Genomic DNA, 109,182 nt, shown 5'->3' on the forward strand with positions numbered 1-109,182 from the left:
GCCGTGATCATCACCTGCGGCACGCTGAGCTGTCAGCACGGCCCGATCGACTGGGCCGGTCTGCACCGTCACCATCATCTCCACTCCGACGACCCGGCTGATCACCACAACAGCCATCTGGGTTTCTGGTGGAGCCATTTCGGCTGGATGCTCAAGGACGTGCCCGCCAAGCGTCAGGTGGTGATGCTCACGCCGGATCTGCAGCGCAACCGTTACTACCGCTGGCTGAACCGGAACTTCCTGCTCCTGCAGGTGCCCCTGGCCGTTCTGCTCTGGTGGCTCGGAGAGGCAACCGGTGCCGGCGGACTGGCCCTGGTGCTGTGGGGGATCCCTCTGCGCCTGGTGCTGGTGTACCACGCCACCTGGATGGTGAATTCCGCCACTCACCGCTGGGGCTACGTGAGCTATCCCAGCGGTGATCAATCCCGTAACAACTGGTGGGTGGCCCTGCTCACGTTCGGTGAGGGCTGGCACAACAACCATCACGCCTTTCCCAGCAGTGCCCGGATGGGGTTCCGCTGGTGGGAAATCGATGTCACCTGGTGGCACATCCGCCTGCTGCATCGCCTGGGGCTGGCTGATCGCATCCGTCTCGCTTCACCGCTGCGGCCCTGTTCGCCATGACGGATGCCATCGCCGACATTCCGCGCCTGTTCATCGGCTACGACCCGTGCGAGCGGGTGGCGGTGAACGTGCTCGCCGATTCGTTGCAGGCCCGCTCCAGCCTGCCGCTGCTGATCGGCCAGCTGCGGCTTGATCAGCTGGCGGGGGCCTATCAGCGCAAGCGCGACCCACGCCAGAGCACCGAGTTCTCCTTCAGCCGCTTTCTGGTGCCCTGGCTGGCGGGGTACCGCGGCTGGGCCCTGTTCATCGACGCCAACATGCTCTGCCTGGCGGATCTCGCCGAGCTCTGGGCCCTGCGCGACGAGCGCTATGCGGTGCAGCTGGTGAAGCACCAGCACGTCTGCGCAGAGGGGCTGAAGTTCCAGGGGATGCCCCAGACGCCCTATGGCCGCAAGAACTGGTCGTCGGTGCTGCTGTTCAACTGCGCGCGCTGCACGACGCTCACGCCGGCTTACGTGAACACCGCCTCAGGCCTGGAGCTGCACCAGTTCCACTGGCTGGCGGATGGGGAGATCGGCGCCCTGCCGCCGGAATGGAACGTGCTGGTGGGGGTGCAGCCACTGCCGGCCACGCCGAAGATCCTGCATTACACCCTGGGCGGCCCCTGGTTCGACGACTGCCTGACCATGCCCGCCTCAGACCGCTGGCTGGCGGCCCGCGCCGCCATGAACGAGCCGCTGCTGGTTGATCCCGTTCCCGTCACCGGAGGCGCCCATGCCCGTTCCTGAACTCACCCCCGCTTACCGCGACGCCTACGGGCGCATCAACGGCCTCGTGATCGTGGGCGAGGGCCTGGCCGATCGCCACTTTCGCAAGCTGGCCCAGATGCTGCCTGAAGACGGCGAGGAGCTGCGGCGCCTGGCCGCGATGGAGGGCCGCCATGCCGTTGCTTTCGTGGGCTGTGGCCGCCAGCTCGCTGTCCGCCCTGATCTGCCCCTGGCGCGGCGGCTGTTCGCGCCGCTGCACGGGCTCTTCGATGAGGCATTCAGCACCGCGGACTCGGTGGGGGCGCTGGTGATCCAGTGCCTGATCGTGGAAAGCTTCGCTGTGGCCGCCTACCGCTGCTACCTGCCGGTGGCTGATGCCTACGCCGCACCGATCACCGCAGCGGTGCTCGCCGATGAGGCCGAACACCTCGACTACGGCGAGCGTCAGCTGGCCGCCCGTTTTCCCGCTGTGGCGGCGTCGATCACCAGCTGGTGCGAGCGGGTGGTGCCGGTGGCGATGACGATGCTGCGGGAGGTCCACAGCGATCTGGAGGCGATCGGCATCGATCCCGCCGCGCTGGTGGGGGAATTCATGGGTTGCTTCGGCTCGGCTCTGGAGGCGGTCGGTTTCACCCCACGCCAGGCCAACCGCCTGGCGGCACGTCTGGCGGCGCTGGCCTGTCCCTGAGCTTGCCGTTGCCTAAGTGGGTTGGCGCCGGGCCTGCGGGCGGCGATGGTGCTGGGCCTCCAGGCGGCAGAGGGCGCGGAAGCGCAGCGCCATCAGCTGGTCGAACAGGGGGTTGATCCGGCAGAGCGGTGGGATGTGCAGCAGCCTGTGGCCGGCGATCACCACGTTGCGCTCGAATGGGCAGCGGGCCGGGATCAGTCGCACCAACAGGCGGGCAAGCAGCAGCGATCGCGGCCCGATGCCATCAAGCCAGTGGCGGAGCCGATCGATCAGAGCTCCAGGGCTGGTTCCCCGTAGAGGGCTGTGGGTCATGGGTGCAGCCCCAGGCAAGCGGGAGGAGAAAATGGTGGCTCTGTTGGTGTTCGGCGGGATCCGGCGCGAACCAGAAACATCTTCAACCTTCGAACGGCCCTGAGGGCCCGGCTGTCGCGCCGGACACCTCGGTGTGGAGGACCTGAAGGAGGCCCTGAACTGAGGGCAGCGAAAGAGAGGGCTCTGGGGTGCGGCCCGGAGAGAGCCCTGCACGGGTGGGGCCGATGCCTCGGGCGTCAGAGCGTCACCGCTGCCAGAGGCGCCCGCGGCGGCAGGCCTCCGGCCCGGTTGTGGAGCTGCTGGGGATCCAGCCGGGCGGAGCTCACCGTGCCGCCGAAGCGCAGCTGCAGCCAGGTGATCACGGCTGGATCGCCGGCCACCACTGCTTCCAGACCCGGAGCGAGCTCCGGGAGCAGTGCCGCCAGCAGCGCCGGCCGCAGGTGCCAGAGCTCCACGCTGGCCCCCTGGCGGTCGCGCCGCTCGGCGATCAGCTCCCGCAGCTGGCCGTCGTCGCTGAGCTGGCCGCTGGGAGCCAGCAGCATCGGCATCGGGCGGGTGGCGGCGGTCAGGGGGCTGGAGGTGGTGGCAGCCATGGGCGCTGGGCGTTGCAACGAAACCGCAACGGCGAAACAACTTTATAACGGTAGCGCGATATCGTTTAGCAGTTCATTCATGAGCCGGGCCTTCGCTCCGGTTGCCATCGCCATGACCACCACGCTCCCTGCCACGCTCCCTGCCGCGGTCTCCAGCCCGGGCCCCGCTTCGGTCTCCCACCCCGAATCCACCCCCTGCCTGGACCCCTCTCAGGCCATGCCAGCCCTGCCGACCTGGCGGCCCGCCAGGGCTTCGGCCCGCGGGTGCGGCGCCTGCATGCCCGCATCGGCGCCGCCCACCACCAGGCCGAAGGCATGGCGTTCTCGCGTGCCCTGCTCGATGGTCAGGCCACGCCTCTGCAACTGGCGGCCCTGGTCCGTGCCCTGGGTCCGGGCTACGCCCTGATCGAGCAGCGGGGCCCCGAGCTGGCCGCGGCGCTCGGGGCGATCGATTTCCCCTGGGCGGCCCTGGCCCGCAGCGCCGCCCTCGCCGCCGATGCGGCAGCCCTGGCGTCGGCCCCTGCCACCCCGAGCTCCGCCGCTGCCGCCCTCTGGCTCGAGCATCTGCAGGTCCTGGCCCAGCAGGCCCCGCACCGCTTCCTGGCCCATGTGTACGTGCGCTATGGCGGCGACCTCTCCGGCGGTCAGCAGCTGGCCCAACAAGCCAATGCCATCCTGGCGGCCCACGGCCTGCCGGCCGTGCGGTTCTGGGCCTTCGATCAGCCGTTGCCGGTGCTCAAGGCCGCCCTGCACGACGCCTTCGAGCAACTCGATCTGAGTGAGGCGGAAGAAGGCGAACTGCTCGATGAAGCGGTGGTGGCCTTTCAGGACACCCAGCACCTGCTGGCCGAACTGGGTGATCTGGCGGCGGCCTGAGCGTCCTGCCAACCGCCTCGGCTTCCGCCAGCCCCGCCCCGCATCACCCCCTCCCCATCTCCTGCCCCTCCTGCCGTCCCATGCCCACCACCGCGCCTGCCCGCCTCGACCCGCTGCAGCTGCTGCTGAAGCACGACAAGCCCGTGCCCCGCTACACCAGCTACCCCACCGCCATCAGCTTCCACCCCGCTGTGGGCCCCAGCGAGCTGGCGGCGGAGCTGGCCCGGCCCAGCAGCGAGCCCCTCTCTCTCTATGTGCACATCCCCTTCTGCCGCCATGCCTGCTGGTATTGCGGCTGCAACCGGATCACCACCCAGGCCGGCTCGAAGGTGGTGGGCCCTTACCTGCAGGCCCTGGGCCGGGAGCTGGAGCTGATCCAGCAGGCGGCCGGTCAGCGCCGCCGCCTCGCTCAGCTGCACTGGGGCGGCGGCACCCCCAACTACCTGAGCGTGGCGGAGCAGGCGGAGCTGTGGGCGCTGATCGCCCGCCACTTCGACTTGGACCCCAACCTGGAAGCCTCGATCGAGTTGAATCCGGAATTCCTCAGCGGCGCCGAGGTGCTGGGCCTGCGCCAGCTCGGCTTCAACCGCATCAGCTTCGGCATTCAGGACGCCGATCCTGACGTGCAGGCAGCGGTGAACCGGATCATGCCGCCCGATCAGCTGCGGCGGGCGATGGGCTGGATGCGGGAGGCGGGCTTCGAGAGCGTGAACGTGGATCTGATCTGCGGCCTGCCGCTGCAGACGCCGGCGCGCTTCGCCGCCACGATCGCCCTGGTGGAGGAGCTGCGGCCGGATCGGGTGTCGCTGTTCAGCTTCGCCTACCTGCCCGAGCAACTGCCGCTGCAGCGCAAGATCTCTGCTGAAGATCTGCCCAGCCAGCGCCAGCGGGTGCAGATGTTGCAGGGCGCCTATGACGCCTTCACCAGCGGTGGCTATGAGGCGATCGGCATGGACCACTTCGCCCTGGCCGACGACAGCCTGGCGGTGGCGGCCCGGGCCGGCCGCCTGCACCGCAATTTCCAGGGCTACACCACCGGTGGGGAGCTGGATCTGCTGGCGATCGGCGTCACGGCGATCAGCCAGTACCCCAGCCTGTTCAGCCAGAACCATCGCGATCTGAGGGCCTACCTGGCGGCGCTCGACGCCGGCCTGCTGCCGGTGGAGCGGGGGCTGGTGGTGCGGGATCCGGAGGAACGGCTGCGCCGCCGCATCATTCAGCGCTTGATGTGCGATTTTCGCGTTGATTTCGCTCGGCTTGGCGGCGACGCTGAGGCCGGCCACGACAGAGACAGCGAGGCCACGGTTGAGCCGCTGAACGGTCCGCTGCGCTTTGCCGCCGAGTGGGCCGATCTGCAGGCGCTGCAGGCCGATGGGCTGCTGCAGCTGGAGGCGAACGGCTTCCGCGTCAGCACGGAGGGACGCTGGTTGATCCGCACGATCGCGGCGGTGTTCGATCCGAGGCAACGGCTGCGGGCGAGCGGTTCCCGATTGATCTGAACGGATCTGGGCAATCCATTCAGCCTCGGCAGGTTTTCAGCGCATCACCTGGATCGTGGTGGCATCGCTCAGGGGGGCGGCCAGGCTGAGGGTGCGGCCAGGACGCTGCACGGGGGCGCCGGCCATGGCTTCGAGGAAGGGTTGAACGCTGCCCTGGTCGCATTGGGGCGGCAGCTTGCCACTCACGAACTGCACCGGGATCACCCGGCGCGGCTGAAGCTCACGCACCACGGCGGCGGCCTCGACGCCTGTGTACACCTTGGCTCCCCCACCGACCCCGATCACCAGCACATCGGGCCGGCCGAACAGCACCCGGTCTTCCGGGCGGAGCGTCGCTGCGGTGCCACCGAGATGGGCGAACTCAAGTCCGCCCTGTTTCCAACGCCATGCAGTGGCTTGCCCGAAGCGGCGGCCGCCGAAACGGTCATGGGGAATGGCAACGCCTTCCAGCTTCAAGCCGGCCACCCGGTACGACCCTGGTGTGACCAGCAGAGGGCCGCTGGCCACCGCTGCCCCCTCATCGGGGAGACGACTGCTGGCCAGGATCACATCAGCCTTGACCCTTGGTTCGGCCAGACCGGCTGCGCAGGCCACCGCCTTGAACGGATTCAGCAGCACCGTGGCGCCACCACCCTGGATCAGCAGCGCGCCATGGCCGTAGCTGGTGATCGTCACCCCACCGCTGGCCAGAGCCGGCCTGGGATCAGCCAGCCCCACAGCGGTGATCAGCGTGGCTGAGGCCCCGGTCAGCCCGACCATGAGCGCGAGCTTGGAGAAGGCCGGGGGCTTGGCGACGGAGGCCATGGGCGCTGCTGCGCCCGTTCGGCGCCTGGAGTGGCGCGAACCTAGCAACGGTCCGCCTGGGCCAGGAAATTGGCCAGCAACTGATGACCACACTCCGTGAGCACGCTCTCCGGGTGGAACTGGACCCCTTCCAGGAGGGGATGGTCACGATGACGCAGGCCCATGATCGTGCCATCTTCCAGCCAGGCGGTGATCTCCAGGCAGCTGGGCAGACTCTCCCGTTCGGCGATCAGGCTGTGATAGCGGGTTGCGGTGAGCGGGCTGGGCAACCCGGCGAACACCCCCTCACCGCCATGCAGCACCGGCGAGGTTTTGCCGTGCATCAGTTCCGCTGCCCGCACCACCCGGCCGCCGAACACCTGGGCCAGGCACTGGTGGCCGAGGCAGACGCCCAGAATCGGCACAGTCGGTCCGAGCTCCCGGATCACCTCAAGGCAGATTCCTGCCTGATCGGGGTCGCCGGGGCCTGGTGAAATCAGGATGGCGCCTGGATCCAGTGACCTGATCTGATCGAGGGAAAGCGCATCGTTGCGGACCACCTGCAGCTGGGCGGCCAGGGGATGCTGAGTGGCCAGTTCACCCAGGTACTGGACCAGGTTGAAGGTGAAGCTGTCGTAGTTGTCGAGAACAAGCAGCATTCATGGATTGGTGCGCTGGCCCATCAAAGGCCAAGCAGCAGCAGCAGGGGAGGAACCAGCAGCAGCAGAGCGATCACCACGGAAGCCAGGGCAGCAACCAGCACAGCGGCGGCGGCGCAATCCTTGGCAATCCGGGCCAGGGGATGGAAACGGCGGCCGATCGCCAGATCCACCACCGACTCGATCGCCGTATTGAGCAACTCGAGCACCAGCACGGCTGTGACCGTGAGCACCAGCACGGCCAGACGGTCGGGGCTCAGGTGCAACCAGAGCCCCAGGCTGAATGTAAGCGCACCCACCACCACATGGATGCGGAAATTGCGCTGGGTGAGAAACCCATGGGCCAAGCCCTGAAGGGCGTAGCGAAAGCTGAGCGGAAGATCGCCGGCCACCCGCCAGGCCCCACTGCGGCGGCCACGGCCTCGCGGCTGCATGTCGTCGACGAGGGGGACCTGATTGGATGGAGAAAGCGATGTCACCGGACGAGCTTTCGAGCCTGAACCCGAGGCTACCGCCGATTCCCGGTCCTGACCCGTATGTCCGTCAGTGCGCACAGCTCAGCAGGTGCTCCTGGCGATCCAGCATTTCCCTGAGGCGGGCTTCGGTTGGATGATCCCAGCCGAGCAGGTGAAGCAGGCCATGGCTGGCCAGCCAGGCCAGCTCCCACTCCAGCGGCTGGCCAGCTCCTGCGGCCTGGCGGCTGGCTGTTTCCACGGAGATCACGATGTCGCCGAGCTCCAGCGGCTCCGGTTCGGCTTGCACAGGCCTCGGCATCGGCGGCGCTCCAACACCGGCGTCGTCCGCGGCGGCAAAGGCCAGCACGTCCGTTGGCCCCTCCACCTGGCGCCAGCGGCCATTCAGCTCGGCGATTCCGGCATCGCCGCAGAGGCTCAGCCCCAGGCTGTAGCCAGGAGCCCGCAGCGCGGCCGGCAGGTCGGCTTCCAGCTCCCGCAGCCAACGGCCGAGCAGCCCCTCCCAGAGGGCTGCCCCGGCCAGGGGATCGCCATAGCTGGTGGCGCTGCCCAGCAGGGCCGGGTCCAGGCCCTCGTCCACCGAGAAGGCCAGATCGAGAGGGATCGGATTCATCTGGGCAGGCTCATCAGGGGCGGCTCATTGCGGCAGTGTGGGGCGCCCGAACCAGGCCAGCAGGAAGAGCAGCCCGCTGAAGCCGACGGCGGTGAGCCCGAAGTGCAGCAGGCTCTGGCGCCCCTTGCGCACCATGTTGCGCATGGCCAGCTTCACGAAGCTGGGCGGCGGCACCGGCGTGGGCGCGGCGGGGCTGGCAGCAGGCGCGGCCGTACCGGCAGCGGGAGTGCTGCGGTCGTCCGTGGGGCTGCTGTCAGGCATCGGGGGCTTGGCCATCAGGGGATCCATGGGGCTCAGGCGGCCTCATCGGCGGCGATCTCCACACCCTGGCGCAGCAGCGCCTGGATGAAGGGATCGAGGTCGCCATCCATCACCCCCTGCACATCGGTGGTTTCCACGGCGGTGCGCAGATCCTTCACCATCTGGTAAGGGTGGAACACGTAATTGCGGATCTGGTTGCCCCAGGCGGCTTCCACGATGTCGCCGCGGATGTCGGCGATCTCGGAGGCGCGCTGCTCCTGGGCGATCACCAGCAGCTTGGCCATCAGCAGCGCCATCGCCTTCTCCTTGTTCTGGAGCTGAGAGCGCTCCTGGGTGCAGCGCACCGCCAGGCCGGTGGGCACATGCAGGATGCGCACCGCTGTCTCCACCTTGTTGACGTTCTGGCCGCCGGCGCCGCCGGAGCGGGAGGTGGTGATCTCCAGGTCCTTGTCGGGGATGTCGAGCTTCACGTCTTCATCGAGCTTTGGCATCACCTCCACCCCCGCGAAGCTGGTCTGGCGCTTGTCGTTGGCGTTGAAGGGCGAAATCCGCACCAGCCGGTGGGTGCCCTTTTCGTTGCGCAGGTAGCCGTAGGCGTAGCGGCCGTCGATCTCGATCGTGCAGCTCTTGATGCCCGCTTCCTCCCCTTCCGAGAGCTCATCCACGCTCACCTTCATGCCGTGGTCTTCGGCCCAGCGCGTGTACATGCGCATCAGCATCAGCGCCCAGTCCTGGGCGTCGGTGCCGCCGGCGCCGGCGTTGATCGAGATCACGGCGCCCTCCTTGTCGTAGAGGCCGCTGAGCAGGCGCTCCAGTTCCCAGCGGTCCAGGTCCCCCTTGAGTTTCTGCAGGCCGTCATTGGCTTCGCCGAGCAGGTCTTCGTCGGGTTCGAGGCCGTAGAGCTCAAGGGTGGCCTGGCCATCATCGATCGCCTGCCGCCAGTGACCCAGCTGCTCCAGCTGAGCTTTCACCTCATCGAGCTGGCGCATCTGCTTCTGGGCCTGCTGCTGGTCGTCCCAGAAGCCTGGCTGGGAGGCCAGCTGCTCCAGGTCCTGCTGACGCGCGTTCAGGGCCGGTACGTCAAAGACAGTCCTGGGCATGGCCCAGGCGGTCGGTGAGCTCGGATAGGTCGCGCTTGAAATCGGTGAGATCGAGCACCGTGCAGAGCAGAACAGGATGGAATCGACGCTACCAGTGGGTGCGCTGCCAGGTCACTCCTAGGATGACTCCACTGAAACGGGCAGGCGGAATGGCGGCCAACATGGCTGTGAAAGTTGAGATCTACACCTGGCGGTTCTGCCCCTTCTGCATCCGTGCCAAGGCCCTGCTCGACCGCAAGGGGGTGAACTACGAGGAGTACGCCATCGACGGCGACAATGCGGCGCGGGCGGCGATGGGCGAGCGAGCGGGGGGGCGCACCAGCGTGCCCCAGATTTTCATCGACAATCTCGCCATCGGCGGCTGTGATGAGCTCCACGGCCTGGAGCGCACCGGCCGCCTCGATCCCCTGTTGCAGGGTGCCTGACGGTGGCGGTCGGCTCCGCCGGGGTTCGCGAACCCCAGTTGTTCATCGTTGATCCGATCAGCCGGCTCCGGCCGTCCAAGGATTCCAGCGTGGCTTTGATGCAGGCCGCCCAGCGGGCCGGTCAGCAGGTGTGGGCCTGCACGCCGGCTGATCTGGCTGCCGCCGGCGCCGAGGCCCTGGTGCGCGCTCAGCCGATCAGCCTCGCCGCCATCCAGCCCACCGCCGATGGCTGGCAGGTGCCCGACCCCTGGCTGGAGCTCGGCGAGGCAACGGTTTTGCCGCTGCACCACTTCCCGCGGGTCTGGATGCGCAAGGACCCCCCGGTGGATGAGGCCTACCTCTATGCCACCCACCTGCTCGAGTTGGCCGAGCGACGGGGGGTGCGGGTCCTGAACCGCCCCGCTGCCCTGCGGGCCTGGAACGAAAAGCTGGGTTCGCTCCGGTTCAGCCATCTGATGGCCCCCACCCTGGTGGCCAGCAGCGTCGAGCAACTGGCGGCCTTCACGGCCCGCCACGGTGCCGTGGTGCTCAAGCCCCTGGGGGGACGGGCTGGCCAGGGAGTGGTGCGCACCGATGCCGCGGCGCCAGGCCTGGCGGCCCTGTTGGAGCTGGTCACCCAGCAGCAGCAGATGCCGGTGATGGTGCAGGCGTTCCTGCCGGCGGTCCGTGAGGGCGACAAGCGCATCCTGCTGGTGAACGGCGAGCCGATCGGGGCGATCAATCGCCGGCCGGCGGCCGGTGAGTTCCGCAGCAACCTGGCGGTGGGAGGTGAACCTGAGCGAACCGAACTGAGTGATCAGGAGCGGCGGATCTGCTCCGAGCTGGCGCCTGCCCTTCAGGAAGCGGGCCTGTTCTTCGTGGGCATCGATGTGATCGATGGACGCCTCAGTGAAATCAACGTGACCAGTCCCACCGGTGTGCGGGAGATCGAGCGGCTGGGTGGCATCCCCCTGGCTGATCTCACCATGGAGCGTTTACTGAAGGACTGAGTGGCAGGTTGAGCTGCTGCTGCAACACCCCCAGCTTCAGGGCCACCTCCTGGAGTTCCCGCTCCGGATGGGAGCCCCGCACCAGGCCCGCCCCGGCGGTGAGATCCAGTTGATCGCCGCACAGGCGTCCACTGCGGATCGCCACCCGCAGTTCGGCGTCACCGGCGCTGTCGATCCAGCCGATCGGGGCGGCGTAATGGCCCCGTTCGAACACTTCGAGGCTGCGCAGCCAGGCCATCGCCTCGCGCCGAGGCAGCCCCGCCACAGCAGGGGTGGGATGGAGGGCCGCGGCCAGGGCCAACGGTTGCTGCTCCCCCAGCATCGCTGTGATCGGCGTGTGCAGATGCACCAGCTGGCCGTGCCGCGCCAGCCGGGGATGGCGTGGACGGCGCGGCGCCAACCCCGCTTCCGCGAGCACCTGGGTGATGGTTTCCACCACCAGCTCGTGTTCGTGGCGGTCTTTGCCTGAAGCGGTCAGCCCCTCAGCCGGTTCGCCGAGCGGTGCGGTGCCGGCGAGGGCATCGCTGCGGAGCTGGCCCTGGCGAACCGCCAGCAAGCGCTCCGGCGAGGCACCGATCAGGGCCTCGCCGGGCCGTTGCTGCCACAGAAAGCGGCAGCTGCCGGGCTGGTGCAGGCGCAGATGGCGGAGCAGTTCGAGCGGGTCGAGGGGGCGATCCAGCTGCAGCCGCTGGCGAACGGCCAGCACCAGCTTGCGCAGGGAACCGGCTTCGATCAGCTCCAGAGCCTGTTGCACCGCCTGGCGGTAGCCGGGTTCCCAGCGGGAGCGGCTGGCGATGCCTGGCCCCCGCTCAAGGGCGGATGGCAGGTCGGCAGGGTCGAGGGGTTGCTCGAGGGCACGGGCCTGCTCCCAAAGTTCTTCCGCCACCGCACGGGCGGTGGTCGCCCCGCCGAGGGTGCGCTGCAACCGCAACCAGCAGTGGCGGCCCTGGCGGCTCAGTTGCCAGCGGGGCAGCACCGCCTGCACCCCGGCCACCCCGGCGCCGTCCTGGAGGCCCCGCTCCTGCAGGGGGCTGTCGAAAAAGGAGAAGGCCAGCAGAATCCGCGGCCGGGCCAGGGGCGGGCAGAACTGCGGCACCGACACCAGGCGGCTGAGACTCACGGCGCTGAAGCGCTGGGCCAGTTCGAAGCGTTTTGGCCCGCTCAGCTCCAGGCTGTGGGTGGTGCCGCAGGCGGCCAGGCACAGACCTGGAGCTCCATCCCAGAGGAAGCGGAAGCGCTGATCCGCCCCGAGCCGGGGCAACAGGGCCAGGGGATCGCCCCGTTGGACTCCGGCTGAATCACCCAGGGGCAGGGCGAGGCTCAGCACGCCTTCCTCTTCCAGCTGCCGGCCCCCCCGGGCGGCGGCGTCAAGAAGCTCGCTGAAGGAGGGGGAAACCATGCCGGTTGCCAGGCCCGGGGGGTGAAGGCTGCTCAAATGTATGGGGCCTTCTCCTGCCACCGCCCAAGCTGCCCATGTCAGGCCCCCAGGTCGTCGCAAGCCGTTACGCCCCGGCCGCTCCGGCTCGCCGTCAGCTTTGGAAGGCGGCGATCAAGTGGCCGATGTATTCGGTGGCGGTGATGCCGGTGCTGCTGGCGGCGGGCTGGCAGCTGGGCCAGGGCCAGCCGTTGCGCTGGGGCCAGCTGCTCGCCTTCCTGCTGGCGGCGGTGCTGCTGCTCGCCTGGGAGAACCTCGCCAACGATGTGTTCGATGCCGATACCGGCGTCGACCGGCTCGGCAAGCCCCACTCGGTGGTGAACCTCACCGGCCGCCGCGACCGGGTGGCGGTGCTGGCCCATGGCTGCCTGGTGCTGGGGTTGCTGCTGATCGCCCTGGTGGCGGCCCGCAGCAGCCCGGCGGTGCTGGCCTTGGTGCTGGCCTGCTGCGGCGTGGGCTACGCCTACCAGGGGCCGCCGCTGCGACTGGGTTACCGGGGGCTGGGGGAACCGCTCTGCTGGCTGGCCTTCGGACCGCTCGCCACCGCCGCCGCCCTGCTGGCGCTGGCGCCGGCCGGTGGGCCGGCCGGCCTGATTCCCTGGCGGCAGGCCTTGCTGCTGGGCAGCGGCCCCGCCGTGGCCACCAGCCTGGTGCTGTTCTGCTCCCACTTCCATCAGGTGGAGGAGGACGCGGCCCACGGCAAACGCTCGCCGGTGGTGCGGCTCGGCACCGGCGGTGGTGCCGCTCTGGTGCCCTGGTTCGTGGCACTCACCCTGGCGCTGCAGTGGGCGCCGGTGCTGCTGGGCCGCTGGCCGCTCACGGCCCTGCTGGGGGTGGTCGGCCTGCCGGCGGGTCGGTCCCTGATCCAGCTGCTGCGGGAGCACCACGCCGACCCGGATCGGATCGGTGGCAGCAAATTCCTGGCCCTGAAGTTCCAGGCCTTCAACGGACTCGGCCTGGCCTGCGGCCTGGCGGTGGGGCCATGGCTGAGCCGCTGGTGACGCTGGCCTGGCGGCCGTTCCGGCTGCCACTGGCCCGTCCGCTCGTGACGGCCCAGGGCACCCTCACCGAAAAGCGCGGCTGGCTGCTGCGGCTGGAGGCCGATCGCCTGGGAGCCCCCGCCGGCCTCGGTTGGGGAGAGGCGGCGCCGCTGTGTTTCAGCCCAGCCCTCGCCCAAGGGCACTACCGCCAGCTGGCCGCGGCGATCGAGAGCCTCGGCAGCGTCTTGCCTCGACAGGCCTTGGAGGCGTCGCTGCCTTCCCTGCCGCCCGAGCTGGCTTTCGCGCTCGGCTTGGCCCTGGCGGAAGCCGATGGGCTGGTGGGCGCGGCCGCGGGCGGCTGGCTGGCGGCGCCCACCTCCGCCGTGCTCCTGCCGGCGGGGGAGGCGGCGGTGGTGGCCCTGGCTGCGGCGCTCGAGCGGACGGGCGCGACGCCCCTCACGTGCAAATGGAAGGTGGCCGCTGCGGGTGATCAGGCCGAGCGGCAGGTGCTGGAGCGGCTGCTGGCGCATCTGCCCGCCGACAGCCGCCTGCGCCTGGATGCCAACGGCGGCTGGGACCGCGCCACGGTCTGGCAGTGGGCCGAGCGGCTGGCGGAGGATCCGCGCCTGGAATGGCTGGAGCAGCCCCTGGCTCCCGGCGACCTGTCCGGTCTGCAGGAGCTGGCCCGGCGGGTGCCGGTTGCCCTGGATGAGTCGCTGCAGGTCGATCCAGCTCTGCGACGCCACTGGCCGAGCTGGCAGGTGCGGCGACCGGCAGTGGAAGGGGATCCCCGGCCGCTGCTGGCGGCGTTGCAACTGTGCTGCGGCGGTGCCAGCGCCAGTGCCGTTGCGGTGGTGCTGAGCACGGCCTTCGAAACCGGCATCGCAGGGCGGATGGTGGGGCATCTGGCGGCGCTGCAGAGCCGGGGTGCCACCCCCACCGCCCCCGGCCTGGCGCCCGGCTGGCAGCTGGCGTCAAGGTTGTGCGCCACAGATCCGGAAACCGTGTGGCAGGCCGCTGGCGCCGGCCTGTGACGCGAGGGAGGCCATCGCTTGTGACGCCTGATCGACTAGCCGATGTCCTTCAGAATTGAAGTGCTCTACGAGGCTGCGTTCGCAAGTGGGCCGGCCACGCAGGCATGAATGCTTGCGGCAACAGCATGGAATCAATCCCGAACCCCGCTAAAGAGGGTGCGCGTTGAATGCCACCGATGGCTGACCTGACCGATTCCGAAATCGCCAATAAGAAATTGGTCGCAGGGCTCCTGGGGCTTTTTCTCGGTTCGCTGGGCATTCACAAGTTCATGCTCGGTTACACCAGGTCCGGCATCATCATGCCGCTCGTCACCGTGCTCACCTGCGGTTTTGGCGGCTTCGTGATGGGTGTGATCGGCTTGATCGAAGGCATTGTTTATCTCGCTGCCACTCCCAAGGATTTCAAGGCCACCTACATCGACGCCCAGAAGGAGTGGTTCTGATGGCGAAGCCCCGCGCCGGTTCTGTCCGTCGAGCCCTGCTGCTTGTGGTGCTCGGCGTGGGCGGTGTGGCCAGCGTCAGCCTGGCCCCCGGGCTCGCGCTGGGCTCCCTCCATCCCCTCGCCCTGATCGCCTCTTTGCTGCCTCTCCAGCTGGCGGGGCTGCTATGGGTCTTCGGTCGCTAGCCCGGTGCCAGGCCGGGTCCTCGCTGCTCAGCCAGGATCCGCAGCGGGTCTGGGGGGCAACCTGACATGACGGCGGCGGTGCGTTGGTTGGGCGGCGGCTCCGTTGTCACGGCCACCGGCCCTGGGGACCAGACCGACGAACTGGAGTGGCTCTGGGGGGAAGGGGCCGTGGTTGCCCTGGCGCGGCCTGAAGAGCGGAACGCCCTGGCCAAAGCTTTGCCCCTGGAAGGAGATCCCTGGCACTTTTGGGGCCCCGCCGTGCTGATCGGCAGCGGCGGCAGCAGCGGCGGGCGGCGCTGGTGCCTTCAGCCCCTGGAGCACCTGCGCCAGTCGGCCGAGGCGACCGGCACCTGGCTGCGCGCCATCGGGATCGATCCAGCCGGCACCCTGCTGGTCAATCCCCTGCCGCTGCACCATGTCAGCGGCCTGCTGCCGCTGGTGCGCAGCCGCCAGTGGGGGGTTCCGCTGCAGGAGCTTTCGCCTGCGCTGATGCGGCATCCCGGCGAGCTGGCCGCCCGGGTGGTCCTGCCTGCGGATCGCCAGGCGCTGCTCTCCCTGGTGCCCACCCAGCTCCAAAGGCTGCTGGCCGATCCGGCCGGTGTGGACTGGCTGGCTGGCTTCGCTGTGATCTGGGTGGGAGGTGCCGCCCTGGAGGCGTCCCTGGCGGCCGCCGCCCGGCAGGCGGGGATTCGGCTGGCGCCCTGTTACGGGGCCACGGAAACGGCGGCGATGGTGACGGCCCTTTGCCCCCAGGCGTTTCTGGCGGGCCAGCAGGGGTGCGGCCAGGCCCTTGCCGACGTGGAGCTTCGCCTCACTGCCGCCGGTGCCATCGAGGTGCGCACGGCCCGGTTGAGCCCGGGCTGCCTGCGGGCGGATGGATCAGGACTGGAACCGCTTGCCGGCCCTGGGGGCTGGTGGCGCAGTGGCGATGCGGGCCGGCTGGATGTCTGCGCATGGCGGGGAATCGGGCTGAGCGGGGCCGGGCTGCAGATCCTCGGCCGCCTCGATGGCGCTATCCAGTGCGGTGGCGAAACCGTGTTTCCCGCCCGGGTGGAGCAGGAACTCAAGCCACGGCTCCGCCGCGCCGGGATCGGCATCGCCGAGCTGCTCCTGCTGCCTGTGGCCGATGCGGAGTGGGGAGGGCGGCTCGTGGCCCTCTTCCGCCCGGAGGGCAGCGGTGAACCAGCGCTCGATCAGCTGGTGGCAGTCGCCCGTGCCCTGCCGCCGGCCCAGCGACCCTGGCGCTGGGTTCCCTGCCTGGAACTGGAGCGCAACCCCCTGGGCAAATGGGAGCTGAACCGTTGGCGGGCCTGGCTGGATCGGCTCGACGGGCAGGGAACCACCGATTCCTGAGCCGAAGCGGGCCTTCATGCCTGCCCAGCCGCAACGGCCGCAGGCCCGCCGGATTGCTGCAGCCAGCGCTCGATTGCGGCCGGCATGGGGCAACGGCGCCGATTGCCGATGGCAATGGCCAGGTGTCGGGTGAGGCCCCGCGCCACTTCCTGACCCTCGCCGCTGCCGCGCAGAAAGGAATAGCCCACCTCGAAGCGTCCCGGATCGAGCTGCTGGGGAGTCAGCCGCACCAGAAGGCGATCACCACAGACGATCGGCCGCAGAAAATCGGCGCTGCAATGAATGATCGGCAGTGCCACAGCCACGCTGCCGGTCGGACTGGGGAACAGGTCGGCAGCGGGAATGCCGAATCGTTCCAGGCTTTCCTCATAGGCCTCGTGGCACCAGCGCAGCAGTTGGTGAAAGTGCATCACGCCAGCGGCATCGGTGTCGCCGAAGCGGACGGTGCGGTCCAGCACCAGCCAGGGAGTGACGTCGCTCAAGGTGTTTCCGGGCTCAAGAGGCCGCCTCAACGGATGAATGTTTGTGTCGAGGTTGGTGCTGATTAACCCATTCATCCAGGCGGAAACCCTCAGGCTTTCCATAATCTAGTCTGCCCCTTGCCCGCGCCCAGTCCGTCGTCGCTTGATCCAATCATTGTTGCGACAGGCGGGATCCATTTTTTTGAAGTTGATATTCAACCTATCTTGAGTTCTTGTTCAACCCATTCGTGACAGGAGCATTGGAAGAACTCACCGACCATCGCATCGAACCTGGCCAGCCCTCGATCAACAAAGCCTGGGCAGCCTTTCTGGCCCACTTCCCAGCCATCCTGTTGATCTGGGTGGTGTCGATCGCCGTCAGCGCCCTTGGTGCCTTGGTTTATTTCCTCGCCTCGATGCTGGGCCTTGCCGCGGCCGGTGGCGCTGAGGCTGACAGCGCCGCAGCCATTGGCCTTTTGCTTGGACAGATCGGCCAGCTCCCTTTCTCGATTCTCTCCAGCCTGGTTAGTGTGCTGTTGATCGCCGTGCCGGCGATGCATTACGCCACCGGTGAGATCATCACCGTGCGGCAAGCCTTCAAAACCCTGCTCAGGCGGCCCTGGCGGTATCTGCTTGCAGGCTTTCTGTTCTCTTTCGCCATGGGAGTTGGGCTGGTTCTTTGCATCCTCCCCGGCATCGCCATCGCCCTGACCGGCCCGATCTACGTGAACAGGATCTTCAACACGGAGGCCCCAGTTCTGGAGGCCTTCTCGTCCTCGTTTCAGGTGGTCTACCGAAGCTCCGAGGGCCGCTCCTTCGCCGGTCTGCAGTTGCTCGTCTGGCTGATCGTCGTGGCGATCACCTTGTTCACCTGTGGCCTGGGGGCGCTGGTGGCTGTTCCGGTGAGCACCTTCTACCTGCAGAACGCCGCCTACGCCAAAGGCCTGATCCGCTCCTCGCTCTGATCCGCCAGAAGGGTTTTCCCCGGGTGCTTCCCCCTGGATTCAGCCCTTGGCAAAGGCGTTGAGGCCAAGGCCGTAGGTGAGGACCAGCCGCGCCAGCCAGTAGGCCAGCAGCACGGCGGCAGCGAGCACGCCATGCCAGGTTTTCAGGCCCCTGGGCACGAGCCTTCGGGTGTGGATGGCCTGCGCCGACCAGACGATCAGCCCAACGGCGGCGATCGGTCCGAGGGCATGAAGCGACAGCGATTCAGCCAGGTCACCGCGCAGGCTGGCCGCGATGGATCGGGTGAGGAAGCAGGTGGGACAGGGAATGCCGCTGATCGCCCGAAAGGGGCAACTGAACCCCGGCAGAAGGGGGTGAAAAGCCTTCAGGCCCAGGTAACCGGTGAGCAGGGCAGGGGCCAGATAGCCCGAAGCCTGCAGCCTGCTCAGAAAAACAGACCGGTTCCGGCGAAGCCCTCTCAGCGGTCCACCGAACCCATGATCACATCGATCGAGCCGAGAATGGCCATGATGTCGGCCACCTTGGCGCCGGTGAGAATGTGAGGGAGGATCTGCAGATTGTTGAAATCAGCGGCGCGGATCTTCCAGCGCCAGGGGGTCACGTCGTCGTTGCCGATGATGAATACGCCGAGTTCGCCTTTGCCGGATTCCAGTCGAGCGTAGAGCTCTCCGCCGGGAATCTTGAAGGTGGGAGCCACTTTTTTGGCGATGTACTGAAAATCGAAACCGGATGATTCACCGCCTTTGCCTTCCAGCATTCGGCGGGCCTCCAGATTTTCGGTGGGGCCACCGGGGATGGCCTTGGCGGCCTGCTTGAGGATCTTCAGCGACTGGCGCATCTCCTCGATCCGCACCCGGTAGCGGGCATAGCAATCCCCTTCGCTGGCGGTTGCCACGTCCCACTCGAAATCGTCGTAGCACTCGTAGTGATCCACTTTGCGCAGATCCCAGGGCACGCCGGATGCCCGCAGCATCGGCCCCGACAGGCTCCAGTTGATCGCCATTTCGCGGCTGATCACACCGAGACCCTGAATCCGCTTCTTGAAGATCGGGTTGTTGGTGATCAGTTTTTCGTATTCATCGATCTTCGGGCCGAAGTAGTCGCAGAAGTCGAGGCATTTCTCCAGCCAGCCGTAGGGAAGATCGGCCGCCACGCCACCGATGCGGAAATAGTTGTTGTTGATCAGCCGCTGACCGGTGGCCGCTTCCCAGAGGTCGTAGATCATCTCCCGTTCGCGAAAGATGTAGAAAAACGGCGTCTGGGCGCCCACATCCGCCAGAAAGGGGCCAAGCCAGAGCAGGTGGTTGGCGATGCGGTTGAGCTCCAGCATCAGCACCCGGATGTAGCTGGCCCGCTTCGGCACCGGGATGTCGGCCAGCCGCTCAGGGGCGTTCACCGTGATCGCCTCGTTGAACATGCCGGCGGCGTAGTCCCAGCGGCTCACGTAGGGCACGAACATCACGTTCGTGCGGTTTTCGGCGATCTTCTCCATGCCGCGGTGCAGGTAGCCGATCACCGGCTCGCAATCCACCACGTCCTCGCCGTCGAGGGTGACCACCAGCCGCAACACCCCGTGCATGGAAGGGTGGTGAGGCCCGAAGTTCACCACCATCGGCTCGGTGCGCGTTTCGAGCTGCGTCATGGCGCCGGGAGGGACAGGCGGAATCGTCGGATCTTAGGAAGGGATCGCTGCAACAAGGGCCTTTGCCGCCAGAGATCACGCCCGGTTTCCACCATCTGCCGGTGCTGGCCGAGCCGGTGCTGGCCGCTTTCGCGGCGTTGCCCGCCGGCTCCACCGTGATTGATGCCACGGTGGGTGGGGGTGGCCACAGCGCCCTGCTGCTGGAGGCCCACCCCGATCTGCAGCTGATCGGCCTGGATCAGGACCCCACCGCCCTGGCCGCCGCCGCTTCGCGGCTGGCGCCATTCGGCGAGCGGGTGCACCTGATCGCCACCAATTTCGCTGCCTATGTGCCGGCTGCTCCCGTGCACGGGGTGCTGGCCGATCTGGGGGTGAGCAGCCCCCAGCTGGATGTGGCGGAGCGCGGCTTCAGCTTCCGCCTCGACGGGCCGCTCGACATGCGCATGAACAACGGCACGGGGGAGACCGCCGCTGAGCTGATCGACCGCCTCGAGGAAAAGGCTCTCGCCGATCTGATCTATGCCTACGGCGAGGAGCGGCTGTCGCGGCGCATCGCCCGCCGCATCGTCGAGCAGCGCCCCTGGAGTTCTGGTGCCCGGGCGGCGGGCGGTGGCGGCACCGCCGCGCTCGCCTACCTGGTGGCGGGCTGCTACCCACCGGCCGCCCGGCGCGGCCGCCTGCACCCCGCCACCCGCACCTTCCAGGCGCTGCGGATTGCCGTCAACGACGAGCTGGAGGCGCTCGAGACCCTGCTGAGCCGTGCCCCTGACTGGCTGGCCCCCGCCGGTCTCCTGGCGCTGATCAGCTTCCATTCGCTCGAAGACCGCCGCGTCAAGATGGCGTTTCTCGGTGATGACCGGTTGGAGCGGATCACCCGCAAGCCCCTGGTGGCCGATGCGGTGGAGCAGGAGGCCAATCCCCGCAGCCGCTCCGCCAAGCTGCGGGTGGCGCGGCGGAGCTGATGACTGTGCTTGATGGCTTCTGGTGGCTGGCCTTCACGCTGCAGGCGCTGGCCGTTCCAGGCACCCTGCTTCCCGTGTTGCCGGGGCTGGTGTTTCTGCCGCTCGGGGCGGGGGTGTGGGTGTGGGCAGCGGGTTGGAGCACCGCCTGGCCGACCCTGCTGTTCGCCAGCGTGATCCTGCTGCTGGGTTGGGGGGCGGAAGCACTCGGAGTGGTGCTCGGGGCAGCCCGGCTCCAGGCCACCCGCTGGGCCTACATCGGTGCGGGGATCGGCTTGCTGGTGGGCCTGCTGGGGCTGCTGCCGGCCCTGCCCTTCGGCGGCCCGCTGCTGGGCGCCCTGCTGGGGCCGCTGCTGGGGGCCGCCCTGGGGGAACTGCTGAGCGCGTCTGGCGAGCTGGGGCCCTTCGGTTTCCTGCGCCTCAAGCGTTCGCTGATCGTGGGGCTGGCGGTGGTGGCAGGGATGCTGGTGAGCCGGCTGGCGCAGTTTCTGTTGGCGCTGCTGGGGGTGGTTGGGTTCGTTCTGCTCAGCAGGCTGCTGGGGCTCTGAGCTGCTCGGCTGGAGCGTCCGCCGTGCCCGCTCCCATGGCCGCCGCGGGCATCCTGAGCTCCCGCACCGCATCAGCCACCACCTCGATCGCCTGATCGATCTCGGCTGTTGTGGTGGCCCGGCCAAGCCCGAAGCGCACCGAAGCCGCCGCCGCGGCGCGGTCCAGCCCAAGGGCGGCCAGCACATGGGAGGGGCTGCCGGCGCTGCAGGCCGAGCCGCCGCTCACCGCCAGGCGGCGCCGCAGCAGGCTGTGCAGCCGGTTGCCATCCACCCCGGCGATGCGCACATTGAGGTTGTGGGCCAGGCGCTGCTCGAGGCTGCCGTTCACCGCCACGCCATCGATCGCCCGCAGGCCGCTGAGCAGCCGCTGCCGCAGGGCGCCGAGCCGCTCCTCGCGCTCCTCCCGGTCGGCGAGGGCCAGGGCGGCGGCCCTGGCCATGCCCACGATCAGTGGCACCGCCAGGGTGCCGGCCCGCAGCCCCCCTTCCTGGCCGCCGCCGTGCTGCTGGGGTTCGAGGCTGATCCCTTCGCGCACCACGAGGGCACCGATGCCCTTGGGTCCGTAGAACTTGTGGGCGCTGAAGCTGAGCAGATCGATGCTCAGATCGTCTGGAACCAAGGGCAGGTGGCCGAAGGCCTGGGCGGCATCGCAGTGAAAAATCACGCCGCTGGCCCGGCAGAGCGAGCCGATCGCCGCCAGGGGCTGGAGCACACCGATCTCATTGTTGGCGGCCATCACGCTCACCAGGATGGTGTCGTGGCGGAAAGCGGCCACCAGATCGCCCAGATCAAGCAGGCCATCGCGGCCCACCGGCAGCACGGTGAGACTGAAGCCGCGGCGCTCCAGGGCACGCATGGTGTCGAGCACCGCCTTGTGCTCCGTGGCCACGGTGATCAGGTGGCGGCCCAGATGCTGCCGGGCTTCCGCCAGCCCCTTGATGGCCAGATTGTTGGCTTCGGTGGCGCCGCTGGTGAACACCAGTCGCCCGCTGGTAACTCCCAGCTGTGCCGCCAGCTGCTCGCGGGCCTGCTCCACCGCCGTAGCCGCCTCCAGCCCAGGCCGGTGCAGGCGGCTCGACGGGTTGGCGAACAGCTCGCTCCAGTAGGGCTCCATCGCCTCCACCACCTCCGGCGCGCAGGGGGTGGTGGCCTGGTAGTCCAGGTAGGGGATCGTCACAGGCTCGGCGGGGGCGGTGTCGTCGGGATGGAAGGTTCCACAGCCCAGCTTCCCTTGTAGCAGCGGGACCGCTGGCTGGCCTGGAGCCGCCAGTTGTGACGGCGGATCGCTGCGAGCCGCGCCAGGCTTCAGATCACGGATTCTGAACGGACCTGTCCCCCTGGCCATGACTCGATCCGTGCTGGTTGCCTGCCTCCTGCTGATCTCCGCTTCGGCAGCCCATGGCCAGGGGGCAGAGGTCCGCATCCCTTCCGAGAACAGGCCGCCGGGGATGGCTCTGCTGTTCGAGCGCACCATTCCCGGCGGCCCCCAGGCCCTTGGGGTGTACGGGATCACAGCCGACCCTGCCGAGCCCGGCCTGATGCGGATCAAGGTCTGGGAGGAGCTGCCCAATGACGTGAAGGTGCGCAGCGAAACGATCCGCTGCTCCACCGCGTCGCCGACCCGGGTCACCAACGACGGTCGCCACCTGATCCTGCGGGAACTCAATCCAGGCGGCGCCATCTCCTCCGCCAACCGCATCGACCATCTGGTCTGGTGGGCCACCTGTTTCCCGGAGCAGGCCGGCAAGGATCCGGCCGGTCTCAGGCCCCTGGCTCTGCAGCTCGGCTACAGCGGGTTTCGGGTTGAGCGGGAGGTGATCCTGCCTGGCGGCCTCCGCTGAACCGGGCTGGATAGATTGCCCCCATCACAGCTGGGTTCATGAGTCAAGACCTCCCTGCCACCGCGGCCAGCGCCGCCGATGATCAGCCGACCGCCCCGCCGGCGCCGCCCCGCCTGCTGCTGGTCGATGACGAGCCCGGTCTGCGCAATGCCGTCCAGGCCTACCTGGAGGAGGAAGGGTTTGCGGTCAGCACCGCTGCCGATGGTGATCAGGGCTGGGCCGCTGCCCAGGAGTTGCTGCCTGATCTGGTGATCAGCGACGTGATGATGCCCCGCTGTGACGGCTACGAATTGTTGCGGCGGCTGCGGGCCGATGAACGGCTGGGAGGCACCCCGGTGATCTTCCTCACGGCCAAGGGGATGACGGCCGATCGGATCGAGGGTTTCCAGGCCGGCGTCGACGACTACATCCCCAAGCCCTTCGATCCGGATGAGCTGGTGGCGCGGGTGCGCAATGTGGTGCGCCGTCAGGAGCGTCTGCTGGCTGAAGCGGCCCGCTATGCCGACGCCGACATCGGCCAGATGGCCAGGCAGATCACCGAGATCCGCTCGCTTCTGCAACTCGGCGGCGGCAAGAAGGCGGTCGCTCCCGTTCACCATGAATTCACCCCCCGCGAGGCCAGCGTGCTGCAGCTGGTGGCCGAGGGGTTGATGAACAAGGAGATCGCCAGGCAGCTGGAAACCTCGATCCGCAATGTCGAGAAGTATGTGAGCCGGCTGTTCATCAAGACCGGCACCACCAGTCGCACCGAGCTGGTGCGCTACGCCCTGGAGAACGGACTGGTTGTCTAGCTGGCCGCCCGGGTGCCCCTGTCCACCGGGTTGGCTGCCGGCCGGCCTCAACAACGGCTGGAGCTACCGCGACCGCATCGCTCCGGGTGATGCAGGCAGGAGCCTGTGCGCTTACTTCGCCGGTCGTTACCGCCATTCCAGCCAGGCGCTCTGGCAGGCGCGCCTGGCGGCTGGTGAGATCCGCTGGAACGGCCAGCTGCTCCTGGTGGATCGCCGCCTCGCCACCGGCGACAGATTGGAGTGGGATCGCCCCCCCTGGGAGGAGCCGCCGGTACCGGAGCACTGGTGCACGGTGTTCGATGACGGTGACCTGCACGTGATCAACAAGCCCAGTGGCCTGCCGGTGGTGCCGGCGGGGGGCTATCTGGAACACACACTGCAACGGATGCTGGAGCGCCGGTGGGTGGAGCGTGGCGGCGGCGTGCCCAGGCCCGTGCACCGGTTGGGGCGATTCACCTCCGGGCTGTTGGTCTGCGCCCGTCAGCAGGCCACCCGAGCCTGGCTGAGTGCCCGGCTGCGGCAGACCACGGCCAGCCCGGCCAGTGGTCCGGGCGACGGCGGGCAGCCCTGCCGGAAGATCTACCGCGCCCTGACGGTGCCCGCCGCCCTCCCGCTTGAGCCGGGAGAGTGGCTGGAGGTCAGCACGGCGATCGGTCGCAGGCCTCACCCGCTGTTGGGTGAGGTCTGGTGTGCCGCTTCAGCGGACTCCCCCGGTGCCCTGGCGGCCCGCAGTGTCGTCCGGCTGCTGGAGCGCCGCGCCGATGGCGACCGGGTCGAGGTGACGATCCACTCCGGCCGGCCCCACCAGATCCGTATCCACCTGGCCAGCCTCGGGGCACCGCTGTTGGGCGATCCGCTCTATCTCCCTGGCGGCGGGGCACGGGTTGAGGTTGCCGGGGAGGGGGCTACCACCTGCATGCGCACCGGCTGCTGATCCGAAGTGAGGGGCAGGGGCATGACCTTGACCTGACGGCCCCCCTGCCGAAGTCGCTCACGGTGGCGAAGGATGGCTGATGGCTTGCCGCGGCGACCCCGCGCCGGGCCGATCGTGATCAGCCCAGGCAGGCCTGCACCCATTCGGCATAGGAGCTGTTGACCTCAGTGGTTTCGACGGCATAGATCGCCGGGGTTTCGTAGGGATGATGGTTCAGCAGGGTGTCGTGAAGCGCGGTGTAGTGATCTGGGCTGGTTTTGAAAAGAATCCGGATCTCTGATTCGTGTTCCGTCGTTCCCTTCCAGGCAAAGAAGCTCTCGATCTGCTCCAGCTGCACGCAGGCCGCCAACCTTGCGTCGATGGCCAGCTTCGCCAGTGAACGGGCGTCGTCCAGATTGCCGACGGTGGTGTAGACGGCGAGAAGCGTCATGGGACCCCTGGCCGAGCGCCCTCAGACCCGGGGCCGCTCGGCCAGGGGAAGATCACCCACCGGCAGCGGGGCCAGCTGGGGATGCAGCGGTGGGCGCTCCGTTCCCTGCACCAGTCGGTTGAGGGCATGAACGAAGGCCTGGGCCGCCGCCACCACGATGTCGGTGTCAGCGGCGTGGCCGGAGTAGAGCACCCCCTGGTGGCGCAGCCGGATCGTCACTTCGCCCATGGCGTCGATCCCCTCGGTGACCGACTTCACGCTGAACTCCACCAGCTCATTGGGCACCCTGGCCAGGGAGTTGAGCGCCCGGCAGACAGCATCCACCGGCCCGGTGCCGATCGCCGCCCCGGTGCGCTCGGCGCCATCGGAGCTGATCAGGGTGACGGTTGCGGTGGGCTGCAGGTTGGTGCCGGTGCTCACCTGCACCAGCTTGAGGGTGTAGCGGGCTTCCGGCTGCTGGGCCTGCTCGCTCACAATCGCCTCCAGATCCCGGTCGGTGATCTCCCGCTTGCGGTCGGCCAGTTCCTTGAAGCGGGCGAAGGCGTCATCGAGATCCCGGCGCTCCAGGGTGTAACCGAGTTCCTCCAGCCGTACCCGGAAGGCGCTTCGACCGCTCAGCTTGCCCAGGGAGAGGCGGGTGTCGGTGAGCCCGATCGTGCGGGCGTCGATGATTTCGTAGGTGAGGCGGTTCTTGAGCACACCGTCCTGGTGGATGCCTGATTCATGGGCGAAGGCATTGGCACCCACGATCGCCTTGTTCGGCTGCACCACCATGCCGGTGAGGTTGGAGACAAGCCGGGAGGTTTTGGCGATCTCCTCGGTGCGCACGCCGGTGAGCGGCTCGGTGCTGGCGGCGGGACGACCCAGGAACGGGTTGAAATAACTGCGGCGCACGTGCAGCGCCATCACCAGCTCCTCGAGCGAGGCGTTGCCGGCCCGCTCGCCGATGCCGTTGATCGTGCACTCCAGCTGGCGGGCGCCGTTCTTGACGGCCTCCAGGAAGTTGGCCACGGCCAGGCCGAGATCGTTGTGACCATGCACGGAGATCACCGCCTGATCGATGTTGGGCACGTGCCGATCGATGCCGGCGATCAGGGCTCCGAACTCGGCCGGTGTGGTGTAGCCGACCGTGTCGGGAATGTTGATCGTGGTGGCGCCGGCTCTGATGGCGGCCTCGATCACTTCATAGAGATAGTCGGGGTCGCTGCGGCCGGCGTCCTCGCAGGAGAATTCCACGTCGTCGACGAGGGAGCGGGCATAGGCCACCATTTCGGCGGCGATCGCCACCACTTCGGGGCGGCTCTTGCGCAGCTTGTGCTCCAGATGAATGTCGCTGGTGGCGATGAAGGTGTGAATGCGGCGACGGGCAGCGGGGGCCACGGCTTCGGCGCAGGCCTTGATGTCGCCGGGGGTGGCGCGGGCCAGGCCACAGATCACCGGCCCTTCAGGGGTGCCCACCGAGGCGGCAATCCGCTGGACGGCATTGAAATCGCCGGCACTGGCAAAGGGAAAACCCGCTTCGATCACGTCGACCCGCAGCCGGGCGAGCTGGTGGGCGATCGCCAGTTTCTCTTCCAGGTTGAGGCTGGCCCCAGGGGATTGCTCCCCGTCACGGAGCGTGGTGTCGAAGATCAGAACCCGGCCGGGATCGCTGGCCATGACCGCTGCAACTCGAATTGACTATGAGTTGGAGCCACTCTAGGCCGAGGGGGCGATCACGACCTCGCGGCGGGGTGGTTCGGGAGTGCCCGGCAGGTTGCGCAACGACTCAGCCCGTGACGGGTCATGGGGTCGGAGCGCTTCCGATTTCTCGAGGATCGGGCGGAGTTGGTTGAGGTCGACAAACTGATCAGCGGCGTTGCGCAGTTCCCGGGGGGCCAGGCTTTCAGCGTTGAACAGGACGGTCTTGAGGCCAAGGCTGCGCTGCGTCTCAACCAGGCGCTCCAGGTCGCGGCTGCCGCTCATCAGCCAGACCTCATCGGTTCGGTGGGCCACGGCCATCAGGTCGAGGCAGATCTCCACGTCCAGGTTGGCCCGGCCGAACTGGCGTAGCTCCGGGTCAGTGCCGAACTCGCGCAGAGGCTTGGTTCGGACCGTGAAGCCGAGGCTGGTCAGGGCATCACGAAAGGGACGCTGATCGCCGGCATCCTTCAGACCCGCATACCAGAAGGCACTGCTCAGATCCACGCCTGGATCACGGCTGGCGAACTCGATCAGATGGCGGGGGTCGAAGAACCAGCCCAGCTTCTGCTGGGCATAGAACATGCCATGCCCATCGACAACAAGGCACCGTCGGATTTTTTCCATTCCCATGGCCACAACCCTAAAAATCGGTCGGGGTGGTTGGGGCAGGAACAGGTTGAGAAGATTCGACCGGATGTGACTGGTTGCTGAGAATCCTCCCAACTCCGGCCCGTAAGATCAACTGATGGATCGATCCGGGACGATCAACGGCTCGCTGGCCCTCGTCCTCCACGCCCACCTCCCTTACGTTCGCAGCAGTCAGCCGGGCTCCCTGGAGCAGGACTGGTTCTTTCAGGCCCTGATGGAGTGCTATCTGCCTTTGCTGCGTCTGCTCGAGTGCAGCCAGGCCGATGCCCAGCAGCTGCCTAGGCTCAGTCTCGGGCTCTCGCCCACCCTGCTTTCGCTGCTGAGCGACTCGGATCTGCATCGCCGCTTCCCTGCCTGGCTGGAGCAGCGGCAGAGTCTGCTGGTCAAGGTGCCGCCCGTTCATCTCCCAGCGGCAGAGGCCCTGGGCCGTCAACTGGAGCAGGCCCAGAGCGACTGGTCCAGCCAGGCCGGGGATCTGTTGCGCCGTTTCCGTCTGCTTCAGCAGGCTGGTGTGCTCGACCTGCTCACCTGCGCCGCCACCCATGGCTACCTGCCGCTGCTGCGGCAGACGCCGGAAGCGGTCCAGGCCCAGCTCCTGACCGCCGTTCGGGAGCACGAGCGCCTGCTGGGTGAGCGGCCGCTCGGCCTCTGGCTTCCGGAGTGCGCCTACTACGAAGGTCTTGATCAGCTGCTGCTGAGCTGCGGCCTGCGCTACGCGGTGCTGGATGCCCATGGTCTGCTTCACGGTCTGCCTCGCCCCCGCTATGGGGTGTACGCACCGATCTGTTCGCCGGCCGGGGTGGCTTTCTTCGCCCGTGACAGCAATGCCACGTTGCCGGTCTGGTCGGCCAGTCATGGCTACCCCGGGGATGGGGTGTACCGGGAGTTCCACCGCGATCTTGGCTGGGATCTGCCGATCTCCCAGCTCGAAGCCGCCGGAATCCCTTCCCCTCGCCCGATCGCGCTCAAGCTGCACCGGGTCACCGCTCAGGACTGCCCCCTGGAGCGGAAGCAGCCCTACGACCCCGCCATGGCAGCCAGGCGGGCCGGTGAACACGCTGCCGACTACCTCGGCCAGCGGGTCCGGGAGCTGGAAGGCCTGACGCCGGTCATGGACAGACCGCCGCTGCTGGTGGCCCCGTTCGACGCCGAGCTGTTCGGTCACTGGTGGTACGAGGGACCTGTCTTCCTGGAGGAGTTGTTCCGCCAGGCCCCGGCTGCGGGCCTCAGCTTCACCACCCTGCGGGCGGTGCTTCAGGAACCCCATGCCCTGCAGATCTGCCGACCTTCCCCCTCCAGCTGGGGACAAGGGGGATATCACCATTACTGGCTCAATGAAACCAACGCCTGGGTGGTGCCGGAATGGGATCGGGCTTCAGCGGCGATGGTGCGTCGCGTCAACGAAGGGGTGGCGACGAAAGAGCAGCGGCGGATGCTGACCCAGGCGGGGCGGGAGCTTCTGCTGGCCCAGTCCTCCGACTGGAGTTTCATTCTCCGGGCCGGCACCACCACCGACCTGGCCCGGGACCGGATCCGAACCCACCTGGATCGGTTCTGGCGGCTGCTCCATGCCATCGAATCCGATCAGCCCTTCCCCCTCGGTTGGCTGGTGGCGCTGGAAAAGGAGGACGGCCTGTTCCCGCTGCTGAACACGGCCGACTGGTCCTCGAGCCTGGTGGGTGCCGTCTGATCGGGATCGGGCGCACCGGTTTCAGCCGCCGCTGATGGTTGGCTGGCTGAATCGCCGGAGTGCCCGATCGCCGGGGGTACGCTGCTGGCTGGAGCGGTGAGATGGGGCCATGTTTGAGCATCTGCTGGTTCCCATCGATGGCTCCCCGCAGTCGCTCAGAGCCGTGGATGGAGCGGTGGCCTTCGCCAGGGAACGGGGGGCGCGGATCACCTTCTTCCATGCCCGCTCGAACGTTCCGATTTCGATCTACGGCGTCGGCGAGCTGATCAACCCCGACACCCTGCAGGATCTGATCAACGCGGCAAAGGAAAGCTCCGATCAGATTCTGGGGCAGGCCCTGGAGGTGGCGAAAGCGGCGGGTGTCGCCGCCACGGCTGATGGGGTCGTTGACGATCTCCCTGCCGAAGCGATCCTGGCCGCTGCCGAACAGCACCGGCCCGATCTGATCTTCATGTCGTCCCATGGCCGACGAGGCCTCTCCGCTCTCCTGCTGGGCAGTCAGACCCAGCGGGTGATCACCAAAGCCTCCCTGCCGGTTCTGGTGTACCGCTGAGCCTCGCTGCTGGCATCAGCCGGCCAGCACGCGCCACAACAGCTCCACTTCCTTGCCCTGCTGCCGCATCAGCCCCCAGCGCACCGGGTTCGGCGCCTGGGCGAACAAACGCAGCATGGCCAGGGTGAGCTCGGGAACCGTGAGGCTGTTCGCCAGGAAGCCATGCCACTGGTGCAGCGGCAGATCGAAGAAGGTGGCGAAGAACTGGCGCAGCTGCGGTTCCGAGAAACGCATCAACTTCTCCAGCCCGAATTGATACAGCGCCCGTTTGCGTACCAGATCGGCCGGCCAGACCGCTGACCAGGCCGCCTGAGCCACCTGTTCGGCGCCGGAGTCGGGGACGTTCAGCGCCATGGCGATCGCCTTCGCCACGCCCGGCGCCCGGCGCAGCAGCGACCCCACCAGGTATCCCGAGGCGGGGTGAACCATGCTGGCCGCACCGCCGAATCCCACCACCCGCTGCTGCAGATCCGGCAGGGGCAGGTTCATCGGGAACAGGCAGTGCTCCTCCGCTTCGATCGTCTCGATCGCCACACCCCGGAAGTTAAGCCGTTGCTGCAGGCGGCGCTTCAGTTGCTCCGGTGGAAAGGCCGGTGCCAGGGCCAGGGAGGTTTCCTCGACGAAGAACACCCCATCGCCCAGGTCCATGGCGTAGAGGAAGGTGGGGGGCTCCGTTTGCCGCTCCAGGTCGCTCAGGTGATCCGAGCGGAAATCCATCAGCACGAACTGGCCGGGATCCACAGGAGCACCACGGAAGCGGCCGACGATCCCGTAGGCGGCCTGGTAAGCCACCGGACCCAGGCTGGGACGCTGCACGAACACGGGCTGATGGCCACTGGTGTCGACCACCAGCCGGGCCGTGTGCTCCTTGCCCTCCCTGGTGGTGACGCAGGAGCTGTGGGGACCGTGGACAATCGATGCGGCCGTGCCCCGGTGCCAGTGCAGGCCGCCCCGCGCGCAGCCCTCCAGCCAGTGGGCCTGGAGCCTGGCCTTGTCGAACAGGCCATAGGCCTGCTGGTGGGCCACCGGCTCGGCGCCGAAATAGCTGACGCAGTTGGACCAGCGGTGCTCCAGCAGGTGGTCGATCCCATCGGCTTCGAGCTCGCTGGCCCAGACGCCGTAGGTGTTTGGCCAGGCCCGGGTCGGTTCCACGGCGGCCAGCGCCTCGACGGCGAGGCCCTCAGCGCAGAGAGCGGAGGCGATGGCCAGGGCGGCAGGGCCGCAACCGATCACCAGGGCATCGGCGGTCAACTGGCTGCCTCAGGCAATGGGGCTGCCATCGGGCTCCTCGGCCGCCTCTGGATCGGTCGGTTCCCCATCGCTGGTCAGGGCAGGTGGGATCAGCACCACTTCGCTGAGGCGATCGCCGCTGTCAAGTTTCTGCAGCCGGACCCCTGTGGCGGCACGGGACTGCTGCGGGATCGCATCGGAGGGCATCCGCACGATCACACCCCGCTCGCTGACCAACAGCAATTCCTCGCCGGCGCCGAGCACCTTGAGGCCCACCAGCACATCACCGGGGCGGCGGAACTTGATCGCCCGCAGGCCCAAGCCCGCCCGCCGCTGCAGCCGGAACTGGTTCACGGGCACCCGTTTGCCAAGGCCGCTGGCTGAGGCAACCAGAACCCAGGGTCCCTCGCTGGCGGCAACCTCCTCGCTGTCAGTTTCCTCATCGGCGGTTTCGGCCTCGCTGCTGGCGATCTGATCGGCCAGCTCGGCCGGCAGCACATCCATGCTCACCAGCTGATCAGCTGGCCGGAGCGCCATCGCCCGCACACCCCGGGCCGTGCGGCCGAGGGGGCGCAGCTCCGCGTCAATCAGACGGAAGTGGATCGTCATGCCCTTGAGCGAGCCGATCAGCACGCTGTCGCCTGGGACGGCCAGCCGCACCCAACGCAAGGAATCGCCCTCCTCCAGAGCGATCGCGATCAGCCCGTTGGAGCGGATGTTGGCGAAGGCGGAGAGGCGGGTGCGTTTAATGTAGCCGCCGCTGGTGAGCATCAGCAGCTGCACATTGTCTTCGAAGGCACTCACCGCCAGCACGGAGGTGATCTGTTCTTCGCGGGGAATCGGCAGCAACTGCACCACGGGGGTGCCCTTGGCGGTCCGGCTGGCCACCGGAACGCGATAGGCGGGCACGGCATAGACCACGCCGCGGTCGCTGAACAACAACAGGGTGTCGTGGTCGTTGCAGCTGATGAACAGCCGCACGGCTTCCTCGCCCTGGCTGCGGGTGCCTGATTTGCCGCGGGTGCCGCGGCTGGTGGCCTCAAACTCGCTCACCGGCATCCGCTTCAGATAGCCGTTTTCGGTGAGCAGCACCACCGAGCGTTCGTTGGCGATCAGATCGATGTCTTCAAGGCCGCCCTCGAGATCGAGGATTTCGGTGCGACGGGGTGAGTCGTAGCGCTCGCGCAGTTTCTGCAGTTCGCCTTCGATCAGGCCAAGCACCCGCTCGCGGCGGCCGAGGATGTCCTGGTAGTCGGCGATCTTGGCGACAAGATCCTCATGTTCCAGGCGGATCTTGTCGGCCTCCAGGGCCGTCAGCCGCCGCAGCTGCATCTGCAGGATGGCATCTGCCTGGATCTCGCTGAGCCCGTGGCGCTCCTGGAGTTGCTGCCGGGCCGTGGCGGCGTCGGCGGCGGAGCGAATCAGGGCAATGATCGGATCGAGCTGGTCGAGGGCGAGCAGCAGGCCGAGCAGGATGTGATCACGCTCTTCGGCCTTGCGCAGCAGATAGCGGGTGCGCCGCTCGATCGTTTCAATCCTGAAGGTGAGAAACACCTGCAACATCCTGCGCAGGTTGAGCAGCACGGGCTCGCTGTTGACCAGCGCCAGCATGTGAGCGCTGAAGTTGGATTGCAGCGGCGTGAGTTTGAACAGATTGTTGAGCACCACCTGGGGGTAGGCATCGCGGCGCAGCTCGATCACGATCCGCATGCCGTCGCGGTCGCTTTCATCGCGGATATCTGAAATGCCATCGAGCTTCTTGTCGTTGACCATTTCAGCGATGCGCTCGATCAGCGCCGCCTTGTTGGTCTGATAAGGAAGTTCGGTGATGATCACCGCATCCCGGTCGGGACGTCCGGTGACTTCAATGGTTTCGATCGAGGCCACACCCCGCATCGTGATCGAACCCCGACCGGTGGCATAGGTTTCGCGGATGCCGCTGCGGCCGAGAATCTGGCCACCGGTCGGGAAATCAGGCCCTGGAATGATCGCCATCAAGGCGCGATCCTCGATTTCGGGATCGGCGATCAGGGCGAGCAACCCGGTGATCAGCTCGGTGAGATTGTGGGGCGGGATGTTGGTGGCCATTCCCACGGCGATGCCGGAGGAGCCGTTGAGCAGCAGGTGCGGCACCCGAGCCGGCATCACGGTGGGTTCCTGCTGGGAGCCGTCGAAGTTGTCGATGAAATCGACGGTTTCCGCTTCGATGTCCTCCAGCAGGCTGTCGGTGGTGAGGGCCTGCAGCCGCGACTCGGTGTAGCGCATGGCGGCCGGCGGATCGTTGTCCACAGAACCGAAATTGCCGTGTCCGTCGATCAGCGGCATCCGCATCGAGAAGTCCTGGGCCATGCGCACCAGGGCGTCGTAGACCGCTGTGTCGCCATGGGGGTGGTACTTGCCGAGCACTTCCCCCACCACCCGGGCGCATTTGCGGTAGGGGCGGTCGCTGGTGAGCCCCAGCTCATACATGGCGTAGAGGATGCGGCGATGCACCGGTTTCAATCCGTCGCGAGCGTCGGGCAGGGCCCGGCCCACGATCACGCTCATCGCGTACTCCAGGTAGGAGCGCGACATTTCGATGCGAAGGTCGGTCTGGATGATCCGCCCGTCCGATTCACCGGGCCCTGCTGGATCCGCCATCTCGTAACCCACTGCCTTCTGCCAGGTTAATCGAGCCCGGGCTGGTCGTTTCCGCCGCTGCTCTCCTCACCCTCCCAGACCCTGGCCTTCGATGACCCTGGAGCCCCGCAGCGAATCCGAACTTCAGCAGCGGCAACGATCCGGCGACCTGCGGGTCTGCAGCGGCCCGGTGTTCCGGGCCCTGGTGGCAGCTGAAGGCCTCGCCGCCGCCTATGCCGCCACCGATGTGGTGGTGGCGGCCAATGCCGAGTTCACCGATCAGGGCACCCTGCAGCTGAACCTCGGTCCCGTTGATCCACCGATGCGGATGCGCCAGGTGCAGCTCGACCAGGTGGCCGGCCTGGCGGCGAGTGGCAGCGGCGGCATCACCCTGCCGATCGGCGGGGGGCTGGTTGAGCCGCTGCGGCGTGGCGGTGCCCAGGTGCTGGGAACCCTGCTGGCCGGTGGCGAGGTGGAGCTGCTGGCCACGGGTGAAGCCACCGTTCTTCATCCCAGACGGGAACTGAGGGCCCGCCTCTCGCTCGAGCGGATCGGTTCGGGCCAGTTGCTGCTGCACCGTGGGATCAGTGAGAACGGGGTGGTGGCGATCAGCAGCGGGTCTGGGATCACCCACAGCCCCTACGGACCGTTGCTGGGTCCCTACGCCACGGCGCTCTACAGCAATGGCGGCAGCCGCAGCATCGGGTTGACGATGCCGCGGCTGGCTCTGCTGGGACCCGGGTCGCCGCTGCTGGTGGGAGGCGCGATCGGCTGGGTGGTCGGCGCCGGCCAGGGGCATCAGCCCCAGGCCCGACGCCTGCCCAGTGGCCAGGCGCGCTCACCGGGAGCGGTGGCTGCCATCAGCGTCGATCTGCACCGTCTCCGGCCGGAATGGGTGAGGCCCTGTTTCCTGGAAGGGCAAGGCAGTGGGCTGGTGGTGGCGATCGCGGCGCCGATTCCATTGATCAACAGCACCGTGGCCAGCCAGGCAGCCCTCAGTGACGCGGAACTGGAGGCGCCGGTGCTGGATTTCTCAATCCCGCGCCGCATCAGACCGAGTTTCGGCGCCGTGCCCTACAGCCAGCTTCTGGCGGGGGAGATCGTGGTGGATGGCCGGCGTCTGCGCTGCTTCCCGGCCCATAGCCCGCGCCTGGCCGAGGCCATGGCTGAACAGCTTGTCGAGCAACTCAGAAGCGGCCACTTTCCGCTGCGCCTGCCGCTTCAACCCCTGCCCCGGCGCAGCGGACTGATTCCGCTTGATCCCTGACTGCAGCTCTGAAGCGCCGTAAGCTCACCCGTCGGTTGCGAAGCCAGTGAGAGATGGTTGAACCCTTCACCCCTTCCACCCCACCGGACCAGGGCGGCTGGACCGTCCCTCTTCCCCCTGAACCAGGACCTGAACCAGCACCAGAACCTGGCCCCGAACTAAGCACTGAACCAGGCCCCGACGTCATCAACGACCTGGTCGTCGAGGCCTTGGCTGCCGAACCAGTCGTCGAAGCTGTCGCGGAGCTGAGTTTGCCTCAGGCTCAGGCTGCGGAGGTGATCCCTCCGAGCCTGCCTGGGGGCGAACCAGCTGGTTTCACTGAGCCGGCGGTGGCGGCCACCCTGCTTGCTCCCGCCAGCACAGCCGAGTCTGGGCCGGGGGGAGAGTGGGCCCTGCTGGTGGCAAAGGTCCAGGAGTGGATCGGCGGCGGCGGACTTGAAGGCACCTTCGAGCGCTACCGATCTCCCCTGAAGATGCTCGGAGCCCTGGTGGGCATCGTGCTGGTGTTGCGGCTGTATGGAGCCGTGATCGGAGCGATCGAAAGCCTGCCCCTGCTGCCGGGGCTGCTTGAGCTGGTGGGGGTTGTCTGGCTGGCCAACTTCTCCGCCACCAAACTGACGCGCGCCCAGGAGCGTCGTCGCCTGATCGAAGGCCTTGAGAAGAAGTGGCAGTCGTTCCGCGGTCACAGCTGAGCGCCGGCCCGATCCGGGTCGCGCCAGGCACGGAGCCCCGCCCCAGTCAGTTGATAGCTTGGCCCGACTGTGACAAGGCCCAGCGGTGACCATTCTGTTAGGCCGCAACCGAACCATCCGGCGCGCTTACGGCATCGATGAGATCGCCCTTGTTCCTGGCGGCCGCACGGTGGACCCTGAGGTCACGGCCAGCCACTGGAGCCTCGGGGGCATCGAGCGCGAGATTCCGATCATCGCCAGTGCCATGGATGGGGTGGTGGACGTGCGGATGGCGGTGGAGCTCTCGCGGCTCGGAGCGCTGGGAGTGCTCAATCTGGAGGGCGTCCACACCCGTTACGACGATCCCAATCCCGTGCTCGATCAGATCGCTGCAGTGGGCAAGGACGCCTTTGTTCCGCTCATGCAGTCGATCTACAGGCAGCCTGTCCGGGAGGATCTGATCCGGCTTCGCATCGCCGAGATCAAGCAGCAGGGTGGGATCGCTGCGGTCAGTGCCACACCGGTGGCGGCGATGCGGTTCGCGCAGGTGGTGGTGGAGGCCGGGGCGGATCTGTTCTTCGTGCAGGCCACGGTGGTTTCCACCGAGCACATCGGCCCGGCAGGCCGCGAGAGCCTCGATCTCCAGGCTCTCTGCTCTGGCCTGGGGATTCCTGTGGTCATCGGCAACTGCGTCACCTATGACGTGGCTCTTGAGCTGATGCGGGCAGGAGCCGCCGGCGTGCTGGTGGGGATCGGCCCCGGTGCCGCCTGCACATCCCGGGGTGTTCTGGGCGTCGGCATCCCCCAGGCCACCGCCGTCGCCGATTGCGCCGCCGCCAGGGACGACCATGAACGGGAGAGTGGTCACCGGATTCCCGTGATCGCCGATGGTGGCATCGTCACCGGTGGAGACATCTGCAAGTGCATCGCCTGTGGTGCCGATGCCGTGATGATCGGCTCGCCGATCGCTCGGGCGGCAGAGGCACCCGGCCGTGGCTTCCACTGGGGGATGGCCACCCCCAGCCCCGTTCTGCCCCGCGGAACGCGCATCAAGGTGGGCACCACGGGAAGCCTGGAAACCATCCTTCGCGGTCCGGCCAGCCTTGATGACGGCACCCAGAATCTGTTGGGTGCCCTGCGCACGTCGATGGGAACCCTGGGGGCCCGCACCCTGCGGGAAATGCAGGCGGTGGAGGTGGTTGTGGCCCCCTCGCTGCTCACCGAGGGCAAGGTGTACCAGAAGGCTCAGCAGCTCGGCATGGGCAAGTAGGCGACCAGCGCCTGGCGGTTGTCCAGGGTTGGGTCCAGGCCGGATACTGCTGGACAGGCATTACGCTGAAGCTGTGGGGGCTTCGGCTCGCACACTCCTCACACCTCCCCGCCCGGCGCGTCCGGGCGTTTTGTCTTCCAACGTTCGCGGGCCCGGCGGTAGGGATCGGAAAGCCCGTTGCTAGATTCCGTTCACCTTGTACTTTCCTCGGATGTCCAGCGCTGCAGCCGTCACCGATGCCTCCTTCGAGCAGGATGTGCTCAAAAGTGATGTGCCCGTGCTGGTCGATTTCTGGGCCCCCTGGTGTGGTCCCTGCCGCATGGTGGCGCCGATTGTCGATGAGATCGCCAAGGAGTTCGAGGGGCGCCTCAAGGTGTGCAAGCTCAATACCGATGAGAATCCCAACGTCGCCAGTCAGTACGGAATCCGCAGCATTCCCACCCTGATGGTCTTCAAGGGTGGACAGAAGGTGGACACCGTCGTGGGCGCCGTGCCCAAGAACACCCTCTCCGGCACGATTTCCAAGTACCTCTGAACGGTCCTGATCTGTTCGTCGAGAAATTTCCTCGCCGCCTCCCCTGGTCATGACCCCGGCGAGCCATAGCCAAAGTCTGCTGATCCAGCAATCTCTGGCCACCATTGAGCGGCTGGGTGATCTGAGTGTCGAGCACGAAGACTGGCTGTTGATCCTCGGCACACTCCAGGACATCGAAGAGGCCATCAGCGTTTTTCAGCCCCACCGCCGCACCCGCAAGATCACGGTGTTCGGCTCGGCCCGCACGGCCCCTGGCACCCCCGCCTACAGCCTGGCCGAGCAGCTTGCCGCTGCAGCCACCGCAGCCGGATTCGAGGTGATCACGGGGGCGGGAGGCGGCGTGATGGAAGCGGCCAATCGCGGCGCCGGTGCTGGACGCAGCTTCGGCCTCAACGTGCAGTTGCCCTTCGAGCAGGAAGCCAATCCCTTCATCAGCGATGCCGAAGGTCGCCTGGTGCACTTCCGCTATTTCTTCACCCGCAAGCTCTTTTTTCTGCGCGAGAGTGATGCCCTGGTGGTGCTGCCTGGCGGCTTCGGCACCCTCGATGAGTTGTTCGAAGCCCTCACCCTGATTCAGACGGGCCGCACTCCGCCCATCCCACTGGTGCTGCTGGCTCCCGAGGACGATCACTTCTGGGGGCAGTGGCAGCGGCAGCTCCAGGCAGGTCTGGCCCAGCGGGGGCTGATTGCCCCTGAGGATCTCCAGTTGCTGCGCCAGGCGCACAGCGCCTCCGAGGCCGTTGCGCTGATCCGGGGCTTCTACCGGGTGTTCCATGCCCTGAGGTCATCGGACCATGGCGTGGAGTTGTTCCTGCATGCCCCGCTGCCCGGGCCGGAGCTGGTTCAGATTCAGCAGCGGTTCGCCGACCTGTCGACCAACGGCCGGATCGAAGCTGCCGAGGGCCACGATGAAGCCGGCGCGATTCGCCCCTGCCTGCGCCTGGATTTCGATCAACGCAGGGTCGGGCGGCTGTACCAGCTGATCGACCACCTCAACGGACTTGATCTGCCGCGTTGCCCGGATCTCCAGCACCCTGAACAGCGCCTCTGCTCCCTTTCCACCTGAGCTTGCCCCCGCCATGAGCCGGATCGGATTGATCGACTACGGAATGGGCAATCTGCACTCCGTGGCCAGGGCCATCGAACGCCTGGGGGGCGAGGTGGCACTGATCCAGAGCGGCGCGGCGATGCAGGGCTGCCATGCCCTGATCCTGCCGGGGGTGGGAGCCTTCGATCCCGCCATGCAACGTCTGGAGAGCTCCGGTCTGGTGGAGCCCATCCTGGCCTGGAGTGATCGGAGCCGGCCTTTGCTCGGCATCTGCCTCGGCCTCCAACTGCTGTTCGAGGCCAGTGATGAAGGCGACGCCAGGGGGCTGGGTCTGCTGAAGGGCCGCGTACGGGCCTTGCCAAGCCAGCCCGACCAGCCGGTCCCCCACATGGGCTGGGCACCCCTGATCGCCTGCCGCCCGACCCCACTGTTGCCGGAAGGCAGTCCACCCGCCTGGGTCTACTTCGTGCACTCCTATGCGGCAGTGCCCGAGCAGCCCGCCTGCCTGGCTGCCGCCGTTGCCTTCGGCGACACGGTGGTGACGGCAGCCGTCTGGCAGGACCATCTCGCCGCCTGCCAGTTCCATCCGGAGAAGTCCGGACCCCAGGGTCAGCGCATGCTGCGCCGCTGGCTGACCTGGGTGGAGCGCGAAGACCGGTGACCCTCCGTCTCAGTGGGGGGCGGAAGCTGCTGAGTCCTCAGGGGAACACGGCCCGGCCCACCACCGCTCGGGTGCGGTTGGCGGTGATGAATCTGTTCGCCGCCGACCTGGCCGGCTGCCGTTGGCTGGATCTCTGCTGCGGCAGCGGGGTGATGGGCTGTGAAGCTCTGCAGCGCGGTGCCGCGGCAGTGGTGGCGGTGGATCAGGACCGTCGGATGGCGGCAACGGCCCTGGCGAACCTCACCGCTGTCCAGACCGGGACCGCGGCCACCAGCACGGTGAGAGTGGTCTGCCGGCCGCTGCCAGCCTGGCTGCTGGAGATGACCCCGGCCCGACGGCCCGCTGAGGTGGGCCACCGGGATTTCGATCTGATCTACGTGGATCCGCCCTACCGCTCAGGTCTGCAGGAAACGATCTGCGCGGCGATCCACCAAGGTGACTGGCTGGCCCCTGCCGGGCGGCTGATCCTTGAATGTGGCAGTGAGCTGTCGGCTCAAGCGCCAACCGGCTGGATGCTGGAGGATCGACGCCGATACGGCAGCACCAGCCTGATGCTGCTCAGCCGAGGGCACTGCCCCGGCGGTACTGGTTCCATGCCGCCACGAACAGGCCCACGATCGTGATCGGCACCAGACCCAGCACGATGCCGCAGAGAAGGGGTTCAATCATGGGGAGAAGTGGTTACACGCCTTGGTAGGGATTGTTTCATGATGAGGGCAGCAGTCCTGAAGTTTTGAACGATTCGTGACCGGTGAGATCTCTCCACCTGCGCCAGACAGCACCCCCCGTCAGGGTCTGATCACAGCTCTGGTGCTGCTTGCCGCCTGTGCCTGCGTGCTGCTCTCACTTGTGGTGCTGCCAGCGGCCCGCAGCGACCCCTACACCCGTCAGACCCTGGAGCTCGACGGTTCGGCCGAGAACGGCGGGCGCCTGTTCCGAATGAACTGCGCCGGTTGCCATGGCATCGCCGGCCAGGGGCTGGTCGGACCGAATCTGCAGGGAATCAGCAAGCGCAAGAATGATCGCCAGCTGGTTCGCCAGGTGGTGAGTGGCCGCACGCCGCCCATGCCCCGCTTTCAGCCGGATCCCCAGGCGATGGCTGATCTGATCGCCCATCTGCACGCCCTGGCGTGAGCGCACCGCCGGTTGTCGTGCTGGTCGAGCCGGCCGGCCCGATCAACATCGGGAGCGTGGCCAGGTTGTGTGCCAACTTCTCGATCAACGACCTGCGTCTGGTGGCACCCCGTTGCGACCACCTCGGAGCGGAGGCAAGGCGAATGGCGGTCCATGCCCAGCCTCTGCTGGAGCGGGCGCAGCTCTATCCGGATCTGGCCGCGGCGATCGCTGATTGTGGCCGGGTGGTGGCGACCAGCGGACGTCTGGAACCGGAACCCATGCCGACCGCTCCTGCCGCCGAGGTGCTGGCCTGGCTGCAGGGCGGCCCGGAGCCGGGCGGGAGAGGAGCCCTGGTGTTCGGGCGGGAGGACCATGGCCTCAGCAACGCTGAACTGCTTCAGGCGGGTCGGATCCTGCGCATCGACTCCGACCCTGGCTACCCCTCCTTGAACCTTTCGCACGCCGTGGCGATCAGCCTGCACGGTCTGACTCAGCTGCAGGCCCCCAACCGGCCATCGGCCGCGGGGCGGCCCGAGCCCGCCGAGCGGGGAGCCCTGGAGAGAGCTTTGCTCGATGCCGAAGCGCTGCTGCTGGAGGTGGGTTTCCTCCTGCCCCACACCGCCCAGGCCCGCATGGCCAAGCTGAGGGGTTTGCTGCAACGGGCCGAGGCCGGCAACGAGGAGGTGGCCCTGCTTCGCGGCATGGTGAGCCAGCTGCGCTGGGCCTGCCGCGCCCGGACCCCTTAACGTCCTGCCAGATCCCTGCGCTTCTGAGCCGCCGTGCGTTCGGGCCGTTCTTCCCGTCCAGGTTCCCCCGGCTGGCTTCAGCCCCTTGCCCTGGTCCTCCGACTCCTGGTGCTGGGCGTCGGTCTGGGGGTACTCACCGGCACGGTGTTGAAGCAACTCGCCCCCCGCCTGGCCCAGGATGCGATGAACACCCCCAGGCTGAACACGGCCACCAGTCCGGTGGCGTTGCCGCAACGGGGCCTGCCGCTCGGTCGGTTCGAGCCGAAGCGGGAACTGCCCGCCCTCAGCCAGCGCTGGAAGGCCCTGGCCGCGGCCCAGAAGGATCTCAAGGTGGGCGGTTATCTGCTGGTGCTCGATGACGGCCGCTTCGCCCAGCTCGATCCGGACGTTCCCCTGCCGGCCGCCAGCGCGATCAAGACACCGATCCTGCTGGCGGGCCTGGAGGATCTCGATGCCGGCAAGCTGCGCTGGAACGATCCGCTCCCCCTCACCAAGGAGGTGATCGGGGGCGGGGCGGGCTGGATGGCCAGTCGACCGATCGGCACTCGCTTCCCCTTCTCGGAAGCGGCCACCGAAATGATCCGGGTCAGCGACAACACGGCCACCAACCTGCTGATCAGACGGCTGGGCGGCAAGCTCGCCCTCAATGCCCGCTTCCAGGCCCTTGGCCTCGATGCCACCGTGCTGAACAACTGGCTGCCCGACCTGGAGGGCACCAACACCACCAGCCCCCGCGACCTCGCCCGCTCGATCGCTCTGGTCGATACCGGCGAGAAACTCAGCCCCCGCGGCCGGGACCACTTCCGATCGATCCTCGCCACCTCCAGGACCAACACCCTGCTGCCCCTCGGCCTGCTCAAGGGCCTTGGCCTGGATTCGAGCGACCCGGACAGCGAACTGTTGGCCAGGGGGATCGCCGTGCTCAACAAGACCGGCGATATCGGCATCGCCTACGCCGATGCCGGCCTGATCGAGTTGCCGAATGGCCAGCGGGCCGTGGCGGCCTTCATGGTCAAAGGTCCCTTCAATGACCCCCGTTCCGCGGAGCTGATCCGCGCGATGGCCGCCGCCGCCAGCGAAACCCTGGTGGGACGAAGCGCTTCTGTTCCCCAACCCCGCTGATCTCCCCTGCCATGCTGCGTCTCCTGCCTGGCCTGTTGCCGGCCCTGCTGCCTGTTCTCCCGGCTGTCTTTCTGACGTCCTTCTTGCCGAAGGCTGAGGCGGTGGCACAGCCCACTTCGCAGCCCACTTCGCAGCCCGCTCTCTCCTCGACGCTCTCGCCCACGGTGTGGCGTCCCCAGCAGGTGAGGCCCCTGCCTGGAGGGCTGGATCGGCTGTTGGTGGTGAATGACAACAACCCAGAGCTGATCATCCAGCCGGGCATCCTGCTCTCCACGTTCAACGGCACCGGCCGGTTGGCCGGCGAGGCTTTTCAAGTGCCGACGGCCCATCTCAATCTGCCCCTTCAGGGTCATTTCGAGCTGTTCAGCCACCACGTGTATGCCGGCAGACCGGAGCAGCTCGACTCCACCCTCTGGCTGGGGGTGGTGGCGGCGCCTGCAGGCGACAGGCCGGTGCGCCTGCGGCTGATCAGCGGCTCCACGGCCCTGTCCCAGTCCACCGATCCCAGCCAGCCTGGAGCACCGTTCCTGCCCCTGCCGGCGGTGGTCGCCCACGACGGCAGCACGGCCTTCTCCGGACCGGGCAGCCGGGTGGCGGCGGAGTTGCTGCTGAATCGGCGCAGTCCCCTGTTCCCGAGCGAGTGGCGGCTTGCCGCCGACCAGCTCACCACCCTGGTGGCGCTGCCGATCCCGGTGAAGGGCCTTGACCCGTTGCTGAATGGCCGCAATCTTCAGCTGCGGCTGGAGAGTGACGGCCCTGTTCAGATCGCCACCCTGGCGGCGTTCGGCAGCGACCAGCCCCCCGACGCCCGCACCTGGGCCAGCCTGTTGCGGGGGGGGCTCAGCCCCAGGGAGCACAGTCCAACCCCGAGGGGGCAGAAGGGGGGGATCATCTATTCACGGGTGAGCGGAGTGCAGCAGGGCAGTCGCTGGCGGGGCCAGCTGATCGATCCCTGCCCGCTCCAGCCCTGCCGGGCCCAGCTCTCGGTGCAGAGCGCCCCGGTGTCCTGGCCGATCAGTTCCCTGGAGCGCGGCAGCCTCGGCACCGGCCAGGTTCAGACAGCCGAGCTGGCCGCCTTCTACCCGGGAACCGCCTGGGCTGCCCATGGCAACTACGGCGTTGAGTACGACCTGGGGATACCCCTGATCAACGACACCGACCGACCCGTGGCGCTTGATCTCGCCATCGAATCCCCCCGCAAGAGCGATCAACCAAAGGGGGGGCTGAGCTTCAACCGTGAGCCGGCCCGGCCGGTGATGTTCCGGGGCACCGTCGAGGTGAGTGGCCTCGATGGCGAGGCGGGCCGTCCCAGCGGCCGTCGCTGGTTCCATCTCGTGCAACGACAGGGGCAGCAGGGCCCGGCGCTGGGTCGGATCAGCCTGGCCCCCGGGCAGAGGCGACAGGTTCGGGTCAGGCTGATCTACCCCGCTGACGCCACCCCACCCCAGGTGCTTTCCCTGCTGCCGGCCGCGTCAGTTGTGAAACAATCCGAATCCGTGCCGGCCCCTCGCCCGTGAGTCAGACCCGCCAACGCAGGGTGTTCCCTTTCACCGCCATCGTCGGGCAGGAGGAGATGAAGCTCGCCCTGCTGCTCAACGTGATCGATCCCCGCATCGGCGGCGTGATGATCATGGGTGATCGGGGCACTGGCAAGTCCACCACGATCCGGGCCCTGGCCGATCTCCTGCCGGAGATCGACGTGGTGGCTGGTGACCCCTACAACAGTTCTCCGACCGATCCCGACCTGCAGAGCACGGAGGTGCAGGCCCGGGCCGAGCAGGGCGAAGTGTTGCCGATCGTGCCTCGCCAGGTGCCCATGGTGGATCTGCCCCTGGGCGCCACGGAAGATCGCCTCTGCGGCACGATCGACATCGAGAAGGCACTCAGTGAAGGGGTGAAGGCCTTCGAGCCGGGTCTGCTGGCCAAGGCGAACCGCGGTCTGCTCTATGTCGATGAGGTGAATCTCCTCGATGACCACCTGGTGGATGTGCTGCTCGATTCGGCCGCATCGGGCTGGAACACGGTGGAGCGGGAGGGCGTTTCGGTGCGGCATCCGGCCCGCTTCGTGCTGATCGGCTCCGGTAACCCCGAGGAGGGCGAACTCCGCCCGCAGCTGCTCGACCGCTTCGGCATGAGTGTGGAGGTGCGCACCGTGCGGGAAGCCGAGCTGCGGGTGCAGGTGGTGGACCAGCGCACCAGCTTCGATGCCGACCCCGAGCGCTTCTCCGCCACCCACCAGTCCAGCCAGAGCGCACTGCAGGAGCGGGCCGTGCGCGCCCAGGCCCTGCTCCCTTCGGTGCAGATCGACGACGACCTTCGGCTTCGCATCTCATCGGTCTGCGGTGAGCTGGATGTGGATGGCCTGCGCGGCGACATCGTGATCAACCGGGCGGCCAGGGCACTGGCCGCCTTCGAGGGGCGCACCGAGGTGGACGACGCTGATGTGGCCCGGGTGGTGGCCTGTTGCCTGCGCCACCGGCTGCGCAAGGACCCGCTCGAGCAGATCGACTCCGGTGACCGGGTGATCAAGATGTTCTGCAAGGTGTTCGATCGGGGAGAGCCCAGCGATCGCAGTGCATTCCAGCTGGCCCTGGCCGGCTGAGCCGGCATGCGCATCCTCGGCATCGATCCTGGTCTGGCCCGCCTTGGCTATGGCCTGATCGAAACCGGCCCACCTCTGTCCCTGCTCGACTGCGGCATGATCCAGACCGCCGCTGGCCAGCCCGAGGGCGACCGACTCGTTGAGATCGCCAGGGATCTGCGCTGGGTGGTGCGGCGCTGGCGGCCCGCCCTGGCCTCGGTGGAGAAGTTCTTCTTCTACCGCTCCAGCACCACGATTTCGGTGGTCCAGGCCCGGGGCGTCGTGATCATGACCCTGGCTCGCCTGCAGGTACCGGTTGTGGAGGTCCCGCCGATGCAGGTCAAGCTGGCCCTCACCGGCTCGGGCCATGCCGGCAAGGATGAGGTGCTGGAGGCGGTGATGCGGGAGCTTGACCTGGAGCTGCCGCCGCGACCCGACGACGCCGCCGATGCCCTGGCCGTGGCCCTCACCGGCTGGTTCCAGCGGTGACAGGCTCACCGCCTGGAGCTTCGGACAGCAAGCCGACCTGGCGTCGCCATTGGCGCCGCCGCCGCGAGGCTCTCTGCGTCTTGGCCCAGGCCCCGCTGCTGGAGGCGGCGATCCGCCACCTGCCGGAGCTGGTGGGGCCTGCGCAGCGCCTTGGGCTGTTCTGGCCGCTGGCCGGGGAGCCGGATCTGCGAGGGCTGGCTGCTCCCCTGCCCGAGCGGCTGGCCCTGCCGGCCATCCGTCAGTCTTCCGCCACCCAGACACTCTGCTACCAGGCCTGGAGGCCTGGCCTGCCCCTGGCGATCGACGCCTGCGGCATTCCCGCCCCGCTCGAGTCCCCTGCCGGCGAGCTCCGGCCCGCTTCCCTGGCCCTGCTGCTGGTGCCCGCCCTGGCCTTTGATCGGGCCGGTTTCCGCCTGGGCTACGGCGGTGGCTGGTATGACCGCCTGCGCAGCGACCCGCTCTGGCGGGCGGTTCCGGCTGTGATCGTGGCGCCAGCCGGATGCCAGGTGGAGCATCTGCCACGCGATCCCTGGGATGTTCCCTTCGATGGCTGGCTCACCGAGCGGGGCCTGGAATGGTTGCAACCTGTTGAGCCCTGAGGCCAAGGGCCACCAACTCCAGCTCGATTTGCCAGGATCAAGCTGCGCGACTTTTCCCGTTTTGAACGTCTCTTCGAACGCTTCGTTCAGGTCCGAGCCGTTCCAGTCCCCCGGTTTTCTTCCCCAGCGCCCCTCCCCGGCCTCCCGCACCGGGGCCCGGAGCCACGGTGGCGAATCCGCGCCGGAGCGGGTCATGGCCGCCGAGCTGGGCCAGCGCGCCGAGCCGAGCGAGGCCCTCTCGATGATGGTCAGTTCGATGGTTCGGATGGTCCAGGCCGGCAAGGGTCAGTCGGCGGCCAGCCGCTGGTCCGCGTCCTGATCTGCCTTTAGCCTGCCTTCCTCTGGCTTCCTCCCCCCGGGCCGGAGGTCCTGGAACCAAGCGCACCATGAACGCTCACTCCTTCCGCTCCCGCCTTGCCCAGTGGCGCCATGGCCAGGTTCAAGCCTCCATGCTGGTTCGTCGCACAGCTTTCACGGTCGCTGCTGCTGCCACTCTGCTGAGCTCTGTCCGGCCGGAGCCGGCCAGGGCCCATGCGATCGAAAGCAGCCTGGATCGGCTGCAATCCCTGCGGGACGGGCTGGTGCTGGAGAGCCGCTTCTCCACCGGTGAGCCCGTTGTCGGAGCCAAGGTGCGGCTGGTTCCCCCCGGGGGCGGGGAGGGGGTGGAGCTGGGCCAGATGGACGCCAGCGGACGACTGGCCTTCAACCTTCCCAAGTACGCGGATGGCACCTGGGAAGTGCAGGTCGATGGCGGGCCTGGCCATCGCGACTTTCTCGACCTGCCCGTGAGCAAGGGCAAGCCCCAGATCGATCAGGTCAGCGAGGGGCCGTTATCCCCCCCCCCGACCTCCCCGATCCTGCGCCATCTTCTTCTGCTCGGTGGTCTCGGCAGCCTCGGGTGGACCCTGGCCGCCATGGCCGGTTGGCGCTTCCCCTCTCGGCGCCGATGAGCAGCGGCAGTGCGGCCCTCGATCAGATCGTGGAAAAGCTGCGGGGCACCAGTGATCCGAAGCGCCGCTACGAATACGTGCTCTGGCTGGCGCGCAAGTTGGCCCCCTTGCCCGAGGAGTTTCGCCAGGATGCCTTCAAGGTGAAGGGTTGCGTCTCCCAGGTGTATGTGGTGGGTCAGCTGCTCGAGGGCAGGCTGCACTGGCAGGGCGATTCCGACGCCCAGATCACCAAGGGGCTGCTTGCTCTGCTGATAACGGGGCTCGAAGGGCTGACCCCCCAGCAGGTGAGCGGCCTGGATTCCTCCTTCCTGGCCGAAACCGGTCTGCAGGCCAGCCTCACCCCATCGCGGGCGAATGGATTTCTCAACATCCTGAGGATGATGCAGAGCCAGGCGGCCGCCCTCACGCCTGTTGATTCATAGGATCAACGGCTTCATGGCAATCCAGGCATGACCATCGGCATCGGTTTGCTTGGGCTCGGCACCGTCGGAGCCGGTGTGGCCGAGATCCTCTCCACGCCGGAAGGTCGTCATCCCCTGGTGGCTGAACTGAAGCTGCGGCGGGTGGCGGTTCGCGATCCGTCCCGCTCCCGGCCGATCGCCCTGGCCGCCGAGTTGTTCAGAACCGACCCCCTGGCCGTGGTGAACGACCCTGCCGTCGACATCGTCGTGGAAGTGATCGGCGGCCTGGAGCCAGCCCGCAGCCTGATCCTCGCGGCGATCGCGGCGGGCAAATCAGTGGTGACAGCCAACAAGGCCGTGATCGCCCGCCATGGCGAGGAGATTGCGGCGGCGGCGGCGGCCCGTGGGGTGTATGTGCTGATCGAAGCGGCTGTGGGTGGCGGCATCCCGATCATCGAACCCCTGAAGCAGTCCCTGGGTGGGAACCGGCTGGTGCGGGTGAGCGGCATCATCAACGGCACCACCAACTACATCCTCAGCCGCATGGCGGCGGAGGGGGCGGCCTATGCGGCGGTGCTGGCCGAGGCCCAGGCGCTCGGTTACGCCGAGGCCGATCCGGCCGCCGATGTGGAGGGCGGTGATGCCGCCGACAAGATCGCCATCCTGGCCAGCCTGGCCTTCGGCGGCGGTGTGGAGCGCGCTGCCATCCCCACAGAAGGCATCAGCAGCCTGGAGTCGAGGGATATCGACTACGCCGCCCAGCTGGGCTTCTGCGTCAAGCTGCTCGCCGTCGCCGAAAGCATCGGCACCGATCCCGACGGGACCCAGCAACTGGACGTCCGGGTTCATCCCACCCTGGTGCCCAAGGCCCACCCTCTGGCCGGGGTCCACGACGTCAACAACGCCATCCTGGTGGAAGGCGATCCGATCGGCCGGGTGATGTTCTACGGGCCTGGTGCCGGGGCGGGCCCCACCGCCTCGGCCGTGGTCGCCGACATTCTCAACATCGCCAGCATCCGCCAGGTGGGGGGACCCGGCGCCGGCCTCGACCCGCTGCTGGCGGCCGGCTCCTGGCGTCGCTGCCGCCTGGTGGATGGCGCCCAGAGCCGCCACCGGAATTACCTGCGGCTGCAGACCAGCGATCAGGCCGGGGTGATCGGGGCCATCGGGCGATGCTTCGGCGCCGAGGAGGTCTCGATTCAGTCAATCGTGCAGCTGGAAACCTCGGCCGGCCATGCCGAGATCGTGGTGATCACCCATGCGGTGCCCGAAGCCCGTTTCCGGGCTGCCCTGGCCACGATCAGCGAGCTGGTTGAAGTGAAGCGGGTGGCCGCCTGTCTGCGCGCCCTCTGAGCTGCGCCGAGCCGGCAGACCATCCTGGTTTTGAATGGCTCTTGCTGATCCCGGGGTTCATCGTCGACGGCTTGCCTGTTCTGAAGCGTCTGGTTTCCCTCTCCCTGGCGGCGGTGCTGCTGCACGGGCTGAGCGCCTGTCAGGTCTCCAGGCCCTCCGGCAGCCTGGTGGTGGCAGCCCGCAGCCGCATCGATTCGGCCGATCCGGCCGCCGGTTTCAGTTTCGGCGCCATGCAGTTGCTCAGCGCCCTCGGCGATCCGCTCTACGCGATCGACAGCGACGGCAGGCTGCAGCCCCGCCTGGCCACCGCCCCGCCGCGGCTCAGTCCGGATCGGCTCACCGCCTGGGTGCCCCTGCGCCGGGGCGTGCGCTTCCACGACGGCACCCGCTTCGACGCTGCCGCCATGGTGTTCAGCCTGGAGCGGTTCCTGGCGATCGGCAAGCTCAGCTACCTGCTGGGCGATCGGATCGCCGGCGTGAGGGCCAGTGGCCCCTATGAGCTGGAACTACGGCTGCGGCGCCCGTTCACGGCCTTGCCCCAATTGTTGAGCGCCGTCAATCTCACTCCGCTTTCGCCAACGGCCTACCGGAACCATGCCCGTTCCTTCCTCAATGAGCGCTTCGTGGGCACCGGGCCGTACCAGCTGACCTTTTTCACCGATCAGCAGCAGCGGCTCAAGCCATTCCCGGGCTACTGGGGCCCGGCTGCCGCCAATCGGGGCATCGATCTGATCAATCTCAGCAATTCCACCGCCCTCTACGGCGCCCTGCGCAGCGGCGAAGTGGACGTGCTCCTCTCCACAAGCCTGGAGGGAGATCAGCAGCGCGCCCTGCATCGCTCGGCCTCAGCCGGCACGTTGCGCGAGGCGGTGGGACCGGCGCTGGAGATCGGTTACCTCACCCTGCTCACCGACCAGGCGCCTCTGAACAACCTGTTGGTGCGCCAGGCCCTGGCCCACAGCCTCGATCGCCGACTGATCAGTGAGCGGGTCAGCCATGGCTTGCGCAGCCCGCTCCGGCAGCTGATCCCACCCAGCCTGCCGGGGTCGCTGCCGGAAGCCTGGCCGGCCTTCGATCCCGAGCGGGCCCGGAGTCTGTTTCGCCAGGCGGGGTACTGCAGTGGCAAGCGGCTTACTCTGCCGCTCACCTTCCGCTCCAACATCCCAGCCGACAAACTCTTCGCCCTCACCTGGCAGGGCCAGCTGCAACGGGATCTGGCCGATTGCGTGACGCTTGAGATCTCGGGAATGGAGTCCACCACCGCCTACCGTCAGCTCGGCGAAGGAGCTTTTGCCGCGATTCTGCTCGAATGGATGGGTGATTTCCCCGACGCTGACAACTATCTGATTCCCTTGCTCGGTTGCGACAAGAGTGAGGGCAACCGTTGTCTCAAGGGGGCGAGTGCCGCCAGCGGCAGCTTCTGGACCCGTCCTGGCCTCGATGCCGAGCTGCGGCGCAGCGAAAGCCTGGAGGGAGATCAGCGGCTGAGCCTGCTGCGCAGCCTGCAACGGGAAACCGCCCTGGCCTCCCCCTACATCCCCGTCTGGCTGGTGTCGCCGCGGGCCTGGGCCCAGCTGAGCCTGCGGCAGCCGGTTTTCGATGGATCCGGCCGGCTGGACTTCAGCCGCCTGAAGCGGGAGGAGAAGCGGTGAGCCGTCGACGTCAGTTGGCACGGTATCTGGCCAGCCGTCTGCTGCTTGCCCCTGTGATGCTCTGGCTGATCGCCACCCTGGTGTTCCTGCTCCTTCGGCTGGCTCCGGGTGATCCGATCGATGCCCTGCTGGGGATGCGGGCGCCGGAGGCAGCCCGCGCTGCCCTGCGCCAGCAGCTCGGCCTTGACCTCCCCCTGATCGTTCAATACGGCCAGTTTCTGCTGAATCTGCTGCAGGGGAACTTGGGCCTGTCGCTCACCAACGGCACCCCGGTGGCCCAGATCATCGGGCAGAGTCTCCCCGCCAGTCTGGAACTGGGAATCTGTGCCCTGTTGATCGCGGCCCTGCTGGGTCTGGCGGTGGGGTTCAGCGCCATCGCCAGACCAGAGGGGAAGGTGGATCTGGCCGGGCGCCTCTATGGCATCGGCACCTATGCGCTGCCACCTTTCTGGGCGGCGATGGTGGTGCAGCTCGTCTTTGCTGTCTGGCTGGGCTGGTTGCCGGTGGGTGGCCGCTTCCCCGCCAGCCTGGTGGCTCCCAGCGGCACGGGCTTCTTCCTGTTCGACAGCCTGCGGAACGGCAACTGGCAGCAGTTCAGCGGCAGTGTGCGCCATCTGGTGCTGCCCGCGGCCACCCTCGGTTTGCTGCTGAGCGGCATCTTCGACAACGCCCTGCGGCTCAACCTGCGCCGGGCGTTGCGCTCCGACTACGTGGAGGCGGCCCGCGGCCGGGGCCTGAGTGAAACCAGGGTGGTGCTCCGCCATGCCCTGCCCAACGCCCTGCTGCCGGTGCTCACGATCACAGGCATCACCGTGGCCTCCCTGATCGGCGGCGCCCTGCTGATCGAGGTCACCTATTCCTGGCCGGGCATCGCCTTCCGGTTGCAGGAGGCGATCGGTCAGCGGGATTATCCCCTCGTGCAGGGGATCGTGGTCGTGGTGGCGGGGCTGGTGGTGCTGGTCAGCGTGGCTGTTGATCTGCTGGTGGCCCTGCTGGATCCCCGCATCAGCTTCTGAGCCGATCAGGCTGTCGGTCAGCGCCTGAGGCGCCTGCTCCAGAGCTGTGCCTCGGCCTGATCAAGCACGTAGGCGCGGACCCCGTCCTGCCGCCGTTGCTGGGGGGGAAGGGCGGTACCGGTTTCCAGCGCGAGCAGGAAATCAGCGCTGAGGCCAAGCAGCAGCTCCTGCACGCGCAGGGGCTCCTCCCCGACGAGCTGTTCGCCGAGCTGAAGCATGGCTTCCTTCTGGTCGGTGATCCGCACCGGCGAGAAATGGCTGCCCCCCTCCACCAGCGCCAGCCTGCTGCGGGGATCGCGCTGCTGCAGGAACAGACCCAGCTGCTCGCTCACCGGTGGGGTGACCAGATCGAGGCTTCCCCCCACCATCAACAGAGGAGCCTTCAGCTGATCGAGGCCCCGGCCCGGCCAGAGCAGGCTGCCGAAACCGTTCAGGCTCACCACCGCCTCCACCGGGGTGACCTGCCGTTGGGGTGGGGTGGGATCCGGCAGGTTCACCTGGGCCAGCTGGCACTGGAGCAGCCGGGAGAGATTGATCAGCGGGATCCCCTTGAGGGCGCGCTTGCAGCGCTGCTCCAGTCCGGGCACCGGACGTTCACCCGTCGCCATCAGGGCCGACAGGCCGCCCAGGGAGTGGCCCATCAGCACAACCGATCCGCCCAGGCGCGGCAGTTCTCCAACGGCTTCGGCCCTGAGCACCGCCTCCACATCGGCCAGGCGATCGGGCAGGGTTTCAGCCCCGGGTGGTGGGCGCCGACCATCGAGGAGCTGGCGGACGGCTTTCTCGTCGCTGCCGGGGTGTTCCACCAGCAGCACGGGCCAGCCCCGCTGGGCCAGCCCCTCCGCCAGCCAGCTCAGCTGGGTGCTGCTGCCACCCAGACCGGGCATCAGCAGCACCCAGGCGCGCCGCCGCGGCGCCGCCGCCCCCCACAGGTCCAGCTCCAGGGGCTGATCGCGGTGGGCCACCTTGAGCAGGAGACGCCGCTGCGGCATGGACCGATTGAGGGCTGCCAGTCGCTGAGCCGCCGCAGGACCTTGCTGAGCCGGCAAGGGCAATTGGCGCAGACGCCGAAGCGCAACAGTCTGTTGCTCGAGTTGCTGCCGCCAGCTCGCAGCCAGGGCCAGCACCCCGTCGAGGTCCAGGGAAAGCCGCCGGGCCGGCACCGCCAGCAGCAGGTCGATCGCCGTGAATGGCTCAGGCTTCTGCAACTGGCTGCGCAGGGTGGAGAGCAGCAGGGCGCCGCTGCCGGGTTGATCGGTGCTCAACAGCTCCCCCACCTCATCAAGCACCTGGCGGCCCGACCAGCTCTGCAGCAACTGGAGGGCGAGGCCGCGATCCGGCAGGAGGGGGCTGTTCAGCAAGAGGACCAGGTCAGCGCGGCTGCGGTCGTCGAGCAGTTCCAGCCAGATGCCCAGCTCGGTGCGGGAGCGGCGTGGATTCCGGCTCCAGGCCTGCAGCTGATCCAGTTCGATCGGCAGGACGAGGCCATCGAGCCGCACCTCCAGCTGCCCGGCCGCCCCAACCGGTGGCGGGGCCATCAGCAGCAGACTGGCCAGCAGGACGGGCAGCCAACGGCAGCGGTTTGACACACCTTCGAACGGGAGCAAGCAGCCTCAGCTGGTTCCTCCAGTTTCCCGCGCCGTTGCGCGAACTCAGCCTGATTCGTCTTGTGGCGAGCCTGGGAGCCGGCGGCGTGCTTTATCTCACCCCCGTGGTGTTCCACCAGGAGGCCTTCAGCGCCACGGCGGTGGGCCTGGGCCTGGCGGCGGCTGCGCTAGCGGGCACGGCCGGACGGCTGCTCTGCGGGCTGCTGATCGACAGGGGGCTGAACACCACGAAACCCGTGCTGGTGGCGGCTGTTGTGTCTGTGCTGGCCGACGGTCGCCTGCTCACGGCCACCACGTTCGTGGCCTTCGTCGTCGGTCAGATTCTGCTGGGTGTGGCGATGGGGATCTACTGGCCCGCCATTGAGCTGGCGGTGCCCCTGAGCTGCCCACCGCTGCCATCCAGCCGCGCCTATGCGCTGGTGCGCACGGCCGATGCGATGGGGATCGCCCTGGGGGTGCTGCTGGGCGCGGTGCTGGCCAGCTTCGATCACCTGCGGGGGATCTACCTGGTGGACATGGTCTGCATGGCGGTGCTGCTGGCTCTGCTGTTGCGCTACCCGTTGCCAACAGCGGCACCCCTGCCACCCGGCGGCCGCCAGCTCCCCAGGCGGCGCTGGATCCTGCCGCTGCTGCCCCTGCTGGGGGTGACGGTGTTGAGCACCGCCATGGTGGTGCTGCTGCAGAGCGCTCTGCCGCTTGATCTGGTGCGGGGCGGACTGGGCCGCCCACCCCTGCCGAGCAGCCTGGGAGCCCTGCTGATGGGTCTGCAGCTCACCCTGCTGCTCAGCTTTCAGTGGCCGATCGGGCGCTGGCTTGCCGATCGGCCGGTGGCGCTCGGGCTGGGTTGGAGCCTGGTGGGCTTCGCTCTGGGCAGTGGTCTGCTGGCGCTCTCCAGCCTGGGCTGGCAGAGCACCGGTGTGTTGATCGCCGCCCAGTTCCCCCTGGCTGCCGCTGAAGCCGCCTTCCTGCCAACCGCCAGCGAAGCGGTGCTGGAGCTCGCCCCGCTCGCCCACCAGGGAACGGCGATGGCCCTGTTCTCGCAGTGTTTTGCGATCAGTGCTCTGGTGGCACCGCTCCTGGGCGGCCTGCTGCTGGACAGCCAGGGCCATGGGGCCGGGCTGTGGTCGTTGATGGCGGCCCTGGCACTGCTGGGTCTGCTGCTGGTCTCCCAGCTAGGTCGCCTTCACCCCCGGCCCCGGGGACTGCGGCCCGGCTGAGCTGGGCTCTGAGCTCGGCGATGGCTTGGGGTGTGCCACCCAGCCCCCCTGCTCCTGGGGCAGGGGCTCGGTGCCGTATTCCCAGTCGTCGTAGTCGGGGTCGTTGCGGATGCGCTGGTGCAGCTCTTTCTGAGCGGCGAAATTGTGGGGCGTTTCGGCCGGGGGGGGGTCCTGGGCTGGAGTCATGGCAGGCACCGCGTGGATCTCGATTCTCGCCGATGCCGGTCCCCCTGGCCTTGCACCAGTCTGCTGAATAAACAAGAGAGAATTCTTGCCATGTCGGAATCGCTCAGCCCCGGCCTGGCCAAGCTGCTGGCCGATGACGACCCAGCGGTTTTTCAGCTCCTGCGTCCCCAGGGTCGCTCGGCCTGCCTGCTCACTTGCGACCACGCCGGGCGGGCCATTCCGCGCCGCTTGGGGCAGCTGAGCCTTGGTGACGCTGAACTGGCCACGCATGTGGCCTGGGATCTTGGGGTGGCCGAACTGGGCCGCAGACTTGCGGCCCGCCTTGATGCGGTTCTCCTCCTTCAGAACTATTCGCGGTTGGTGATCGATGCCAACCGACCCCCTGGGGTTTCCGACTCGATTCCGGTGCTGAGTGAACGCACCAGAATTCCAGCCAATGAAAAGCTCACGGCGGAGCAGATCCGCCAGCGGGTCGAGGAGGTGTTCGAGCCCTACCACCGGCGGCTGGCCGAGGAGCTCGATCGACGGGCCGTTCGGGGCCACCCCACCGTGCTGGTGGCTCTGCATACGTTCACACCGCTGTTCATGGATGAGCAGCGGCCGTGGCAGGTGGGTGTGCTCTACGGCCGCGATTCCAGGTTGGGGCGGCTGATGCACGACCGGCTCCGCCGCGATCGGGCCCTGGTGGTGGGGGACAACCAGCCCTATGCCGTGGGCGATGAATCCGATTACACGATCCTTGTCCATGGCGAACAACGGGGCATTCCCCACGTGGAACTTGAGGTGCGCCAGGACCTCCTCGACCACCAAGCCGGTCTGGAGGCCTGGACGGAACGCCTCGCCGGGGCGCTGGAAGCCTGCCTCCCCGCCGTGATCGGCAGCGCTGCCGGATCGCCGCGGCAAGTGGGCTGAGAGCCACCAACCGACTTAGGATGAATCGATAGACAGATGAATCCAGTCGATATCCCCGTTCCAGGCGAGAGCCGACCGATCCCCGTTGAGGCCACAGCCTTGCAGATTCAGGTGGGCTACGCCTTGGTCTACCGATGTCCCACGCCCACGCCGATGATCCTGACGTTGAGCATCAACGACAGCCGCGCTGCCGATCTGATCCAGCCCGATCGTCTGGTGCTCACACCCGAGGTTCCCGTTCAGACCTACCGGGACTCCTATGGCAACTGCTGCAGCAGGATCCTGGCCCCCGCCGGCCTGATCACGCTGCGGGGCAACGGTGTGGTGGCCGACAGCGGCCTGCCTGATCCCGTGTTGCCCTGGCTGGATCAGGAGCCTGTGCAGACCCTGCCGGAGGAGGTGCTGCTGTTTCTGCTGGGCAGCCGCTACTGCGAAACAGACCTGATGTCGGAAACGGCCTGGCAGCTGTTCGATGGTGTGGCCCCGGGCTGGCAGCGTGTGCAGGCCATCTGTGATTTCGTGCACAGCCACATCAGCTTCAACTACGGACAGACCAGCCCCACGAAAACGGCCCATCAAGTGTTTCGGGATCAGGAGGGTGTCTGCCGTGACTTTGCCCATCTCGCTGTCACTCTTTGCCGCTGCATGAACATTCCAGCCCGCTATTGCATGGGCTACATCAGTGACATCGGTGAACCTGAGCCCTATTCGGAGATGGACTTTGCGGCCTGGTTCGAAGCTTATCTTGGCGGAGGTTGGCACGTCTTTGATCCTCGCAACAACAAGCCAAGGATCGGGCGGATTCTGATCGCCCGCGGTCGGGATGCGGCCGATGTCGCCCTGACCACCAGTTTTGGCCGGGCAACGCTGGAATCCTTCAAGGTCTGGACCGACGAACAGAAGGACGAAGAGAAAGGCGAACCGACGGATCAACGGGCAGCTGAAGCCGGTCAGGCCAACCTGTCAAACTGAGACCTAAACAGACAAGCAATGACCTACTGCGTCGGCATCCTGCTGAAGGAGGGCATCGTGTTCGCTTCCGATTCCCGGACCAATGCCGGGGTGGATGATTTCGCCAAGTTCTGCAAGATGACCTGTTTCGAGCGTGAGGGTGATCGGGTGATCATTCTGCTCAGTTCAGGAAATCTGGCGGGAACGCAGGCCGTGGTGAGCCTGCTGAAGCAGCGGGGATCTCTGCAGGATGGCTCTGAAAATCTCTTCACCGCAGGCACCATGTTTGACGTGGCCCGCATCGTTTCTGATGCGATGCGCGAGATCGAACAGCGCGACAGCGCTTTTCTGGAGGGTGCCCCTGTGAAGTTCAACGCCTCCTTCATCCTCGGCGGCCAACTCAAGGGAGAAGCGCCGCGTTTGTTCCGTCTCTATAGCGAAGGCAACTTCATTGAAGTGGGAGAAGGTACTCCATTTCTGCAGACTGGCGAAGCAAAATATGGCAAGCCGATCATCGATCGGGTCCTCACTCCCAGCACATCGATGGCCGATGCAGCCAAATGTGTGCTGGTTTCCTTCGATTCCACGATGCGCAGCAACCTCTCGGTTGGCATGCCGATCGATCTGGTCTGTTATCAGCGCGACAGCCTCCAGATTCGCCATCGTCGCCGCTTCCTGGAGGGCGACCCCTATTTTCAGGCCCTGAGCGCCGGATGGAGCACGGGGGTCCGGGAGGCGTTCCGCAATCTCCCCGAGCTGGTCTGGTGAGTTGAACCTGCCTGGCTCACACGTTGAACAGGAACTCCATCACATCCCCCTCGGCCACCACGTAGTCCTTGCCTTCACTGCGCAGCCAGCCGCGGGTGCGACCTTCAGCCAGGGAGCCGGCCTCCATCAGCTGCTGGCAGCTGATCGTCTGGGCGCGGATGAAGCCCCGCTCGAAATCGGTATGGATCACGCCAGCGGCCTGGGGTGCGGTCATGCCGGCGGTGATCGTCCAGGCGCGGGTTTCCTTCTCGCCGGTGGTGAAGTAGGTGCGCAGGCCCAGCAATTGGTAGGTGGCGCGGATCAGGCTGCGCAGGCCCCCTTCGCTCACCCCCAGTCCCTCCAGGTAGTCGGTGCGCTCGGCTTCGCCCAGCTCGATCAGCTCCGCTTCCACCTGAGCGGAGATGCGCACGGTTTCAGCGCCCTCGCGGGCCGCCAGGGCTTCCACCGCCAGGCAGAAGTCATTGCCCTGGGCCAGGTCGTCTTCGCTCACGTTGGTGGCATAGATGATCGGCTTGAGGGTCAGCAGGCCGAGGGGCCGGATCTGGGCCAGATCCTCCTCACTGAGCTCGACGCTGCGGGCGGCGCCGCCCGCTTCCAGGCTGGACTGGATCCGTCCGAGTGCCGTGTCTTCAGCCTGGGCCTCCTTGCTGGTTCGGAGCTGTTTCCTGAGCCGCTCGCGCCGCTTCTCCACCTGGCCCAGATCGGCGAGCCCCAGCTCCAGGTTGATGATCTCGGCGTCCCGCACCGGGTCCACACTGCCCGAGACATGAATCACGTCGTCGTCTTCAAAGCAGCGGACCACATGGACGATCGCGTCCACCTCGCGGATCGTGGCGAGGAACTTGTTGCCCAGCCCCTCACCCTGGCTGGCCCCCTTGACCAGTCCGGCGATGTCGACGAACTCCACCCGGGTGGGGATGATTTCCTTTGAGGCGGAAACATCCGCCAACATCTTCAGGCGGGGGTCCGGCACCGCGACGATGCCCACGTTGGGCTCGATGGTGCAGAAGGGGAAATTGGCTGCCTGGGCCTGGGCATTGGCCACCAGCGCATTGAAGAGAGTGGATTTGCCCACGTTGGGCAGGCCCACGATTCCGGCTTTGAGCATGAACAGCAATCTAGGGCTGGGCCCTCCGGCGGCCGGAGACGTCACAGTTTCCGCCCTCACCAGGAAGACTGGAGGCAGCGACCGGAGCGCCCCCATTTCCACCCGCACCCTCGATCCCGCCCCACCGGCGGAGCAGACCGCCGGCCAGCCCGCCCAGGCCAGCCCGCCGCCGCCCGGGCGCCGGCCCGTCAAGCCCGGCCGCCAATCCCGCCGTCGCCTCTGGGCAGGCCTGGCTGTCGCGATCGTGCTGGCGGCTGGCTTTGGCCTGTGGCAGCGGCAGCGCGCCTCGGCCCAGCGCAATCTCTCCGCCTTCACCGTTCTTGCCGAGCGGGGAACGCTGCCCGGCACGGTCACCGCCACCGGCGAACTGGAGGCGGCCCGCAGCGTCAATGTGAGCCCCAAGCGCGGCGGTGTGCTGGAGAAGCTCTATGTGGTGGAAGGGGACACGGTGCGGCAGGGTCAGCCGATCGCCCTGATGGACAGTGGTGATCTGCGGGATCGAGAACAGGAATTGCAGGCCCAGGTCCGCCAGGCCGAAGCCGAGTACGCCCGCAGCCGATCTGAATTCGAGCGCCGTCGTGCTCTGTACACCCAGGGGGCGATCAGCCAGGACGACTTCGCCTCGTTCGGCACCCGCCTGCTCACCAGCCAGGCCGCCCTGGATGCCGCCCGTCAGCGCAGCGGCCAGCGCGGCGTGGAACGCGGTGAGCTGACGATCCGCGCCCCCTTCGACGGCGTGATCACCCAGCGCTTCGCCGATCCTGGCGCCTTCGTCACCCCCACCACATCCGCATCCGCCAATGCCGGTGCGTCCAGTTCCTCCGTGGTGGAGCTCGCCCAGGGGCTGGAGGCGGTGGCCAGCGTGCCGGAGAGCGATATCGGCAGGATCAAGCAGGGCCAGCCCGCCAGTGTGCGGGTGGATGCTTTTCCCGATCGACGCTTTGCCGCCCGGGTCCGGCAGATCGCCCCGCGCGCCGTCAAGACCAACAACGTGACCTCCTTCGAGGTGAAGCTTCAGCTGGTGGATCCCCAGGGCGAACTGAGGATCGGCATGACCGCAGACATCGACTTCCAGACCGGCACCCTGGCGGCCCAGACCCTGGTTCCCACCGTGGCGGTCGTCACCCGCAACGGACGGCCTGGAGTCCTGCTGGTCGGCAAGGACGATCAGCCCACTTTCCAGCCGGTCAGCCTCGGGGCGAGCAGCGGCCGAAACTCCCAGATTCTTGATGGCCTGAAGCAGGGCACCCGCATTTTCATCGACCTGCCGCCATGGGCGAAGAAGTCGAACGACGACTAGCCCGGCTGCAGGCTTCGATCGGCCAGGAAGGCCCGGCAGGCCTCCAGGATCCGGCCACTCGCCTGGCCGTCGCCGAAAGGGTTGCGGGCCTGGGCCATCGCGGCATAGGCCGCCGGATCGTCCAGCAGCAGACTCGCCTCCCGCACGATCGCCTCCGCAGCGGTGCCGATCAGCCTGGCGGTGCCGGCGCTGACCGCTTCGGGACGTTCGGTGGTGCGGCGCAGCACCAGGACCGGCTTGCCCAGGGCCGGGGCCTCCTCCTGCAGGCCCCCGGAATCGGTGAGCAGCAGGGTGCAGCCACGGATCGCCGCCACCAGCCGGTCGTAATCAAGGGGCTCGGTGAGAAAGGCGCGCGGATGTCCCCCCAGCAGGGCTTCGAGGGGTTCCCGCACCGTGGGGTTGCGGTGCAGGGGCAGCAGCAGGGCTGTGTCGGGATGGAGATCCAGCAGTTCCAGGAAGCCCCTGCCGATCGACTGAAGCCGTTCACCCCAGTTCTCGCGGCGATGCACGGTGGCCAGGATCACCCGCTGCCGTTGCCAGTCGAGGCCGGGCAACTCCAGCTGGGGAGCGGATTCGGCCATGCGCAGCAAGGCATCGATCACCGTGTTGCCGGTGACCAGGATCCTCCCCACCACTCCCGAGGCCTTCAGGTTGGCCTCGGAAACGCTGGTGGGGGCAAAGTGAAGCTGGCCCAGCTGGGAGATCAAGCGGCGGTTCGCTTCTTCCGGGAAGGGATCGAGCAGATTGTCGGTACGCAGTCCAGCTTCCACATGGCCCACCGGGATCTGCTCGTAGAAGGCCGCCAGGGCGGAGGCGAAGGCGGTGGTGGTGTCCCCCTGGACCAGCACCAGGTCGGGGCGATGCTCGCTGAACTCGTCCCGCAGGCCCTGCAGCGCCGCACAGGTGACGTGGGTGAGCGTCTGGCGCGGCGCCATCAGGGCGAGGTCGCGGTCGGCGTTGAGGCCGAACAACTGCATCACCTGGGCCACCATCTCGCGATGCTGACCGGTGAGCACCACCCTGGTGCGGAGGTCGGTGGCCGCCTGGAAGGCCAGAATCACCGGTGCCAGCTTGATCGCTTCAGGCCTGGTGCCGAGCACGATGCTGACCAACGGTGCAGGGGCGATCAAAAGGACCGGGGCAGAGGTGGAAATCCTAAGGAAGCATGCAGAGGTCACTGGAGGGAGCGATGACAGATGGGCCGATCCGAGCAATGCTGTCTGTCATGAGCGTCCAGCCTTGAGCCCCATGCCGGAGTCGGTGATTCCTGGCGTTGCGAACGCCCCGCCCCTGCCGCCCTCGCCGCCGCCCCTGCCGCCCCTGCCGCCGCTTGCCGCGGCCAGTCCTGCCGGTGTCCAGGCCGCCCTGCTGCCGGCCAGCCTGGAGGAGATCGTCCGGATCGCCCACACCAACGGCTTCTCCGATGTGCACCTGGGGGTGGGGGAGGAGCCCCGTTTTCGCGCCCGGGGGGAAATGCGAGCCACGGGCTGGCCGCCCACTGAACTGGCTCAGTTCCAGAGCTGGATGCGGGAGATTCTCAGCCCGGTGGAGCTGGATCAGTTCCTCCACAGACAGGATTACGACGGTTCCCACGCCTTTTCGTTCGCGCGGCTGCGGATCAACCTTTTCGATGGGTTGCGGGGGGCCGGCATGGTGCTGCGGCTGATTCCCCAGGTCATACCGACCCTCGATGCCCTGCAGATGCCGGAGGTGCTCAAAACCCTGACCACCTATCGCAAGGGAATGGTGCTGGTGACCGGCCCCACGGGCAGCGGCAAGAGCACAACGCTTGCGGCGATGATCCAGTGGATCAACACCACCCAGAACAAGCACATCATCACCATCGAAGATCCGGTGGAGTTTGTGCACACCAGCCAGCGCTCCCTGATCCGCCAGCGTGAGGTGGGACGCCACACGGCTCAATTCAGCACGGCGCTGCGGGCGGCGATGCGGGAAGACCCCGATGTGATCCTGATCGGTGAGATTCGCGACCGGGAAACCCTCACCACGATCATGGAGGCGGCGCAGACCGGCCACCTGGTGCTGGGTACCCTGCACACCAACTCAGCGGTGAAGACGGTGGAGCGGGTCATGGGGATGTACCCACCGCAGGAACAGGACAACATTCGTGAGGCGATCTCGGAATCGTTGCTTGCCGTGATCTCCCAGGGACTGCTGAAATCAACGGACGGCAAGATGGCCTCTTTTCATGATATTTTAATCAACAATGATGCTTGCCGTGATTACATCAGGCGCGCCGAGCTCGATGAGGTGGAGCAGATCATGGCCCGAAGCGCCTTTGACGGCATGCACACGATCAATCAGTCCCTGGCGGAGCTGGTGCAGAGCGGCAGGGTGGAGGCAGAAGCGGCACTTGTCATGAGCAATCGGCCGAACGAACTCGCCCAGATTCTGAGGGGCCGGGTCTGAGGCTTGATCTGGTCTGCCCGGCTCAGGGCTGGGTGAGCAGCCTGATCAGCAGAAGCGCCGCGATGCCCAGGGAGAGCCCGAGCATGGCCAGTCGTCCGTTCCAGATCTCGGCCTGAGGGGTGAATCCCCGCCGCCAGGCATTGAGCTCGTCGGGACCGACCAGAAGGCTGTGCTCAGCCTGGCTTTCCGGGGTTCCGGCATGGGGCTGCTCCGGGTTCTGGGCCTGGTTATCGCTTCTGGCCTGGTCCGGGCCGGCGGCGAGACCCTGATCGCTGGTCTCAGCTGCAGCCATCAGAGCCTCCCAACATGATGGTTTCACCTTACGGGAAACCAAAAGAACCAGAGGGGTTGTATAAGCAATCGGCTTCCTCCAATGGCAGCCGTGCCGCCACCCCCAGGGCCGTGGAGCTGCGGGCACCGGAGGCGAAGCGCTCGGCCGCAGCCACGCCGATCATCGCCGCATTGTCGGTGCAGTAGCTCAGCGGGGCCACGCGCCAGGCCAGGCCCAGCTCGCCGCAACGGCGCTCCAGCTTCTGCCGCAGGCGGCGGTTGGCAGCCACGCCGCCCACCAGCACCACCGTGCCGAGCCCATGGTCGTGGGCGCAGCGGCAGCTGCGCTCCACCAGCACTTCGGCCACCCCATGCTCGAAACTGGCGGCCAGATCGGCGATCGGCAGGAGATCGGACGCCCCGCTCGCCCGGTTCTCCGCCTCCAGCTTCTGAACCAGCCGCAGTACCGCCGTCTTCAGACCGCTGAAGCTGAAGTCGTAGGGATGGAAGCCTCCTGCCGGGCGGGAGACCCGTCCCTGGGGCAGGCGGAAACGCAGGGGATCGCCGCCCACAGCGGCGGCTTCGATCGCCGGTCCGCCGGGGTAGGCCAGTCCGAGCAGGCGGGCCACCTTGTCGAAGGCTTCGCCGGCGGCATCGTCGTGGCTGCGGCCAAGCCGGCTGTAGGAGCCAGGGCCGTCCACCCGGATCAGTTCCGTGTGTCCACCACTGACGAGCAGCACCAGGTAGGGGCCTGGTGGGAGCGGCTCCCCCAGCTGCACCGAGCAGAGGTGTCCTTCCAGATGATGGATGGCCAGGTAGGGGAGCCCATGCAGCCTGGCGAGGGTCCGGCCGGTGATCGACCCCACCAGCAGGGCGCCGACCAGGCCAGGAGCGGCGGTGGCGGCGATCGCGTCGAGCTCGCGGTAAGCCAGGCCGGAGCGGGCCATCACCTCGGCGATCAACTGCGGCAGGGCTTCGACGTGGCGGCGGGAAGCGATTTCCGGCACCACGCCACCCCAGCGGGCATGTTCCTCGATCTGGGAAGCCACCGCACTGGCCAGCACCTGGCGATCGCGCACCACGGCAGCCGCCGACTCGTCACAACTTGTTTCGACGGCTAGAACCGTGGGCATGGGCTCCCTGGAACTCTCTTACTGTCCGCCAGTGACATCCTGCCCTGCGGCAGGTCATTCCCAGGTACCGGACACGATGCGCCGCCTCTTCGCCGTTCTGATTTCCGCCTTGCTGATCATCGGCTTCGCCCCAGCGGCCCATGCCGATATCGCCGGGTTGACCCCCTGCGCTGAAAGCCCTCGCTTTCAAGCCCGCGCCAGTGCCGCCAGCACCCCCCAGGCCAAAGCTCGCTTCGAGAACTACAGCCAGGCCCTCTGTGGCACCGATGGCCTGCCTCGCCTGATCGTGGATGGTCGCTGGAGCCACGCCGGTGATTTCCTGATCCCTGGCCTCCTCTTCCTCTACATCGCCGGCACGATCGGCTGGGCCGGGCGCAGTTATCTGATCGCCATCCGCGGCAGCAAGGACGCCACCATGCGGGAAATCCAGATCGATATGCCCCTGGCGTTCAAATCCACCCTCGGCGCCGCAGTGTGGCCCCTGGCTGCCTTCAAGGAGTTTGTCGGCGGAGCCATGGTGGAAGCCGACTCCAAAGTGACCGTTTCCCCCCGCTGATCCCTCGAACCATGAAGAAGTTCCTCACCACTGCCCCCGTCGTGGCCGCCATCTGGTTCACGTTCACCGCCGGACTCACCATCGAGATTTTCCGCCTCTTCCCCGACCTGATCATCCACCGCCTCTGAGCTCGGCAAAGCCATCCCTTTGAAGCGGCCCGCGGGCCGCTTTTTTCATGAACAGCCCTCAGGCGCTGGAGGAGGCCGCCGGCTCAGCAGGCAGCCCCAGCAACGTTTCCAGTTGGAGCAGGGCCTCATCGAGAACGCCGTTCAGCAGCACGGCATCGAATTCGGCCTCGGCCTGCAGCTCCAGGCGCGCCCGGGTCAGCCGTCGCTCGATGGCCTCGACGCTCTCGGTACCGCGGCCGCGGATGCGCCGCTCCAGTTCGGCGAAGGAAGGCGGCTTGATCAGCACCTGGAAGCCCGCCGGGAAGCTGCGGCGCACCTGCCGGGCCCCCTCCAGCTCGATTTCAAGCAGCACGGATCGGCCGGCGGCCAGCTGCTGCTCCACCGGCTGGCGCGGGGTGCCATAGAGGTTGCCGGCGAATTCGGCCCACTCCAGCAGTCCGTCCTGCTCCACCAACTGCTCGAAGCGCTGCCGCGGCAGAAAAAAGTAGTGCTCGCCTTCCCTCTCACCAGCCCGGGGAGCCCGGGTGGTGGCGGAAATCGACAGCCAGAGGTTCGGGTGTCGTTGGCGCAGGGCGGCGATCAGGGTGCCCTTGCCGACACCGCTCGGGCCGGTGATCACACTGAGCCGACCGGGCACAGACGGCTCGACCATCCCCGCCGCCATCCCCGCTGCGATTGCTGCCGCCATGGCCTGCCTGTGCCGTTCAGACAGCAGAGTAGGGAGCCCGTGCCGCGTCGCCGCTCCGTTGAACGCCACGACCCTCCAGGCCATCGATCTCACCACGCTGCGGGCGGTGCTGGCGGAGTTGCGGCCGCTGCTGCTGCCCAGCCGCTTCGAGAAGGCGCAGCAACCCACCCCCCACAGCCTGCAGCTGGGGTTGCGCAGCCAGCAGGGTCGGCATTGGCTGGAGATCAGCTGGCTGGCTGAGGCGCCACGCCTGCTGGCGATCGATCCGCCGCCCCGCCAGGGTCAGGGCAGCACCCTGGCCCAGCAGTTGCAGCATGGCCTGGCCGGCCTGGCCCTGGTGGCCCTGGTCCAGGAGGGCTGGGAGCGGGTGGTCGACCTCCAGTTCGCCCCCAGGCCGGGTGAGCCGATCAGCCGCCATCTGATCGTTGAATTGATGGGCCGCCACAGCAATGTGTTCCTGCTCGATGGCCAGCGCCGGGTGATCACCCTGGCCCGGCAGGTGCGTCAGCAGCAGTCGCGCTTGCGGCCGATCGGCAGCGGTGATGCCTACGGACCGCCGCCACCCCTGCAGGCGGACCGGCCCCGGAGTGACGAGAGCATGGCTCACTGGCGCCGTCGCCTTGCGCTCGTGCCGGTGAGCCTGCAGAAGGCCCTGCAGCAGACCTACCAGGGGGTCAGCCCCGCCCTGGCGCTGCAATTGGCCGGAGATCAGCCTGGTGAGGCGGCCCGTTTGCTGGCTTTGCCTGTGACCGAGCTGCGTGAGAGCGAGTGGGCGGAACTCTGGAGCCGGTGGCAGCAGTGGCTCGGCGCCCTTGAGCAGGAGCGCTTCGGCTTCGCCAGAGGTGGTGCCACCGCTTACCGCTGCTGGGGCGCGGCGGCTGCCCCGGGCGGTCTGAACCGATCGCTGGCTGCCTACTACGGGCCGCTGCTGGCACAGCAGGAGGCGATCAGGCGACGCCATCACCTGGAGCAGCGGCTGCTCGCTGCCCGCACGCGGCAGGAGCGCCAGCGGGACGAGCAGCAGGCCCTGCTCGACCAGGTGGCAGGCAGCGATGCCCTGCAGCAACGGGCCGATGTCCTGCTCTGCAGCGCCAGCCCCAGCCGGGAGCAGATCAGTGAGGCCCAGGCCCTCTACAAGCGCGCCCGCCGCCTGAGGCGCTCCGTGGAGGCGATCAGGCCGCGACTGGAGCTCCACAATCGCCACCTGGAGCGGATCGAAGCCAGTCTGATCTTCCTGGAGCAGCACGCCGAGCAGCCCGGCGACCTGCTGGCCCTGGAGCAGGACGTCGAGGCGATGCTGGCTCGCCGTGGTGCTGACCAGCAGGGCCGCCGCCGCCGCTCGGCAGTGCCGGAATCGGCCGCCACCCCCCAGCCCCTGGAGCTGCTCACCCCGGGGGGGGTGCGGGTGCAGGTGGGCCGCAACCACCGCCAGAACGACTGGATCAGCCTGCGGCAGGCCCGTCGGGGCGACATCTGGTTCCATGCCCAGGAGTGTCCGGGCAGCCACGTGATCCTCAAGGGATCGGAGACAGCCACCGGGGAAGGGGATCTGCAGGCAGCCGCCGACCTGGCGGCCCACTTCAGCCGGGCCCGGGGCAACCGACGGGTGGCCGTGGTGATGGTGCCGAGCGAGCAGCTGCAGAGAATCGCCGGGGCTGGACCCGGAACGGTGCGCCATCGCGGTGGGGAGGTGATGTGGGCCGACCCGGGCCGCGCCCCGGCCCTGCTGAACGCAGCACGGTCTCTGCTCCCTAGCCTGACGGCAGGATCAGCCCCATGAACGAACCAGTCCTGCAGCCGCCGTCACCCCCACTCCGCCGCCTCGATGAGTTCCCCGGCGAGGTGGAGATGAGCCTGGTGGAGCACCTCGAGGAGTTGCGGCGGCGCGTCCTGCGCAGTCTGCTGGTGCTGCTGCTCGCGGCTGCCGGCTGCCTGGCCCTGGCACGGCCCCTGGTGCGGCTGCTGGAGGTGCCTGCCGAGGGGATCCGCTTTCTGCAGCTGGCCCCGGGGGAGTTCCTGTTCGTGTCGATCAAGGTGGCGGGCTACGCCGGGCTCAGCCTGAGCCTTCCCTACATCCTCTACGAAGTGCTGGCCTTCGTGCTGCCCGGTCTGACCCGCCGCGAGCGTCGCCTGGTGGCGCCGGCGGTGGCGGGCTCGGCCGTGCTGTTCCTGGCCGGTCTCGCCTTCGCCTGGTGGGCCCTGGCGCCGGCGGCCCTGCGCTTTCTGATCAGCTATGGCGCCGATGTGGTCGAGCCGATCTGGTCGATCGAGCGCTATCTGGATTTTGTGCTGCTGCTGATGGTGGCCACCGGCCTCGCCTTTCAACTGCCGGTGCTGCAGCTGCTGCTCGGGGCCTTCGGCCTGATCCGTGCCACCACGATGCTGGCGGCCTGGCGGTCGGTGCTTCTGGTGGCGGCCCTGGCCGGCGCGGTGCTGACCCCCTCCACCGACCCGGTGACCATGCTTCTGCTCACCGGAGCGATCTCGGCCCTGTTCCTGCTGGGGGTGGCCCTGGTGGCCCTGGCCGAACGCTTGCGGGGAGAGGCGCCGCCACCGGCCGCCTCATAACAGAAATTCCCTGCTGCGACCTCCCGCCATCGGCTCCAAGGTGAGGCTCATCGCCTTGCCGAGCCGTGGCTTGTCCCGGGTGGTGCGCAACCACTGGCGCACCTGTTCGGCCACCCCCAGCCCGTTGACCACCTCCAGCAGGGCCTCGAGCTTGTTGGCGTAGGCCTCGGCATCGAGCGGAAAGGACTGTTGCTCCAGATAGGCCCACATCACCTGGAGATGGAGCCGGCCCCGGCGTTGGACCAGCTGGAGGTCGTAGGAGGCCTGCCATCGGGATTGCAGCAACTGCACCAGTTCCTCGAATCCAAGCGGCCCTTCGGCTTCGGAGCGATCGGTTCTGGGGCTCGGATCGGCTGGGATCACGGCAGCGGGAAGCTCCATTCCACAACAGCATGTTGCGCGGCGCGGGCGGATCCCTGTTGGGACAAAGCAAGGCGGGAAGCGCAAAGGTCATAATGGGCGCCACGCCTGACTGGCTGCAAGGAACGTCCCTATGACCCAGATCCCAGCGAGCGACGTGCCCGGAATGGGTCGTCGGCAGTTCATGAATCTGCTGACCTTCGGTTCCGTCACCGGGGTGGCCCTGGGGGCTCTCTATCCCGTGGCCCGCTATTTCATCCCGCCCCGGCCAGCCGGCAGTGGTGGCGGCACCACCGCCAAAGACGAGCTGGGCAACAGCGTCACGGCCAGTGGCTGGCTCTCCACCCATAAAGAAGGTGATCGCAGTCTTGTTCAGGGCCTGAAAGGGGATCCCACCTATCTGTTGGTCGAGGGCCCCGAGGCGATCGGCAGCTACGGCATCAACGCGATCTGCACCCACCTGGGCTGCGTTGTGCCCTGGAACAACGGCGCCAACAAGTTCGTCTGCCCCTGCCATGGCAGCCAGTACGACGCCACCGGCAAGGTGGTGCGCGGGCCCGCGCCCCTCTCCCTGGCTCTCGCCAACGTCACGGTCGAGAACGACAACGTCTTCCTGAGCCAATGGTCCGACACCGACTTCCGCACCGGTGACAAGCCCTGGTGGACTTGATCGTCCGCGTTCATTCCCCCCTTCCCCGCCCGTCCGCTCCACCCATGCGCCGCACCCTCTCCCCGCTGCTGCCCTCCCTGCTGGCGTCCACGCTGCTGCTGTTCAGCGTGCTGCTGGCAGCTCCCCAGGCGAGCTGGGCCTATCCCTTCTGGGCTCAGCAGAACTACGAGAATCCCCGGGAAGCAACGGGCAAGATCGTCTGCGCCAACTGCCACCTGGCCAAGAAGCTCTCCCAGGTGGAGGTGCCCCAGGCCGTGATGCCTGACACCGTCTTCAAGGCTGTCGTCAAGATCCCCTACGACACCGCCGTTCAGCAGGTGGGGGCGGACGGCAGCCGCAGCGGCCTCAACGTCGGAGCGGTGGTGATGCTTCCCGATGGCTTCAAGCTGGCCCCTCCGGAGCGGCTGAGTGAGGAGCTCAAGGAGGAAACCGCCGGTGTGTATTACACCCAGTACAGCGAGAACGATCCGAACATCCTCCTGGTGGGTCCCCTCCCCGGCGATCAGCATCAGGAGATCGTTTTCCCGATTCTCTCTCCAGATCCAGGCGCTGACAGCAGCATTCACTTCGGTAAGTATTCCATTCACGTCGGTGGCAACCGCGGCCGCGGCCAGGTGTATCCCACCGGTGAGAAGAGCAACAACACCGTTTACAACGCCTCCACAAGCGGCACGGTGAGCGCGATCAGCCCTGGCGATAACGGAGCCACGGTGGTGGAGATCAGCGCTGCCGATGGCACCAGTGTCAGCGATACGGTTCCCGCAGGCCCTGCCGTCCTGGTTGCCGTCGGCGATGCCGTGGAAGCAGGAGCACCGATCTCCGATGATCCCAATGTGGGCGGTTTCGGCCAGCTTGATGCTGAAATCGTGCTGCAGAACCCCGTGCGGATCTACGGAATGCTGGCCTTCTTCGCAGCTGTTGTGCTCGCCCAGATCCTGCTGGTGCTGAAGAAGAAGCAGGTGGAGAAAGTGCAGGCCGCTGAAGGGATTTGATTCTCTCCCCTGTTGATCTGGCCAGCTTCAGTTCCCCGGGCCCCCTCCTGTTCGATCTGGGGCCCATTTCTCTGCGTTGGTATGGCCTGCTGATCGCCATCGCCGTGCTGGTGGGCTTGCTGCTCGCCACCCGGCTGGGCCGGCGCCGCGGCATCGATCCAGCCCTGATCGCCGACCTGCTGCCGATCCTCGTGCTGGCGGCCGTGATCGGTGCCCGCCTCTACTACGTGCTGCTGGAGTGGCGCCAGTATCAACTCAACTGGCTGAGCGCCCTGGCGATCTGGCAGGGCGGTATCGCCATCCATGGCGCCCTGCTCGGCGGCACCCTGGCGGTGATCGTCTATTGCCGCTGGCGCAAGCTGGCCTTCTGGAACCTGCTGGATGTGCTGGTTCCCTCCGTGGCCCTCGGCCAGGCGATCGGCCGCTGGGGGAACTTCTTCAATTCCGAAGCCTTCGGGGTTCCAACCGATCTGCCCTGGAAGCTCTCGATTCCACCGATGAACCGGCCGGCACCGTTCATCGATGAACCTTTCTTCCACCCCACCTTCCTGTACGAGTCGATCTGGAATCTGGGGGTTCTGGCCCTGTTGCTGGTGCTGTTCCGCCTGGGTGAGCGGGGCAGGATCCCCTTGCCGAACGGTGCCCTCAGCTGCGTCTATCTGATCTCCTACAGCCTGGGGCGGTTCTGGATCGAGGGGCTCCGCACCGATCCGCTCTGCCTGTTCTCCTTGCCCCCCTTCTGCGAGGGCGGCCTGCGGATGGCCCAGTTGATGAGCCTGCTGCTGGTGGCGATCGGTGCACTGGGCCTCTGGTGGCTGTACGGCCGCCGCCGCGCCCTTCCCGATCCAGGCCTGGCAGCTCCGGAAGGGGGCGGCTCTTGAGTCACCCCGTCCTGATTGTCGGGGCAGGACCGGGTGCTCCCGATCTGCTCACCCTGCGGGCGGCGGCGGCGATCGCTGCGGCCGATGTTCTCGTCTGGACCGATTCGCTGGTGTCACCCCAGATTGCCGCCCTGGCTCCGCCGCATTGCGAGCGGATCCGCACCAGCAGCCTCACCCTCGAGCGGGTGATGGAGCTGCTGATCGACCGGGCCCGAGCCGGCCTCAAGGTGGTGCGGCTGCATGACGGAGATCCCTGCCTGTATGGCGCCCTGGCCGAGCAGATCTGCCGTCTCAACGAAGCCGAGCTGGCGGTGGAGGTGGTGCCGGGCCTGAGCGCTTACCAGGCCACCGCCGCTGCCCTCAACGCCGAGCTCACCATTCCGGGGCTGGTCCAGACGATCGTGCTCAGCCGCGCTTCCGGCCGCACCGGCGTGCCCGAGCGTGAATCCCTGCAGCGGCTCGCTGCCCTGCGGGCCTCGCTCTGCCTCTATCTCAGTGCCAGGCATGTGGAGGAGGTTCAGGAGATCCTGCTGGAGCACTACCCAGGCGACACACCTGTGGCGATCGGCTATCGGGTGAGCTGGCCCGACCAGTGGCTGACGGTGGTGCCGCTGCGGGAGCTTGCCGCCACCAGCCGGGAGCGCCAGTTGATCCGCACCACCCTCTACGTGGTCAGTCCGGCCCTGCAACAGCCCGGCCAGGCCCGCTCCAAGCTCTACTCCGGGAGCCATGATCATCTGTTCCGCCCAGCCACACCGGCTGTGTCCCTGATTCCAGCCTCCCCAGCTCAGCCTTCCAGCTGAGGCAGAGGGTTGAGCCTGGGGGTCACCAGCCACCGGCTGTGGCGAGCAGCCTCACCGCTCCCGCCAGCATCAGGCTGGCCCCTGGCAGGCGCAATCCAGCCCGCGTTTCCCCCAGCCAGACCACCCCGACGACGGCACTGAACAGGGTGCTGAGCCGCTTGATCGCAATCACGTGCACCACGGCGGTGGATCGCAGGGCCTCCATCTGGCTGACCATGCCCACCGCGCCGACCAGACCGCAGAGCAGCAGCAGGCCGCAGAGCAGCAGCAGCCGCTGCGGGCCGACTGGCTGGCCAACGGCGCCGGCCACCGGATCCACGCTCCCCTGTTTCCGCCCGGATTGCAGCCAGGCCGGGGTGAGCAGCCCCGCCGCCACCACCAGGTTGAACAGGGCCACCCAGGTGAGGCTGCCGCTGGCCTGAACACCGACCTTGTCGAAGGTGGCAGCCACTCCCCAAAGCACGGCCACGAGCAGCATCGGCCGTGCCCCGGGGCTCTGCAACAGCCGGACACCAGGCTCAGCGCCGCGGGCCAGCAGCAGGGAGCCAACCACCAGCAAGGCCACCCCGACACTGGAGCCCGGGGATGGACGCTCTCCCAGCAGCCACCAGCCGCTGAACAGCAGGACCAGGGGGGAGAGGTTGATCAGCGGCAGGACCAGGCTGAGATCGCCGCGGGCCAGGGCCCTGCCGTAGGCCCAGAACGCCACGCTGTTCACCAGCCCGCTGGCCGCCAGGGCCACCAGCAGCTTGACCAGATCGGGCGTCTGGGGGTGCCAGCAGCAGCAACGGCAGGGTCAGCAGGGCCGAGATCAGGCAGCTCAGCCCCATCACCAATCCTGCCGACCAGCCGCTGCGGCGCAACAGGCTGCGGGTGGCGATGTCGCGAGCGGTTTCGCAGCAGGCAGTGAGCAGGGCCAGGGCCGGCCACAGGGTCAGCGCTGGGGCGTCGAAGGGGGCTGCTGGCAGTGTTTTAAGATCAGGAGGTGCGGGCGATTAGCACAGCGGTAGCGCACTTCCTTCACACGGAAGGGGTCACTGGTTCGAATCCAGTATCGCCCATTCATGGCTGGTGGAATCCGTGCATCGCGATGCCGTTGATTCGGCCATCCGGTGGGCCTGAATGCCTGAGGCTGGATGACATCAGGCTTCTGTTTTTTCGGAGAACTCTTGAAAGGGTCTGGAGGGATCAGGTTATTTGCGCGTCACGATGATGTAGATCGCATGAATCACCGCCACGGGCCACATCACGCCCAGCAGGGGCAGGCCAAAGAAGCCGAAGCTGAGCAGCCAGAACAGCAGATTCAACCAGAACGCTCCACTGAAGCCCACCTGCGTGGCTACAGCGAAGGGGGGCAGGATGAAGGCAAGAATGATCCCGGAAAATGTCGCCGACAGTCATGAACGGGTCCGCTCAGGCGTCCCATTCAAGGTGGAGGATCGGAACTGATCCAAGCTTTTGTCATGGTTTCCAATGGTGCCTGCAGCAGGGGCCCCGGATCCACCGCCACCCTTCGGCCCTCCCGCAGGCGCCGCAGCTCGAAATGGAGATGGGCCGTCGTGGCCCGTCCGCTCTGGCCCACCCGGCCCAGCGGCTGAGCGGCGTTGATCGCCTCGCCTGGTTGCACCGTGGCATCCAGCAGGTGGGCATAGAGGCTCTGCCATCCCCTGCCGTGATCGATCACCACGGTGAGGCCATAGCCGCTGATCTCTTCCACCAGCTGCACCCGGCCCGGCAGAACAGCGCGCACGGTCGTTCCTTCTGCCGCGATCAGGTCAACGCCGGTGTGCAATCGCCAGGCCTGGCGGGAGGGGGAGAACCGCCAGCCGAAGGGATCGCTCTCCGTGGCGGGCCGTGCCAGGGGATAGGCAAGGCTGAGCATCTGGCCGGGAGCTGGCAGGCCGGCCGGCAGGCCCTGATCGGCCCGATCGCCGCCGCCCAGGTCGGCTACCTCCGTTTCAGGCGGGGTGATCAAGGGCCGTGGCGGCTGGGGCTCGATCCCGTCTGTTGGTTGGGCCTGAGCAGGGATATCCAGCAACAGCCCGGCCACGAACAGCCCGACCACGAACAGGCCGGCGCTGATCCCGGCGGTCGCCAGCCTTCGCCTGCTGTTGCCTGGGGCCGCCACCGAGCTGCATCAACGCCTGGATTTCGAACGTAACGTTGATTCGCTGCATGCCAAGGGGGCAAGGCGGCGGTGAAGGGAGTGGTTCATCGGGGCGCTGGAAGCAAGCTGGCTGAACGGCCCTCAGCCCTGGAGTTCCGGCACCCGCTCCAGCAGGAGCCTGGTGAGTTGTTCACGCCGATCCCAGAGGCTTCTGTACCAGGCCTCCCGCGCCGCAACCTGGTGATGGAGCATCCTGTTATCGCCCACCCAGCTTCTGGCCCTCTGGCCCAGCTCGCCCATCGCCATGGGGTCGGCCCGCCAGCTGGTGAGGGCTTGCCTGAGCTGGTCCGCCGTGGTGAACACTTGGCCGTTCAGGCCCGCCTTGAACGTGGCGGCATACACCGTGGGGCTGGCCAGGATCGCCAGACCGTGGGCAGCGGCTTCGAGGGCTTTGAGGTCTGATTTGCAGCGGTTGAAGGGCGTATCGGCAAGGGGCAGCCAGGCGATGTCGCAGCTCCCCATCAGCCGCCGGTAGGTGGGGTAATCGCAGGTGGGCGTGAAGGTCCGGCCAGGGATGGCCAGGGCCTCGAAGAAGGCCCGGTCGTGAACCACCTCCACCTGCCAGCGATCGGGGTCGGCCCTGAGCACCTCGTTCAGCGGCCCGATCCAGGGGGTCCAGTCGGCCTGGCGGTTGAGGGCGCCGAAAAACAGCCGCAGGGGGCGCCGCTGCAGCTCCGGCTCCGATTCCGCCGGCCGGGGAGCCGGAAGCGCCTCGATGGCATTGGCGAACACGGCCAGTTCCGGATTGAACGGCTGAATCCGCTCCGCCAGAGGCTGGGTGGACACCTGCACGGCATGCAGGCCGGTGAAGCAGAGATGGCGATTCTCGGCAATCGCCGGCCAGTGCCCGGGATCGTCGTCGTATTCGCTGACGATCACATAACCGTTGCGCAGCAGCTGGCGCAGCGACTCAAGGGAATCGGTGAGCGAGAGCATCGGTCGCTGCCAGATCAGCAGCCTGGGCAGCGTGGAGGTGGCCGGCAGCAGGGTGAGGGGCCCTGAACTGGAGCGGATGCTGATCGCCGGCTGGCTGGAGAGGGCCTGCAGCGGCTGTGTCATCCGCACATCCACCATGCCGGCCTGGGGGCGCAGCGTGAGCGCATCAAGGTGGAGGGGCTGGCGGGGGCGGCGGCTGGCCCGCAGCAGGTACTGCAGAGGCGCCACCCCTGCCAGCAGCTCGTTCGGATCGATCTTCATGGCGCCGAGGGCCGGGGCGAGCGCTCGCACGAAGGCCTGGGCCTCCTCAGGGCGAAAAATCCGCGGCGTCAGTTCATGGAGGTGCAGGCCGCAACCGGCCACAAGGGCCTCGATGCTCTGACGGGTGAACCAGCGCAGGTGGGTGCGATCAAACAGCCCTTCATCCGCCACGGGCCAGCGACCATGAAGCAGTTCCGTCAACACCGACCAGTGCTGCACGTTGGGGATGCAGGCCAGCAGCACCCCATCTCGATCCAGCCAGGCCAGATGGCGGGGGAGTGTGGCCCAAGGATCCTGGAAATGCTCAATCACATCGCCGTAGATCAGGCAGTCGATCGGCGGCAGGCGCGGCAGGCGCAGCTCCGGATCTTCCGCATCGGACCTGATCACAAGGTCGAGGCGTTCGATGGCCCGCTCGGCCGGCCCGCTCTGCTGCTCCACCCCCACATAGAACGTGCCTGGGTTGCGGGCCTTGAATGCCGCGCCAAGGGCGCCGGTGCCGCAGCCCACCTCCAGCACGGCTCGGGCCTGCAGCGGAATCCTGCTGAGCAGATCGGGATTGATTCGGTCGTGGTAGCCAGGGTTCTCCGTCATGCGAGGGGGGCGGCTGGATCAGCAGAACAGCTCGTGCCACGCAAAGACTCTCGCGACCATCCACTTAAATCGCCTCATCGTGACGACAAGACCCTGGATTGCTACAGGTGTGATTGTTCCGATGTGCCGGTGAGCGGGGGTATCGCCCAAGGCAGCATCCGAGACACCATTGGGAGATCAGCACTTTTCAGGTATGGAACCATCACGTTCTCAATTCTGCTTTCGGGTCTGTGCGTTAGAGACGCAGACGGCGCTGGCGTGAGCGGCTCCATCGCCTTCGCCACCCTCCCCCCCGGCCAGGTGCTCACCAACACGTCCTTCACCATCACCTGAGCACCGGCAATCGCCCGCCCGCCACTTCATCCACCAGCGCCAGTTGGGCCGGCAGGCATACGCTCGCCAGGTCATAGCCCTCCACCACGGTCTGGCGGGCCGCTAGGCCCAGGGAGCTGAAACGTTTGGGGTCCGCTAGCACCGAAGCGATGGCATTCGCTAAGCCCTCCTGATCAAAGAAATCCACCAGCAAACCATTGCGGCCCGCTTCGATCACCTCCTGCACCGGTGCGGTGGCCGAACCGATCACCACAGCACCGCAGGCCATCGCCTCCAGCAGGCTCCAGCTCAGCACGAATGGATAGGTGAGATACACATGGCAGGCACAGATCCGGAACAGCTCGTGCAACACCGGATGGGGTATGCGCCCCACGAAGTGAATCCTGGAAAGGTCGAGCCTGCCGGCAAGCTCCTGCAGCAGCACCTGCTTCCAGCTGCCGCCTCCTGGTGGCGGCGCCCCGTAGCTCACGCCGTCCTCGCCCACGATCACCACCCGCGCCTGGGGGCGCAGCTGCTGCAGCAACGGCAGCATCCGCAGAAAGCAGTGAATGCCCCGGTAGGGCTCCAGGTTGCGGGCCACGAAACTCACCACCTCATCGCCGGGCCGCAGGGTGAGGCCCGCCCGCTCCAGCCGAATCTCGGCACCTTGCCGCGTTGCCACCAGCTGGGTGTCGATGCCTTCATGGATCACGCTGATCCGATCGCGGTAGGCGATCGGTGCGGTGCTGGCTTGCCATCGGGTGGGCGCCAGGCCCCAGTCGAGGTCTTCCAGGGCCAGCAGCTGGGGCGCACGCCGCAGGCGCAGGCGGGCCCGGGAAGGCCAGCCCGGCCTGGTGAACTCCGGATCGAAGCCGGCATCGGCACCCGCCAATTGATAGAAGAACTCCAGCTGGTGCAGCACCGGTACCCCGGGCAGCACATCCTTGATGGCCAGCAGCTCGCCCCAGCCGGGATGGCCGATCACCAGATCCACCTTGAGCCCCTGGCTTCGCAGCGCGTCGATCCGGGTTGCCACCGCCTCGGCGCGCAGCACCTTGGTCTGCAGGTCGGCCGCCCAGTCGTGGCAGGCCGGCACTCCACCGGCTGGCAGGGGGTTGTAGCGATGCAGCAGCACGCCATCAAGCGGCTGCGCCGTGGGGCCGCCGATCGCCGTCACCTGATCGCCACGGGCCACCAGGGCGGCCGCCAGGTGGCGATATTGCCCCGGAAAATTCTGATGCACGAACAGCACGTTCATCGGCTGGGTTTCCGTCTTGTCGAGGCCATCACCTGCCCAGAGTGTGAAGCCCATCGACCCTCCGGTGGCTTCGCCCGGCGGCGCTCTGTATCCTCTTGATGGAATCTCGGCAAACCATGGAGGCGATCCAGCCCCGCAGCATTGGTGCCGCCACCCCAGACTGCTTTTCCATCACCGCTGATCAGCGGCGTTGGCTCAGTCGGCACGATCTGCTGCTGCCGCTGCTGCGCAAGCAGATCATCGCTGCTGCGGTGGAAGCCATTGCCCTGCCGGAGCAGGATCGCCAGGCCGCCCTGCAGGGCTGGTGTCGCCGCCACGGCATCGGCAGCGAAGCGGAGCTGGATGCCTTTTGCCATCAGCGCGGCCTCAGCCGCGCTGATGCCGCCTGGCAGGCGGAACTTCCCAGCCGCATCGAGGCCCATTGCCGCGAGCACTTCGCTCACCGGAGCGAAAACCACTTCCTGGCCCGCAAGCATCAGCTCGATGAGGTTGTTTACAGCCTGCTGCGGGTTCGTGAGGCTTCTCTGGCCCGGGAGCTCTACCTCCGCATCGCCGAAGGAGAAGCCGACTTCGCCGAACTCGCCGCCAGCCATGCCATGGGGCCGGAACAGCGCACCCGGGGCGTGATCGGCCCGGTGCCGCTGATCCAGGCCCATCCAGCCCTCGCCGAGTTGCTGCGCAGCAGCCAGCCGGGCCAGTTGCGCCTCCCCCTGCAGATCGACACCTGGTGGCTGGTCGTGCGTCTTGAGGCGTTGCGGCCGGCCTGTTTCGATGCCGCCACAGAGCTGGCGATGGCCCGTGAGCTGTTCGAGGCCTGGGTGGAGGAGAGCGTGCGGCAGCAGTTGCCCGGCCTGTCGATCCTGGATCGATGACCACCCTGCTCCCCCCCAGCTCCCTGCTGGATCTGGCCCCATTCCGCGATCTCCCCGCTGCCGATCAGCGGCGGCTGGCCGAGGCCCAAACCCTGGTGGATTTCCCCGTCGGGGCCTCGATCAGCCGCGCCGACGTGCTCGCCGATCGGGTGGTGGTGCTGCTGGAAGGCCAGGCCCGCCTGCTGGCCGAAACCAACGGTCTGCCATTCACCCTGGAGCGGCTCGGACCTGGCTCCATCATTGGTCTGGCCTCGCTGCTGCGCGCTGCGGCCTGTGAAGAGGTGAGTGCCGCCAGTGCCGTTCGGGCCGTCGCCTTGCCGGATCGCCTGATCCTGGAGCTCCACGCCAGCAGTGCGGCCTTCCGCAGCTGGTGTGCCGCCCAGCTCTGGCCGGCCGAGCTGCAGGCGCTGCTGACGGTGCTCCATGTCGACAGTGCCCGCTGCTTCGATTCCGATCAGCAACGGCAGAGCCTGATCCAGGCCAGCGCTCAGGCCCGTCTGCTGGCGGCCGGGCCGGGGGTGTGGGCCACGCTGGGCGAAGAGGAGGTTCTGGTGGTGGCCAGCGCCAACCTGGGTGGAGCGGAGATTGGAACGGTGCTGCGCCGTGGCGATCCCCTGCCCGTGGTCCGTCCACCCCTGCCGGCCCGGCTGATCGCCCTGCCGGCGGCCCTGCTCGCCGTGGTCGCCGCTCCCGGCTGCGACCCGGAAGCAGGGCCTGGCGAGGAGCATCCAGCCGGGCCACCCCTTGCCTCCGACCTCGACCTCGGCCAGTCCGATCCGTCCAGGCAGCTGCGCCTGATCCGCGCCACTGGCCCCCTGGATGAAACCCTGGCCTGCTTTCAGATGCTGGCCACGCTGCTGGAGCTTCCCTTCCGCCGCGACGCGATCGAATCCAGCCTGCGCAGTGCCCTGCGGCGCCAACCGGCGCCTGATCTGCCGCTCTGCGGCCAGCTGGCGGCCACGCTCGGGCTGCATGTCAGCGGCGCCAAGGTGCCCGCCCGCGCCGCCACCCGCCTTCTCACCCCCTGCCTGCTGCCCTGGAACGGCGGTTTTGCCATTGCCACCGCCAGCAATGCCGCAGGCCTTCGGCTTGCCTCCCCCCGGGATGGCTGGGTTCAACTCTCACCGCCTGAGCTGGAGGAACACTTCCCGGAGGGGATCGAGCTGTTGATGCTGGAGCGCAGCAGCAGCAGCCCCGAGCAGCGTTTTGGCCCGGGCTGGTTCTGGCCGGCGCTGCAGCGCTATCGCGGCATGTTGCTGCAGGTGCTGCTGGCTTCCTTCGTGGTGCAGCTGTTCAGCCTGGCCAATCCCCTGCTGATCCAGGTGATCATCGACAAGGTGATCTCCCAGCGCAGCCTCGACACCCTTCAGGTGCTGGGTTTTGCCCTTGTGGTGGTAACGCTGATGGAGGGGTTGATCGGCAGCATGCGCACCTTCCTGTTCACCGACACCACCAATCGCATCGATCTGCGGCTCGGTGCCGAGGTGATCGATCACCTGCTGCGGCTGCCGCTGGGGTACTTCGATCGGCGGCCGGTCGGCGAGCTCGGCACCCGGATCGCCGAACTGGAGAAAATCCGCAACTTCCTCACCGGCCAGGCCCTGCTCACCGTGCTCGATGCGGTGTTTTCGGTGATCTACATCCTGGTGATGCTGCTCTACAGCTGGCTGCTCACCCTGATCGCTCTGGCTGTCCTGCCGATCCAGATCGCCCTCACCCTGCTGGGCTCTCCCCTGATCCGTCGCCAGATCCGCAGCACCGCCGAGGAGAACGCCCGCACCCAGTCCCATCTGGTGGAGGTGCTCACCGGCATCCAGACGGTGAAGGCCCAGAACGTCGAGATGGTGAGTCGCTGGAAGTGGCAGGAGTACTACAGCAAATACATCGCCCGCAGCTTCGAGAAGGCGATCACCGGCACCGCACTCAATGAAACCAGCCAGGTGCTCCAGAAGCTCTCCCAGCTGATGGTGCTCTGGGTGGGTGCCAGCCTCGTGCTCAAGGGCGAACTCACCCTGGGTCAGCTGATCGCCTTCCGGATCATCAGTGGCTTCGTCACCCAGCCGCTGCTGCGGCTCTCCTCGATCTGGCAGAACATTCAGGAATTGCGGGTGTCGTTCGAGCGGCTGGCCGATGTGGTGGACACACCCGAGGAATCGAACCAGGCCGACCAGGCCAAGATCCCCCTGCCACCGCTGGTTGGTCTGGTGGATTTTCAGGCCGTCAGCTTTCGGTTCAGCCCAGCCACTCCGGAGGTTCTCAAGAACGTCAATCTCACCATCCAGCCAGGCACCTTCGTGGGAATCGTTGGCCAGAGCGGCAGCGGCAAGAGCACCTTGATGAAGTTGTTGCCCCGGCTCTACAGCCCCAGCTCCGGGCAGATCCTGATCGACCAGTACGACATCGACAAGGTGGAGCTCTATTCCCTCCGCCGCCAGATCGGCATCGTGCCCCAGGAACCGTTGCTGTTCTCCGGTTCGATCAGCACGAACATCGCCCTCACCAATCCAGAAGCCACCAGTGAAGCGATCGTTTCCGCCGCCCGCGCCGCGGAGGCCCATGATTTCATCATGGCGTTGCCTGATGGCTACAGCTCCATGCTTGGCGAGCGGGGGGCATCGCTCTCCGGAGGGCAGCGTCAGCGCCTGGCCATCGCCCGCACCCTGCTCGGCAACCCGAAGCTGCTGGTGATGGATGAGGCCACCAGCGCCCTCGATTACGACACCGAACGCCGGGTCTGCGACAACCTCCGCGAGCGGATGGCCGGTTGCACCACCTTCTTCATCACCCATCGTCTCAACACGATCCGCCGCGCCGACCTGATCGTGGTGATGCACCAGGGAGCGATCGTCGAAACCGGCAGCCATGCCGAACTGATCAGCCTTCAGGGCCGTTACTACGCCCAGTCGCGCCAACAGGAGAGCGCTTGATGGCCTGGTCTTTTCGGCGATGGTCTCCCTTCCGGCAGGCCCAGAACGCCCTGGAACGCGGGGTGCAGTCGGAACCTGAGGCGGTGGTGCTTCAGCAATCCACCGTGTGGGTGCGGGGCATCACCTGGAGCCTGATGGGCCTCTCGGCTTTTGCGCTGGGCTGGTTGGCCCTGGCCCAGACCGAGGAGATCGTCACCGTGCCAGGCAAGTTGGAGCCGCTTGGTGTGGTCAAAGATGTGCAGATGCCGGTGGGCGGAGTGGTGAAATCCGTTCTGATCAAGGAGGGAGACAGGGTGAAGCAGGGCCAGGTGTTGCTTCGCCTCGATACCGAAGCCAGCCTTGATCGCCAGCGCAGCATCCGGGAAACGATCCGCCACAAGCAGCAGCAACTTCAGCTCAAGCAGGCCGAACTGGGCCGTTCCCTCGATCTCAACACCACGGAGCAAACGATGTTGCGTCGCTCCCTCGCCCTCGAAGGGGAAGTGCTTCAGCGTTTCGATGTGCTCAATCGCGAAGGTGCCGCCGCCGAACTGCAGTTTCTGCAGCAGCGCAACAAGGTGCAGGAGGTGCAGGGGAAACTCGAACAGTCCGCCGCTGATCGGCTCCGTCAGGAGGCGATCCTGAATCAGGGGCTACAGGAGCTGGCCGGCCAGCTGGCGGAGTTGCGCACCTCGCTGATCGAACTGAATGTGAACATCCGCTATCAGGAGGTGCGATCGCCGGTGGACGGCCTGGTGTTCAACCTCAAGCCAACCGGCAGTGGTTTCGTGGCCCAAACGAGCGAGCCGGTGATGAAGATCGTTCCGTTCGACAAGCTCGAAGCACGGGTCGAAATTCCCAGCGCTTCGATCGGCTTCGTTCAGGTGGGCCAACCGGTTGATATCAGCATCGATTCCTTCCCCGCCTCCGATTTCGGGGTGATCTCCGGTGCCGTTCGCCGGATTGGCTCCGATGCCCTGCCCCCCGATTCCCTGAAGCAAACCTATCGTTTCCCGGCCGATATCCGCCTCGTTTCCCAGCAGCTCAAGCTGAAAAGTGGCCAGGATCTTCCCTTGCAGGTCGGCATGTCCCTGACCGCAAACATCAAATTGCGAAAGGTCACCTACTTGCAGTTGCTGCTCAGTGATTTCAAGAACAGGGCCGATTCCCTGCGCCGGATCTGAAAACCAACCCGAAGTCCAACCTGACTACCAGCCCTCATCCGGCCTGAAACCGGCGCTGATCTGCTGCTCCTAGGGCCTGCCCTTGCCTGGTTCAGCTGCCGCCTCCAGCTGCACCATCAGCTTCACGCCGGTGGCTTCGGCAAGCGGTTCGGCGCAGGCCTCCAGGCTCCAGCGCTCCAGGCTCAGGTCCAGCCCCGCGGCGGCCGCCTCCAGGCCGATCTTCAACTGACCGTTCCTGATCGCGACGCTCAGCGCCTTGACCGCCGGCGTCGGGCGGCGATCCAGGGAAGCGGCCAGCCGCAGCAGCAGAGCCATCGCATTGACTGTCTGGCGCTGTTCGCCGCTGGGCACCTGCAGCCAGGCCTCATGGCGCTTCTTGGGGAGGCTGCGGCGGTGGTAGCGGGCGATCGCCGCCACCATCACCTGTTCGGTTTCGGAATAGCCGAGCAGATCGCCATGGCGAATCAGATACCAGCTGTGCTTGTGGTAGGCGCTGATGTTGATGTGCTGCCCGCAGGTGTGCAGCATCGCGGCGGCCCAGAGCAGCTGGCGACCTTCGCCATGATCGTGGTGCAGCAGGCCCGAGCAGCGGTCGTAGAGCTCGAGCGCGTGGGCGGCGACCCGCTGGGCCCGGGCCTGGTCGACGCGGAAGCGTCGGGCCAGATCCTCGACGGTGCGCTGGCGCACATTGCTCTGAAAGCTGAAGCGATCGACGATCAGCCCCTGGCGCAGCATCCAGTCGACGATCAGCCCCTCCCGCAGGGCCCGGTCGCTGATCACCAGCTCGCGGAGCTTGAGCATCACCATCGCCTGCTGCAGCACCAGGGCACCGGGCACGATGATTTCGGCTCGCCGCTCATTGATCGCCGGGATCGCCTTGCGTTCCTCCAGGGTCATCGCCGCCAGCTGATCCACCAGCTGATCGATCCGCTCGCGGCTCACCTTGAAGCCCTGCAACCGCAGCGGCGGCCGCTCCTCCTGGGCGGCGGCCAGGGCGGCCAGGGTGATCGCCGTGCCGCTGGTGGCCACCAGAACGGGCCGCTCGCCAGGCTTGAGGGCCCGCCGGACCCGGTCGACCGCCGGCTCCAGGGACCCCTGGATGAAGGCCCGCAGGAAGGCCAGCCGCGCTGGTGTCAGGGGGTCCTGGTCAACGAAATCCCGTTGCAGCCGCACCGCCCCCACCCGGGTGCTGGTCAGTTCGCGGGCATCACGTCCGTCCGCGAGGATCAGCTCGGTGGAACCGCCGCCGATGTCGAGGATCAGGTGGGCCTGGTCCCCGAAGGCCATGCCGGAGAGCACTCCGAGGTAGATCAGGCGGGCCTCCTCAGGTCCACTGACCAGATCCACCTCAAGCCCGAGCCGCTCCTGCACCGCCTGCACGAAGCTGCGGCCGTTGGGGGCTTCCCGCACGGCGCTGGTGGCGGCGGTGAGGATCTGCTCCGCCCCGTGGCTGTGGGCCAGGTCGCGGTAGCGACCGAGGGCGAGGAAGGCCCGATCGATCGCCGCGGGCGTCAGCTCACCGCTGTCGGGATCGCGCTCCCCCAGGCGGGTGCTGGATTTCTCCGCCTGCATGATCCGGAAACTGCGCGTCTGGGGGTCGACGGCGGCGATCAGCAGGTGAATCGAGTTGGTGCCGATGTCGATCGCGGCCACCTGGCGCAGCTCCGACGACGGATCCAGGGCGACTGTGGAGGCTGGCATCCGATCGATGGCCCGGCGCAAACGGCGTCACTTTGCCATTGCGCCCCGGGTGGGTGAGCGGATGGCTGCGTCCCCGCAACTAACCTGGCCCCATGCACATCCGCGCCGTCCTGCGGGGCTGGGTCGAGCTGCTGCGCTGGCAGAAGCCCAGTGGTCGTCTGATCCTGTTGATTCCAGCCGGCTGGGCCCTCTGGCTGCTGCCCTCCGGGCCGCCGCCAGCGCCGCTGGTCGGGCTGGTCGTGCTCGGTGGCCTCGCTGTCAGCGGAGCCGGCTGCGTGGCCAATGACCTCTGGGACCGGCACCTCGATCCCCTGGTGGAGCGCACCAGGAACCGCCCCCTCGCCAGCGGGCGGGTGAGTGTCGCCAGCGCTGCGTTGCTGCTGGTGCTTGCTCTGCTGGCCGCTCTGCTGGTGGTGGCCCTGCTGCCGGAGCGGGGGCGGGGGCTCTGCCTGGCACTGGCGATCGCCACCCTGCCGCCGGTGCTGCTCTATCCATCCGCCAAGCGCTGGTTCGCCTTCCCCCAGCTGGTGCTGGCCTTCTGCTGGGGCTTCGCCGTGCTGATCCCCTGGGCCGCCGCCACCGGCGGTCTCTGGGGCGAGGGGGGTGGCGGCTGGCCCCTGCTGCTGGTCTGGGCGGCCACCCTGTTGTGGACCTTCGGCTTCGACACGGTGTATGCCATGGCCGATCGGCGTGACGATGCCGCGGTGGGCCTGCGCAGCAGTGCCCTCAGCCTGGGTGCCGCCGCTCCGACCGCCGTCGCCATCTGCTACGGCCTCACCGCCCTGTTCCTGGCGATCGCCGCCAGCCTGCAGGGGGTGAGCTGGCCTTTCTGGCCGCTCTGGGGTTTCGCGGCGATCACCATGCAGCGGGAGGCGTTGCTGCTGCGCGGTGAACCGGCCACTTCCACCTTCGCCGCGCACTTCCGGCATCAGGTGCTGCTTGGCGGGTTGCTGCTGCTGGCCCTGGTGACAGGGCGGCCCTGATGGAGCGCTCCGCCCCAGACTCGTTCAGCCGAAGGGCCGCCAGGGTGTTGCCCATGCCAGCAGCGCTGCGGCCCGGCGAGCGGGTGCGGCTGGTGGCCGCCAGCTCTGCCCTCGGCGATCCGGGCCGCCTCGAGCAGGGCGTGGCTCTGCTGCAGGAGTGGGGGCTGGAGGTGGAGCGCCCCTTTGATCCGGCCCGCCGCTGGGGCTACCTGGCCGGCAGCGACAGCCAGCGCTGCGCCGACCTGCAGAGCTCCGCCCCCTTGCTGGCCTGCGTGCGCGGTGGCTGGGGCTCGGCCCGGTTGCTGGAGCAGCACCTGCCCGCCCACAAGGGCTGGCTGCTCGGCTTTTCGGATGCCACATCCCTGCTCTGGGCGCGGCTGACGCTGGGGGTCGGCGGCGGGATCCACGGTCCGATGGTCACCAGCCTCGCCAGCGAGCCGGCCTGGAGCCGCGAGCGGCTGCGGGCCCTGCTGTTCGGCGAACCGCTGCCTCCCCTGCAGGGCGAGAGCTGGTGCGGTGGCATCGCCGAGGGCCCGCTGCTGGTGGCCAATCTGACCGTGGCCACCCACCTGCTCGGCACCCCTTTCCTGCCACCCCTGGCCGGGGCGGTGCTGATCCTCGAAGATGTGGGCGAAGCGCCTTACCGGATCGAGCGATTGCTCACCCACTGGCGATTGTGCGGCGCCCTGCAGCAGCTCGCCGGCCTCGGTTTCGGCAGTTTCGAGGGCTGCGACGATCCAGTTGACACCGTGACAGGCCGTGTGGCCGACATCGCGGCCGACTCCGCTGAATCCTGTGAACCACCGGCGCATCGCTTCAGCCTGGAGCAGGTGCTGAGGGAGCGCAGCGCTGATCTGGGCATACCCGTCGTCGGTCGGTTGCCGGTGGGTCATGCCCCCGGCAATGCCGCCTTGCCACTGGGCTGTCGTGTCCGGCTCGATGGCGCCGCTGGCCAGCTCACTCTGCTGCCTTAGCGGCGCGCTCTGCCAGGAAGGTCGCGGCGAGGCTCAGGTCGAAGGGGGTGGTGATCTTGATGTTGGACGCCGGTGCGGCGATCACCCGCACCGGCCAGCCCAGCTGCTCGAACAGAGCGGCGTCATCGGTGACCACCCAGCCCTGCTCGATCGCCCGGCCATGGGCCTGGCGCAGGGCCTCCACCGGGAAGCCCTGGGGGGTCTGGGCAGCCCAGAGCACGGAGCGGTCGAGGGTCCGCTCGATCATGGCCTCTCCATCCACCTGTTTGATCGTGTCGCTCACAGGCGAGGCGGCGATCACCGCTTCGCCCCGCTCCACCGCTTCGGCGCAGCGGGCGATCAGGGCCGGTGTCACCAGGCAGCGGGCGCCGTCATGGATCAGCACACCGCCGGCTTCCGGCGGCAGGGCGGCCAGACCCCGGCTCACCGACTCCTGGCGGCTGGCGCCACCGACGATCCAGCGCACGGGACGATCCGGTCGGGCGGCCTCGATCAGGGCTTCCACCGCAGCCTGATCGACCGGCTGACCCACCACCCCGATCCAGCGGATCGAGTCGCAGGCGAGGGCCGCTTCCAGCGTCCAGGCCAGGACGGCGCGGCCTGCCACCGGCAGCAGCAGCTTGTTCCGCTCGGCGCCCATGCGGCGTCCACTGCCGGCAGCGGCGATCAGCAAATGCACAAGCGACTCCTGATGGGGCGGCAAAACCGGTTTCGATCCATACAATCAGCTCGCGCCACGCCTGCCAGCCGCCGCCCAGATGCGTGTTCTTTTCTTGATTCCCGGCGGCAGCGCATCCCAACTGCAGGCAATCCCCGCCGTGGCTGCCGTGGCCGCTGGGCTCAACGCCCAGGTTCAGGTGGCCTGCCCACAGGAGAGCGCGGCGGTCTGGAAACTGCTGCCGGCCGTTGAGAAGGTTCTGCCGTTCAGCTTTGCTGCCGGGGTCAGCCTGGCGGAGTGGGCCAACCTGCTCGGAGCCGTCCGGGAGCCGGATTTCCAGCTCTCGATCAACCTGGCCTCCGGCTGGGCCCTGGATCTGCTCCTCTCCCTCACCCACATCCCCACCCGGATCGCCCGTTCCGGTTTCTCGGCCACCACCAGGCTCCCGGCTCCCCCGGCTGGGTGGCCCAGTCAGGCCCTGGAGGTCTGGCTGCGGCCGCTGGAGCTGCCGCTCGATGCCGATGCCTTTCGGCTCAGCCTCCGGAAGGCGGATCTCGATGGCGCTGCCGCCCAGCTGCCGCCTGGCAAGGGCCCGTTGCTGCTGCTCGCTCCGATGCCGCAAACCAGCGTCTCCCCAGACTGGCCCGCCGCCCACTGGCAGGCCCTGCCTGAGGCGATCCGCGCCAGGCTGGCCGACCTGCGGGTGAGTCGCGCCAGCGGCGGCAGTCCTGTTCAGCAGGCCGCCCAGGTGGCCAGTGCCGATGTGGTGCTCAGCAGCGATCCGAGCGTCACGGAGCTGGCTCTGCTGACAGGCACCCCCCTGGTGGCGCTGGGTCGCAGCGGCGACAGCCTGCCGCGCCGTGAGGGGGTACAAGGAGTCGGCACAGCAGGTGGCCTTGATCAGCTCGGTGTCGCCGAGGTGATGCAGGCCCTGGGACTGGGATAGGCGGCCCCTCGATCAACGCCCCCTCGATCAACGGCCTCTCGTTCAGAGGCATCTCCATCAGCGGCATCTCCATCAACGCCAATTTCCCAACGGCTCCGCTGGATGCCCTCCTCCAACACCACCCCCCTGCTCCTGCGCTTTCGCCGCCGGCCTCCGTCTGCCCGGAACCCGAAGCCGTGGAAAACCCCGCTGCTTTCGCTTTTCTTCGTGGTCAACGCCGCCGCGGTGGGTTATCGCCTCACCGAAGGCTGGGACTGGGGCGACTGCTATTGGATGGTGCTGATCATTCTCAGCACCCTCGGCTGGAGCGATGGCACCACCGAGACGCTCTCGGCGGCTGGCCGCTTCGTTACCACCTTTGCGCTCGTGGGGGGGCTGGTGGTGGTGCAGGTCACCATCCAGAGCCTGCTCGGACTGAGTGAATCCGGTTACTTCCGCCGGATGGGAGAACAACGTTTCCGCCGCTTTCTCATGACCATGGAAAACCATGTGATTCTCTGCGGCTATGGCCGCATCGGCCGTGAAATCGCCGAACAGCTCACCAGCGAAGGGGTGCCCGTGCTGGTGATCGAAATGGATCAGGACCGCAAGGAGGCGGCGGAAGACCGCGGCATCACCGTGCTGCAGTCCGACGCAACCCTCGACGAAACCCTGCTGGAGGCCGGAATTCACCGTTGCCGCAGCCTGGTGGCGGCCCTGCCCAGCAATGCCGCCAATCTCTACGTGGTGCTCAGTGCCCGCGGCATTGCTCCGCAATGCCGCCTGATCGCCCGCTCCGACAGCGATGAAGCGGAGCGCAAGCTGCTTCAGGCCGGCGCCAACCAGGTGGTGAGCCCCTATGTGGCCGGCGGACGCACCATGGCGGCCACGGCCCTTCGCCCGCTGGCGGTGCGGTTCATGGATCTGCTCTCCACGTCCGAATGTGAGGTGGAGGAGTTCCAGCTCAGTGAAGACGGTGCCCGGCTCGGTGACCTCAATGGCCGCAGCCTGGCGGAACTGGAGCTGGGGCGCCGCTCAGGGGCCCTGGTGCTGGCGATCCGCACTCCTGCGCCCAAGGTCGCCAACCCCTACAGCTACCGGGGCTCGACCTATCACCAGGAGGAGCCCAAGCTGATCGCCAACCCCGGCAGCGAGGTCCGGCTCGCGCCCGGCCAGATGCTTGTGGTGATGGGCAGTCAGGAGCAGCTGCAGCGCTTCACCTCCATTCTCGGCAAGGCCGTCGAGGGGGTTGCCGCGATGGTGGATTGAGGGGATCCGGGCCAATCCAGCCGCGGGGGATGCGGCCGGAAGCGGGCGACATACGATCGCTGCCTCCAGCATTCCCTCCCGATGCCCGCTCCCACTGCCCTGCCCTTGGAGGGTCAGACCGCCCTTGTCACCGGCGCCAGCCGGGGAATTGGCCGGGCCATCGCCCTGGCCCTGGCGGCGGATGGTGCCGAGCTGGTGGTCAACTACGCCAGCTCCAGCAATGCCGCCGAGGCCGTGGTGGCCGAGATCACGGCGGCGGGTGGCCGGGCCTGGGCACACCAGGCTGATGTGGCCGACGAAGCCCAGGTGGACGGACTGATCGAGGCGGTGCTGGCGCGCAGTGGTCGCCTCGACGTGCTGGTCAACAACGCCGGTATCACCCGCGATGGCCTGTTGCTGCGCATGAAGCGCTCCGACTGGCAGGCGGTGATCGATCTGAACCTCACCGGTGTCTTCCTCTGCACCCGCGCCGTCAGCCGCAGCATGCTCAAGGCGCGCCGCGGGCGCATCATCAACATCACCTCCGTGGTCGGCCTGAGCGGCAATCCCGGCCAGGCCAACTACAGCGCCGCCAAGGCCGGCGTGGTTGGCTTCACCCGCTCCGTCGCCGCGGAACTCGCCAGCCGTGGCATCACGGTCAACGCGGTGGCGCCGGGCTTCATCGCCACGGACATGACCGAGGGCCTGGATCCGGAGCCGATCCTCAGGGCGATTCCGCTCGGCCGGCTCGGCCAGCCCGAGGAGGTGGCCGGCGCCGTTCGCTTCCTGGCCGCAGACCCCGCCGCCGCTTACATCACCGGTCAGGTGCTCCAGGTGGATGGCGGGATGCTGATGAGCTGATCAGCTCTCCAGGGGCTGGCCCAGTTCCTCCCGCAGGCGACGGATGCGCTGGAGCAGCTTCAGCCTGCGGCTGCGGGCGGTCAGGGTGAGAAAGAGCCGGATCGGCACATAGACCACCGCCATCGCCAGGCCGAGGCCGGTGATGATCACGAAAGCCATCACATTGGGACCGGCCACCGGATCGGCGGCCACATCGCCCAGGGCACCGGCCAGGTTGGGGGTGATCAGTTCCTCCATGCCAAGACCCTATCGAGGCAGCGTGGCCGAAGCCGCGATTCGGCTTTCCCCACCCCCGATCCGCTGACATCCCCCACACCGCCATGGGAATCTGAGGCCTTCTCTGATCCGGGCATCGCGATGGCGTGCCCCACCACCAACCGATGGCCAAACTGATCTGCTTCTCGGATGCATCCCGCGCCGCCCTGGAGCGGGGGGTGAATGCGCTCGCTGACGCCGTCAAGGTCACCATCGGTCCCCGGGGCCGCAACGTGGTGCTGGAGAAGAAGTTCGGTGCCCCGGACATCGTCAATGACGGCGTGACGATCGCCAAGGAGATCGAGCTCGATGATCCGTTTGAAAATCTGGGTGCAAAGCTGATCCAGCAGGTGGCCTCCAAGACCAAGGATCAGGCCGGTGATGGCACCACCACCGCCACCCTGCTGGCCCAGGCGCTGGTACAGGAAGGTCTGCGCAATGTGGCGGCAGGGGCCAATCCCGTCGGCTTGCGGCGTGGCATGGAGGCCGCCGCCGCCGAGGTGGTCGATGGCATCGCCCGTCTGGCTCAGGTGGTGGCCGGTGACGCGATCCGCCAGGTGGCCACCGTGAGTGCCGGGGGAGATGAGCTGATCGGTCAGATGGTCGCGGATGCCATGGACAAGGTCAGCACCGACGGCGTGATCACCGTCGAGGAATCCCGTTCGCTTGCCACCGAGCTCGAGATCACCGAGGGGATGGCCTTTGACCGGGGCTACTCCTCCCCTTACTTCGTCACCGACGCCGATCGCCAGGTCTGCGATTTCGACAACGCCCTGTTGCTGGTCACCGATCGCAAGATCAGCGCGATTGCTGATCTCATCCCCGTGCTGGAAATGGTCTCGAAGGCAGGCACACCCCTGGTGATCCTGGCTGAGGAGGTCGAGGGAGAAGCCCTCGCCACCCTGGTGGTGAACAAGAATCGCGGCGTTCTGCAGGTGGCCGCCGTGCGTGCCCCCGCCTTCGGCGAGCGGCGCAAGGCCTCCCTGCAGGACATCGCCGTTCTCACCGGAGCCACCCTGATCAGCGAGGACCGGGCGATGACCCTCGACAAGGTCACCCTGGCGGATCTGGGCCGGGTGCGCCGGATCACGATCAGCAAGGACAGCACCACGATCGTGGGCAGTGATGACCACCGCGACGCCGTGGCCGAGCGGGTCGCCTCGATCAAGCGGGAATTGGAGGCCACCGATTCCGACTACGACCGCGAAAAGCTGAACGAGCGGATCGCCAAGCTGGCCGGTGGGGTGGCGGTGATCAAAGTCGGGGCCCCCACGGAAACCGAACTGCGCCACCGCAAGCTGCGCATCGAGGATGCCCTCAACGCCACCCGCGCAGCTGTGGAGGAAGGCATCGTGCCAGGTGGCGGCAGCACTCTGCTGCAGCTCGCCGCCCCGCTCGACGGCCTGATCGCCAGGCTGAGCGGAGACCAGCGCACCGGCGCCCAGATCGTGCAACGCTCCCTTTCCGCTCCGCTGCGTCAGATCGCTGACAACGCCGGCGCCAACGGTGTGGTGGTGGTGGCAGAGGCTCTGCGCTCAGGCAAGGGTTACAACGCCCTCAACGGTGAATACGAAGATCTGATCGCCGCCGGCATCCTGGATGCGGCCAAGGTGGTCCGACTGGCGCTTCAGGATGCCGTCTCGATTGCCGCCCTGCTGGTCACCACCGAAGTGCTGATCGCCGACAAGCCCGAACCCGCGGCTGCTCCCGCCCCCGGTGGCATGGATGGAATGGGCGGCATGGGTGGTATGGGAGGCATGGGGATGCCCGGCATGGGTGGAATGGGCATGCCAGGGATGATGTGAGCCTCCCGCTCACCGAGCCATCGCCTGGACGTAGGCCGCCACCTGGAGGTCAACCCCGGTGATGGCCGTCCCCACCACCACGGCATCGGCTCCCAGCTGGTGGGCCCGAAGGGCTTCGGAGCTGCTGGAGATTCCGCCCTCGCAGATCAGGGGCACTTCGGCCGGCAGGGCCGCTCGCAGGGGAGCCAGCAGCTCCCAGGCCGGCGGTCGGCAGGTGGCGGTTGCTTCGGTGTAGCCATGCAGGGTGGTTCCCACCCAGTCGCAGCCCAGCTCAGCCGCCCGCAGTCCATTGGCCAGGCTGTCCACATCAGCCATCAGCGGCGCTCCCAGCTCGGCGTGGGCACGTTCGATCAGCCCGGCCAGGTCCTGGCCCCCAGGCCGGGCCCGATCGGTGCCGTCCAGGGCCACGAGGTCGGCACCGGCGGCCCAGACAGCCAGGATCTCTTCCCAGCCAGGCGTGATGTAAACGGAGCTGTCGGCAAAGCAGCGCTTCCACAATCCGACGATCAGGGCCTGCGGACAGCGCCGCCGTACGGCGCCGATGTGCTCAGGGCTCTCCAGCCTGACCCCGATCGCCCCCTGCTCGAGGCTGGCTGCCGCCATCGCCGCGATCACATCGGGATGGCGCATCGGCGATCCCTCCGGCGCCTGCACCGACACGATCAGCCCCCGTTGCAGGGTGGCGCGACTGAGCCGCTGGGGTAGGGGAGCAGGGGACACAGTGAAGGAAGGCGGCGGCGAACGCAGGCTCAGGAGGCCCGGCGCTGGTGGTCGTCCTGATGATCCGGCAACCAGGAACGCAGATCAGCCAGATCAGGATGGACCGGCGGCGGGGCTGGGAGCGGCACGGGGCCAGTTGGCTCCAGGGGCTGGACCAGGCTGAAGCGGCTGGTGACAGGGGCGTTCTCCTCAAGCAGGCGCTGATCGGTCTCACCCTGGAAGGTGCTGGCCACCTCGTCGATGCAGTCGCGCACCAGGGTCTTCAGGCGCCGGATCGGGTGGAAACCCTGGGCCGGAGGGTTGCTGAGGGTGCCCTCGAGGGCACCCTCCATCGGTTGCTCCCCAGGGTCGAAGCTCCCTTGCGGTGGCGGCGTGATGGCTGCGGCCGTTGGTTCCTCCTCGATCCGGCCGGGCTCCAGGAGGCTCTGGTCGTGAATCAGCCGCTCCAGGGCCTCGACCCCATGGCGATGGGCCCAGCGGGCAGAGAGCCTGGCCACGGCAGGGTGATCCTGCTGTCGCAGGGCCTCGAGGAGCTCGGTGCGGAGGGAGCGTTCAGGTGCCGGCAGGGCGGCAAGCCGGAGTGGGTCCGGCAGGGCGGAAGAGGGAGACACGGCGGCACTCAACTGAGTTTCCGATCCAACAGGGGCCGGATCAGCAGGAACAGACCGACGGCCAGGATGGCCAGCACCAGCAGGCAGTGGGCAGTGCTGAGAGCGCCGTAGGGCGCTTCCAGCACTGTTGCCGTCAGGGAGACGTTGCCGCCGTAGGCGGCGCGGATCGGTTCAATCGCGAAGGTAAGTGGATTCAGGGCCGCAAGCCAGCCCAACCAGGCCGGCATGAAGGAAATCGGTGCCAGGGCCGTGCTGGCGAACAGCAGCGGCAGGTTGACGACAAAGATGACCGCGAGCAGCTCGATGTGGCCCGGCAGGGCGAAGGCGAGCCCAAGACTGAGCCCGGTCACGGCGAAGACCAGCAACAACAGGGTGATCAGGACCAGCAGCAATCCGTAGGTCCCCGGCCAGCCGTAGCCCAGCAGGGCAGCCGTGCCCATGATCGCCAGGCTCTGGACCAGGCTGAGGCTGGTGATGTACAGAACCGAGGCGATCACGATCGAGCTGCGCGAGCGCAACGGAGCCACCAGCAATCGGTTCAGAAAGCCGAATTCCCGGTCGAACATCACCGGCAGGCCGGCATTGAGCGCCGCGCTGAAGGCCGTGAACACGATCACACCCGCCCCCAGGAAGCGCCCGTAGCTCATGCCATCGGGGAGCAGACCCTCCGGGGCTTTGGCGAACAGCGCTCCGAACAGCACCAGCCAGATCAGGGGCTGAAGCACGCCTGCCACCAGGGTCGAGGGCCGGCGGGCCAGTTGCAGGAACAGCCGCTTGGTCAGGGCGAGGATTTCCTGGCTCAGATCGGCCAGGGCCGACCGGGTGGCCTGTGGTGCCTCCGGCCGTGGAACGGGGGCGGAGAGGGAGGGGGCACTGGTCATCGCCGGAGAGGGAATGGAAGAAAGGGGTGGGATCGGAAGGGGGGATCAGCTCAACGCATCGCCTGCTTGCGCTCCGCCTTGGGGTCACGGCTGCCGGCCACCGCCAGCTCCGCATCCATCAGGGTGCGGCCGGTGGCCTGGAGATAGACATCATCCAGACTCGGGCGGCTCTGTGAGAGGGAGAAGACCGGCAGATCAGCCGCCGCGAGCTGGCGGCGCAGCGGCTCGATCACCGCCTCGCTCTCGACCACGAGGTTGAGCGAATGGCCCTGGGCCCTGTTCACCACCATCTGCTGAATGCCTGGGCAAGCCTGCAGCACCTGCTGCACCCGCGCCGCTTCGACGTCATCGCTGAACTCGCGCACCCGCAGGGTGACCCGATCACCGCCGAGGGCATTTTTCAAGGTGCTGGGACTGCCCTCGGCAATCACCCGCCCATCTTCAACGATGGCCAGCCGATCGGCCAGGGCGTCCACTTCCTCGAGGTAGTGGCTGCTGAGCAGCACCGTGGTGCCTTGATCGCGCAGCTGGCGCAACACCTGCCAGATCGTCGCCCGGCTCTCGATGTCAAGCCCGACGGTGGGCTCATCCAGCACCAGAACGGCAGGGTTGTGCAGCAGTCCACTGGCCAGGTCGAGCCGACGGCGCATCCCGCCGGAATAGGTTCCGCAGCGCCGATCGATCCAGTCGTGCATGGCGAGCAGGTCGGTCAGTTCGAGCAGCCGGGCCCGCAGACGATCGGCCGGCAGGTGGTACAGAGCCCCCTGGAGTTCGAGCAGCTCCCGTCCCGTGAGGATCTTGTCGATCGCCACCTCCTGGGCCACGTACCCCAGCAGTTCCCGGACGGCGCGAGGCTGGGCCAGGGCATCGATCCCCGCCACCCTCACATGGCCGCTGTCGGGGGACAGCAGGGTGCAGAGAATGCGCAGGGCCGTGGTCTTGCCGGCCCCGTTGGGACCCAGCAGGCCATAGAGGCTTCCCTGCGAAACCTGCAGACTGAACCCCCCCAGGGCTTCGACCGGGCCGTAGCGCTTGTGGAGTTCTTCAAGCTCGATCACCGTTTCTGGCACCGCTGCTGACAGCCTTGAGCGGCTGATGGGACGACTCAATCTAGAAAGGGCTCCGGCGCCGCGCTCAGAGGGCCGAGGCCGGCAGGAACGGATAGGCAGCCACCAGCAACTGCCAGCACTGGCTGCTGAATGCGGCCGCTGCTGGCAGTCGGGCCAGCAGCAGCAGCAGGCAGATGCCGAACAGATACAGGATCGACCAGCGGAACAGCCCCTTGGCTGGCAGGGGGTCGTCCGGGCTGCTGGCCAGGGAACGGCCCATCTGCAGCAACCTTGAATTGAATGGCAGAACCAGCAGGCCATAGAGCAGTCCGCCCGTCGGCAGCGCCAGCACCCCCAGCCCGCTGACCAGCACCGTGGCCCAGGCGTAATGGCTGATCGCCCGGGTGGTGGGCACCACGCCCTTGACCACGGGAAGCATCGGAATGCCCACGGAGCGGTAATCCTCCTTGAGCAGCAGGGCCAGCGCCCAGAAGTGAGCTGGAGTCCAGAGCATCACCAGGCTGAACAGCCACCATCCCCCCAGGCCCACCTGGCCGGTGGCCGCCGCGGCTCCGACCAGGGGGGGGATCGCCCCGGCGACCCCGCCGATCACGATGTTCTGGGTGGTGCGGGGCTTGAGCAGGGCTGTGTAGAGCAGCACATAGCTGCAAAGCCCAAGCAGGGCCAGGCCGGCCGCCAGGCAGTTCACCCCAACGACCAGCAGCACGGCCGCCAGGCAGGTGAGCCCTACGGCGATGCTGAAGGCGGTGGCCTGGGAGAGCCGACCTGAGGGGAGGGCGCGGCCGCTGGTGCGCAGCATCCGTCCGTCCAGCTCCTGCTCCCACAGACAGTTGAAAACACCGGCGGCGGCGGCGGCCAGGGCGCCGCCCACAAGGGTGCAGACCAGCCGTGGGGTGGGAAGGGGCCAGCCTTCCGATAACGCCATCCCACCCAGGGTGGTGGCAAGCAGCAGGGGGATCAGGCGGGGCTTGGCGATCTCAAGCCAGGCCGGCAGCCGGACCCGGGCCCGCGAAGGCACCAGCTCCGCTCGGCTCAGGGATTGGACCGAAGGGGCTGGAGCCACGCTGGCGCTAACCATGGGAGGTCTGCAGGGGGGAAGGGCTGGGGGCAGTCATGGGGCTGAGATCGGAGCTCCGCCAGGCCTGCACGGCCAGGGCGGCGAGGACAGCCACCAGCAGCGCGGCGGTGAGCTGGTGGCCAACGGTGACCAGTGGAACGGAGAGGGCCAGCCGCAGGGTGAAGACGCCCAGCAGGACCTGCAGGATCACCAGCAGGCTGGCTGCCACGGCCAGGGGCCAGTGCCGCCGCTGGGGGCCTGGCAGCAGGGCGATCGCCACTCCAACCAGCAGCACGGCGCCGGCGATGGGAGAGGCGAGCTGCCGGTGGACCGAAAGCCAGGCGCAGGAAGCGCCGGAGGAAAGGCAACGCCCTGATGCCCACTGGCTGGCCATCAGGGCGCCGGAGAGGGCCTGGACAAACACAGCAAGCCCGGCCGCCGCCGCCGCCAGCCACCAGAGCTGGCTGCGGGGGGATCGGATGGCAGGCGTGGGCTCCCCGGCTTCTGAGGAAAGGCAGCCGGCCAACCCCTGGTGCACTCCGCTGAGCAGGGCCACCAGAACCAGGGCCGTGGCCAGGTGGGCTGTGACGAGATCGAAACGCAGCAGCTGCAGAACCGTCAAAGCACCGAGGCCGCCCTGGACACCGACCAGAAGCAAGGCCGCACCGCTCAGCCAGGGCAACCAGCGGGGCAAGCGGGACCGGCGGAGCAGGCTGAGGCTGAACAGCACCAGCAACCCGATGCCCACGAGGAACGCATCGAGTCGGTGGAACCATTCGAGGAACACCTGGAGGGTCATCCGGTCGCCAGGCAGCAGGGTGCCGTAGCAGAGGGGCCAGTCCGGACAGGCGAGGCCGGCCTCCATCACCCGGGTGGCTCCACCGATGCCCACCAGCGCCACCAGGGCCACCACGAGGTGGGAGCTGAGAAAGAGCAAACCAGCAGTCATGGCAGACAAGCTAGCGATCGAATTTGACCGTGAACTCCACACCTGGATCTCCATACACGTCCCCCCGCGTCTGTGTGGAATCGCTCACGACATCGCGGCGCGCCGCAGTTGATCTTTTTGGCAACCCCCGCCGGAGCTCGACCACGCCATAGGGTGGGAGCAATGCGACCGGGTCATGCCCATTCCCTCCGCCATCGTGACCCTGGTTCTGGGCATGATCCTTGTCCTGAGCGGACTCTGGGTTGGTCAGAACGTCAATCTGCTTCCCGCGGCGGCCAGCACCAACGCTCCCCTTTACGACGAATTGTTTGCCGTCCTATTCACGATCGGAACAATCCTTTTCCTCGGAATTGTCGGTTTGCTGATTTTCAGTCTGGTGCGGTTTCGGCGCCGGGATGGAGATCTCGGCGATGGAGTGGCCGTTGAAGGGAATCTTCAGCTGGAGATTTTCTGGACGGCCATTCCGGCGATTGTGGTGCTCTTCGTGGGCATCTACAGCTATGACATCTATGACCGGATGGGCGGAATGATCCCCCTGGCCGATCCCCACGCCATGCACGCCTCCATGGGTTCTGCCGTGATGCCGGCCAGTGTCGAGGAGCTTGTCACCCAGGATGTTGAGCCACGGCTCTGGGGAGGGATCGGCTCTCCCGGCGGAACGGAGGCAGGCCTGTTGCCCGTGGAGGTCACAGCGCTTCAGTTCGCCTTCCTCTTTCATTATCCGGAAGGGGATTTCACCAGTGGGGAACTCCATGTCAAAGCCGGCCAGACCGTGGAGCTGCGCATGGAGGCCCGGGATGTGATCCACGCCTTCTGGGTTCCCCAGTTCCGGCTCAAGCAGGATGTCATCCCTGGCCAGCCCACCGTTCTCACCTTCACCCCAACCCTGCCCGGTCAGTATCCGATCATCTGCGCAGAGCTGTGCGGCCCCTACCACGGCGGGATGCGCTCCACGGTGGTGGTGCATGAGCCGGAGGCCTTCGACAGCTGGCTGGCTTCGAACCGCCCAGCCACCCTTGCCTTGACTGCCCAGCTCGCCACAGGCTGAGTACGGTCCAGCTGATTTGTTCCATCCCTCCACCAGCACAGACCGGCGACGATGACTCTCTCCCTCCCGCCCCAGACCTCTCACCCGAGCAACCTGCAGCCGGAGGGCTGGCTTCGTTACCTGAGCTTCAGTCTTGATCACAAGGTGATCGGTCTTCAGTATCTGGTCACAGCCTTTTTCTTCTATCTGGTTGGTGGCGCCCTCGCCGGGATGATCCGGGTTGAGTTGCTCAGCCCGATTTCGGACTTCATGCCCCGCGAAACCTACAACGAAGTGCTCACCTTGCATGGCACGGTGATGATCTTCCTGTGGATCGTTCCTGTTGTGAACGGTGGCTTTGGTAATTATCTGATTCCGTTTTATGTCGGCGCGCGGGATATGGCATTCCCCCGGCTCAATGCCGTTGCCTTCTGGTTGATCCCTCCTGCTGGTTTCCTGCTGATCGCCAGCTATTTCATCGCTGGAGCTGCCCAGTCTGGTTGGACGGCTTATCCGCCGCTCAGCCTCACAACACCAGCTGCCGGACAGGTGGTCTGGATCCTGAGTGTTCTGCTGCTGGGGGGGAGTTCAATCTTCGGTGGAATCAACTTCATCGCCACGGTGTTGAAGATGCGAAGGCCAGGGCTTGGAATGATGCAGTTGCCCATGTATTGCTGGGCCATGCTTGGAACCAGCATTTTGGTTGTTCTGGCCACGCCTGTCCTTGCTGGCACGCTTGTTCTGCTCAGTTTCGATATCATTGCTCACACCGGATTCTTCAATCCTGCACTGGGCGGCAATGCCGTTGTTTACCAGCATCTTTTCTGGTTTTACTCCCATCCAGCTGTTTACATCATGGTGCTGCCGGCCTTCGGCCTGGTCAGCGAGATCCTGCCGGTGCATGCCCGCAAGCCCTTGTTTGGCTATACCACAATGGTGTATTCCATTCTGGGCATTGTGTTTCTTGGCCTGATCGTGTGGGCCCATCACATGTTCACCAGTGCCACGCCTCCCTGGATGCGATTGTTCTTCACGATTGCCACCGCTTTCATCGCTGTGCCAACGGGCATCAAGTTCTTCAACTGGCTTGCCACCCTCTGGGGCGGAAAGATCGCCCTGAACAGCGCCATGCTGTTTTCCTGTGCCTTCATAGTTCACTTCGTTTTCGGAGGGATCACTGGTGTGGCCCTCGCTCAGGTTCCCTTTGATATCCATGTCCACGACACCTATTTTGTTGTAGGACACTTCCATTACATTGTTTATGGTGGAACGGTGTTCGTTGTGTTTGGCTCGATCTATCACTGGTTTCCAAAATTCACCGGCAGAATGTTGAACGAACCGCTCGGCAGGTTGCACTTCCTGCTCACCTTCATCGGTTTCAATCTCTGCTTTGCACCTCAGCACTGGCTCGGCCTCAACGGCATGCCCCGACGGGTGGCCGAATACGACCCCCAATTCACGCTTCTCAATCAGCTCAGCAGCGTCGGAGCCCTGCTGATGGCGATCAGCACGCTCCCCTTCCTGGTCAACGTGGTCTGGAGCGCCCTGGCCGGTCAGGTGGCAGGCGACAATCCCTGGAACGCCCTCACTCCGGAGTGGCTGACCAGTTCCCCGCCGCCGGTGGAGAACTGGAAGGGGCCGGCCCCGCTGGTGACCCATCCCTACGGATACGGGGTCCCGGAGGGTCAGATTGATCTCAAGGCCGTGTCAGGGTTGGAGATCTGGTCCGAGGGCCGTTGAAACGATGACCATCCTCACCTCCATTCCCGATCCATCCCCCACTCCCGAAGCAGGAGCTCTGGCGGCTGATACCGAGCATGTCGATCTGCGGATGTTCGGACTGGCCACCTTTCTGGTGGCCGACGGGATGACCTTCGCCGGCTTCTTCGCCGCCTACCTCACCTTCCGGGCGGTGAATCCCCTTCCACCGGGCGCGGTCTACGAGCTGGAGCTGATTCTTCCCACCCTCAACACCGCCCTGCTGGTGGCGAGCAGCTTCACGTTCCATCGTGCCGCCAAGGAGCTCAAGCAGTCCCGGAACGGGGCCTGCCGTCTCTGGCTGCTGATCACCGCCAGTCTGGGAGTGGCCTTTCTGGCGGGTCAGATGGTTGAGTATTTTTCTCTGCCCTTCGGCCTGACCGACAACCTGTTCGCCAGCACCTTCTACGCCCTGACCGGCTTTCACGGCCTGCATGTCTGCCTGGGGGCCCTCATGATCCTGATCGTCTGGTGGCAGGCGAGGGTTCCGGGTCGTTTCACCCCCGAGCATCACTTCGGCGTTGAAGCCGCTGAGCTGTACTGGCACTTTGTCGATGGGATCTGGTTGATTCTCTTCGGCATCCTTTATCTGCTCTGAACGACCTGCTCTGAAGGACCCGCTCTGAACAACCTGGTTTAAGCGCCGCTGGCGAGCGGCCAAACAGTGGTGCAACATTGGCAGAGCCATCTAGGCTCGGTGACATCCGATCGCCATGACGCAGACATCAATGCTGGAAGGGAAAATCCTGCTGGAGAAGGCGCGAACCCTGAGCAGTTGTTCGGAAGATGAGATCGCCAGGGCCTGCGGTTATGTCAGTCCGAGTGGTCGCCTGCTCAAGAAGAGTTTCTATCGCGCCCTCGTTGAGGCCAAGGGCTATCGGCTGGCGGGCAACACCCCTTCCGGCCGCGGCAACAAGGGACGCCAGGCTGATTTCCGCACCCGTGTGCATGGCAACGGCAACCTGCTGATCGGCCATGCCTACACCCGGCGGTTGGGTCTGGAACCAGGCCAGGAGCTTGAGATCCAGATCCATCAGGAAACCGGCTCGATCTTGCTGCTGCCCCTTGAGGAGAGCGTGCCAGGCAAGAACTGACCTGGGCGCTTCAGGCTTGAGGGGTCTGTGCTGGCCGTTCCGGATCGACCGGATCAACCGGATCGGCGTGGAAGCGGGAACTGAAGGCCAGCAGGTCGATGCCGCTGAACACGAAACTCACCCCCACCAGAATGCCCAGCACAGGCAGCGGGTAGCGCATCGTCAGGATCAGCAACCCAAGCAGCAGTGTGATCGCGCCGTTGGCCAGACCCCAGCCCCAGCCTGCCAGCTGGCGGTGGCTGGCCGCCACCAGAATCGCCACCACTCCTTCCACCACGAAGACCAGCCCGATCGCCAGGGAGAGGGCTGCCACCTGGGCGGCCGCGGCGGCCAGCCCGCCCCGGAACTGGCTGATCATCCAGGCCCCGGTGACCAGGAACAAGGTGGACACCACCAGCCGCCAGAAGGCATGCCAGCGGGTGAGATGACGGGCCCGGTAGAGGTTGTCCACCCAGCCGACGATCCCCCCCACCAGAAAGGCCACCGCCACGATCGCGGTGATCCAGAACGAGGTGACCACCGGGAAAATCAGGGCAAGCACCCCCAGCACCAGCATCAGGACACCCTCCGCGGTCGTGAAGGTGCGCAGTGCGGTGATCGCCTTGCGGTCCAGGAGCATGGATCCGGTGCAGGTGATCGGAACCTAGTCCGAACCGTGAACCCCCGCCGGGCCTGAGCAACCTCTCGACAGGATCGGGTCTGGAGCGGATGGTCAGCTCCAGCCGTTCTCGGCCAGCCAGGCATCATCCACCCTGGATGGTTCGGCGGAAGGCGCGCTGGCCGCTCGGGTGGCGATCAGTCGTTCGGTGTACTTGGCGAGCAGATCAGCCTCGAGATTGATCCTGTCCCCCACCTGTCTCTGCTCAAGCGTGGTGCTTGTCCAGGTGAGGGGGATCACAGCGATCCAGAACCGATCCCCACCGGGACTGGCGCCAGCCACCGTGAGGCTGATCCCATCCACGGCCACGCTGGCTTTGTCGCAGACATAACGGCCGTAGGCCGCATCAAGCCAGCGAAGCTCCAGCTGCCAGGAGCCTGGGAGCTGCCGGATGCCGGTCACCTCGCCGAGCCCATCCACATGGCCGCTGACCAGATGGCCACCGATCCGGTCGGCCAGCCGCAGGGCAGGCTCCAGATTCACCGCCGCGCCCCCGGCGGCCTTGGCGGCCAGAGTGCTGCGGCTGAGCGTCTCCTCGCTGACATCCGCCCGGAAGCCGCCTGCCTGCAGCTCCGCCACGGTCAGACAGACGCCATCCACCGCCACGCTGTCACCGAGGGCGAGCGTGAATGAATCGTTGATCCCGTCGACGATCACGCCGCGGGGGTGGCGCCTGAGCCGACCCACCGCCTGAACCAACCCGGTGAACATCCGCCCATTGAAGGACCTGCCCATAATGGCCAACGGGCAGGCGCAGCTAAATCATGGTGGAAATGCGCGTTGTCGGCATCGCCCTCGATGCGGCCAGTCGCAGCCCGATCGTGCTGCTTCGCGATCCCTGCGGTCGCCGTCAGGTGCCGATCTGGATCGACCAGGCCCAGGCCCAGAACATCCTGGCCGGGATGGGTGGCCAGGCGCCCCCCCGGCCGCTCAGCCACGATCTGATGGCCACCCTGATGGCGGCGGCGGGCCTCACCCTGGAGCGGGTGATCATCCACGCCATCGAGGACAGCACCTTTCGTGCTGTGCTGAAGCTGACCACCGCCGCCGGTGAGGGGCGGGAGATCGATTGCCGGCCCAGTGATGCGATCGCCCTGGCCCTTCGCACCGATGCCGGCATCTGGATGCTTGAGGAGGTGGTGGCGGACGCCTCGATCCCCGTCGATGCCGAAGCCGACGCCGAGGACCAGGAAGACTTCCGCCGCTTTCTCGATCGGGTCAGCCCGGCGGAGCTGATCCGCAACGTCCGTCGCTCCCAGCGTCAGGGCGACCCTGACCCGGAAGCCGGTTCCGAGCCATCGGGCTCCTCCCCCCAGGATCCACCTGGCGACCCTTCCGGTGCCCCCGGCTGATCCGGGGCCGGTCCGGCGCCCGTTCGGGCGTGGACCGGCCGTTTCCCTGTTCAGCCTCGGCACGATGCGGGCGCTGGAGAGCGCTGACCAGATGGAGCGGCTGCTGGCTGCCGCCCTGGAGGCCGGCATCAACCATCTGGAAACTGCGCCTGCCTACGGACCCGCCGAGCGATATCTGGGCCTGGCCCTGGGCCAGCTGGCGGTGCAGCGGGACCGGGTGGTGATCACCAGCAAGATCCTGCCCGGGCCCGGCCTGCAGCAGGGGCAGGCCCAGCTGCGCGCCTGCCTGGAGCGGCTGGGGGTGGAGCGGCTCGACAACCTGGCGGTGCACGGCCTCAACCGGCCGGAACACCTGGCCTGGGCCCTGACCGGGGAAGGCGGTGAGCTGCTGCGCTGGGCCCTGGGCGAAGGGTTGGTGGGGCAGCTGGGCTTCAGCAGCCACGGCAGCACCGAGCTGATCGAATCAGCTCTTTCGAGCGGCCGCTTCGGCTTCTGCAGCCTCCATCTTCATCTGTTCGATCAGCAGCGGCTGCCCCTGGCCCGCCAGGCCCTGGCCGAGGGGATCGGTGTGCTGGCGATTTCACCTGCCGACAAGGGCGGCCGTCTCTACGACCCACCGCCTTCGCTGCTGGAGGATTGCGCCCCGTTCGCGCCGTTGGAGCTCGCCTATCGCTTCCTGTTGAGCGCAGGAATCAGCACGCTCAGCCTTGGAGCTGCCCAGCCTGGCGATCTGGCCTGGGCCGTCCGCCTCGCCGCCGCCGACGGTCCACTCAGTACGGCTGAGCAGGCCGCGCTGGCTCGACTGGCCGCCGCCGGGCGTCAGCGCCTGGGGGCCGAACGCTGCGGCCAGTGCCGCGCCTGTCTTCCCTGCCCGGTGGACGTACCGATCCCGGAGCTGCTGCGCCTGCGGAACCTGGTGCTCGGCCATGGCATGGAGGCCTTTGCCCGGGAGCGCTACAACCTGATCGGCCGGGCCGGCCACTGGTGGGAAGCGCTCGATGCCAGGGCCTGTGAGCGCTGTGGCGCCTGCCTGCCCCGCTGTCCCCATGGTCTGGCGATTCCCGATCTGCTCGCCGAGACCCACGGACTGCTGGCGGCGTCTCCTCGGCGGCGGCTCTGGGGTTAGCGCTGGCTCAGCTGGGAGCTGCCTGGTCCCAGAGTTGCTGGTAGCGGAAGCGTTCCTCAGCGGCCAGGGGCGGCAGGGAGTTGCAGTTCGCCAGCACCGCCGCCTCGGGATAGAGCAGGGCAGCCACGGCCTCCGGCCACTGGGCCAGGGCAGGAGCCAGCCTCTCGCGCCGCAGCGGAGGAACCCAGCCTGCCGCCAGCAGGCGGGGCTGAAGCGACGCTTCACCCAGCTGACGGATCCAGGCCAGCGGGGCGGGTTCGCGGCTCCCTGAGGGCCGCAGCAGCAGGTTCCACCACAGCGGCGAGCCGCTGGCCGGCAACAGGGCCGTGAGTCTGGAATCACTGCGCAGCAGGGGCAGGAGCCGTTGGCTTGGAACCACGGCCGCTTCGGCCTTGCCCCGCAGCAGCAGGTTGAGGCCATCGCGGTCGTCGAAGGCCCGCGCCTGGCCCCGCAGGCGCCTGAGCTGGGGGAGGAGCCGCGGGTCGGCCAGGCCACCGCTCTGGCGGCTCGACCGACCGATCTGCCGCAGGGCCAGCTCGATCACCACCCTGGGGCTGGAAGGGAGCAGCACCAGGCCCTTGAGTCGTTCATCCAGCAGGAGGTTCCAGCCCTCGGCGTGGCGCTCGGCCAGATCCCGGCGGTTGCGCAACACCAGCAGCCAGGTGCCGAAGGCCCAGGGATAGGCGAGCGGAGCCCTGGAAATCAGGCCGTCGGCCGGCGGCGGCTCGGTGAACAGGCGGCTCACCGGTTCGGCGAAGGGGGCCAGCCCATCGAAGAGGGCCGCCGCCCCGGTGGCGCCTGGAGGCGTGAAGGGTTGCAGCTGGTCTGGCCTGATCTCCTGGAGCCAGCCGTCGGGCCACTGCAGCAGATCGGCGTCGGCGAGCCGCGCCAGGGCCGCGGCCGGGCTCTCCTCAACCTGGCTGCGCCACGGATCGGGCAAACGCTTCAGCCAGGCCGCCGGCAGGTCTCCGCGGCTGTAAAGCAGCCGCGCCGCGGTTGTGCTGCCGCAGCCGGCGATCAGGCCCAGGCCGCCGAGGGCTCCCCACCGCAGCAGCCGGCGGCGGCTCAGAGGCGTGATCAGGGGCGAAGGCGGATGCATAGAAGCGGACCCTAGGCGCAGCCCTCCAGCTGCTCGCAGGCCAGGTCACAGGCCTCGCTGAGCTGGGCGAGCCGCCGGCCGGAGAGCTCCCAGAGCAGGGCGAGGCCACCGGCTCCCACCCCCTCTTTCACATAGCCCCGTTCATAGTCGCGCAGGCCACGGCTGCGGCAGCCGTGGAATCGCAGGCCGGTGGCGAAGGCGATCGGCTCCACCCGCCAACGGCTGCCGATCCGCTGCAGCAACAGGGACAGATCACTGCCAGGTTCGCCCGCCACCCAGGCGGTGGTGACCAGAGCGGTCCCAGCCACCAGCCCTGGCCTCAGGTCGTCGGGTGCCAGGGCCAGGGCCAGGGCGAGCACCGCCGCCATCTGGCTGCCACCGGCCAGAAGCACGGGGATCTCAGCGGCGGCGGCGGCCAGCACCAGGCCGGCGGCCAGGGGTTGCATCGGATCGCCCACCGCTGCCACCACCCGCAGCGGATCCACCGGCTCTCCTGACGGCAGCCGCCAGAGCTCGGCGGCGCGCAGCCCCTTCTCCACCAGGGAGGCCTTCAGGGCGTGGGCCGGCTGCCGCAGGCTGCCGCTCACCAGGCCGGCGGCCTCGATGCCCAGGCCACTCAGCACCGCCTGGGCGGTGCTGGTGCCTCCGGGCACACATTCGGCCAGCACCAGGGGGGGCTGGCCAGGCCGACGGGCCCAGCCCCTGGCCCAGCTCTCCCCCAGCTGAACCAACCGGCTCACCCGCTCCGGTGCCATGGCGGCACCCGTGCTCAGGCAGCGGGCCGGCAACTGGCCGAGCCGGAGATGGGGCACCGCCGGCATCACCGGGCAACCCAGATCCACCACCAGGGTCTCCAGGGCCAGCTCCCGGCGCACCACATGGCTGATCAGGGCGGGGCTCACTCCGGCCGGCAACGGCGGCAGGGCATGGCAGCGACCAGGCCCCGGTCCCCGCAGCAGCAGCTCGGCGTCGGCGGCGGCGGTGAGGCGTCGGGATGCCGCCGTCGCCCCAGCGGCGGATATCCCTGCCACCTCGGCGGTCTGGGTGCCGCCCAGCAGCAGCAGCAGCTGGGCGTCCGGCGTTCCCGCCCGCAACCGCTCGCACCAGGAGCGAGCGCTGGCCGGGTCGCCACTCAACGCAGAGGGGAGTTCAGAGGGAATCTCAGAGGGGATCAAGGCTGACCAGGGAGCGCAACGCTGCTGGTGGTTCGCTGATCGGAGCCTGCAGCTTTGGAAAGATCCAGTAGGCCACCGCATGGAGGGCCAGCACATAGATCAGGTTCTGGACCAGCACCAGCAGCAGGGCCATGGCCTGCACCTGTTGCAGGTCGGGGCCGACCCCCAGGTTGAGCAGGCCGCTGAGCCGCTCCAGCAGCCCGGCGGCGGCGGCGGTGATCAGCACCCAGAGATTTTCGCCGAGCAGCAAGGAGAGCACCGCCACCCGCACCAGAAAACCGGCGCTGCCGATCAGCAGCCCCACACCCCAGGTCAGCCACCAGCTCCAGGTCCGCCGCCAGCCCCAGCCCAGCCAGAGGGCCAGCAAGCCATAGGGGAACAGCACCAGTGGTCCGCGGATCGGGCCCATCAGGGCAACGAGCAGCAGGGCGGCCACCACAAGGCCTTCCCAGCCACAGCGCCAGCCCTGGCGAAGCTGCAGCAATGCCAGGGGCAGAGGCAGGGCCAGGCGAAACAGCGCACCACCGACCGGCAGGTAGTAGAGACCGGCCCAGAGCAGGGCCGTGGCGGCCGCCAGGTAGGCCGTTTCCACCAGTTGCAGAGCCTGTCTCCGACTGAGCTGGCGGGAAGGGCTGTCCTGGACGGGGCTGCCCTGGCTGGGGCCTGGCTGCGGGGAGAGGGACATAGCGTTGGCTCAGCGGGGCGCCGGCGCCGGCGTGGAGGCGGGTTGTGAGCTGGTGGGGGCTGCTCCCTCCGCTGGGCTGGTTGAGCGAATCCGCTCGATCGTTTCCACCTCGAAGCGAACCCCCGCCGCCCGCAGGGCCTCGGTGACCACCTCGGCGGGAGCGGCGGGGTCGGCGGCGGGAAGTTTCAGGGTGACCCTGTAAGGAACGGCAGCTGAGCTGGCCGCCACTTTTGGGGTGGGCGCCGATTTTGGCGTCTGGCCTGGATTGGCCGTGGCCGTGGCCTTGGGCCTGGCCGTTGCCGGGTTCGTTGCTGCGGCGCCTGGTACTGGGGTGCCAGGGAGGCCTGGCCTGGCAGGGCCGGGGGGATTCGCCGGAGCGACGCCTGCGGCGGGTGGGGCCGGCGACGCCTGGGTGGTTGGTGTGGCCGGTTGGCCGGCAACGCCGCCAGGCGGATCGAAGCCGGCGGCAAGCCGTTCACCGATCGGGTTACCACTGCAGCTGCTCAGGGAGAGGCCCAGCAGCACGGTGGCACCCAGCAGCAGCCCTGAGGAGGCCCCCATCAACTCGAGGCGGCCTTGACGATTCGAACGGCGCTGGCACGGAGCCGGCCTGTTTTGGTGGTGGCCGGTTTCCGGGCGGCCGGCGTTGCCTTGCCGGCGGATTGGCTGTCGGTCTTGCTGGCGGTCTTGCCGGCGGCCTTGGTGGCAGCCGGCTTGCGGCCTTTCGCTTTGCTGCTTCCAGCCTTGGCTGCCAGCAAGGCGACGGCTTCTTCCTGGGTGATCGTTTCAGCGGTGCTGCCCTCGGGCAGCGAGGCGTTGAGCTTGCCCTGCTTGACGTAGAGCCCGTAGGGACCATCGAACACCTGGATGGCTTCCCCCTCCCCACCGGGGCTGCCGAGATCCTTGAGGGCGGTGCGACCACCACGGCCCTTCTTCGGGATGGCCAGGAGCTCGATCGCCCGGGCGAGATCCACCTCCAGAACATCATCCTCCGGCTTCAAGGAGCGGTAGTCCTTTTCGCCTTTGCCCTTGTCATGAACGATGTAGGGACCGAACCGGCCCAGGCCGGCCTGCACCTTGCCACCGTCGGAATGCTCACCAAGCAGCCTGGGGAGGCGCAGCAGACCAAGGGCCGCCTCAAGGCTGAGTTCCTCCGGCTTCACCCCCTTGGGCAGGGAGGCGCGTTTCGGCTTGGGATTTTCCTCGCTCACCTGGCCCCGTTGCAGGTAGGGGCCGTACTGGCCGAACAGCAGGTAGATCGCCTCGCCTGATTCCGGGTCCTCGCCAATGCTTTCCGGCCCTTCCGTTTTCTGCCTGAGGATCTGCTCGGCGTGCTCGGCATCGAGTTCGGCCGGGGTGATCTCGATCGGCAGGGTGGCCTTGACCAGCTCCTCGCTGCCATCGTCCGCGACCCGCCTGGCCTCGAGATAGGCACCGAAGCGGCCGATCCGCACCACGCAGGGCAGCCCCTCCATCGCAATGGTGCGGGAGGCGGTGGGGTCGATGTCACCCTCCCGCTGCTGCACCTGGGTTTCCAGGCCCTTCTCCCCTTTGAAGAAACCGTTCAGATAGGGGAGCCACTGTTCCTTGCCGGTGGAGATCTCATCAAGCGTGGTCTCCATGCGGGCGGTGAAGCTCGTGTCGACCAGATCGGGGAAATGCTCCTCCAGCAGGGCGGTCACGGCGAAGGCGGTGAAGCTGGGAGTCAGGGCGTTGCCAGCCAGGGTGGCGTAGCCCCGGTCGATGATCGTGCCGATGATGCTGGCGTAGGTGGAAGGGCGGCCGATGCCCTCCTTCTCGAGCATCTTCACCAGGGCGGCTTCGCTGTAGCGCGCCGGTGGCTGGGTCTGGTGGCCCAGGGCTTCCACCTGCCTGCAGACGGGGCTGTCCCCCACGGCCAGAGCCGGAAGCAGCACCTCCTGTCCCTCCAGGGCCGCTTCGGGATCATCGCTTCCCTCCACGTAGGCCCGGAAAAAGCCGGCGAAGTCGATTCGCTTGCCGGAGGCCCGGAAGCTGGCCGCCCCCACCTGCAGCTCCACGCTGAGCATGGTGAGGCGGGCGTCGGCCATCTGGCTGGCCACGGTGCGCTTCCAGATCAACTCGTAGAGCGCCAGGTCCTTGCCGTCGAGGCCGGTCTCCCTGGGCGTGCGGAACTGGTCGCCGGAGGGGCGGATCGCCTCGTGGGCCTCCTGGGCGTTGCGGGACTTGGTGCTGAACTGACGCGGTGCCGGGCTGAGATAGTTCTGGCCGTACTTTTCGGCCACACAGCTGCGGGCGGCCAGGATCGCCTGCTCGGAAAGATGCACCGAGTCGGTGCGCATGTAGGTGATGAAGCCGCGTTCGTAGAGCCCCTGGGCCGTGCGCATCGTGTCGCGGGCCGAAAGCCGCAGCTTGCGGTTGGACTCCTGTTGCAGGGTGCTGGTGATGAAGGGGGGAACGGGCTTGCGCACCGTGGGTTTCTCCTCCACCTCCGCAACCCGCCAGGAGCTGGTTTCCACCGCCGCCTGGAGGGCCTGGGCCTCGGATTCGCTGAGCAGCTTCACCTTGCTGCCGGCCTTGAGGCCTCCGCTGGTTTCGTCGAAGTCGGCGCCGGTGGCGATCCGCTCCCCCTTCAGGTGGGTGAGTTTGGCTTCGAAGCCGATGCCGGCCTGTTCGAGCCGGGCCTTGAGGTCCCAGTAGCTGCCGCTGCGGAAGGCCCGCCGGGCCCTTTCCCGCTGCACCAGCAGCCGCACCGCCACAGATTGCACCCGGCCGGCTGAGAGCCCCCAGGCCACCTTCTTCCAGAGCAATGGCGAGAGGGTGTAACCCACCAGGCGATCGAGGATGCGCCGCGTTTCCTGGGCATGGACCAGCTCCATGTCGAGCTCGCGCGTCTGGTCGAGGGCGCGGGAGATGGCCTCCTTGGTGATTTCGTGGAACACCATTCGCTTGACCGGCACCTTGGGGGCAAGCAGCTGCAGCAGGTGCCAGCTGATGCTTTCGCCCTCCCGGTCCTCGTCCGTCGCCAGCAACAGCCGCTCGGCGCCCTTGAGGGCGTCCTTGAGCTCCTTGACGATCTTCTTCTTGTCCTTCGGCACCACGTAGAGGGGCTCGAAGTCGTTGGTGGTGTTGACGCCCAGGTTGGCCCACTTCTCGCCCTTGTAGGCCGCCGGAATCTCGCTGGCGTTGTTGGGCAGGTCGCGGACGTGACCCATCGAGGCCTCGACACGAAAATCAGCCGGCAGGAACCCACGGATGGTTCTCGCCTTGGTGGGGCTCTCGACGATGACCAGGGTGTGCGCCACAGGCAGGCGAAAATCCGCTCCCCTCTTTATCGCATCGACGGGCCCAACGTTACGAAGACTGCCGGGCAACGCCGCTACAGTCCGCAGCATCAGGCGGTCTCTTGCAGCTTTGACCATTCCGCTCGGATCTCTCCCCATGCTGTTCGCGGACGCTGTGGCGGCAGCGGCATCACCGCCGGAACTGGGGATCACGGTCCTCCAGCTCAATGCCGGCGCGATCGCACCGGAGAGCGCCATCCTCGTGGCCCTGCTGATCTGCCTGCTGGTGGATCTGGCCGGGGAGGAGGCAGCCACCCGCTGGGTTCCCGCGATTTGCTACGCCGGCCTCGGCACGGCCCTGGTGCTGCTCGCCCTGCAGTGGAACGGTCCGGTTGAACCCTCCTTCCTCGGCTCCTTCCTGGCCGACAATCTGGCGGTGGCGTTCCGGAGCGTGGTGGCCGCATCCACCCTGCTCTCGCTCCTGATCAGCTGGCGCTACGTGGAGCAGAGCGGAACACCCGTCGGCGAGTACGCCGCCATTCTGCTGGCCGCCACGCTCGGGGCCATGTTCCTCTGCGGGGCCACCGACCTGGTGAGCATCTTCGTGGCGCTGGAAACCCTCTCGGTGTCGAGCTATCTGCTCTCCGGCTACATGAAGCGCGATGCGCGCTCCGGAGAGGCGGCCCTCAAGTACCTGCTGGTCGGCTCGGCCGCCGCGGCCGTCTTTC

The 109,182-nt window shown here is 67.4% G+C and carries 116 protein-coding genes, 1 tRNA gene and 2 pseudogenes (1 of these 119 only partly in view); 71 read left to right on the top strand and 48 right to left on the bottom strand.

Annotation, left to right across the window (positions count from 1 at the left end; genetic code table 11):
• The 3 genes from ACXMDY_RS00005 to ACXMDY_RS00015 all read left to right on the top strand — a co-directional run.
• The coding region (locus ACXMDY_RS00005) for an acyl-CoA desaturase (RefSeq protein ID WP_457767243.1) at positions 1–624 on the top strand (624 nt) is incomplete at its 5' end.
• Positions 621–1,352 (top strand): glycosyltransferase family protein, encoded by a 732-nt coding sequence (locus ACXMDY_RS00010; RefSeq protein WP_259702810.1) that lies wholly within the window; start codon positions 621–623, stop codon positions 1,350–1,352. The genes ACXMDY_RS00005 and ACXMDY_RS00010, both read left to right, overlap by 4 nt.
• A complete protein-coding gene (locus ACXMDY_RS00015; protein WP_259702811.1) occupies positions 1,339–2,019 on the top strand; it encodes a long-chain fatty aldehyde decarbonylase in 681 nt (226 codons plus the stop codon). Before ACXMDY_RS00010 ends, ACXMDY_RS00015 begins: the two co-directional genes overlap by 14 nt.
• A gap of 12 nt (positions 2,020–2,031) precedes the next feature.
• On the opposite strand, the gene ACXMDY_RS00020 is transcribed toward ACXMDY_RS00015, so the two are convergent.
• Both ACXMDY_RS00020 and ACXMDY_RS00025 read right to left on the bottom strand, forming a co-directional pair.
• Positions 2,032–2,331: a Mo-dependent nitrogenase C-terminal domain-containing protein gene (locus ACXMDY_RS00020; protein WP_259702812.1), complete on the bottom strand. Its 300-nt coding sequence runs from the start codon at positions 2,329–2,331 to the stop codon at positions 2,032–2,034.
• Positions 2,332–2,567: 236 nt separating this feature from the next.
• The gene (locus ACXMDY_RS00025) at positions 2,568–2,924 is read right to left on the bottom strand and encodes a hypothetical protein (RefSeq protein WP_259702813.1); all 357 of its coding nucleotides are present in this window, start codon (positions 2,922–2,924) and stop codon (positions 2,568–2,570) included.
• A 264-nt stretch (positions 2,925–3,188) separates the two neighbouring features.
• On the opposite strand from ACXMDY_RS00025, the gene ACXMDY_RS00030 reads away from it, so the two are divergent.
• Both ACXMDY_RS00030 and hemN read left to right on the top strand, forming a co-directional pair.
• The gene (locus ACXMDY_RS00030; protein ID WP_457767244.1) at positions 3,189–3,800 is read left to right on the top strand and encodes a biliverdin-producing heme oxygenase; all 612 of its coding nucleotides are present in this window, start codon (positions 3,189–3,191) and stop codon (positions 3,798–3,800) included.
• 80 nt (positions 3,801–3,880) lie between these two features.
• Positions 3,881–5,299 carry an oxygen-independent coproporphyrinogen III oxidase gene (gene hemN / locus ACXMDY_RS00035; RefSeq protein ID WP_259702815.1) on the top strand — a complete coding sequence of 473 codons (1,419 nt, stop codon included), beginning with the start codon at positions 3,881–3,883 and terminating at the stop codon, positions 5,297–5,299.
• A 36-nt stretch (positions 5,300–5,335) separates the two neighbouring features.
• Here hemN and ACXMDY_RS00040 read toward each other — a convergent pair whose 3' ends face one another.
• From ACXMDY_RS00040 to prfB, 6 genes are all read right to left on the bottom strand, one after another.
• A complete protein-coding gene (locus tag ACXMDY_RS00040; protein WP_399244416.1) occupies positions 5,336–6,058 on the bottom strand; it encodes an MBL fold metallo-hydrolase in 723 nt (240 codons plus the stop codon).
• 86 nt (positions 6,059–6,144) lie between these two features.
• Positions 6,145–6,741, bottom strand: a complete 597-nt coding sequence (locus tag ACXMDY_RS00045) for an anthranilate synthase component II (protein ID WP_259702817.1) — start codon at positions 6,739–6,741, stop codon at positions 6,145–6,147.
• A gap of 23 nt (positions 6,742–6,764) precedes the next feature.
• A complete protein-coding gene (locus tag ACXMDY_RS00050) occupies positions 6,765–7,175 on the bottom strand; it encodes a diacylglycerol kinase family protein (RefSeq protein ID WP_259702955.1) in 411 nt (136 codons plus the stop codon).
• Positions 7,176–7,284: 109 nt separating this feature from the next.
• Positions 7,285–7,827 carry an rRNA maturation RNase YbeY gene (gene ybeY, locus ACXMDY_RS00055; protein WP_259702818.1) on the bottom strand — a complete coding sequence of 181 codons (543 nt, stop codon included), beginning with the start codon at positions 7,825–7,827 and terminating at the stop codon, positions 7,285–7,287.
• A gap of 24 nt (positions 7,828–7,851) precedes the next feature.
• Positions 7,852–8,001, bottom strand: a complete 150-nt coding sequence (locus ACXMDY_RS00060; RefSeq protein WP_259728122.1) for a DUF3285 domain-containing protein — start codon at positions 7,999–8,001, stop codon at positions 7,852–7,854.
• Between the two features lie 119 nt (positions 8,002–8,120).
• Positions 8,121–9,246, bottom strand: a protein-coding gene (gene prfB, locus ACXMDY_RS00065; RefSeq protein ID WP_259702819.1) for a peptide chain release factor 2 whose coding sequence is annotated in 2 segments (ribosomal slippage) — positions 8,121–9,170 and positions 9,172–9,246 — 1,125 coding nt in all. Because the reading frame shifts where the segments join, the coding sequence is not laid out codon by codon here.
• Between the two features lie 103 nt (positions 9,247–9,349).
• On the opposite strand from prfB, the gene grxC reads away from it, so the two are divergent.
• Both grxC and gshB read left to right on the top strand, forming a co-directional pair.
• Positions 9,350–9,613 (top strand): glutaredoxin 3, encoded by a 264-nt coding sequence (gene grxC, locus ACXMDY_RS00070; RefSeq protein ID WP_259702820.1) that lies wholly within the window; start codon positions 9,350–9,352, stop codon positions 9,611–9,613.
• Between the two features lie 2 nt (positions 9,614–9,615).
• A complete protein-coding gene (gene gshB, locus ACXMDY_RS00075) occupies positions 9,616–10,602 on the top strand; it encodes a glutathione synthase (RefSeq protein WP_259702821.1) in 987 nt (328 codons plus the stop codon).
• On the opposite strand, the gene ACXMDY_RS00080 is transcribed toward gshB, so the two are convergent.
• On the bottom strand, positions 10,574–12,001 hold the full coding sequence (locus tag ACXMDY_RS00080) for an isochorismate synthase (RefSeq protein ID WP_259702822.1): 1,428 nt from the start codon (positions 11,999–12,001) through the stop codon (positions 10,574–10,576). The genes gshB and ACXMDY_RS00080 overlap by 29 nt on opposite strands.
• Before the next feature lie 74 nt (positions 12,002–12,075).
• Between ACXMDY_RS00080 and menA the strand changes: the two genes are divergently transcribed.
• The 5 genes from menA (at position 12,076) to ACXMDY_RS00105 (ending at position 16,029) form a co-directional block, all read left to right on the top strand.
• Positions 12,076–13,038, top strand: a complete 963-nt coding sequence (gene menA, locus ACXMDY_RS00085) for a 2-carboxy-1,4-naphthoquinone phytyltransferase (protein ID WP_259702823.1) — start codon at positions 12,076–12,078, stop codon at positions 13,036–13,038.
• The gene (locus ACXMDY_RS00090; protein WP_259702824.1) at positions 13,020–14,051 is read left to right on the top strand and encodes an o-succinylbenzoate synthase; all 1,032 of its coding nucleotides are present in this window, start codon (positions 13,020–13,022) and stop codon (positions 14,049–14,051) included. The genes menA and ACXMDY_RS00090 overlap by 19 nt, the downstream gene beginning before the upstream one ends.
• Before the next feature lie 176 nt (positions 14,052–14,227).
• Entirely contained in the window at positions 14,228–14,494 is a 267-nt protein-coding gene (locus ACXMDY_RS00095; RefSeq protein ID WP_259702825.1) for a TM2 domain-containing protein, read from the top strand.
• A complete protein-coding gene (locus tag ACXMDY_RS00100; protein WP_259702826.1) occupies positions 14,494–14,676 on the top strand; it encodes a hypothetical protein in 183 nt (60 codons plus the stop codon). The genes ACXMDY_RS00095 and ACXMDY_RS00100 overlap by 1 nt, the downstream gene beginning before the upstream one ends.
• Before the next feature lie 66 nt (positions 14,677–14,742).
• On the top strand, positions 14,743–16,029 hold the full coding sequence (locus ACXMDY_RS00105; protein ID WP_259702827.1) for an AMP-binding protein: 1,287 nt from the start codon (positions 14,743–14,745) through the stop codon (positions 16,027–16,029).
• 14 nt (positions 16,030–16,043) lie between these two features.
• Here ACXMDY_RS00105 and ACXMDY_RS00110 read toward each other — a convergent pair whose 3' ends face one another.
• Entirely contained in the window at positions 16,044–16,511 is a 468-nt protein-coding gene (locus ACXMDY_RS00110) for an acyl-CoA thioesterase (RefSeq protein ID WP_259702828.1), read from the bottom strand.
• 227 nt (positions 16,512–16,738) lie between these two features.
• Between ACXMDY_RS00110 and ACXMDY_RS00115 the strand changes: the two genes are divergently transcribed.
• Positions 16,739–17,455, top strand: a complete 717-nt coding sequence (locus tag ACXMDY_RS00115; protein WP_259702829.1) for a hypothetical protein — start codon at positions 16,739–16,741, stop codon at positions 17,453–17,455.
• A 201-nt stretch (positions 17,456–17,656) separates the two neighbouring features.
• Here ACXMDY_RS00115 and ACXMDY_RS00120 read toward each other — a convergent pair.
• A pseudogene (locus ACXMDY_RS00120) lies at positions 17,657–17,917 on the bottom strand (DUF2752 domain-containing protein); the annotation flags it as partial.
• The gene (locus ACXMDY_RS00125; protein ID WP_259702830.1) at positions 17,914–19,098 is read right to left on the bottom strand and encodes an NAD(P)H-quinone oxidoreductase subunit H; all 1,185 of its coding nucleotides are present in this window, start codon (positions 19,096–19,098) and stop codon (positions 17,914–17,916) included. The gene ACXMDY_RS00125 and the pseudogene ACXMDY_RS00120, both read right to left, overlap by 4 nt.
• A gap of 62 nt (positions 19,099–19,160) precedes the next feature.
• On the opposite strand from ACXMDY_RS00125, the gene rsmH reads away from it, so the two are divergent.
• Positions 19,161–20,060 (top strand): 16S rRNA (cytosine(1402)-N(4))-methyltransferase RsmH, encoded by a 900-nt coding sequence (gene rsmH / locus ACXMDY_RS00130; protein ID WP_259702831.1) that lies wholly within the window; start codon positions 19,161–19,163, stop codon positions 20,058–20,060.
• Positions 20,060–20,605: a DUF456 family protein gene (locus ACXMDY_RS00135; RefSeq protein WP_259702832.1), complete on the top strand. Its 546-nt coding sequence runs from the start codon at positions 20,060–20,062 to the stop codon at positions 20,603–20,605. The genes rsmH and ACXMDY_RS00135 overlap by 1 nt, the downstream gene beginning before the upstream one ends.
• Here ACXMDY_RS00135 and ACXMDY_RS00140 read toward each other — a convergent pair.
• Positions 20,583–21,950 (bottom strand): cysteine desulfurase family protein, encoded by a 1,368-nt coding sequence (locus ACXMDY_RS00140; protein ID WP_259702833.1) that lies wholly within the window; start codon positions 21,948–21,950, stop codon positions 20,583–20,585. The genes ACXMDY_RS00135 and ACXMDY_RS00140 overlap by 23 nt on opposite strands.
• On the opposite strand from ACXMDY_RS00140, the gene ACXMDY_RS00145 reads away from it, so the two are divergent.
• The 3 genes from ACXMDY_RS00145 to ACXMDY_RS00155 are packed head-to-tail and all read left to right on the top strand — an operon-like array spanning position 21,949 to position 24,171.
• Complete coding sequence (locus ACXMDY_RS00145) at positions 21,949–22,446, top strand: hypothetical protein (RefSeq protein WP_259702834.1); 498 nt, start codon at positions 21,949–21,951, stop codon at positions 22,444–22,446. The genes ACXMDY_RS00140 and ACXMDY_RS00145 overlap by 2 nt on opposite strands.
• 38 nt (positions 22,447–22,484) lie before the next feature.
• Positions 22,485–23,237 carry a response regulator transcription factor gene (locus ACXMDY_RS00150; RefSeq protein ID WP_259702835.1) on the top strand — a complete coding sequence of 251 codons (753 nt, stop codon included), beginning with the start codon at positions 22,485–22,487 and terminating at the stop codon, positions 23,235–23,237.
• Complete coding sequence (locus ACXMDY_RS00155; protein WP_457767245.1) at positions 23,230–24,171, top strand: RluA family pseudouridine synthase; 942 nt, start codon at positions 23,230–23,232, stop codon at positions 24,169–24,171. The genes ACXMDY_RS00150 and ACXMDY_RS00155 overlap by 8 nt, the downstream gene beginning before the upstream one ends.
• 118 nt (positions 24,172–24,289) lie before the next feature.
• On the opposite strand, the gene cutA is transcribed toward ACXMDY_RS00155, so the two are convergent.
• The 3 genes from cutA to ACXMDY_RS00170 are packed head-to-tail and all read right to left on the bottom strand — an operon-like array spanning position 24,290 to position 26,914.
• On the bottom strand, positions 24,290–24,601 hold the full coding sequence (cutA, locus tag ACXMDY_RS00160) for a divalent-cation tolerance protein CutA (protein ID WP_259702837.1): 312 nt from the start codon (positions 24,599–24,601) through the stop codon (positions 24,290–24,292).
• 21 nt (positions 24,602–24,622) lie between these two features.
• Positions 24,623–26,260, bottom strand: a complete 1,638-nt coding sequence (locus ACXMDY_RS00165; RefSeq protein WP_259702838.1) for a 2-isopropylmalate synthase — start codon at positions 26,258–26,260, stop codon at positions 24,623–24,625.
• 39 nt (positions 26,261–26,299) lie between these two features.
• Positions 26,300–26,914, bottom strand: coding sequence for a LabA-like NYN domain-containing protein (locus ACXMDY_RS00170; RefSeq protein ID WP_311133809.1), 615 nt, complete (start codon positions 26,912–26,914; stop codon positions 26,300–26,302).
• Between the two features lie 115 nt (positions 26,915–27,029).
• On the opposite strand from ACXMDY_RS00170, the gene ACXMDY_RS00175 reads away from it, so the two are divergent.
• On the top strand, positions 27,030–28,622 hold the full coding sequence (locus tag ACXMDY_RS00175; protein ID WP_259702839.1) for a glycoside hydrolase family 57 protein: 1,593 nt from the start codon (positions 27,030–27,032) through the stop codon (positions 28,620–28,622).
• A gap of 109 nt (positions 28,623–28,731) precedes the next feature.
• Positions 28,732–29,175, top strand: a complete 444-nt coding sequence (locus tag ACXMDY_RS00180; RefSeq protein ID WP_259702840.1) for a universal stress protein — start codon at positions 28,732–28,734, stop codon at positions 29,173–29,175.
• Positions 29,176–29,190: 15 nt separating this feature from the next.
• On the opposite strand, the gene crtL is transcribed toward ACXMDY_RS00180, so the two are convergent.
• Complete coding sequence (gene crtL, locus ACXMDY_RS00185) at positions 29,191–30,426, bottom strand: lycopene beta cyclase (RefSeq protein WP_259702841.1); 1,236 nt, start codon at positions 30,424–30,426, stop codon at positions 29,191–29,193.
• Between the two features lie 9 nt (positions 30,427–30,435).
• Entirely contained in the window at positions 30,436–33,045 is a 2,610-nt protein-coding gene (gene gyrA, locus ACXMDY_RS00190; RefSeq protein WP_259702842.1) for a DNA gyrase subunit A, read from the bottom strand.
• Between the two features lie 91 nt (positions 33,046–33,136).
• Between gyrA and ACXMDY_RS00195 the strand changes: the two genes are divergently transcribed.
• The 7 genes and pseudogenes from ACXMDY_RS00195 to rsmD form a co-directional block, all read left to right on the top strand.
• Positions 33,137–34,291 (top strand): homocysteine biosynthesis protein, encoded by a 1,155-nt coding sequence (locus ACXMDY_RS00195; protein WP_259702843.1) that lies wholly within the window; start codon positions 33,137–33,139, stop codon positions 34,289–34,291.
• A 209-nt stretch (positions 34,292–34,500) separates the two neighbouring features.
• Positions 34,501–34,983: a CAAD domain-containing protein gene (locus ACXMDY_RS00200; RefSeq protein ID WP_259702844.1), complete on the top strand. Its 483-nt coding sequence runs from the start codon at positions 34,501–34,503 to the stop codon at positions 34,981–34,983.
• A gap of 85 nt (positions 34,984–35,068) precedes the next feature.
• On the top strand, positions 35,069–36,232 hold the full coding sequence (locus ACXMDY_RS00205; protein WP_259702845.1) for a GuaB3 family IMP dehydrogenase-related protein: 1,164 nt from the start codon (positions 35,069–35,071) through the stop codon (positions 36,230–36,232).
• A gap of 211 nt (positions 36,233–36,443) precedes the next feature.
• Positions 36,444–36,767 carry a thioredoxin gene (trxA, locus tag ACXMDY_RS00210; RefSeq protein WP_259702846.1) on the top strand — a complete coding sequence of 108 codons (324 nt, stop codon included), beginning with the start codon at positions 36,444–36,446 and terminating at the stop codon, positions 36,765–36,767.
• A 49-nt stretch (positions 36,768–36,816) separates the two neighbouring features.
• Positions 36,817–37,833 carry an LOG family protein gene (locus ACXMDY_RS00215; RefSeq protein ID WP_259702847.1) on the top strand — a complete coding sequence of 339 codons (1,017 nt, stop codon included), beginning with the start codon at positions 36,817–36,819 and terminating at the stop codon, positions 37,831–37,833.
• A 13-nt stretch (positions 37,834–37,846) separates the two neighbouring features.
• The gene (gene hisH / locus ACXMDY_RS00220; protein ID WP_259702848.1) at positions 37,847–38,476 is read left to right on the top strand and encodes an imidazole glycerol phosphate synthase subunit HisH; all 630 of its coding nucleotides are present in this window, start codon (positions 37,847–37,849) and stop codon (positions 38,474–38,476) included.
• Positions 38,473–39,021 (top strand): annotated as a pseudogene (rsmD, locus tag ACXMDY_RS00225) (16S rRNA (guanine(966)-N(2))-methyltransferase RsmD); the annotation flags it as partial. The gene hisH and the pseudogene rsmD, both read left to right, overlap by 4 nt.
• Before the next feature lie 13 nt (positions 39,022–39,034).
• Here the strand turns inward: rsmD and petG are convergent.
• On the bottom strand, positions 39,035–39,145 hold the full coding sequence (petG, locus tag ACXMDY_RS00230; protein ID WP_259702849.1) for a cytochrome b6-f complex subunit V: 111 nt from the start codon (positions 39,143–39,145) through the stop codon (positions 39,035–39,037).
• Positions 39,146–39,220: 75 nt separating this feature from the next.
• Here petG and ACXMDY_RS00235 point away from each other — a divergent pair, with 75 nt between their 5' ends.
• From ACXMDY_RS00235 to ACXMDY_RS00295, 13 genes are all read left to right on the top strand, one after another.
• On the top strand, positions 39,221–39,610 hold the full coding sequence (locus tag ACXMDY_RS00235; protein ID WP_259702850.1) for a c-type cytochrome: 390 nt from the start codon (positions 39,221–39,223) through the stop codon (positions 39,608–39,610).
• Positions 39,607–40,338 carry an RNA methyltransferase gene (locus ACXMDY_RS00240; protein WP_259702851.1) on the top strand — a complete coding sequence of 244 codons (732 nt, stop codon included), beginning with the start codon at positions 39,607–39,609 and terminating at the stop codon, positions 40,336–40,338. Before ACXMDY_RS00235 ends, ACXMDY_RS00240 begins: the two co-directional genes overlap by 4 nt.
• Positions 40,339–40,371: 33 nt before the next feature.
• Positions 40,372–41,460, top strand: coding sequence for a serine hydrolase (locus ACXMDY_RS00245; protein WP_259702852.1), 1,089 nt, complete (start codon positions 40,372–40,374; stop codon positions 41,458–41,460).
• 11 nt (positions 41,461–41,471) lie between these two features.
• Positions 41,472–42,977 (top strand): DUF3370 domain-containing protein, encoded by a 1,506-nt coding sequence (locus tag ACXMDY_RS00250; protein ID WP_259702853.1) that lies wholly within the window; start codon positions 41,472–41,474, stop codon positions 42,975–42,977.
• Positions 42,974–44,062 (top strand): magnesium chelatase ATPase subunit I, encoded by a 1,089-nt coding sequence (gene bchI / locus ACXMDY_RS00255; RefSeq protein WP_259702854.1) that lies wholly within the window; start codon positions 42,974–42,976, stop codon positions 44,060–44,062. Before ACXMDY_RS00250 ends, bchI begins: the two co-directional genes overlap by 4 nt.
• Positions 44,063–44,068: 6 nt before the next feature.
• Positions 44,069–44,530: a crossover junction endodeoxyribonuclease RuvC gene (ruvC, locus tag ACXMDY_RS00260; protein WP_259702855.1), complete on the top strand. Its 462-nt coding sequence runs from the start codon at positions 44,069–44,071 to the stop codon at positions 44,528–44,530.
• Positions 44,527–45,129 carry a 5-formyltetrahydrofolate cyclo-ligase gene (locus ACXMDY_RS00265; RefSeq protein WP_259702856.1) on the top strand — a complete coding sequence of 201 codons (603 nt, stop codon included), beginning with the start codon at positions 44,527–44,529 and terminating at the stop codon, positions 45,127–45,129. Before ruvC ends, ACXMDY_RS00265 begins: the two co-directional genes overlap by 4 nt.
• A 61-nt stretch (positions 45,130–45,190) precedes the next feature.
• Positions 45,191–45,448, top strand: a complete 258-nt coding sequence (locus ACXMDY_RS00270; protein WP_259702857.1) for a hypothetical protein — start codon at positions 45,191–45,193, stop codon at positions 45,446–45,448.
• 67 nt (positions 45,449–45,515) lie between these two features.
• Complete coding sequence (locus ACXMDY_RS00275; RefSeq protein ID WP_259702858.1) at positions 45,516–46,079, top strand: hypothetical protein; 564 nt, start codon at positions 45,516–45,518, stop codon at positions 46,077–46,079.
• Positions 46,076–46,501: a SufE family protein gene (locus ACXMDY_RS00280; protein WP_259702859.1), complete on the top strand. Its 426-nt coding sequence runs from the start codon at positions 46,076–46,078 to the stop codon at positions 46,499–46,501. The genes ACXMDY_RS00275 and ACXMDY_RS00280 overlap by 4 nt, the downstream gene beginning before the upstream one ends.
• 27 nt (positions 46,502–46,528) lie before the next feature.
• Positions 46,529–47,833, top strand: a complete 1,305-nt coding sequence (locus ACXMDY_RS00285; RefSeq protein WP_259702860.1) for a homoserine dehydrogenase — start codon at positions 46,529–46,531, stop codon at positions 47,831–47,833.
• Positions 47,834–47,913: 80 nt separating this feature from the next.
• A complete protein-coding gene (locus tag ACXMDY_RS00290) occupies positions 47,914–49,485 on the top strand; it encodes an ABC transporter substrate-binding protein (protein ID WP_259702958.1) in 1,572 nt (523 codons plus the stop codon).
• Positions 49,482–50,501, top strand: coding sequence for an ABC transporter permease (locus ACXMDY_RS00295; RefSeq protein ID WP_259702861.1), 1,020 nt, complete (start codon positions 49,482–49,484; stop codon positions 50,499–50,501). Before ACXMDY_RS00290 ends, ACXMDY_RS00295 begins: the two co-directional genes overlap by 4 nt.
• Positions 50,502–50,518: 17 nt before the next feature.
• Here ACXMDY_RS00295 and ACXMDY_RS00300 read toward each other — a convergent pair whose 3' ends face one another.
• Positions 50,519–52,108 carry an alpha/beta hydrolase family protein gene (locus tag ACXMDY_RS00300; protein WP_457767246.1) on the bottom strand — a complete coding sequence of 530 codons (1,590 nt, stop codon included), beginning with the start codon at positions 52,106–52,108 and terminating at the stop codon, positions 50,519–50,521.
• A gap of 35 nt (positions 52,109–52,143) precedes the next feature.
• On the opposite strand from ACXMDY_RS00300, the gene ACXMDY_RS00305 reads away from it, so the two are divergent.
• Positions 52,144–53,325: an MFS transporter gene (locus tag ACXMDY_RS00305; protein WP_259702863.1), complete on the top strand. Its 1,182-nt coding sequence runs from the start codon at positions 52,144–52,146 to the stop codon at positions 53,323–53,325.
• On the opposite strand, the gene ACXMDY_RS00310 is transcribed toward ACXMDY_RS00305, so the two are convergent.
• On the bottom strand, positions 53,281–53,511 hold the full coding sequence (locus ACXMDY_RS00310; protein WP_259702864.1) for a hypothetical protein: 231 nt from the start codon (positions 53,509–53,511) through the stop codon (positions 53,281–53,283). The two genes, ACXMDY_RS00305 and ACXMDY_RS00310, sit on opposite strands and share 45 nt — an antisense overlap.
• A 90-nt stretch (positions 53,512–53,601) precedes the next feature.
• Between ACXMDY_RS00310 and ACXMDY_RS00315 the strand changes: the two genes are divergently transcribed.
• The 3 genes from ACXMDY_RS00315 to ACXMDY_RS00325 are packed head-to-tail and all read left to right on the top strand — an operon-like array spanning position 53,602 to position 56,142.
• Positions 53,602–54,423, top strand: a complete 822-nt coding sequence (locus ACXMDY_RS00315) for an N-formylglutamate amidohydrolase (protein ID WP_259702865.1) — start codon at positions 53,602–53,604, stop codon at positions 54,421–54,423.
• A 36-nt stretch (positions 54,424–54,459) separates the two neighbouring features.
• Positions 54,460–55,395 carry a transglutaminase-like domain-containing protein gene (locus tag ACXMDY_RS00320; RefSeq protein WP_259702866.1) on the top strand — a complete coding sequence of 312 codons (936 nt, stop codon included), beginning with the start codon at positions 54,460–54,462 and terminating at the stop codon, positions 55,393–55,395.
• Between the two features lie 18 nt (positions 55,396–55,413).
• Entirely contained in the window at positions 55,414–56,142 is a 729-nt protein-coding gene (locus ACXMDY_RS00325; RefSeq protein WP_259702867.1) for a peptidase, read from the top strand.
• Between the two features lie 16 nt (positions 56,143–56,158).
• On the opposite strand, the gene ychF is transcribed toward ACXMDY_RS00325, so the two are convergent.
• Positions 56,159–57,250, bottom strand: coding sequence for a redox-regulated ATPase YchF (ychF, locus tag ACXMDY_RS00330; RefSeq protein ID WP_259702868.1), 1,092 nt, complete (start codon positions 57,248–57,250; stop codon positions 56,159–56,161).
• On the opposite strand from ychF, the gene ACXMDY_RS00335 reads away from it, so the two are divergent.
• On the top strand, positions 57,249–58,550 hold the full coding sequence (locus ACXMDY_RS00335) for an efflux RND transporter periplasmic adaptor subunit (protein WP_259702869.1): 1,302 nt from the start codon (positions 57,249–57,251) through the stop codon (positions 58,548–58,550). The two genes, ychF and ACXMDY_RS00335, sit on opposite strands and share 2 nt — an antisense overlap.
• Here the strand turns inward: ACXMDY_RS00335 and wecB are convergent.
• Positions 58,547–59,677, bottom strand: a complete 1,131-nt coding sequence (gene wecB / locus ACXMDY_RS00340; RefSeq protein WP_259702959.1) for a non-hydrolyzing UDP-N-acetylglucosamine 2-epimerase — start codon at positions 59,675–59,677, stop codon at positions 58,547–58,549. The two genes, ACXMDY_RS00335 and wecB, sit on opposite strands and share 4 nt — an antisense overlap.
• A gap of 121 nt (positions 59,678–59,798) precedes the next feature.
• Here wecB and ACXMDY_RS00345 point away from each other — a divergent pair, with 121 nt between their 5' ends.
• Positions 59,799–60,980, top strand: a complete 1,182-nt coding sequence (locus tag ACXMDY_RS00345; protein ID WP_259702960.1) for a type IV pilus twitching motility protein PilT — start codon at positions 59,799–59,801, stop codon at positions 60,978–60,980.
• A 22-nt stretch (positions 60,981–61,002) separates the two neighbouring features.
• Here the strand turns inward: ACXMDY_RS00345 and ACXMDY_RS00350 are convergent, their stop codons facing one another.
• Positions 61,003–61,272 carry a hypothetical protein gene (locus tag ACXMDY_RS00350; RefSeq protein ID WP_399241686.1) on the bottom strand — a complete coding sequence of 90 codons (270 nt, stop codon included), beginning with the start codon at positions 61,270–61,272 and terminating at the stop codon, positions 61,003–61,005.
• Between the two features lie 28 nt (positions 61,273–61,300).
• Positions 61,301–62,383, bottom strand: coding sequence for a tRNA (adenosine(37)-N6)-threonylcarbamoyltransferase complex transferase subunit TsaD (tsaD, locus tag ACXMDY_RS00355; RefSeq protein ID WP_259702870.1), 1,083 nt, complete (start codon positions 62,381–62,383; stop codon positions 61,301–61,303).
• A gap of 76 nt (positions 62,384–62,459) precedes the next feature.
• Between tsaD and ACXMDY_RS00360 the strand changes: the two genes are divergently transcribed.
• Together ACXMDY_RS00360 and ACXMDY_RS00365 are read left to right on the top strand one after the other, a co-directional pair.
• On the top strand, positions 62,460–62,939 hold the full coding sequence (locus tag ACXMDY_RS00360) for a Photosystem I reaction center subunit III (RefSeq protein ID WP_259702871.1): 480 nt from the start codon (positions 62,460–62,462) through the stop codon (positions 62,937–62,939).
• 11 nt (positions 62,940–62,950) lie between these two features.
• Entirely contained in the window at positions 62,951–63,067 is a 117-nt protein-coding gene (locus tag ACXMDY_RS00365; protein WP_259702872.1) for a Photosystem I reaction center subunit IX, read from the top strand.
• Between the two features lie 58 nt (positions 63,068–63,125).
• Here ACXMDY_RS00365 and gmk read toward each other — a convergent pair whose 3' ends face one another.
• A complete protein-coding gene (gene gmk / locus ACXMDY_RS00370; protein WP_259702873.1) occupies positions 63,126–63,755 on the bottom strand; it encodes a guanylate kinase in 630 nt (209 codons plus the stop codon).
• 58 nt (positions 63,756–63,813) lie between these two features.
• Here gmk and ACXMDY_RS00375 point away from each other — a divergent pair, with 58 nt between their 5' ends.
• Both ACXMDY_RS00375 and tatC read left to right on the top strand, forming a co-directional pair.
• Complete coding sequence (locus ACXMDY_RS00375; RefSeq protein WP_311133953.1) at positions 63,814–65,535, top strand: Rqc2 family fibronectin-binding protein; 1,722 nt, start codon at positions 63,814–63,816, stop codon at positions 65,533–65,535.
• Positions 65,532–66,323, top strand: a complete 792-nt coding sequence (tatC, locus tag ACXMDY_RS00380) for a twin-arginine translocase subunit TatC (RefSeq protein WP_259702875.1) — start codon at positions 65,532–65,534, stop codon at positions 66,321–66,323. The genes ACXMDY_RS00375 and tatC overlap by 4 nt, the downstream gene beginning before the upstream one ends.
• On the opposite strand, the gene ACXMDY_RS00385 is transcribed toward tatC, so the two are convergent.
• Positions 66,318–66,704: a DUF3067 family protein gene (locus ACXMDY_RS00385; RefSeq protein WP_399244383.1), complete on the bottom strand. Its 387-nt coding sequence runs from the start codon at positions 66,702–66,704 to the stop codon at positions 66,318–66,320. The genes tatC and ACXMDY_RS00385 overlap by 6 nt on opposite strands.
• Positions 66,705–66,816: 112 nt before the next feature.
• Here ACXMDY_RS00385 and petC point away from each other — a divergent pair, with 112 nt between their 5' ends.
• From petC to cobM, 4 genes are read left to right on the top strand one after another with little or no spacing between them, the layout of a single operon-like run.
• Complete coding sequence (petC, locus tag ACXMDY_RS00390; RefSeq protein ID WP_259702877.1) at positions 66,817–67,353, top strand: cytochrome b6-f complex iron-sulfur subunit; 537 nt, start codon at positions 66,817–66,819, stop codon at positions 67,351–67,353.
• 44 nt (positions 67,354–67,397) lie between these two features.
• Positions 67,398–68,345 carry a cytochrome f gene (gene petA / locus ACXMDY_RS00395; protein ID WP_259702878.1) on the top strand — a complete coding sequence of 316 codons (948 nt, stop codon included), beginning with the start codon at positions 67,398–67,400 and terminating at the stop codon, positions 68,343–68,345.
• Positions 68,342–69,226: a prolipoprotein diacylglyceryl transferase gene (lgt, locus tag ACXMDY_RS00400; protein WP_399235605.1), complete on the top strand. Its 885-nt coding sequence runs from the start codon at positions 68,342–68,344 to the stop codon at positions 69,224–69,226. Before petA ends, lgt begins: the two co-directional genes overlap by 4 nt.
• Positions 69,223–70,029, top strand: coding sequence for a precorrin-4 C(11)-methyltransferase (cobM, locus tag ACXMDY_RS00405; RefSeq protein WP_259702879.1), 807 nt, complete (start codon positions 69,223–69,225; stop codon positions 70,027–70,029). Before lgt ends, cobM begins: the two co-directional genes overlap by 4 nt.
• A gap of 22 nt (positions 70,030–70,051) precedes the next feature.
• Here cobM and ACXMDY_RS00410 read toward each other — a convergent pair whose 3' ends face one another.
• Entirely contained in the window at positions 70,052–70,786 is a 735-nt protein-coding gene (locus ACXMDY_RS00410; protein ID WP_259702963.1) for an EamA family transporter, read from the bottom strand.
• A 232-nt stretch (positions 70,787–71,018) separates the two neighbouring features.
• Here ACXMDY_RS00410 and ACXMDY_RS00415 point away from each other — a divergent pair.
• Positions 71,019–71,090 (top strand) — tRNA-Val (locus tag ACXMDY_RS00415).
• Between the two features lie 132 nt (positions 71,091–71,222).
• Here the strand turns inward: ACXMDY_RS00415 and ACXMDY_RS00420 are convergent.
• From ACXMDY_RS00420 to ACXMDY_RS00435, 4 genes are all read right to left on the bottom strand, one after another.
• Positions 71,223–71,360 carry a YqaE/Pmp3 family membrane protein gene (locus ACXMDY_RS00420; protein WP_259702880.1) on the bottom strand — a complete coding sequence of 46 codons (138 nt, stop codon included), beginning with the start codon at positions 71,358–71,360 and terminating at the stop codon, positions 71,223–71,225.
• A gap of 95 nt (positions 71,361–71,455) precedes the next feature.
• Positions 71,456–72,157 carry a M23 family metallopeptidase gene (locus tag ACXMDY_RS00425; protein ID WP_259702881.1) on the bottom strand — a complete coding sequence of 234 codons (702 nt, stop codon included), beginning with the start codon at positions 72,155–72,157 and terminating at the stop codon, positions 71,456–71,458.
• A 120-nt stretch (positions 72,158–72,277) separates the two neighbouring features.
• Complete coding sequence (locus tag ACXMDY_RS00430; RefSeq protein WP_259702882.1) at positions 72,278–73,987, bottom strand: methyltransferase domain-containing protein; 1,710 nt, start codon at positions 73,985–73,987, stop codon at positions 72,278–72,280.
• Positions 73,988–74,312: 325 nt separating this feature from the next.
• On the bottom strand, positions 74,313–75,611 hold the full coding sequence (locus ACXMDY_RS00435) for a glycosyltransferase (protein ID WP_259702883.1): 1,299 nt from the start codon (positions 75,609–75,611) through the stop codon (positions 74,313–74,315).
• Between the two features lie 62 nt (positions 75,612–75,673).
• Between ACXMDY_RS00435 and ACXMDY_RS00440 the strand changes: the two genes are divergently transcribed.
• From ACXMDY_RS00440 to ACXMDY_RS00450, 3 genes are read left to right on the top strand one after another with little or no spacing between them, the layout of a single operon-like run.
• Positions 75,674–76,429: a peptidylprolyl isomerase gene (locus ACXMDY_RS00440; RefSeq protein ID WP_259702884.1), complete on the top strand. Its 756-nt coding sequence runs from the start codon at positions 75,674–75,676 to the stop codon at positions 76,427–76,429.
• Positions 76,426–79,356: a peptidase domain-containing ABC transporter gene (locus ACXMDY_RS00445; protein ID WP_259702885.1), complete on the top strand. Its 2,931-nt coding sequence runs from the start codon at positions 76,426–76,428 to the stop codon at positions 79,354–79,356. Before ACXMDY_RS00440 ends, ACXMDY_RS00445 begins: the two co-directional genes overlap by 4 nt.
• Positions 79,356–80,519 carry an HlyD family secretion protein gene (locus tag ACXMDY_RS00450; RefSeq protein ID WP_259702886.1) on the top strand — a complete coding sequence of 388 codons (1,164 nt, stop codon included), beginning with the start codon at positions 79,356–79,358 and terminating at the stop codon, positions 80,517–80,519. The genes ACXMDY_RS00445 and ACXMDY_RS00450 overlap by 1 nt, the downstream gene beginning before the upstream one ends.
• Positions 80,520–80,588: 69 nt before the next feature.
• Here ACXMDY_RS00450 and ACXMDY_RS00455 read toward each other — a convergent pair whose 3' ends face one another.
• Positions 80,589–82,220 (bottom strand): Ppx/GppA phosphatase family protein, encoded by a 1,632-nt coding sequence (locus ACXMDY_RS00455; RefSeq protein ID WP_259702887.1) that lies wholly within the window; start codon positions 82,218–82,220, stop codon positions 80,589–80,591.
• A gap of 92 nt (positions 82,221–82,312) precedes the next feature.
• Between ACXMDY_RS00455 and ACXMDY_RS00460 the strand changes: the two genes are divergently transcribed.
• Both ACXMDY_RS00460 and ACXMDY_RS00465 read left to right on the top strand, forming a co-directional pair.
• Positions 82,313–83,203, top strand: a complete 891-nt coding sequence (locus ACXMDY_RS00460) for a 4-hydroxybenzoate polyprenyltransferase (RefSeq protein WP_259702888.1) — start codon at positions 82,313–82,315, stop codon at positions 83,201–83,203.
• Positions 83,204–83,256: 53 nt separating this feature from the next.
• The gene (locus ACXMDY_RS00465; RefSeq protein WP_259702889.1) at positions 83,257–84,177 is read left to right on the top strand and encodes a S66 peptidase family protein; all 921 of its coding nucleotides are present in this window, start codon (positions 83,257–83,259) and stop codon (positions 84,175–84,177) included.
• On the opposite strand, the gene ispD is transcribed toward ACXMDY_RS00465, so the two are convergent.
• Entirely contained in the window at positions 84,161–84,856 is a 696-nt protein-coding gene (ispD, locus tag ACXMDY_RS00470) for a 2-C-methyl-D-erythritol 4-phosphate cytidylyltransferase (protein WP_259702890.1), read from the bottom strand. The two genes, ACXMDY_RS00465 and ispD, sit on opposite strands and share 17 nt — an antisense overlap.
• A 79-nt stretch (positions 84,857–84,935) precedes the next feature.
• Between ispD and ACXMDY_RS00475 the strand changes: the two genes are divergently transcribed.
• The 3 genes from ACXMDY_RS00475 (at position 84,936) to fabG (ending at position 87,869) form a co-directional block, all read left to right on the top strand.
• Positions 84,936–85,781, top strand: a complete 846-nt coding sequence (locus ACXMDY_RS00475) for a glycosyltransferase family 9 protein (protein ID WP_259702891.1) — start codon at positions 84,936–84,938, stop codon at positions 85,779–85,781.
• 102 nt (positions 85,782–85,883) lie between these two features.
• Positions 85,884–87,029, top strand: a complete 1,146-nt coding sequence (locus tag ACXMDY_RS00480) for a potassium channel family protein (RefSeq protein ID WP_259702892.1) — start codon at positions 85,884–85,886, stop codon at positions 87,027–87,029.
• A gap of 81 nt (positions 87,030–87,110) precedes the next feature.
• Positions 87,111–87,869: a 3-oxoacyl-[acyl-carrier-protein] reductase gene (gene fabG / locus ACXMDY_RS00485; protein ID WP_259702893.1), complete on the top strand. Its 759-nt coding sequence runs from the start codon at positions 87,111–87,113 to the stop codon at positions 87,867–87,869.
• Here fabG and ACXMDY_RS00490 read toward each other — a convergent pair whose 3' ends face one another.
• Positions 87,870–88,106 carry a hypothetical protein gene (locus ACXMDY_RS00490; RefSeq protein ID WP_259702972.1) on the bottom strand — a complete coding sequence of 79 codons (237 nt, stop codon included), beginning with the start codon at positions 88,104–88,106 and terminating at the stop codon, positions 87,870–87,872.
• 143 nt (positions 88,107–88,249) lie between these two features.
• On the opposite strand from ACXMDY_RS00490, the gene groL reads away from it, so the two are divergent.
• Entirely contained in the window at positions 88,250–89,929 is a 1,680-nt protein-coding gene (gene groL, locus ACXMDY_RS00495) for a chaperonin GroEL (protein ID WP_259702894.1), read from the top strand.
• Between the two features lie 9 nt (positions 89,930–89,938).
• Here the strand turns inward: groL and ACXMDY_RS00500 are convergent, their stop codons facing one another.
• The 6 genes from ACXMDY_RS00500 to ACXMDY_RS00525 all read right to left on the bottom strand — a co-directional run bounded on the left by ACXMDY_RS00500 (position 89,939) and on the right by ACXMDY_RS00525 (position 95,217).
• On the bottom strand, positions 89,939–90,649 hold the full coding sequence (locus ACXMDY_RS00500) for an N-acetylmannosamine-6-phosphate 2-epimerase (protein ID WP_259702895.1): 711 nt from the start codon (positions 90,647–90,649) through the stop codon (positions 89,939–89,941).
• Between the two features lie 29 nt (positions 90,650–90,678).
• Positions 90,679–91,260, bottom strand: coding sequence for a hypothetical protein (locus ACXMDY_RS00505; protein WP_259702896.1), 582 nt, complete (start codon positions 91,258–91,260; stop codon positions 90,679–90,681).
• A gap of 8 nt (positions 91,261–91,268) precedes the next feature.
• The gene (locus tag ACXMDY_RS00510; RefSeq protein ID WP_259702897.1) at positions 91,269–92,141 is read right to left on the bottom strand and encodes an ABC transporter permease; all 873 of its coding nucleotides are present in this window, start codon (positions 92,139–92,141) and stop codon (positions 91,269–91,271) included.
• Between the two features lie 50 nt (positions 92,142–92,191).
• A complete protein-coding gene (locus tag ACXMDY_RS00515) occupies positions 92,192–93,211 on the bottom strand; it encodes an ATP-binding cassette domain-containing protein (RefSeq protein WP_457767573.1) in 1,020 nt (339 codons plus the stop codon).
• A gap of 64 nt (positions 93,212–93,275) precedes the next feature.
• Positions 93,276–94,289 carry a heme o synthase gene (locus ACXMDY_RS00520; RefSeq protein ID WP_259702899.1) on the bottom strand — a complete coding sequence of 338 codons (1,014 nt, stop codon included), beginning with the start codon at positions 94,287–94,289 and terminating at the stop codon, positions 93,276–93,278.
• Positions 94,282–95,217 (bottom strand): COX15/CtaA family protein, encoded by a 936-nt coding sequence (locus ACXMDY_RS00525; protein WP_259702900.1) that lies wholly within the window; start codon positions 95,215–95,217, stop codon positions 94,282–94,284. Before ACXMDY_RS00525 ends, ACXMDY_RS00520 begins: the two co-directional genes overlap by 8 nt.
• Before the next feature lie 175 nt (positions 95,218–95,392).
• Here ACXMDY_RS00525 and ACXMDY_RS00530 point away from each other — a divergent pair, with 175 nt between their 5' ends.
• The 4 genes from ACXMDY_RS00530 to ACXMDY_RS00545 all read left to right on the top strand — a co-directional run bounded on the left by ACXMDY_RS00530 (position 95,393) and on the right by ACXMDY_RS00545 (position 99,096).
• Positions 95,393–96,265: a cytochrome c oxidase subunit II gene (locus ACXMDY_RS00530; protein ID WP_259702901.1), complete on the top strand. Its 873-nt coding sequence runs from the start codon at positions 95,393–95,395 to the stop codon at positions 96,263–96,265.
• Between the two features lie 51 nt (positions 96,266–96,316).
• Positions 96,317–97,984 (top strand): cytochrome c oxidase subunit I, encoded by a 1,668-nt coding sequence (ctaD, locus tag ACXMDY_RS00535; RefSeq protein ID WP_259702902.1) that lies wholly within the window; start codon positions 96,317–96,319, stop codon positions 97,982–97,984.
• Between the two features lie 4 nt (positions 97,985–97,988).
• Positions 97,989–98,600, top strand: coding sequence for a cytochrome c oxidase subunit 3 (locus ACXMDY_RS00540; protein WP_457767247.1), 612 nt, complete (start codon positions 97,989–97,991; stop codon positions 98,598–98,600).
• A 130-nt stretch (positions 98,601–98,730) separates the two neighbouring features.
• Positions 98,731–99,096, top strand: a complete 366-nt coding sequence (locus tag ACXMDY_RS00545) for an AbrB family transcriptional regulator (RefSeq protein ID WP_259702965.1) — start codon at positions 98,731–98,733, stop codon at positions 99,094–99,096.
• A 10-nt stretch (positions 99,097–99,106) separates the two neighbouring features.
• On the opposite strand, the gene ACXMDY_RS00550 is transcribed toward ACXMDY_RS00545, so the two are convergent.
• Positions 99,107–99,715 (bottom strand): HdeD family acid-resistance protein, encoded by a 609-nt coding sequence (locus tag ACXMDY_RS00550; protein ID WP_259702903.1) that lies wholly within the window; start codon positions 99,713–99,715, stop codon positions 99,107–99,109.
• A gap of 93 nt (positions 99,716–99,808) precedes the next feature.
• Entirely contained in the window at positions 99,809–100,465 is a 657-nt protein-coding gene (locus ACXMDY_RS00555; RefSeq protein ID WP_259702904.1) for a riboflavin synthase, read from the bottom strand.
• 53 nt (positions 100,466–100,518) lie between these two features.
• Between ACXMDY_RS00555 and ACXMDY_RS00560 the strand changes: the two genes are divergently transcribed.
• Together ACXMDY_RS00560 and ACXMDY_RS00565 are read left to right on the top strand one after the other, a co-directional pair.
• Complete coding sequence (locus ACXMDY_RS00560) at positions 100,519–101,106, top strand: bifunctional nuclease family protein (protein ID WP_259702905.1); 588 nt, start codon at positions 100,519–100,521, stop codon at positions 101,104–101,106.
• A 64-nt stretch (positions 101,107–101,170) separates the two neighbouring features.
• Positions 101,171–102,232, top strand: coding sequence for an aldo/keto reductase (locus ACXMDY_RS00565; RefSeq protein WP_259702966.1), 1,062 nt, complete (start codon positions 101,171–101,173; stop codon positions 102,230–102,232).
• 7 nt (positions 102,233–102,239) lie between these two features.
• Here ACXMDY_RS00565 and ACXMDY_RS00570 read toward each other — a convergent pair whose 3' ends face one another.
• Genes ACXMDY_RS00570 through topA form a run of 5 tightly spaced genes read right to left on the bottom strand, consistent with a single transcriptional unit; the run spans position 102,240 to position 108,475 of the window.
• Positions 102,240–103,331 (bottom strand): type 2 periplasmic-binding domain-containing protein, encoded by a 1,092-nt coding sequence (locus tag ACXMDY_RS00570; protein WP_259702906.1) that lies wholly within the window; start codon positions 103,329–103,331, stop codon positions 102,240–102,242.
• Between the two features lie 11 nt (positions 103,332–103,342).
• Positions 103,343–104,467, bottom strand: coding sequence for a nicotinate mononucleotide-dependent phosphoribosyltransferase CobT (gene cobT / locus ACXMDY_RS00575; protein WP_457767248.1), 1,125 nt, complete (start codon positions 104,465–104,467; stop codon positions 103,343–103,345).
• A 25-nt stretch (positions 104,468–104,492) separates the two neighbouring features.
• Positions 104,493–105,191 (bottom strand): DUF2232 domain-containing protein, encoded by a 699-nt coding sequence (locus ACXMDY_RS00580; RefSeq protein WP_259702908.1) that lies wholly within the window; start codon positions 105,189–105,191, stop codon positions 104,493–104,495.
• Between the two features lie 9 nt (positions 105,192–105,200).
• The gene (locus tag ACXMDY_RS00585) at positions 105,201–105,752 is read right to left on the bottom strand and encodes a hypothetical protein (protein ID WP_259702909.1); all 552 of its coding nucleotides are present in this window, start codon (positions 105,750–105,752) and stop codon (positions 105,201–105,203) included.
• Positions 105,752–108,475, bottom strand: a complete 2,724-nt coding sequence (topA, locus tag ACXMDY_RS00590) for a type I DNA topoisomerase (protein WP_259702910.1) — start codon at positions 108,473–108,475, stop codon at positions 105,752–105,754. The genes ACXMDY_RS00585 and topA overlap by 1 nt, the downstream gene beginning before the upstream one ends.
• Positions 108,476–108,611: 136 nt before the next feature.
• Between topA and ACXMDY_RS00595 the strand changes: the two genes are divergently transcribed.
• Positions 108,612–109,182, top strand: the start of a protein-coding gene (locus tag ACXMDY_RS00595) for an NAD(P)H-quinone oxidoreductase subunit N (protein WP_399234920.1). 998 nt of this gene lie beyond the right edge of the window; the window shows 571 of its 1,569 coding nt (coding positions 1–571); it begins with the start codon at positions 108,612–108,614; its stop codon lies off the right edge, out of view.

The organism is Cyanobium sp. ULC082, assembly GCF_977927535.1.

Coding starts and splice junctions, on each gene's coding strand:
- ACXMDY_RS00010 (WP_259702810.1), top strand. CDS start 621: ATGACGGATGCCATCGCCGACATTCCGCGCCTGTTCATCGGCTACGAC.
- ACXMDY_RS00015 (WP_259702811.1), top strand. CDS start 1,339: ATGCCCGTTCCTGAACTCACCCCCGCTTACCGCGACGCCTACGGGCGC.
- ACXMDY_RS00020 (WP_259702812.1), bottom strand. CDS start 2,331: ATGACCCACAGCCCTCTACGGGGAACCAGCCCTGGAGCTCTGATCGAT.
- ACXMDY_RS00025 (WP_259702813.1), bottom strand. CDS start 2,924: ATGGCTGCCACCACCTCCAGCCCCCTGACCGCCGCCACCCGCCCGATG.
- hemN (WP_259702815.1), top strand. CDS start 3,881: ATGCCCACCACCGCGCCTGCCCGCCTCGACCCGCTGCAGCTGCTGCTG.
- ACXMDY_RS00040 (WP_399244416.1), bottom strand. CDS start 6,058: ATGGTCGGGCTGACCGGGGCCTCAGCCACGCTGATCACCGCTGTGGGG.
- ACXMDY_RS00045 (WP_259702817.1), bottom strand. CDS start 6,741: ATGCTGCTTGTTCTCGACAACTACGACAGCTTCACCTTCAACCTGGTC.
- ACXMDY_RS00050 (WP_259702955.1), bottom strand. CDS start 7,175: ATGCAGCCGCGAGGCCGTGGCCGCCGCAGTGGGGCCTGGCGGGTGGCC.
- ybeY (WP_259702818.1), bottom strand. CDS start 7,827: ATGAATCCGATCCCTCTCGATCTGGCCTTCTCGGTGGACGAGGGCCTG.
- grxC (WP_259702820.1), top strand. CDS start 9,350: ATGGCTGTGAAAGTTGAGATCTACACCTGGCGGTTCTGCCCCTTCTGC.
- ACXMDY_RS00080 (WP_259702822.1), bottom strand. CDS start 12,001: ATGGTTTCCCCCTCCTTCAGCGAGCTTCTTGACGCCGCCGCCCGGGGG.
- menA (WP_259702823.1), top strand. CDS start 12,076: ATGTCAGGCCCCCAGGTCGTCGCAAGCCGTTACGCCCCGGCCGCTCCG.
- ACXMDY_RS00090 (WP_259702824.1), top strand. CDS start 13,020: ATGGCTGAGCCGCTGGTGACGCTGGCCTGGCGGCCGTTCCGGCTGCCA.
- ACXMDY_RS00095 (WP_259702825.1), top strand. CDS start 14,228: ATGGCTGACCTGACCGATTCCGAAATCGCCAATAAGAAATTGGTCGCA.
- ACXMDY_RS00100 (WP_259702826.1), top strand. CDS start 14,494: ATGGCGAAGCCCCGCGCCGGTTCTGTCCGTCGAGCCCTGCTGCTTGTG.
- ACXMDY_RS00105 (WP_259702827.1), top strand. CDS start 14,743: ATGACGGCGGCGGTGCGTTGGTTGGGCGGCGGCTCCGTTGTCACGGCC.
- ACXMDY_RS00125 (WP_259702830.1), bottom strand. CDS start 19,098: ATGACGCAGCTCGAAACGCGCACCGAGCCGATGGTGGTGAACTTCGGG.
- ACXMDY_RS00135 (WP_259702832.1), top strand. CDS start 20,060: ATGACTGTGCTTGATGGCTTCTGGTGGCTGGCCTTCACGCTGCAGGCG.
- ACXMDY_RS00145 (WP_259702834.1), top strand. CDS start 21,949: ATGACTCGATCCGTGCTGGTTGCCTGCCTCCTGCTGATCTCCGCTTCG.
- ACXMDY_RS00140 (WP_259702833.1), bottom strand. CDS start 21,950: ATGGCCAGGGGGACAGGTCCGTTCAGAATCCGTGATCTGAAGCCTGGC.
- ACXMDY_RS00150 (WP_259702835.1), top strand. CDS start 22,485: ATGAGTCAAGACCTCCCTGCCACCGCGGCCAGCGCCGCCGATGATCAG.
- cutA (WP_259702837.1), bottom strand. CDS start 24,601: ATGACGCTTCTCGCCGTCTACACCACCGTCGGCAATCTGGACGACGCC.
- ACXMDY_RS00165 (WP_259702838.1), bottom strand. CDS start 26,260: ATGGCCAGCGATCCCGGCCGGGTTCTGATCTTCGACACCACGCTCCGT.
- ACXMDY_RS00170 (WP_311133809.1), bottom strand. CDS start 26,914: ATGGGAATGGAAAAAATCCGACGGTGCCTTGTTGTCGATGGGCATGGC.
- ACXMDY_RS00175 (WP_259702839.1), top strand. CDS start 27,030: ATGGATCGATCCGGGACGATCAACGGCTCGCTGGCCCTCGTCCTCCAC.
- ACXMDY_RS00180 (WP_259702840.1), top strand. CDS start 28,732: ATGTTTGAGCATCTGCTGGTTCCCATCGATGGCTCCCCGCAGTCGCTC.
- gyrA (WP_259702842.1), bottom strand. CDS start 33,045: ATGGCGGATCCAGCAGGGCCCGGTGAATCGGACGGGCGGATCATCCAG.
- ACXMDY_RS00195 (WP_259702843.1), top strand. CDS start 33,137: ATGACCCTGGAGCCCCGCAGCGAATCCGAACTTCAGCAGCGGCAACGA.
- trxA (WP_259702846.1), top strand. CDS start 36,444: ATGTCCAGCGCTGCAGCCGTCACCGATGCCTCCTTCGAGCAGGATGTG.
- ACXMDY_RS00215 (WP_259702847.1), top strand. CDS start 36,817: ATGACCCCGGCGAGCCATAGCCAAAGTCTGCTGATCCAGCAATCTCTG.
- hisH (WP_259702848.1), top strand. CDS start 37,847: ATGAGCCGGATCGGATTGATCGACTACGGAATGGGCAATCTGCACTCC.
- petG (WP_259702849.1), bottom strand. CDS start 39,145: ATGATTGAACCCCTTCTCTGCGGCATCGTGCTGGGTCTGGTGCCGATC.
- ACXMDY_RS00250 (WP_259702853.1), top strand. CDS start 41,472: ATGCTGCGTCTCCTGCCTGGCCTGTTGCCGGCCCTGCTGCCTGTTCTC.
- ruvC (WP_259702855.1), top strand. CDS start 44,069: ATGCGCATCCTCGGCATCGATCCTGGTCTGGCCCGCCTTGGCTATGGC.
- ACXMDY_RS00275 (WP_259702858.1), top strand. CDS start 45,516: ATGAACGCTCACTCCTTCCGCTCCCGCCTTGCCCAGTGGCGCCATGGC.
- ACXMDY_RS00280 (WP_259702859.1), top strand. CDS start 46,076: ATGAGCAGCGGCAGTGCGGCCCTCGATCAGATCGTGGAAAAGCTGCGG.
- ACXMDY_RS00285 (WP_259702860.1), top strand. CDS start 46,529: ATGACCATCGGCATCGGTTTGCTTGGGCTCGGCACCGTCGGAGCCGGT.
- ACXMDY_RS00310 (WP_259702864.1), bottom strand. CDS start 53,511: ATGACTCCAGCCCAGGACCCCCCCCCGGCCGAAACGCCCCACAATTTC.
- ACXMDY_RS00315 (WP_259702865.1), top strand. CDS start 53,602: ATGTCGGAATCGCTCAGCCCCGGCCTGGCCAAGCTGCTGGCCGATGAC.
- ACXMDY_RS00320 (WP_259702866.1), top strand. CDS start 54,460: ATGAATCCAGTCGATATCCCCGTTCCAGGCGAGAGCCGACCGATCCCC.
- ACXMDY_RS00325 (WP_259702867.1), top strand. CDS start 55,414: ATGACCTACTGCGTCGGCATCCTGCTGAAGGAGGGCATCGTGTTCGCT.
- ACXMDY_RS00335 (WP_259702869.1), top strand. CDS start 57,249: ATGAACAGCAATCTAGGGCTGGGCCCTCCGGCGGCCGGAGACGTCACA.
- ychF (WP_259702868.1), bottom strand. CDS start 57,250: ATGCTCAAAGCCGGAATCGTGGGCCTGCCCAACGTGGGCAAATCCACT.
- ACXMDY_RS00345 (WP_259702960.1), top strand. CDS start 59,799: ATGCCGGAGTCGGTGATTCCTGGCGTTGCGAACGCCCCGCCCCTGCCG.
- ACXMDY_RS00350 (WP_399241686.1), bottom strand. CDS start 61,272: ATGGCTGCAGCTGAGACCAGCGATCAGGGTCTCGCCGCCGGCCCGGAC.
- tsaD (WP_259702870.1), bottom strand. CDS start 62,383: ATGCCCACGGTTCTAGCCGTCGAAACAAGTTGTGACGAGTCGGCGGCT.
- ACXMDY_RS00360 (WP_259702871.1), top strand. CDS start 62,460: ATGCGCCGCCTCTTCGCCGTTCTGATTTCCGCCTTGCTGATCATCGGC.
- ACXMDY_RS00365 (WP_259702872.1), top strand. CDS start 62,951: ATGAAGAAGTTCCTCACCACTGCCCCCGTCGTGGCCGCCATCTGGTTC.
- gmk (WP_259702873.1), bottom strand. CDS start 63,755: ATGGCGGCAGCAATCGCAGCGGGGATGGCGGCGGGGATGGTCGAGCCG.
- tatC (WP_259702875.1), top strand. CDS start 65,532: ATGAACGAACCAGTCCTGCAGCCGCCGTCACCCCCACTCCGCCGCCTC.
- ACXMDY_RS00385 (WP_399244383.1), bottom strand. CDS start 66,704: ATGGAGCTTCCCGCTGCCGTGATCCCAGCCGATCCGAGCCCCAGAACC.
- petC (WP_259702877.1), top strand. CDS start 66,817: ATGACCCAGATCCCAGCGAGCGACGTGCCCGGAATGGGTCGTCGGCAG.
- petA (WP_259702878.1), top strand. CDS start 67,398: ATGCGCCGCACCCTCTCCCCGCTGCTGCCCTCCCTGCTGGCGTCCACG.
- ACXMDY_RS00430 (WP_259702882.1), bottom strand. CDS start 73,987: ATGACGGAGAACCCTGGCTACCACGACCGAATCAATCCCGATCTGCTC.
- ACXMDY_RS00435 (WP_259702883.1), bottom strand. CDS start 75,611: ATGGGCTTCACACTCTGGGCAGGTGATGGCCTCGACAAGACGGAAACC.
- ACXMDY_RS00440 (WP_259702884.1), top strand. CDS start 75,674: ATGGAGGCGATCCAGCCCCGCAGCATTGGTGCCGCCACCCCAGACTGC.
- ACXMDY_RS00445 (WP_259702885.1), top strand. CDS start 76,426: ATGACCACCCTGCTCCCCCCCAGCTCCCTGCTGGATCTGGCCCCATTC.
- ACXMDY_RS00450 (WP_259702886.1), top strand. CDS start 79,356: ATGGCCTGGTCTTTTCGGCGATGGTCTCCCTTCCGGCAGGCCCAGAAC.
- ACXMDY_RS00455 (WP_259702887.1), bottom strand. CDS start 82,220: ATGCCAGCCTCCACAGTCGCCCTGGATCCGTCGTCGGAGCTGCGCCAG.
- ACXMDY_RS00460 (WP_259702888.1), top strand. CDS start 82,313: ATGCACATCCGCGCCGTCCTGCGGGGCTGGGTCGAGCTGCTGCGCTGG.
- ACXMDY_RS00465 (WP_259702889.1), top strand. CDS start 83,257: ATGCCAGCAGCGCTGCGGCCCGGCGAGCGGGTGCGGCTGGTGGCCGCC.
- ACXMDY_RS00475 (WP_259702891.1), top strand. CDS start 84,936: ATGCGTGTTCTTTTCTTGATTCCCGGCGGCAGCGCATCCCAACTGCAG.
- ACXMDY_RS00480 (WP_259702892.1), top strand. CDS start 85,884: ATGCCCTCCTCCAACACCACCCCCCTGCTCCTGCGCTTTCGCCGCCGG.
- fabG (WP_259702893.1), top strand. CDS start 87,111: ATGCCCGCTCCCACTGCCCTGCCCTTGGAGGGTCAGACCGCCCTTGTC.
- ACXMDY_RS00490 (WP_259702972.1), bottom strand. CDS start 88,106: ATGGAGGAACTGATCACCCCCAACCTGGCCGGTGCCCTGGGCGATGTG.
- groL (WP_259702894.1), top strand. CDS start 88,250: ATGGCCAAACTGATCTGCTTCTCGGATGCATCCCGCGCCGCCCTGGAG.
- ACXMDY_RS00510 (WP_259702897.1), bottom strand. CDS start 92,141: ATGACCAGTGCCCCCTCCCTCTCCGCCCCCGTTCCACGGCCGGAGGCA.
- ACXMDY_RS00520 (WP_259702899.1), bottom strand. CDS start 94,289: ATGGTTAGCGCCAGCGTGGCTCCAGCCCCTTCGGTCCAATCCCTGAGC.
- ACXMDY_RS00525 (WP_259702900.1), bottom strand. CDS start 95,217: ATGACTGCTGGTTTGCTCTTTCTCAGCTCCCACCTCGTGGTGGCCCTG.
- ACXMDY_RS00530 (WP_259702901.1), top strand. CDS start 95,393: ATGCCCATTCCCTCCGCCATCGTGACCCTGGTTCTGGGCATGATCCTT.
- ctaD (WP_259702902.1), top strand. CDS start 96,317: ATGACTCTCTCCCTCCCGCCCCAGACCTCTCACCCGAGCAACCTGCAG.
- ACXMDY_RS00540 (WP_457767247.1), top strand. CDS start 97,989: ATGACCATCCTCACCTCCATTCCCGATCCATCCCCCACTCCCGAAGCA.
- ACXMDY_RS00545 (WP_259702965.1), top strand. CDS start 98,731: ATGCTGGAAGGGAAAATCCTGCTGGAGAAGGCGCGAACCCTGAGCAGT.
- ACXMDY_RS00550 (WP_259702903.1), bottom strand. CDS start 99,715: ATGCTCCTGGACCGCAAGGCGATCACCGCACTGCGCACCTTCACGACC.
- ACXMDY_RS00555 (WP_259702904.1), bottom strand. CDS start 100,465: ATGTTCACCGGGTTGGTTCAGGCGGTGGGTCGGCTCAGGCGCCACCCC.
- ACXMDY_RS00560 (WP_259702905.1), top strand. CDS start 100,519: ATGGTGGAAATGCGCGTTGTCGGCATCGCCCTCGATGCGGCCAGTCGC.
- ACXMDY_RS00565 (WP_259702966.1), top strand. CDS start 101,171: ATGCGGGCGCTGGAGAGCGCTGACCAGATGGAGCGGCTGCTGGCTGCC.
- ACXMDY_RS00570 (WP_259702906.1), bottom strand. CDS start 103,331: ATGCATCCGCCTTCGCCCCTGATCACGCCTCTGAGCCGCCGCCGGCTG.
- ACXMDY_RS00580 (WP_259702908.1), bottom strand. CDS start 105,191: ATGTCCCTCTCCCCGCAGCCAGGCCCCAGCCAGGGCAGCCCCGTCCAG.
- ACXMDY_RS00585 (WP_259702909.1), bottom strand. CDS start 105,752: ATGGGGGCCTCCTCAGGGCTGCTGCTGGGTGCCACCGTGCTGCTGGGC.